This window comes from Streptomyces sp. KR80 (assembly GCF_052245555.1).
GTDB lineage: Bacteria > Actinomycetota > Actinomycetes > Streptomycetales > Streptomycetaceae > Streptomyces.
Map to the genome: position 1 here is coordinate 57672 of NZ_JBQQCD010000009.1, position 115343 is coordinate 173014.

84 protein-coding genes and 8 pseudogenes (2 of these 92 cut by a window edge) are annotated in these 115343 nt (G+C 68.4%); 39 read left to right on the forward strand and 53 right to left on the reverse strand.

Going from position 1 to position 115343, the window contains the following annotated elements; genetic code table 11:
• Together ACTWQI_RS15375 and ACTWQI_RS15380 are read right to left on the reverse strand one after the other, a co-directional pair.
• Nucleotides 1-969: the beginning of a SpoIIE family protein phosphatase gene (locus ACTWQI_RS15375; protein WP_443270812.1), read on the reverse strand. Its footprint begins 1491 nt before the window's first position; only the first 969 of its 2460 coding nucleotides appear in the window; its start codon is at nt 967-969; the stop codon falls past the left edge of the window.
• A 280-nt stretch (nt 970-1249) separates the two neighbouring features.
• Nucleotides 1250-2821: an acyl-CoA synthetase gene (locus ACTWQI_RS15380; protein WP_443270814.1), complete on the reverse strand. Its 1572-nt coding sequence runs from the start codon at nt 2819-2821 to the stop codon at nt 1250-1252.
• A 557-nt stretch (nt 2822-3378) separates the two neighbouring features.
• Here ACTWQI_RS15380 and ACTWQI_RS15385 point away from each other — a divergent pair.
• The 4 genes from ACTWQI_RS15385 (at nt 3379) to ACTWQI_RS15400 (ending at nt 9821) form a co-directional block, all read left to right on the forward strand.
• Nucleotides 3379-4953: an amino acid adenylation domain-containing protein gene (locus tag ACTWQI_RS15385; RefSeq protein WP_443271033.1), complete on the forward strand. Its 1575-nt coding sequence runs from the start codon at nt 3379-3381 to the stop codon at nt 4951-4953.
• Nucleotides 4950-6260 (forward strand): hypothetical protein, encoded by a 1311-nt coding sequence (locus tag ACTWQI_RS15390; RefSeq protein ID WP_443270816.1) that lies wholly within the window; start codon nt 4950-4952, stop codon nt 6258-6260. The genes ACTWQI_RS15385 and ACTWQI_RS15390 overlap by 4 nt, the downstream gene beginning before the upstream one ends.
• A 23-nt stretch (nt 6261-6283) precedes the next feature.
• A complete protein-coding gene (locus ACTWQI_RS15395; protein ID WP_443270817.1) occupies nt 6284-7051 on the forward strand; it encodes an enoyl-CoA hydratase in 768 nt (255 codons plus the stop codon).
• Nucleotides 7052-7262: 211 nt separating this feature from the next.
• Nucleotides 7263-9821, forward strand: a complete 2559-nt coding sequence (locus tag ACTWQI_RS15400) for a beta-L-arabinofuranosidase domain-containing protein (protein WP_443270819.1) — start codon at nt 7263-7265, stop codon at nt 9819-9821.
• A gap of 103 nt (nt 9822-9924) precedes the next feature.
• On the opposite strand, the gene ACTWQI_RS15405 is transcribed toward ACTWQI_RS15400, so the two are convergent.
• Both ACTWQI_RS15405 and ACTWQI_RS15410 read right to left on the reverse strand, forming a co-directional pair.
• Nucleotides 9925-11649, reverse strand: coding sequence for a GH39 family glycosyl hydrolase (locus ACTWQI_RS15405; protein ID WP_443270820.1), 1725 nt, complete (start codon nt 11647-11649; stop codon nt 9925-9927).
• A 77-nt stretch (nt 11650-11726) separates the two neighbouring features.
• Nucleotides 11727-14567, reverse strand: a complete 2841-nt coding sequence (locus tag ACTWQI_RS15410; RefSeq protein WP_443270822.1) for a beta-L-arabinofuranosidase domain-containing protein — start codon at nt 14565-14567, stop codon at nt 11727-11729.
• A gap of 927 nt (nt 14568-15494) precedes the next feature.
• Between ACTWQI_RS15410 and arfA the strand changes: the two genes are divergently transcribed.
• Nucleotides 15495-17021 carry an arabinosylfuranosidase ArfA gene (arfA, locus tag ACTWQI_RS15415; protein ID WP_443270824.1) on the forward strand — a complete coding sequence of 509 codons (1527 nt, stop codon included), beginning with the start codon at nt 15495-15497 and terminating at the stop codon, nt 17019-17021.
• A gap of 108 nt (nt 17022-17129) precedes the next feature.
• Here the strand turns inward: arfA and ACTWQI_RS15420 are convergent, their stop codons facing one another.
• Nucleotides 17130-18347 (reverse strand): hypothetical protein, encoded by a 1218-nt coding sequence (locus ACTWQI_RS15420; protein WP_443270826.1) that lies wholly within the window; start codon nt 18345-18347, stop codon nt 17130-17132.
• Between the two features lie 524 nt (nt 18348-18871).
• On the opposite strand from ACTWQI_RS15420, the gene ACTWQI_RS15425 reads away from it, so the two are divergent.
• From ACTWQI_RS15425 to ACTWQI_RS15435, 3 genes are all read left to right on the forward strand, one after another.
• On the forward strand, nt 18872-19849 hold the full coding sequence (locus ACTWQI_RS15425) for an arabinan endo-1,5-alpha-L-arabinosidase (RefSeq protein WP_443270828.1): 978 nt from the start codon (nt 18872-18874) through the stop codon (nt 19847-19849).
• 258 nt (nt 19850-20107) lie between these two features.
• Nucleotides 20108-20365: a right-handed parallel beta-helix repeat-containing protein gene (locus ACTWQI_RS15430; protein WP_443271034.1), complete on the forward strand. Its 258-nt coding sequence runs from the start codon at nt 20108-20110 to the stop codon at nt 20363-20365.
• A gap of 270 nt (nt 20366-20635) precedes the next feature.
• The gene (locus tag ACTWQI_RS15435; RefSeq protein ID WP_443270830.1) at nt 20636-22159 is read left to right on the forward strand and encodes a hypothetical protein; all 1524 of its coding nucleotides are present in this window, start codon (nt 20636-20638) and stop codon (nt 22157-22159) included.
• Between the two features lie 77 nt (nt 22160-22236).
• Here the strand turns inward: ACTWQI_RS15435 and ACTWQI_RS15440 are convergent, their stop codons facing one another.
• On the reverse strand, nt 22237-23106 hold the full coding sequence (locus ACTWQI_RS15440; RefSeq protein WP_443270832.1) for a LysR family transcriptional regulator: 870 nt from the start codon (nt 23104-23106) through the stop codon (nt 22237-22239).
• Between the two features lie 140 nt (nt 23107-23246).
• Between ACTWQI_RS15440 and ACTWQI_RS15445 the strand changes: the two genes are divergently transcribed.
• The 4 genes from ACTWQI_RS15445 (at nt 23247) to ACTWQI_RS15460 (ending at nt 29867) form a co-directional block, all read left to right on the forward strand.
• Nucleotides 23247-24056 (forward strand): EamA family transporter, encoded by an 810-nt coding sequence (locus ACTWQI_RS15445; RefSeq protein ID WP_443271036.1) that lies wholly within the window; start codon nt 23247-23249, stop codon nt 24054-24056.
• 214 nt (nt 24057-24270) lie between these two features.
• Nucleotides 24271-26763, forward strand: coding sequence for an RICIN domain-containing protein (locus ACTWQI_RS15450; RefSeq protein ID WP_443270833.1), 2493 nt, complete (start codon nt 24271-24273; stop codon nt 26761-26763).
• A gap of 303 nt (nt 26764-27066) precedes the next feature.
• Entirely contained in the window at nt 27067-28812 is a 1746-nt protein-coding gene (locus ACTWQI_RS15455; RefSeq protein WP_443271038.1) for a ricin-type beta-trefoil lectin domain protein, read from the forward strand.
• Nucleotides 28813-29249: 437 nt separating this feature from the next.
• Nucleotides 29250-29867, forward strand: coding sequence for a cyclase (locus tag ACTWQI_RS15460; protein WP_443270835.1), 618 nt, complete (start codon nt 29250-29252; stop codon nt 29865-29867).
• A gap of 5 nt (nt 29868-29872) precedes the next feature.
• Here the strand turns inward: ACTWQI_RS15460 and ACTWQI_RS15465 are convergent, their stop codons facing one another.
• Nucleotides 29873-31840, reverse strand: coding sequence for a glycoside hydrolase family 9 protein (locus tag ACTWQI_RS15465; protein ID WP_443270837.1), 1968 nt, complete (start codon nt 31838-31840; stop codon nt 29873-29875).
• A gap of 319 nt (nt 31841-32159) precedes the next feature.
• Here ACTWQI_RS15465 and ACTWQI_RS15470 point away from each other — a divergent pair.
• Together ACTWQI_RS15470 and ACTWQI_RS15475 are read left to right on the forward strand one after the other, a co-directional pair.
• Nucleotides 32160-32789 (forward strand): annotated as a pseudogene (locus ACTWQI_RS15470) (sugar-binding domain-containing protein); the annotation flags it as partial.
• Between the two features lie 281 nt (nt 32790-33070).
• Nucleotides 33071-33739: a lytic polysaccharide monooxygenase auxiliary activity family 9 protein gene (locus tag ACTWQI_RS15475; RefSeq protein WP_443270838.1), complete on the forward strand. Its 669-nt coding sequence runs from the start codon at nt 33071-33073 to the stop codon at nt 33737-33739.
• Here ACTWQI_RS15475 and ACTWQI_RS15480 read toward each other — a convergent pair.
• Both ACTWQI_RS15480 and ACTWQI_RS15485 read right to left on the reverse strand, forming a co-directional pair.
• Complete coding sequence (locus tag ACTWQI_RS15480) at nt 33732-34202, reverse strand: hypothetical protein (RefSeq protein WP_443270840.1); 471 nt, start codon at nt 34200-34202, stop codon at nt 33732-33734. The genes ACTWQI_RS15475 and ACTWQI_RS15480 overlap by 8 nt on opposite strands.
• Nucleotides 34203-34398: 196 nt before the next feature.
• Nucleotides 34399-34572: a hypothetical protein gene (locus ACTWQI_RS15485; RefSeq protein ID WP_443270841.1), complete on the reverse strand. Its 174-nt coding sequence runs from the start codon at nt 34570-34572 to the stop codon at nt 34399-34401.
• Nucleotides 34573-35239: 667 nt separating this feature from the next.
• On the opposite strand from ACTWQI_RS15485, the gene ACTWQI_RS15490 reads away from it, so the two are divergent.
• The 4 genes from ACTWQI_RS15490 to ACTWQI_RS15505 all read left to right on the forward strand — a co-directional run bounded on the left by ACTWQI_RS15490 (nt 35240) and on the right by ACTWQI_RS15505 (nt 39744).
• Nucleotides 35240-36304, forward strand: a complete 1065-nt coding sequence (locus tag ACTWQI_RS15490; RefSeq protein WP_443270842.1) for a mechanosensitive ion channel family protein — start codon at nt 35240-35242, stop codon at nt 36302-36304.
• 218 nt (nt 36305-36522) lie between these two features.
• Nucleotides 36523-36981 (forward strand): PPOX class F420-dependent oxidoreductase, encoded by a 459-nt coding sequence (locus ACTWQI_RS15495; RefSeq protein ID WP_443270844.1) that lies wholly within the window; start codon nt 36523-36525, stop codon nt 36979-36981.
• Between the two features lie 169 nt (nt 36982-37150).
• Nucleotides 37151-37693: a DUF488 domain-containing protein gene (locus tag ACTWQI_RS15500; RefSeq protein WP_443271039.1), complete on the forward strand. Its 543-nt coding sequence runs from the start codon at nt 37151-37153 to the stop codon at nt 37691-37693.
• 224 nt (nt 37694-37917) lie between these two features.
• Nucleotides 37918-39744 carry a coagulation factor 5/8 type domain-containing protein gene (locus tag ACTWQI_RS15505; RefSeq protein WP_443270845.1) on the forward strand — a complete coding sequence of 609 codons (1827 nt, stop codon included), beginning with the start codon at nt 37918-37920 and terminating at the stop codon, nt 39742-39744.
• Nucleotides 39745-40005: 261 nt separating this feature from the next.
• Here ACTWQI_RS15505 and ACTWQI_RS15510 read toward each other — a convergent pair whose 3' ends face one another.
• Nucleotides 40006-41310 carry an ROK family protein gene (locus tag ACTWQI_RS15510; protein WP_443270847.1) on the reverse strand — a complete coding sequence of 435 codons (1305 nt, stop codon included), beginning with the start codon at nt 41308-41310 and terminating at the stop codon, nt 40006-40008.
• Nucleotides 41311-41493: 183 nt separating this feature from the next.
• Here ACTWQI_RS15510 and ACTWQI_RS15515 point away from each other — a divergent pair, with 183 nt between their 5' ends.
• The 9 genes from ACTWQI_RS15515 to ACTWQI_RS15555 all read left to right on the forward strand — a co-directional run bounded on the left by ACTWQI_RS15515 (nt 41494) and on the right by ACTWQI_RS15555 (nt 52411).
• Nucleotides 41494-42813, forward strand: coding sequence for an ABC transporter substrate-binding protein (locus ACTWQI_RS15515; protein WP_443270848.1), 1320 nt, complete (start codon nt 41494-41496; stop codon nt 42811-42813).
• A 14-nt stretch (nt 42814-42827) separates the two neighbouring features.
• A complete protein-coding gene (locus tag ACTWQI_RS15520) occupies nt 42828-43832 on the forward strand; it encodes a carbohydrate ABC transporter permease (protein ID WP_443270849.1) in 1005 nt (334 codons plus the stop codon).
• Nucleotides 43825-44679 (forward strand): carbohydrate ABC transporter permease, encoded by an 855-nt coding sequence (locus tag ACTWQI_RS15525; RefSeq protein WP_443270850.1) that lies wholly within the window; start codon nt 43825-43827, stop codon nt 44677-44679. Before ACTWQI_RS15520 ends, ACTWQI_RS15525 begins: the two co-directional genes overlap by 8 nt.
• Nucleotides 44676-46073 carry a GH1 family beta-glucosidase gene (locus ACTWQI_RS15530; protein WP_443270851.1) on the forward strand — a complete coding sequence of 466 codons (1398 nt, stop codon included), beginning with the start codon at nt 44676-44678 and terminating at the stop codon, nt 46071-46073. Before ACTWQI_RS15525 ends, ACTWQI_RS15530 begins: the two co-directional genes overlap by 4 nt.
• A gap of 181 nt (nt 46074-46254) precedes the next feature.
• Nucleotides 46255-47886, forward strand: a complete 1632-nt coding sequence (locus tag ACTWQI_RS15535; RefSeq protein WP_443270852.1) for an ABC transporter substrate-binding protein — start codon at nt 46255-46257, stop codon at nt 47884-47886.
• Nucleotides 47887-47941: 55 nt separating this feature from the next.
• Nucleotides 47942-48901 carry an ABC transporter permease gene (locus ACTWQI_RS15540; RefSeq protein ID WP_443270853.1) on the forward strand — a complete coding sequence of 320 codons (960 nt, stop codon included), beginning with the start codon at nt 47942-47944 and terminating at the stop codon, nt 48899-48901.
• On the forward strand, nt 48901-50907 hold the full coding sequence (locus ACTWQI_RS15545) for a dipeptide/oligopeptide/nickel ABC transporter permease/ATP-binding protein (protein ID WP_443270855.1): 2007 nt from the start codon (nt 48901-48903) through the stop codon (nt 50905-50907). Before ACTWQI_RS15540 ends, ACTWQI_RS15545 begins: the two co-directional genes overlap by 1 nt.
• Entirely contained in the window at nt 50904-51959 is a 1056-nt protein-coding gene (locus ACTWQI_RS15550; RefSeq protein ID WP_443270857.1) for an oligopeptide/dipeptide ABC transporter ATP-binding protein, read from the forward strand. The genes ACTWQI_RS15545 and ACTWQI_RS15550 overlap by 4 nt, the downstream gene beginning before the upstream one ends.
• Before the next feature lie 149 nt (nt 51960-52108).
• On the forward strand, nt 52109-52411 hold the full coding sequence (locus ACTWQI_RS15555; protein WP_443270859.1) for a hypothetical protein: 303 nt from the start codon (nt 52109-52111) through the stop codon (nt 52409-52411).
• A gap of 97 nt (nt 52412-52508) precedes the next feature.
• Here ACTWQI_RS15555 and ACTWQI_RS15560 read toward each other — a convergent pair whose 3' ends face one another.
• The 6 genes and pseudogenes from ACTWQI_RS15560 to ACTWQI_RS15585 form a co-directional block, all read right to left on the reverse strand.
• The gene (locus tag ACTWQI_RS15560; RefSeq protein WP_443270860.1) at nt 52509-54386 is read right to left on the reverse strand and encodes a penicillin-binding transpeptidase domain-containing protein; all 1878 of its coding nucleotides are present in this window, start codon (nt 54384-54386) and stop codon (nt 52509-52511) included.
• 45 nt (nt 54387-54431) lie between these two features.
• A pseudogene (locus ACTWQI_RS15565) lies at nt 54432-54585 on the reverse strand (AAA family ATPase); the annotation flags it as partial.
• Between the two features lie 73 nt (nt 54586-54658).
• Entirely contained in the window at nt 54659-55498 is an 840-nt protein-coding gene (locus ACTWQI_RS15570; RefSeq protein ID WP_443270862.1) for an SDR family oxidoreductase, read from the reverse strand.
• A 194-nt stretch (nt 55499-55692) separates the two neighbouring features.
• On the reverse strand, nt 55693-59268 hold the full coding sequence (gene putP / locus ACTWQI_RS15575) for a sodium/proline symporter PutP (RefSeq protein ID WP_443270864.1): 3576 nt from the start codon (nt 59266-59268) through the stop codon (nt 55693-55695).
• Nucleotides 59269-59640: 372 nt separating this feature from the next.
• Nucleotides 59641-62445 carry a SpoIIE family protein phosphatase gene (locus tag ACTWQI_RS15580; protein ID WP_443270866.1) on the reverse strand — a complete coding sequence of 935 codons (2805 nt, stop codon included), beginning with the start codon at nt 62443-62445 and terminating at the stop codon, nt 59641-59643.
• 264 nt (nt 62446-62709) lie between these two features.
• Nucleotides 62710-64245, reverse strand: a complete 1536-nt coding sequence (locus ACTWQI_RS15585; RefSeq protein ID WP_443270868.1) for a putative glycoside hydrolase — start codon at nt 64243-64245, stop codon at nt 62710-62712.
• Between the two features lie 343 nt (nt 64246-64588).
• On the opposite strand from ACTWQI_RS15585, the gene ACTWQI_RS15590 reads away from it, so the two are divergent.
• Complete coding sequence (locus ACTWQI_RS15590) at nt 64589-65425, forward strand: polysaccharide deacetylase family protein (RefSeq protein WP_443270870.1); 837 nt, start codon at nt 64589-64591, stop codon at nt 65423-65425.
• A gap of 58 nt (nt 65426-65483) precedes the next feature.
• Here the strand turns inward: ACTWQI_RS15590 and ACTWQI_RS15595 are convergent, their stop codons facing one another.
• Nucleotides 65484-65831 (reverse strand): STAS domain-containing protein, encoded by a 348-nt coding sequence (locus tag ACTWQI_RS15595; RefSeq protein WP_443270872.1) that lies wholly within the window; start codon nt 65829-65831, stop codon nt 65484-65486.
• Between the two features lie 163 nt (nt 65832-65994).
• Complete coding sequence (locus ACTWQI_RS15600) at nt 65995-66657, reverse strand: GOLPH3/VPS74 family protein (protein WP_443270873.1); 663 nt, start codon at nt 66655-66657, stop codon at nt 65995-65997.
• Nucleotides 66658-66999: 342 nt separating this feature from the next.
• Between ACTWQI_RS15600 and ACTWQI_RS15605 the strand changes: the two genes are divergently transcribed.
• Nucleotides 67000-67617, forward strand: a complete 618-nt coding sequence (locus tag ACTWQI_RS15605; protein ID WP_443270874.1) for a LysE family translocator — start codon at nt 67000-67002, stop codon at nt 67615-67617.
• A 39-nt stretch (nt 67618-67656) separates the two neighbouring features.
• On the opposite strand, the gene ACTWQI_RS15610 is transcribed toward ACTWQI_RS15605, so the two are convergent.
• From ACTWQI_RS15610 to ACTWQI_RS15645, 8 genes are all read right to left on the reverse strand, one after another.
• Nucleotides 67657-68415: a hypothetical protein gene (locus tag ACTWQI_RS15610; RefSeq protein ID WP_443270875.1), complete on the reverse strand. Its 759-nt coding sequence runs from the start codon at nt 68413-68415 to the stop codon at nt 67657-67659.
• A gap of 260 nt (nt 68416-68675) precedes the next feature.
• Nucleotides 68676-70103 carry a glycoside hydrolase family 28 protein gene (locus tag ACTWQI_RS15615; RefSeq protein ID WP_443270877.1) on the reverse strand — a complete coding sequence of 476 codons (1428 nt, stop codon included), beginning with the start codon at nt 70101-70103 and terminating at the stop codon, nt 68676-68678.
• Between the two features lie 109 nt (nt 70104-70212).
• Nucleotides 70213-71637 (reverse strand): glycoside hydrolase family 28 protein, encoded by a 1425-nt coding sequence (locus ACTWQI_RS15620; protein ID WP_443270879.1) that lies wholly within the window; start codon nt 71635-71637, stop codon nt 70213-70215.
• Between the two features lie 35 nt (nt 71638-71672).
• Entirely contained in the window at nt 71673-72572 is a 900-nt protein-coding gene (locus tag ACTWQI_RS15625) for an ABC transporter permease (protein WP_443270882.1), read from the reverse strand.
• Nucleotides 72572-73489 (reverse strand): ABC transporter permease, encoded by a 918-nt coding sequence (locus ACTWQI_RS15630; RefSeq protein ID WP_443270885.1) that lies wholly within the window; start codon nt 73487-73489, stop codon nt 72572-72574. Before ACTWQI_RS15630 ends, ACTWQI_RS15625 begins: the two co-directional genes overlap by 1 nt.
• A gap of 130 nt (nt 73490-73619) precedes the next feature.
• The gene (locus tag ACTWQI_RS15635; protein WP_443270886.1) at nt 73620-74741 is read right to left on the reverse strand and encodes an ABC transporter ATP-binding protein; all 1122 of its coding nucleotides are present in this window, start codon (nt 74739-74741) and stop codon (nt 73620-73622) included.
• Nucleotides 74741-75952, reverse strand: a complete 1212-nt coding sequence (locus tag ACTWQI_RS15640; RefSeq protein WP_443270887.1) for an ABC transporter substrate-binding protein — start codon at nt 75950-75952, stop codon at nt 74741-74743. The genes ACTWQI_RS15635 and ACTWQI_RS15640 overlap by 1 nt, the downstream gene beginning before the upstream one ends.
• Nucleotides 75953-76031: 79 nt before the next feature.
• Entirely contained in the window at nt 76032-77036 is a 1005-nt protein-coding gene (locus tag ACTWQI_RS15645; RefSeq protein ID WP_443270889.1) for a LacI family DNA-binding transcriptional regulator, read from the reverse strand.
• A gap of 307 nt (nt 77037-77343) precedes the next feature.
• On the opposite strand from ACTWQI_RS15645, the gene ACTWQI_RS15650 reads away from it, so the two are divergent.
• Nucleotides 77344-80205, forward strand: a complete 2862-nt coding sequence (locus ACTWQI_RS15650; protein ID WP_443270891.1) for a glycosyl hydrolase family 95 catalytic domain-containing protein — start codon at nt 77344-77346, stop codon at nt 80203-80205.
• 155 nt (nt 80206-80360) lie between these two features.
• Here the strand turns inward: ACTWQI_RS15650 and ACTWQI_RS15655 are convergent, their stop codons facing one another.
• The 4 genes from ACTWQI_RS15655 to ACTWQI_RS15670 all read right to left on the reverse strand — a co-directional run bounded on the left by ACTWQI_RS15655 (nt 80361) and on the right by ACTWQI_RS15670 (nt 84168).
• On the reverse strand, nt 80361-81005 hold the full coding sequence (locus ACTWQI_RS15655; RefSeq protein WP_443270893.1) for a dioxygenase family protein: 645 nt from the start codon (nt 81003-81005) through the stop codon (nt 80361-80363).
• A 121-nt stretch (nt 81006-81126) separates the two neighbouring features.
• Nucleotides 81127-82092, reverse strand: a complete 966-nt coding sequence (locus ACTWQI_RS15660; protein ID WP_443270895.1) for an AraC family transcriptional regulator — start codon at nt 82090-82092, stop codon at nt 81127-81129.
• 15 nt (nt 82093-82107) lie between these two features.
• Nucleotides 82108-83064, reverse strand: coding sequence for a GNAT family N-acetyltransferase (locus ACTWQI_RS15665; RefSeq protein WP_443270897.1), 957 nt, complete (start codon nt 83062-83064; stop codon nt 82108-82110).
• A 78-nt stretch (nt 83065-83142) separates the two neighbouring features.
• A complete protein-coding gene (locus ACTWQI_RS15670; RefSeq protein ID WP_443270898.1) occupies nt 83143-84168 on the reverse strand; it encodes a sulfotransferase domain-containing protein in 1026 nt (341 codons plus the stop codon).
• Nucleotides 84169-84363: 195 nt separating this feature from the next.
• Between ACTWQI_RS15670 and ACTWQI_RS15675 the strand changes: the two are divergent.
• Nucleotides 84364-84456, forward strand: a pseudogene (locus ACTWQI_RS15675) (EI24 domain-containing protein); the annotation flags it as partial.
• A 1-nt stretch (nt 84457) separates the two neighbouring features.
• Here the strand turns inward: ACTWQI_RS15675 and ACTWQI_RS15680 are convergent.
• Nucleotides 84458-86683, reverse strand: a complete 2226-nt coding sequence (locus ACTWQI_RS15680; RefSeq protein ID WP_443270899.1) for an endonuclease — start codon at nt 86681-86683, stop codon at nt 84458-84460.
• Nucleotides 86684-87259: 576 nt separating this feature from the next.
• On the opposite strand from ACTWQI_RS15680, the gene ACTWQI_RS15685 reads away from it, so the two are divergent.
• Entirely contained in the window at nt 87260-87553 is a 294-nt protein-coding gene (locus tag ACTWQI_RS15685) for a hypothetical protein (RefSeq protein WP_443270900.1), read from the forward strand.
• 18 nt (nt 87554-87571) lie between these two features.
• Here the strand turns inward: ACTWQI_RS15685 and ACTWQI_RS15690 are convergent.
• Both ACTWQI_RS15690 and ACTWQI_RS15695 read right to left on the reverse strand, forming a co-directional pair.
• Nucleotides 87572-88430 (reverse strand): annotated as a pseudogene (locus ACTWQI_RS15690) (GNAT family N-acetyltransferase).
• A 259-nt stretch (nt 88431-88689) separates the two neighbouring features.
• Complete coding sequence (locus ACTWQI_RS15695) at nt 88690-89115, reverse strand: hypothetical protein (protein WP_443270901.1); 426 nt, start codon at nt 89113-89115, stop codon at nt 88690-88692.
• A gap of 539 nt (nt 89116-89654) precedes the next feature.
• On the opposite strand from ACTWQI_RS15695, the gene ACTWQI_RS15700 reads away from it, so the two are divergent.
• Complete coding sequence (locus tag ACTWQI_RS15700) at nt 89655-89897, forward strand: VOC family protein (RefSeq protein WP_443270903.1); 243 nt, start codon at nt 89655-89657, stop codon at nt 89895-89897.
• A 169-nt stretch (nt 89898-90066) separates the two neighbouring features.
• On the opposite strand, the gene ACTWQI_RS15705 is transcribed toward ACTWQI_RS15700, so the two are convergent.
• Nucleotides 90067-90561, reverse strand: coding sequence for a hypothetical protein (locus tag ACTWQI_RS15705; RefSeq protein ID WP_443270904.1), 495 nt, complete (start codon nt 90559-90561; stop codon nt 90067-90069).
• A gap of 492 nt (nt 90562-91053) precedes the next feature.
• On the opposite strand from ACTWQI_RS15705, the gene ACTWQI_RS15710 reads away from it, so the two are divergent.
• Nucleotides 91054-91212: a hypothetical protein gene (locus ACTWQI_RS15710; protein ID WP_443270906.1), complete on the forward strand. Its 159-nt coding sequence runs from the start codon at nt 91054-91056 to the stop codon at nt 91210-91212.
• Nucleotides 91213-91980: 768 nt separating this feature from the next.
• On the opposite strand, the gene ACTWQI_RS15715 is transcribed toward ACTWQI_RS15710, so the two are convergent.
• Nucleotides 91981-92193: a hypothetical protein gene (locus tag ACTWQI_RS15715; RefSeq protein ID WP_443270908.1), complete on the reverse strand. Its 213-nt coding sequence runs from the start codon at nt 92191-92193 to the stop codon at nt 91981-91983.
• Nucleotides 92194-92373: 180 nt separating this feature from the next.
• Nucleotides 92374-92499: a hypothetical protein gene (locus ACTWQI_RS15720; protein ID WP_443270910.1), complete on the reverse strand. Its 126-nt coding sequence runs from the start codon at nt 92497-92499 to the stop codon at nt 92374-92376.
• A gap of 119 nt (nt 92500-92618) precedes the next feature.
• On the opposite strand from ACTWQI_RS15720, the gene ACTWQI_RS15725 reads away from it, so the two are divergent.
• Nucleotides 92619-92948: a rhamnogalacturonan endolyase family protein gene (locus ACTWQI_RS15725; RefSeq protein ID WP_443270911.1), complete on the forward strand. Its 330-nt coding sequence runs from the start codon at nt 92619-92621 to the stop codon at nt 92946-92948.
• 20 nt (nt 92949-92968) lie between these two features.
• Nucleotides 92969-94864, forward strand: a complete 1896-nt coding sequence (locus tag ACTWQI_RS15730) for a glycosyl hydrolase 53 family protein (protein ID WP_443270913.1) — start codon at nt 92969-92971, stop codon at nt 94862-94864.
• 11 nt (nt 94865-94875) lie between these two features.
• On the opposite strand, the pseudogene ACTWQI_RS15735 reads toward ACTWQI_RS15730, so the two are convergent.
• The 8 genes and pseudogenes from ACTWQI_RS15735 to ACTWQI_RS15770 all read right to left on the reverse strand — a co-directional run.
• Nucleotides 94876-95029, reverse strand: a pseudogene (locus ACTWQI_RS15735) (IS982 family transposase); the annotation flags it as partial.
• Nucleotides 95030-95325: 296 nt separating this feature from the next.
• The gene (locus ACTWQI_RS15740; RefSeq protein ID WP_443270915.1) at nt 95326-96372 is read right to left on the reverse strand and encodes a glycoside hydrolase family 5 protein; all 1047 of its coding nucleotides are present in this window, start codon (nt 96370-96372) and stop codon (nt 95326-95328) included.
• Between the two features lie 98 nt (nt 96373-96470).
• Complete coding sequence (locus tag ACTWQI_RS15745) at nt 96471-97586, reverse strand: glycoside hydrolase family 43 protein (protein WP_443270917.1); 1116 nt, start codon at nt 97584-97586, stop codon at nt 96471-96473.
• A gap of 99 nt (nt 97587-97685) precedes the next feature.
• Nucleotides 97686-99512, reverse strand: coding sequence for a family 43 glycosylhydrolase (locus ACTWQI_RS15750; protein WP_443270918.1), 1827 nt, complete (start codon nt 99510-99512; stop codon nt 97686-97688).
• A gap of 4 nt (nt 99513-99516) precedes the next feature.
• The gene (locus tag ACTWQI_RS15755; protein ID WP_443270920.1) at nt 99517-100866 is read right to left on the reverse strand and encodes a right-handed parallel beta-helix repeat-containing protein; all 1350 of its coding nucleotides are present in this window, start codon (nt 100864-100866) and stop codon (nt 99517-99519) included.
• Between the two features lie 4 nt (nt 100867-100870).
• Entirely contained in the window at nt 100871-102724 is a 1854-nt protein-coding gene (locus ACTWQI_RS15760) for a rhamnogalacturonan lyase family protein (RefSeq protein WP_443270921.1), read from the reverse strand.
• Nucleotides 102725-102743: 19 nt separating this feature from the next.
• Nucleotides 102744-103469 carry an exo-rhamnogalacturonan lyase family protein gene (locus ACTWQI_RS15765; RefSeq protein ID WP_443270923.1) on the reverse strand — a complete coding sequence of 242 codons (726 nt, stop codon included), beginning with the start codon at nt 103467-103469 and terminating at the stop codon, nt 102744-102746.
• A 175-nt stretch (nt 103470-103644) separates the two neighbouring features.
• A pseudogene (locus tag ACTWQI_RS15770) lies at nt 103645-103983 on the reverse strand (Tat pathway signal sequence domain protein); the annotation flags it as partial.
• A 151-nt stretch (nt 103984-104134) separates the two neighbouring features.
• Here ACTWQI_RS15770 and ACTWQI_RS15775 point away from each other — a divergent pair.
• Together ACTWQI_RS15775 and ACTWQI_RS15780 are read left to right on the forward strand one after the other, a co-directional pair.
• A complete protein-coding gene (locus tag ACTWQI_RS15775; protein WP_443271041.1) occupies nt 104135-106093 on the forward strand; it encodes a DUF2264 domain-containing protein in 1959 nt (652 codons plus the stop codon).
• 119 nt (nt 106094-106212) lie between these two features.
• Nucleotides 106213-107223 carry a LacI family DNA-binding transcriptional regulator gene (locus ACTWQI_RS15780; protein WP_443270925.1) on the forward strand — a complete coding sequence of 337 codons (1011 nt, stop codon included), beginning with the start codon at nt 106213-106215 and terminating at the stop codon, nt 107221-107223.
• A 16-nt stretch (nt 107224-107239) separates the two neighbouring features.
• Here the strand turns inward: ACTWQI_RS15780 and ACTWQI_RS15785 are convergent, their stop codons facing one another.
• Genes ACTWQI_RS15785 through ACTWQI_RS15795 form a run of 3 tightly spaced genes read right to left on the reverse strand, consistent with a single transcriptional unit; the run spans nt 107240 to nt 110631 of the window.
• Nucleotides 107240-108880 (reverse strand): extracellular solute-binding protein, encoded by a 1641-nt coding sequence (locus ACTWQI_RS15785; protein ID WP_443270927.1) that lies wholly within the window; start codon nt 108878-108880, stop codon nt 107240-107242.
• Between the two features lie 30 nt (nt 108881-108910).
• Nucleotides 108911-109744 carry a carbohydrate ABC transporter permease gene (locus ACTWQI_RS15790; RefSeq protein WP_443270928.1) on the reverse strand — a complete coding sequence of 278 codons (834 nt, stop codon included), beginning with the start codon at nt 109742-109744 and terminating at the stop codon, nt 108911-108913.
• 41 nt (nt 109745-109785) lie between these two features.
• Nucleotides 109786-110631 carry an ABC transporter permease gene (locus tag ACTWQI_RS15795; protein WP_443270930.1) on the reverse strand — a complete coding sequence of 282 codons (846 nt, stop codon included), beginning with the start codon at nt 110629-110631 and terminating at the stop codon, nt 109786-109788.
• A gap of 369 nt (nt 110632-111000) precedes the next feature.
• On the opposite strand from ACTWQI_RS15795, the pseudogene ACTWQI_RS15800 reads away from it, so the two are divergent.
• Nucleotides 111001-111273: pseudogene (locus ACTWQI_RS15800) on the forward strand (hydroxyacid dehydrogenase); the annotation flags it as partial.
• Nucleotides 111274-111316: 43 nt separating this feature from the next.
• On the opposite strand, the gene ACTWQI_RS15805 reads toward ACTWQI_RS15800, so the two are convergent.
• The 6 genes and pseudogenes from ACTWQI_RS15805 to ACTWQI_RS15830 form a co-directional block, all read right to left on the reverse strand.
• Nucleotides 111317-111547 carry a hypothetical protein gene (locus tag ACTWQI_RS15805; RefSeq protein WP_443271049.1) on the reverse strand — a complete coding sequence of 77 codons (231 nt, stop codon included), beginning with the start codon at nt 111545-111547 and terminating at the stop codon, nt 111317-111319.
• Between the two features lie 21 nt (nt 111548-111568).
• Nucleotides 111569-111775, reverse strand: a complete 207-nt coding sequence (locus ACTWQI_RS15810) for a hypothetical protein (RefSeq protein WP_443270931.1) — start codon at nt 111773-111775, stop codon at nt 111569-111571.
• A 5-nt stretch (nt 111776-111780) separates the two neighbouring features.
• On the reverse strand, nt 111781-113061 hold the full coding sequence (locus ACTWQI_RS15815) for a glycoside hydrolase family 88 protein (RefSeq protein ID WP_443271042.1): 1281 nt from the start codon (nt 113059-113061) through the stop codon (nt 111781-111783).
• A 120-nt stretch (nt 113062-113181) separates the two neighbouring features.
• Nucleotides 113182-113304, reverse strand: a pseudogene (locus ACTWQI_RS15820) (pyrroloquinoline quinone biosynthesis protein PqqB); the annotation flags it as partial.
• 10 nt (nt 113305-113314) lie between these two features.
• Nucleotides 113315-113425: a pyrroloquinoline quinone precursor peptide PqqA gene (gene pqqA, locus ACTWQI_RS15825; RefSeq protein WP_443271044.1), complete on the reverse strand. Its 111-nt coding sequence runs from the start codon at nt 113423-113425 to the stop codon at nt 113315-113317.
• Nucleotides 113426-113530: 105 nt separating this feature from the next.
• Nucleotides 113531-115343: the 3' portion of a PQQ-dependent sugar dehydrogenase gene (locus tag ACTWQI_RS15830; protein ID WP_443270933.1), read on the reverse strand. It continues 680 nt past the right edge of the window; only the last 1813 of its 2493 coding nucleotides appear in the window; its start codon lies off the right edge, out of view — the gene reads right to left on this strand; its stop codon occupies nt 113531-113533.

Consider the following 115343-nt stretch of genomic DNA (forward strand, 5'->3'; position numbering starts at 1 on the left):
CTGCTGTGCTACGCGGCGCAGGACGGGGGGCCCGGCGGACGGGATCTCGTCCGCCTCCTCACCACGCAGTACGGAGTCGAGCAGATCCACCGTGACGAAGTCGGCGAACCGGTCGGTGCCGATGTCCGCGAGCTCCTGTGCGGTGCGGGGCAGATCCAGCGTGCTGCCGATGCGGATGCTCGCTTCGTTCAGAATGGCCATGCGGCGGCGCGCCCAGTACTGATCGGTGGTGTCGTACACCGCGGCGGACACACCGTGCACCTGCCCGGCGGCGTCCCTCAGCGGGTAGAAGTACATGGACCAGGCGTGCTCCCGGACCTCGCCAGGCGTACGGCCGAAGGCCTCATTGGACAGGATGGTCCCCGTCCGCATGGTCTGCTCCATGAGCCGGTCGAACTCCTGGAAGTTGGGGTGGCGCTGCACCTCCCTCAGGCGCAGGCCGCGCATCTGCGCCTCGGTCTTCGACAGCATGTCCGTCATCGCCTCGTTGGCGCCGACGAGGCGCACCTCGCGGTCGTAAACCGCCACGGGTATCGGGAGCTGGGCCAGCGCCCACTCCTTCAGCACCGCCGCACCCGGCTCGTCCGGGCCCGCCGCACCCGATCGTTGCGCAGCCTCCGGGGCCGCGGCCGACAGGACCCAATGGGCGTCTCCTTGCGAGTCGAGCAGCGGATGTGCCTGGAGCAGCACCTCCAGGCGGCGGCCGTCCTGGTGCCGCACCGCGATCCGGCAGCTCCATTCCTTCCGATCGGTACAGCTTCGCCGGGCAGCCGGGGGGAGCTCTTCCGCAAGCAGGTCGGCAGCGGCCTGCCCCACCACCTCGGCGGGCTCGTACCCCAGCAGCTGCCGGGCCTCGCCGCTCCACGCCGTGACGACGCCGTGCGCATCCAAGGACGCTACGGGCACCTCGGGGAGCGTACGCGCATCGCCCGGATCCCGGCCCTGCCGGCCTCCGGCGTCTTCGGCCATGGGCGCTTCTTTCGTCCCTCACGCAACGTTCGCACGGAATACGATGTGTCGACCGATCTATTACGGTCTGCTCTCAGCATCGTTCCCCGACCAGGCATTCTCAAGCGCCGGGACGCCTCCGCCGCCCGGCACACCGCCACGGCCCCTGGACGGCACCAGGCCGGGGCAGAACCACCCCCATCGTCGAGGGCGGAAGGCCCGGCTGGGCCCGGCTGCCACCCGCCGCAGCCCGGTCTGCGCCCTCGGCACATCCCGGATTCCCGGCCGGCCCTTGCCTCCCTCAGGCCCCGGATTGCTGCTCGACCTGCTGACGCAGAGACGCCTTGGCGAGCTTGCCGCTGGCGGTCCGGGGCAGCCGGTCCATGAGCATCACCTTGGTGGGGAGCTTGTAGTGGGCGAGGTGACGCCCGGCGAAATCGCTCAGTTGCCCCACGGTGGGTGCGGTGCCCGGCTCGCAGGCGAGGACGGCCAGCACGGCCTCTCCCCACTCGGGGTCGGGGATACCGATGACGGCCACCTCCGCCACGCCGGGGTACTCGATCAGGACCCGCTCGACCTCCGCGGGATAGACGTTCTCGCCGCCGCTGATGATCATGTCCTTGATCCGGTCGACGACGTAGTAGAAGCCGTCCTCGTCGCAGTAGCCGACGTCGCCGGTGTGGAACCATCCCGCCTCGTCGAAGGCCTCGTGCGTGGCGGCCGGATTGTTCCAGTAGCCGGGAGTGACGTTCGGGCCTCGCACGCAGAGCTCGCCACGGGCCCCGGGTTCATTGATCACCGCTCCACTGCCGGGGGCGAGAAGGCACACCTCCGTGAACGGCATGGGGGCGCCGCAGGAGCCGGTCTTTTCCAGAGTGAGGTCGGCGGGCAGGTAGGTCGCGAAGGGGGAGGTCTCGGTCAGCCCCCAGGCCTGCTGAAGGAGAATGCCGTGCTCCGCGTAGTCGCGGATGAGCTGGGGTGGCACAGGTGCGCCGGCCACGATGGCGGAGCGGAGTCCGCTGAGATCCGCCTCGGCGAAGCCGGGCGTTCGGGCCAGGGCGGCGAACATCGTCGGTACGGCGAACAAGCCTGCCACGCGGTACCGGACGAGGTCCTCAACGCACTGCGCTGGGTCGAAGGCGCGGCGGACGACAACAGTGCCGCCGCGCACCAGGGTGCGCAGCGTCAGGGCGTTCAGACCACCGATGTGGAAAAGCGGGGCCACGGCCAGGGTGGTGTCATAGCGCCGGGTGTCGAGCACGCTGTCCACGTTGACGGCGTTCCACCAGAGATTGCCGTGGGTGAGCATGACGCCTTTGGGCCGCCCGGTGGTGCCGGAGGTGTACATCAGCACCGCCAGGTCCTCGCTGTGTAGCGCCACGGGCTCCAGGTCGGGGCGAGCCGAGCCCAGGAGCTCGGACAACCGTGTCCACAGCGGGGCGACCTCGGTGACACAGGGGCATGCTGCGTCGGTGTCCACCAGCACATGCAGGCGAGCGGGCACCTCCGTCCGGATGGACTCCACCAGGCCCCTGTGGCTCTCCTCGACGATCAGTGTGTGCGCTCCGCAGTCCATCAGGATGTCGCGCACCTCATCTGCCGCGAGCCGAAAGTTGACGGGCACGAAGACCGCGCCGAGGTGGGCGCCCGCGAGCAGCGCCTGCAGCAGCACGGCACTGTTGAAGCCGAGGTAGGCGACCCGGTCGCCACGGCGCAGTCCGCCCTGGGCCAGGCCGGTGGCCATTTCTCGCACGGTTCGGGCGACCTCGGCCGCAGAAATCTCAGTGCCCTCATAAACGAGGGCGGTGGTGCCGGCTGCGTAGCGGGACCGGCGATACACCGCGGCTGCGGGGCTGATGTCGACGGCTGACATGACGGCTCCTTCACGACGATGCTCCCTCCGGTGGCCGTCTCAGTTCCGCAGGGCGGCCTCCACAGCTGGCAGATACTCCTCGCCTTGAAGCTTGCGACGCTTCGACGTTAGTCCAGATTCCGACATTTTGGACGAGAGCATCGAGCTACACACGCGTGAAGCCGGAGTCCTTGGCGGGCTGACGCCAAGCGCGGCGGCCGGCGGCGCCGGGGCATCATCGAATGGCCGGTTCGCGCCGTCGGGCCATCTTTCGCAGACGCTGTAACGGTCCTTAAGCTCTCAACCACTGGGACAGCAGTTCTCGTTGTGCCACATGATGCATTCATGTGCAGCCAGGACTGAACCCCGACCGCACCCGGTGCCCGGTTGACGCGAGCCCTGAAGTTTGTCCGACATGCCGAACGAGATCCGGCTAGACGAACGACCGTCACGTGAAGGGATCAGATGCGATGTACCAGGAGCTCACCGAGCGGGCAGGGTCGGCGACGACCGCGCCGAACGCTCATGTCAGAAGGAGCCAGGTATACGGAGCAGACCAGGCAGAGCGGCCAGGCCGGATACGTCGGTCCACGCCCCTCCTTGACCATCTCTCGGACCGCGATCGCCGCCTCTTCCAGCGGTTCGGCCAAGGGCCGTCCGAGCCCGTGCCGTACTCCTGCATCCACCATGCGTTCGAGCGCCATGCCGCCGCACACCCGCATGCCATCGCCGCCGAGCATCTGGGCACCACGATCACCTACGGCGAACTGGACCGCCAGGCAAACCGGCTCGCGGGCCGGCTGGCGGCGCTGGGCGTACGCCCTGGCGATCGAGTCGCGTTATTCGTCCGCCGCTCGATCCCCATGCTCGTCGGCCTCCTGGCAACGCTGAAGGCCGGGGCGGCTTACGTGCCCCAACAGCTCGGCGTCGCCCCGGAAGCCCAGCTCCGGCATGTCATCCGCACGGCGTCGACGCGGGTGATCCTGACGCTCTCCGGCGCCATGGACCTCGTCCCGGTGCCCGACGGCCATGTCCGCGTCGCCATCGACAGGGTGATGGCCGAGCCGTTGCGGCAGCTCCCTCATGACCACGGCGTCTTCGAGCCGGACCGGCCCATCGGCCGGGACGACGGCTGCTATGTGCTCTTCACCTCCGGCACCACGGGGCAGCCCAACGGCGTCACCGTCACGCACCGGAACATCTGCAACATCCTCCTCACCGAGCCGGGCGGCCTCGGGATACGCCCCGGCTGGCGCGTCGGCCAGATCCTCAACATCGCCTTCGACATGGCCGCGTGGGAAATCCTGGGGTGCCTCGCCCACGGCGCCACGCTCGTCATCCGGGACAAGGACATCGCCGAGACCGTGCAGCACGTGGACGTGGTCATCGCGACACCGACCGTCCTGAGCTCGGTCGACCCCGACCGTTGCCGCCAAGTGAAGATCGCGGCCGTCGCCGGGGAGCCGTGCCCGCGGCAACTGGCCGACCGGTGGGCCCGCTTCTGCACCTTCTACAACTCCTGCGGCCCGACGGAGACGACCATCGTCAACACCATGCAGCGCCACGACCCCGCGGCCCCGCGCCTCACCATCGGACGACCGACCCCCAACAACACCGTGTACGTCCTCGACGAGCAGCTGCGCCCCTGTGCCATCGGCGAGACCGGCGAAATGTGGGCAGGCGGCGACTGCGTATCGGCCGGCTATCTCGGCAACCCCGCGCTCAATGCCGAGCGGTACGCGCCGGATCCGTTTCTCGGCGGCGGACGGACGATGTTCCGGACCCGCGACCTGGGACGTTGGACGGACGACGGCGAGCTCGAACACCTCGGCAGGACCGACGACCAGGTCAAGATCCGCGGATTCCGCGTTGAGCTGGATTCCGTCTCCGCCGTCCTGGAATCCGTCCCCGGATGCGCCCGCGCGGTGACACTGAAGCTGGACGACACCGGGCTCGTCTCCTTCGTCTCCCCCGGCCACATCGATCCCGAGGCGGCGCAACAGGCCGTCGCCGCCGCGCTCCCCTACTACTGCACGCCCTCGGCCGTGCATTCCCTCCCCGCGCTGCCCGAGACCTGCCGCGGGAAGATCGACAAGGCGGCGCTGCTGCGTCTGGCCGTGGAGCGTCGAGCCGAGGCCGGAGTGGCGTCATGACGCCACTCCGTACCGCCGAGGCCGGCGCTCCGGCCGGAGCGGACCTCGAACTCCCGCCGCAGACACCGCCGTTACGACGGATCCTCAAGGATCCGCGCCTGATGCACTACAACCGCCTCATCGCCCTCGTTCTGACGGTGAACCTGGTCCTCCTGCCGTACGGCCTGAGCGACGGCGGCATCGCACCGTCCACCCTGTCGTACGCCGCCCTGGCGAACTTCTCGCTCGCCGTCCTCATCCGCCAGCAGTACGTCATCAACCTGCTGTTCCGGCTGGCCACGCGGGCACCCACCAGCTGGCCGCTGAAGATCCGGTGGACATTGGCGAAGGTGTACCACTTCGGAGGGCTGCACGTCGGCGGCGCCGTGGCGGGAACGCTCTGGTTCCTTGCCTTCACCGGCTCGCTGATCCACCAGGGGGCGTCCACCGGGATGATCGCGGTCTCCTGCGCGCTGGTGGCGCTGCTCGTCGCCCTCGTGGCCACGGCAGTGCCGCCCTTCCGGGCGCGGTTCCACGACACCTTCGAGAAGGTGCACCGCTTCGGCGGCTGGGCGGCACTGGCGCTGTTCTGGGCGCAGACGGTGCTGTTCGCGAGCAGCCAAGGCAGTCCCCTGGTGATGGCACCGAGCATGTGGATACTCGCCGTCCTCACCATGAGCATCGCCCTCCCGTGGCTGCGCCTGCGCAGGGTGCCCGTCTCCATCGAGCGGCCGTCGTCGCATGTGGCGCTGGTCGGCTTCAACCACGGGGTGACGCCCTTCGCCGGGTCCTCGACGGCGATCAGCCGCAGTCCCCTGCTGGAGTGGCACTCGTTCGCCAATGTCCCGGCCCCCGGGGAGGCGGGTTTCCGCCTCACCATCTCGCGTGCCGGGGACTGGACGGGGTCGTTCATCGACGACTGCCCGTCGCACGTGTGGGTGAAGGGCATCACCACTGCTGGTGTGGCCAACATCGAAACACTTTTCACCAAGGTGATTTACGTCGCCACCGGCAGCGGCATCGGACCGTGCCTGCCCCACCTCCTGGCCCAGCAGGTGCCGGCGCGTCTGGTGTGGGCGACCCGCAGCCCCCGTACGACCTACGGCGACGCGCTCGTCGACGAGATCCTGGCCGTCCAGCCCGACGCTGTCATCTGGGACACCTCGCAAAACGGCAAGCCCGACATGGTCCGGCTGGCGTACAGCGCGTACGAGTCCTTCGGGGCCGAGGCCGTCATCTGCATCTCGAACAAGAGGCTCACGTGGCAGGTCGTCCACGGCATGGAGTGCCGTGGCATCCCCGCGTACGGAGCCATCTGGGACTCGTAACAGCAGTCGCAACGGAGGCAGTCATGAATCTTGTCAAGATCGAGCAGGACGGCCGGGTCGTCACCGTGCGCCTGCACCGACCTGAGGTGCTCAACGCGCTCAACAGCGAGCTGATGACCGACATTGTCAGCACATTGCAGCCGCTCGACCGGGATCCCGGCGTCGGCTGCTTTCTCATCACCGGTTCCGAGCGGGCGTTCGCGGCCGGCGCCGACATCAAGGAGATGGCCCCCAAATCCTCGGTCGACATGCTGGAGGAGGACTTCTTCGCCGGCTGGGACGCCTTTGCGAGCTTGCGCACGCCGAAGATCGCCGCGGTCTCCGGCTATGCGCTGGGCGGCGGCTGCGAGCTGGCGATGATGTGCGACTTCATCATCGCCGCGGAGAGCGCCACGTTCGGACAACCGGAGATCAAGCTCGGGGTGATTCCGGGCATCGGCGGGACCCAGCGCCTGACGAGGCTGGTCGGCAAGGCCAAGGCGATGGACATGATCCTCACCGGGCGCACCATGGACGCCGAGGAGGCCGAGCGCTCGGGTCTGGTGGCTCGCGTGGTTCCCGCCGACCGCCTGATGGCGGAGGCCTCGGCCGCGGCCGCGGCGATCGCCTCGTACGGCAAACCGGCAGCCATGGCGGCCCGTGAGGCGGTGGACCGGGCCCTCGAGGTGTCCCTCCGGGAAGGCGTCCTGTTCGAGCGCAGGACCTTCCATGCGCTGTTCGCCACACAGGATCAGACGGAGGGGATGCGGGCATTCCTGGAGAAGCGCGAGCCGCGGTTCACTGGCCGGTAGGCCTGGGTTGCGCGGCGCACCGGACGCCCGACGGTGGCCGGTGCGCCGCAGCGCGTCAGCCGACTTCCGCCTCCGCACGCACTGTTGACATCGCCAGGCAGATCCCTAGCGTGAACCCCGCACAGCATGTCGCACAACATTCGGTATTTCGAACAAGGCTTGGTGGTGGAGGAGCACCGCCGCCTTGTGACTTCGGCATGCGGAGGATTTCGTGAACCCATCTCTCGGCAGACGGCACTTCCTCGCGGCCACCGGCACGGCCGCGGCGGGAGCGACCCTGGCCACGGCGGGCGGCGGTACCGCCCACGCCGCGACCGGAACCGGAACCGGAACCCGAGCCGCCCCGGCCGCGGCCACGCCCGTGTGGCCGTTCCCCCTCGCCGCGGTGACCCTGCTGGACAGCCCGTTCCGGGACAACCAGCAGCGCAACTCCGCCTATCTGCGCTTCGTCGACATCGACCGGCTGCTCCACACCTTCCGCACCAACGTCGGCCTGCCCAGCAGCGCCCAGCCGTGCGGCGGCTGGGAGGGGCCGAACGTCGAACTGCGCGGCCACTCCACCGGTCACCTGCTCTCCGGCCTGGCCCTGACCTTCGCGGCCACCGGTGAACAGGCGCTGGCCGACAAGGGCCGCCGGCTCGTCGCCGCCCTCGCCGAGTGCCAGGCCGCGTCGCCGGCCGCAGGCTTCGGCAGGGGCTATCTGTCCGCGTTCCCGGAGAGCTTCTTCGACCGACTGGAGGCCGGGACCGGCGTGTGGGCGCCGTACTACACCATCCACAAGATCATGGCAGGTCTCGTCGACCAGCACCGGCTGGCCGGCAGTGACCAGGCCCTCGAGGTCGTGCTCCGCCAGGCCGAATGGGTCGACCGGCGCACCTCGAAGCTGTCGTACGAGCAGCTGCAGCGCGTTCTGGACACGGAGTTCGGCGGCATGAACGACGTGCTCGCAGACCTGCACGCGATCACCGGTGACGCCCAGTGGCTCGACGTCGCCGAACGCTTCACCCACGCTCGCGTCTTCGACCCGCTGGCCAGGAACGAGGACCGACTCGCCGGGCTGCACGCCAACACCCAGATCCCGAAGGCGATCGGCGCCGTGCGGCTGTGGGAGGAGGGCCTGGCAGACCGCTACCGCACGATCGCCGAGAACTTCTGGCAGATCGTCACCGACCACCACACCTACGTCATCGGCGGCAACAGCAACGGCGAGGGCTTCCACGAACCGGACGTCATCGCGGGCCAGTTGTCCAACAACACGTGCGAGAACTGCAACAGCTACAACATGCTCAAGTTGACCCGGCTGCTGCACTTCCACGCACCCGACCGAACGGACCTGCTCGACTACTACGAGCGGACCCTCTTCAACCAGATGTTAGGCGAGCAGGACCCGGACTCTGCCCACGGCTTCAACATCTACTACACCGGCCTGGCGCCCGGCGCCTTCAAGCAGCAGCCGCCCTTCATGGGACCGGACCCGGACGTCTACTCCACCGACTACGACAACTTCTCCTGCGACCACGGCTCGGGCATGGAGACGCAGGCGAAGTTCGCCGACACGGTCTACGCACACGACGACCGTCGGCTGCTGGTCAACCTCTTCATTCCCTCCCAGGTCGTCTGGCGTGAGAAGGGCATCACCTGGCGGCAGACCACCCGGTTCCCCGACCGGTCCTCCACCGTGCTGACCGTCACCGCCGGGCAGGCTTCGCACCGGCTCCTGATACGCATCCCCTCCTGGTCCTCCGGCGCCCGGGCGACCCTCAACGGCGTCGCCCTGCCCGACCGTCCGAAGCCGGGCAGCTGGCTCACCCTGGACCGCGCCTGGAGCACCGGCGACCGCGTCGAGGTGTCGCTGCCCATGCGCACCATCGTCGCGCCGACGCCCGACGACCCCGACGTACAGGCGGTGCTGCACGGCCCGGTGGTGCTTGCCGGGGCGTACGGGGACCTGGCGACGCCGCGGATGCCGCGCCTGGACGTCACGTCCGTACGGCAGGAGTCGCAGGAGCCGCTGCGCTTCACCGCCCGTGCCGACGGCAAGGAGGTCGCGCTGCTGCCGATCGCCCGCGTGCACCACCAGCGCTACCACGTCTACTGGCTGACCGGCGAACCGCCCTCCCCACCTCCGGAGTTCGCCGCCTGGCACCGCTTCGACGAGACCTCCGGCACCACGGCCGCCGACACCACCGGCAACGGGAAGACGGCGCGACTGGTCGCCGGCGCCTCCTGGACGACGTCCGGCCGAATCGGCGGAGGCGTGACCCTGGACGGCACCGGCGGCTACGTCGACCTGGCCGACGACATCCTGGCGGGCGCCTCCGCCTACACGGTGGCCACCTGGGTGAAGCTCGACGGGCAACCGGGCGCCTGGAGCCGGATCTTCGACATCGGCACCGGCGTCACCGCCAACATGTTCCTGACCCCCCTCAGTGGCGACGGCACCCTCCTCTACGCCATCACCGCCGGCGGCGGAGGAGCCGAGCAGCGCATCAACGCCGACCCGTTGCCCACCGGGCGCTGGGTGCACGTGGCGGTCACGTACGGCAGCGGCACCGCCGTCCTCTACGTGGACGGCAAGGAGGCGGGCCGCAATGCGAACATCACCGTGGAGCCGCGCTATTTCAGCAACCACATCCGCGCCGCGTACATCGGCAAGTCCCAGTACGGCGCCGACCCCTACCTGAAGGGGGCGGTCGACGATTTCCGCGTGTACGGCAAGACCTTGACGGCCACCGAGATCAAGGCACTGACCCAGGTGGCTTCCGCGTAGGGCATGGCGCACGTGGCCGTACTTGCCCAACACGGCCGTACTCACATCCTGGACGGGGCTGCTCAGCCTGCCGCCGAGCGGCCCCCGAGTTCGCCTGTTGCCCTTACCAGGAGATGGCGAGGAGGGCCACGCCCTGGCGGGGCAGCTGCGTCTTCACCGTGGCGCGCCCGTTCGACACCGGTACCGTTTCCGGCTGGCCGATGGCCTGGAGCCGGCCTGCCGCGCGCAGCTCGGCCATTTGATCAGGCGTCGGCGTGGCCGGTGATCCCATCCGCTGCCAGGCGGTGTACGCGTTGCTGTGCCGGTCGTCGATGCGGTACTGGGTAACGCGGGCACCGGCGGCAGCTGCAGCAGGCAGTCCGCTCAGGTTGAAGCTGATGGCCGCGTCCGGCCCCTGCACGTCGTCGTCGTGGTAGTTCCAGGCCAGCACGGACATCTGGTTGCCGTTCCGGGCCGCCATGGCGGAGACATCGGGCCGGGCTCCGCGTACGCCGGTGCTGAGCATGGTGTCCAGGGGCACCTCGTGGGAGCTTTTGACAGCGAGCCGTTGTCCGCTCATCTTGCCCATCATCCGGAACGCGTTGAACGCCGGAACGTTGATGCCGCCCTCGGTGGACATCACCCGGAAGCCTGCGAACATCGGCTGGTCCTCGAACTCGAAGGCCCACGTCAGCGCGCCCTCCAGGTTGACGCCGATGCGGTCGGCGAGCTGATGCTTGCGGGCGAAGCTGGCAGCGGTGTAGCTGGCGTACAGCGATGAGTTGCGGTACGCGTTCTGCGGGTAGACGGCTGACGAGCAGGCCGCGCAGCCGTCCGGGTCGGACTCGCCGATGACGATCGGCTTGTTCTTGTACTCGGGGTACGAGGCGACGATGTCGAAGCCGTCCCGGACAGCGCGCAGGTGGTTGGCGATACCCATCCGGACATGGCCGTCGACGACGCTGGGCGATCCCTTGGCGTGGAACGACACGAAGTCCAGCGCGGGGCCGACCCGGCCGGTGGCGTAATTGGTGCCGCGCAGCGTGTGCGTCAGGAAGTCACGCTGGAACTGCCCGCCCGGTCCGGCGGTGTCCGCGCCGCCGATCTTCGCGTTCGGGATCGCCCGACGCAGCCCGTCGATCGCGTAGTCGTGCAGTTTGCGGAACTCGGCAGCGGTGCCCTTCCAGTAGCCTGCGTTGGACTCGTTCCAGACCTGCCAGTACCAGGTCGCGACCTCCGCGCGACCGTACCTTTCCACGGAGTGCTTGGCCCACTGGTAGACCAGCTCGCGCCACTTGTTCCAGTCCTTCGGCGGGTACGCCCAGCCGGTGAAGATGTCGTCGTAGGGATCGCCGGGCTTCCAGTGGTGCTGGTACGGCTCGGGCTTGGTGGACAGCGCCTTGGGCATGAAGCCGATCTGTACATAGGGCTTCACGCCGTGTTCGAGATACGTGTCGAAGATGCGGTCGACGATCGTCCAGTTGTAGATCGGTTTGCCCTGGGCGTCCTCGGTGTACATGTTCGTGGAGCCCCACTTGAGCGCGGGTTTGCCGTCTCCGGTGACCATGAGGCTGTGAGCGCGGAAGTAGGTCTGCGCCGGACCCAGGTCGCCGATGTCGCCGAGCAGTTCCCGACCGTCGGGCAGGTACGCGTAGTTGGGTTCGTCCGCGCCGAAGAACCGGTACACAGGCTTGAGCGGGCCGCGGTTCGCCGCGGCGTCGATGTCGACGGTGACCGGCAGTGGCGCGGCCGTCGGCGTACCGAGGACCCGGAATTCATGGAAGCTGGGCGAGGTCAACAGCGCGACAGCAATGAGCCCAACTATCAGCCGTCCGGATATCCGATTCATCAGCACGCTCCAGTGGTGGGGGGTCACACATGCCGGCTCACGGTTGGGCCGGAGCCGGCGGTCAGTGCGGTCCGTCGTCAGGACACGTAGGAAGCGTTCTTCGCGGTGTTCACCACCTTCGTGCCGTCCCCAGAACTCAGCCGCCCGGCGGCCACCCAGGAATCCACCGTGGTCTGGACGTGCTTGACCAGCGCGCTCTTGTTCGTGAAGGGAGCGGCGGACCAGATCTCGTCGAGCAGCGTGATGCCGTCGGACTTGGCCGGGTTGGCGACGCCGGAGTCGATCTTGCCGAAGACCACCTTGGGCTCGGCCCGCTGGAAGTAGGCGTGCGTCGGGTCCTCGGTGCCTTCGAAGAAGGGCGCGAACTCGACGCCGTCGAGCGTGTAGTGGAGGGGCTTGCCGGACACGGGGGTGAGTGTGGGCAGCAGGTCGCCGGAGAGGGCGGCGTTGCGGTAGAGCCCGAACCGGAGGTACGCCCTGCGGGTGTCGCGCGCCACCAGGTTGACAGGTCCGTAGAACAGGGTCTGGATCTCCGGCTTGTCGAGAGCCTTCTCGACCCGCAGCCGGAACGGGATGGAGACACGGACGGTGTCTCCGTCGCGCCAGGTGCGGGACACGGAGAAGTAGCTGCCGGGGACGGGGTCCGCCGTCACCTTCTTGCCGTTGACGGTCACCGTGAACCCACGCTTCGCCCAGGCCGGTACGCGCAGCCGCAGGTCGAAGGCGGCGCTGCCGCCCCGGACGGTGAGCCTGGTGCCTTGTTCCCTCGGGTAGTCGGTGGTCTGCGTGACGGTGACGCCCTTCTCGGTCCAGGTCAGCGTGGACGGGCTGTAGAGGTTGACGTACAGGGCGGTGCCGTCGGCCTTCTTGAAGTACACCGAGTCCTGGTACTTGGTGGCGCTCTCCATGCCCGTGCCCTCGCAGCAGGTGGTCCCCGCCTTGGGCGTGTAGTCGCGCACATGGCCGGGCAGCAGGCCGATGAAGTACGTGACGAGCGGCTTCTCCGGGTCGGCCTTGTCCTGCTTCGAGCCGAGGACCTGGTTGTACAGGGCTCGCTCGTAGTAGTCCATGTACTTCGGGTCCTGCTCGTGGAAGAACAGCATCCGGCTCAGCTTGAGCATGTTGTACGCACAGCAGGTCTCGGCGTTGGTGTCGCTGAGCGTTCCGGCGATGACCCCACGCGCCTTCCAGAACTCACCGGTGCTGGTGCCGCCGATGCCGTACATACGGGTCGGGACCACCATGCCCCAGAAGTTCCTCGCGGCGGTGAGGTAGCGCTGCTCCCCCGTCTCGTCGTACAGCCGCAGCAGCCCGGTGAAGATGGGGATGTGCTGGTTGGCGTGGAGGCCGTCGAGGGTGTCCTTGCCCGCGGCGCAGGCGTCGATGAGCTTGTCGAGGTCGAAGAGGCGGGCCAGCGCCAGGTGTTGGGCCTTGCCGGTGATCCGGTACAGGTCGCAGATCGCCTCGACGATCCCGCCGAACTCACCACTGGAGAAGATGCCCCACATCCGCTGCCGGGTGCTCTCCGGCAGCTTGGACAGCCGGGAGTACATCCAGTCGCACATGCCGGAGGCGAGGTCGAGCGCCCGGGCGTCGGCGGTGTTGAGATAGGCGTCGAGGACACCGCGCAGGAGCTTGTGCACCGTGTAGTACGGCGCCCACACCACGGTGTAGTCGCCGCTGGTCATCGACTCCAGGGTGATGAACTGCGTCTCCGGGTACGCCGCGAGGAAGCCGGGGTGGCTCGGTCCTCCCCAGGTCCGGCGCAGGGTGGCGTGCCGGCCGCGGCCCGAGGAGTCGGCGAAGGTCCCTCCACTGGTCTCGTTGAACCTGTACGAGGCCAGATCACCGGCGCCCGCGGACGACTCGCCGGCGGGTTTGCTCTGCAGCCCCGCGATCTCGGTGGCGGTCAGCGCCCGCGACCAGAAGTTGACCTCGTCGAAGACGCCGGCGAAGACCGGGTCGGAGGAGTAGTTGGACCGGCCGAGCCAGTTGTTCTTCAGGGCGCCGAGCGCCGCCGGGTTGAGGCTCATCGCGGTGTTCCGGGCGACCGCGGTGCCGTTGACGTAGAGCGTCCCAGTGGTGCCCGTGATCGTCACCGCCACGTGGCTCCACTGGTTCAGCGGAAGCGGCGCGGTGCCGCCCAGCCCCTGCTCGCTGTCCGGGCCGTTGGTCGTGATGGCGAAGCGCGGGACCCCGTCCGCGTTCCGGGCAGCCAGGTAGAGGTAGCGGGTGGTGTCGTTGCCGAAGTCGAAGATCCGGGCCCAGTTCGTGTTGTGGGTGGGCTTCACCCAGGCCGCGAGCGTCACGGCCGCGGCGCCGCCGAGGACGCCCGCCGGCAGATCGACGTACTGGTAGGAGCCACGGACGTTCTCCGCGGCCGTACCGAACTTGCCGGAGACGCTCAGCACAGCCGGGTTGCCCCGGAGCGCCTCGCGGACCTCGGTCAGCGCTCCGATCATGGAGCGGATCTTGTCGGCGTAGACCTTCTCGCCCGTGTCGGCGTAGGCCTGGGAGAGCATGGTGAGGAAGTGGCCGGTGTAGTGGCCGCGGAGGTTTCCGTTGGCCTCACCGTCGAGGCCCTCCCAGCCACCGGGAGCCACCGCGCCGCGGGTGGAGAGCCCCGCGTTGGCGCGGAAGACCTGCAGCAGCCGGTCCACGTCGTAGCCCCGGCCGTGGTCGAGCATCAGGGCGCGCTTGGTGGTGAAGATGCCTTCGCGCAGCGCCACGTCCTTGAGCGCGAACGGCTGCAGGGTCCAGGCGGACGGGGCGGTGAGTGCGGCGGTCGACTCGCCCGCGCCGAGCACGGAACGCGGGGTTGGCGTCGCCCTGCCTGCGGCGACGGAGGACATCACAGGTGCCGCGGCCGCGAGAGCTGCGGCACGAAGGACGGCTCGCCTGGCAAGTGGGGGTGCCATGGATGCCTCTTTCTCTGGCTGCGGGTGTTCGAAATGCCGTACATGGTTCGGATTGCCGACCAGAAAGTAGGGGCATGGCAAGGGCACGTCAATGCCTCTGTCGGCATCCACACACACCCGGTCGGCGACCGGAGAGGTGGATACCTTGAGGAACTCGCCAGGCGAACGGCGTCCGGCTGTCAGTGAGAAGCGCGGGCCGGCGTGTCATCTCCATCGATCAAGGCGCGCAACTCTCGCAGCGTCGGGGGGCCGGAACCAGGGCGGGTGCAGGTGACAGCAGCCGCGGTCGTCGCCATGCCGAGCAGTTGCAGCACGTCCCGTCGGGTGATGCCACGCAGGGCATCCCGGCGATCGCCCCGGGCGAGGCGAGCAGCAGGGGGCTCGCTGCGACGGCGGCCGTGGCGGCCGGCAGAGCAGGTCTGGGTTTGCCCACGCGTACGTACCTCCGGTACCTCGGAAGAGGCTCGAACATCTCCTGCCTACGCGAGGTCTGCCGTCTCAACTGGTCTGCAACAAGAGGGCGATTGCGCCGCTGCCCTCACAACTTCGGCTCGCCCCGTTCGGCTGGCGGGGAACTTCTGTGGATCCTGCGCAAAGCGTTGACGTGTCCAGCATCGGAACCTAACTTCCCGTCCGGAGTTCCGAGCGGCGTTCGACATTACGGACGCACGTGACGGACAACGCAGGACCTGTGGGGCGAGCACTTCTGGTCACCCTCCTACTTCGCCGGCCCATGCGGCGGGGCGCCGCGTGGTGAAGAAATACATCGAGAACCAGAAACGCCCCGACTGATCGGGGCGTAGCTTTCCGGTGGTGCGGCGCCGCTCCACGCCGCCGGGTCAAGGAGGCCGTTCCTCGCGGACGTGAAGGCCCGTGGTTCCCCGCCAGAACAGGCTGAATCCCGATCCTGTCGTGCGAAAGGACGCCATGTCCCACCCACTTACCGCCCGCTTCACCCTTGATCCCGCCTTCGCCGTCGGCGACGTCGACCCGCGGCTGTTCGGGTCCTTCGTCGAGCACCTCGGCCGGTGCGTCTACACCGGCATCTTCGAGCCCGGCCACCCGGCGGCCGGCGAGGACGGGCTGCGCAGCGACGTGCTGGAGCTGATCCGTGAGCTCGGTGTGACCGCGATCCGCTATCCGGGAGGAAACTTCGTCTCCGGCTATCGGTGGGAGGACTCCGTGGGCCCGGTGGATGAGCGGCCGCGGCGGCTGGACTTGGCGTGGCGGTCCACGGAGACGAACCGTTTCGGCCTGTCGGAGTTCATTTCGTTCGTGAAGAAGATCGGCCCGCAGGCGGAGCCGATGATGGCCCTCAACCTGGGCACCCGCGGGGTCGCCGAGGCCGTCCGGCTGCAGGAGTACGCCAACCACCCGTCCGGGACGGCGCTGTCCGACCTGCGTGTCTCCCATGGCGACAAGGATCCGTACGGCATCCGGTTGTGGTGCCTGGGCAACGAGATGGACGGGCCCTGGCAGACCGGGCACAAGACGGCCGAGGAGTACGGGCGGCTGGCCGCCGAGACCGCCCGCGCCATGCGGCAGATCGACCCGTCCGTCGAACTGGTCGCCTGCGGCTCCTCCGGCCAGTCGATGCCGACCTTCGCCGCATGGGAGGCCACGGTCCTCACCGAGACCTACGACCTCGTCGACTACATCTCGTTGCACGCGTACTACGAGGAACTCGACGGCGACCGGGACTCCTTCCTCGCCTCCGCCGTCGACATGGAGTCCTTCATCGACAACGTCGTCGCCACCTGCGACCACGTCGGGGCGAAACTCAAGTCCACGAAGAAGATCAACCTCTCCTTCGACGAGTGGAACGTCTGGTACCTCACCCGGTTCCAACAGCAGGAGCAGCGCAGCCCCCTGGACTGGCCGGAGGCGCCGCGGCTGCTGGAGGACAACTACTCCGTCACCGACGCCGTCGTCTTCGGCTCCCTGCTGATCGCCCTGCTCCGCCACGCCGACCGGGTCACGGTCGCCTGCCTCGCCCAACTGGTCAACGTCATCGCGCCGATCCTCACCGAACCGGGCGGCCCGGCCTGGCGGCAGACGACCTTCTTCCCCTTCGCCCAGGCCTCCCGCCACGGGCGCGGCCAAGTCCTCGAGGTACGGGTCGACTCGCCGACGTACGAGACCCAGCAGTACGGCGAAGTGCCACTGCTGCACGCCACCGCGGTCCGCGACCCGCAGACGGGTGCGGTCACCGTCTTCGCCGTCAACCGCAGCCAGACCGACCCCCTGCCCCTGGAAGTCGCCCTGCACGGCCTGCACGTGACCCGGCTCGTGGAGCACAGCGTCCTCGGGGACGCCGACCCGGACGCCCGAAACACCCTCGCCGCCCCGGAACGCGTCACCCCGCACCCTGCCGCCGAGGGCACCACCCTCACGAACGGCACCCTGCGCACCACCCTGGAGCCCATGTCCTGGAACATGATCCGGCTGACCTAGCTATTTCAGTACGCGTCGGCGGCGAGTTGACGAGCCATGAGAAGTGAAGAGTGCGCGTCCTGCGGACCGGCATCGGCACGGTCCGCAGGACGCCGCGAAGCCCGGCGTTCAGCAGATGTCCTGGCTGCTGTTGACGAGCCGGTTGTTGCGGAATGTCGTGTTCTCTCCGCAGGGGCTTTCCCTGATGGCCGAGTTGGTCACCGTGAGGTTCTGGACGGTGATGTCGCGGTTGTTCGGGAACGACGACCGCGCGGCCAGCCGGATCTCTCCGCCGCCCGTCACACTGCCGCTCCGGGCGGCGATGTTCACGTTGTAGCAGTTCTCGATCAGGATCGAGTTGTTGCCGGTGTTGGAGATGGTCACCTTGTCGATGACCGCGCCGCCGCTCTCGGAGACGCAGAAGACCCCGCGTCCACCGCGGCGGGCGATGACTTCGCCCACCCGGATGTTGGTGGGGTAGCTGCTGCCGACCCGGCCGTTGCGGTTGGCCATGCGGAACGCCGCGTAGCCGGTTCCGGCCCCCGCGTTGTCCGCGTCCACCTTGGTGACGGTGGCGTTGATGGTCTGGTTCAGCAGCAGGCCGGACTCGCCGACATTGCGGGCGGTGACGGTGCCGATGGTGATGCCGTCGACGCCGTACGTCTCCACCGCGTGGCTGCCCGCCCCGGACACGTAGACGTTGTCGATCCTGACGTTCTTGGTCCACTGGCTGGTGTCGCCGCGGTTGTCGATCCGGACGCCGAGGCCGCCCGACAGGCGCATGTCGATCTGGCCGAGGACGACGTTCTGGACGTTCCGCATGAAGATCCCGTACAACGGGTTGCCGGTGAGGTTCAGATGCTGGACCTCGATGTCCCGTGCGCCGCGAGCGTAGACCGGCGCCTGGTCGCCGGAGCCAGAGCCGGTCACGTTGATGGTGCCGCAGACGTCGAGCACGGTGTAGCTCGGCAGGGAGACCCGGGATCCCCGGCTGATGGAGCCCGAGCCGCGCACGACGACCCGTTCCTTGGAAGTACGCCCGGAGGTCAGGCTGTTGATCGCGGCCTGCATGGCCGCACGCATGTCGCCGCCGGTGTACACGACGCTGCTGCCGCGCCGAGCGGTCCACGTGCTGCCGTTCTTCACGGCCTCCGCCCGGTACGAGCCATCGCCGCAGTCGGCTGCGGCCTGCGGCGGGGCCTCAGCGGCGACCGGTTCCGCCGCCCGCTGCTCCTCATCAGCGGCGATCGCGGGGACCGTCACCGCGGCCGCGGTGACGAGAAGGGCGGTGACACCGGCGACGGCCATGCCGGTTCGGTTGATGCGGGGTGCTGCTCTGCGTCCCATTTTGATCTTCTCCTGTGGGGGGAGCCGGGCCCGTCGCCCGGCGCTGTGCACACGTCGTCGAATCCGATTCGAGTGAATCGATTCACTTCGAGGGCACCCGCGACCTAGGAAGAAAGCGGATCGGTTGCGGGTACCGAGAGGCGTGCCGCGAGGTAGTAAGCGGTTTCCATCGCGGGCCGGGAGTGTGGCTCCCGCGCCCTGGAACGTCAATAAGAACGCGGCCTTTCGTTACAGGGCCGCCGCACCTTCGCCCCGACGGGCGATCAGCAACCCCGGCGTTGATCCCTGCTGTCATCTGGTGCGGCATGGGCGACCTGGGCTGCGGCGGCCGCTCGCACGGTGGGGAGACGAACGAGGCGGTCAAGACCTGTGATCCAAAAGGGACATGGAGCGAAAGAAGGTCTCCGCGAAATGTTGACGCGCAAACCATTCGATTCTACGTTCCGTTCGGAATTGTGGTTGCTGTTCGTCATTACGAACGCAGGTACCCCACCGCAACCGCCCTCCCCGAAGGAGGAACCCCCATGAGCCGCAGTACGCCCCGGAGAACAACCCTCCTCGCCCTGCCCGCCGCTCTCCTCCTCGCCCTGATGCCGGCCGGAGCCGCCGCCTACCCCAACCCCGGCCATGTCACCGGCGACATCGTCGTCCACGACCCGACGATGATCAGAGCCTCCGACGGCCAGTACCTGCTCTACTCCACCCACGGCTACATCGAGGCCCGCATGTCCACCGACCGGATCACCTTCCGCCGGGCCGGCAACGCCTTCAACTCGCCGCCGTCCTGGTGGTCCCGGTACTCCCCCGGCAACGACGCCTGGGCGCCGGACATCTCGTACCACGGCGGCAGCTACCGGATGTACTACTCCCTCTCCACCTTCGGCTCCCGGAACTCCGCGATCGGTCTCGCCACCTCCACCAGCGGAAAGCCCGGCACCTGGACCGACCGGGGAGCCGTCTACACCTCCAGCTCCTCCAGCGACTACAACGCCATCGACCCGCACCTCTTCGTCGACGACGACGGCAAGTGGTGGCTGACCTTCGGCTCCTGGTGGACCGGGATCAAAATGATCCGTATCGACCCGTCCACGGGTAAGCAGCACGCCTCCGACACCACTCGCTACTCCCTCGCCTCCCGCCCGACCGGTACCAAGGCCATCGAAGGACCCACGCTGGTCAAGCGGAACGGGTACTACTACCTGTTCGCCTCGTACGACACCTGCTGCGCCGGCACCAACAGCACGTACAAGATCAAGGTCGGCCGCGCCACCAAGCCCACCGGCCCGTTCTATGACAGGAACGGAGTCAGCATGATGAACAACGGCGGCACGTTGGTCCTGGAGAGCCACGGCCGCTACATCGGGCCCGGCGGACAGCACGTCATGAAGGACGTCGACGGCGATCTGCTCGTCTACCACTACTACGACGGCCAGGCGAACGGCACGCCCAAGCTCGGGGTCAACCTCCTGAACTGGAGCAGCGGATGGCCCGTCGCCTACTGATCCTGCTGCTCTCCCAGCACTGGCTGAGGTGCGCGGTGCTGGGCGCGCCGACCGGCCCCGACGCCGACGCGGCCTGGTGACGGCCACCCCTGCCCCCGGCTGGGCAGCCACCTTAAGGCCCCGGCCGCGCGGTCTCCCGAGGCCCTGACCAAGCAGCCACCCGAACCCCTGACCAGCGGAGGAAGCTCATGAGAGGCAAGCTCAGACTGGGCAAACGGACCGCAGCCGTGGTGGCGACGCTCGCCGCCCTTGACCTTCGTGGCGACCGACTCCGCGGCGTTCGCCGCGGCGACGACGTACTACGTGGCGCCCACCGGCAATGACGCCAACGCCGGCACGTCGGCGGCCGCGCCGTTACGCACCATCTCCAGGTGCGCCGCCCTCGCCGTGGCGGGCGATACCTGCCAGATCGCGGCGGGCACCTACCGGGAGACGGTGACGCCGCCCCGGTCGGGCACCGCCGGTGCGCCGATCACGTTCACCGCCACCCCCGGCGACTACATCCAGCTCGACTGAGCATGCCGCGGACCCGCCCCGGTCGAGCGCGGCCGCGGTCCCCGGGACCTTCATGTGTCCCTCGTCCAACGGCCGTCGGAGTCTGCCGCCGCAGGTCCTGGCCGCGTCGGTGTCGTTCTTCAAGCCCGTCCGGTGCTGAGGACCGGCGCGGCGGCAGGCTCTCACACGCTCCTGGCCCTCCGCGCCGGGGAGTTGGCCTTGGCGAAGGCAACCTTCCAGCCAACGGCGGCAACTCACGGCGACAGCGCCCCCTTGAGGAACGGTTGCAGAATGGTACGTACCAAAGCCCAGGCGACCCGGCGCCGGCGTCGCGGTCGCAGCCCGCAGCTGATCGCGGTGGCGGGTGGCGCCGCGCTGGCCGTGGCTGCCTACGGCACGGCATCGGCGATGATCGACGAAACGGGCGACAAGCCGCGGGGCACGGTCTCCGCCTCTCCCGCCGCCTTACCTTCCGCCAGCGCCTCGACGAGCCCGCCGACCGCGATCGACAAGGTTGCCACCGCGCAGCCGAAGTCGGCTGCACCCGCGTCTCTGGCCAACCGGCTGGAGCTCACCACCGTCACGCTGCCGAAGAAGCTGTCGTACCTCGAAGGGGGCTACAACCGCGTGCCCGAGTGGACCCGCGTCGACACGGCTGTCGCCGCCGACGGCACCGTCCGTGTCGCGTGGCCTGCGGCTGACGGCGTCCACGTCACGACACTCACGAAGGCCATGAAGCGCAGCGGTTCCGACACCGTCGTCGCGGGCGCGAAGGAGATCGGCGGACTGATGGCGCACAACGACGGGTTCGCGCTCCTCACCCGGGTCGCCGACAGCAACAAGTGGAAGGAGACGGCGGCCGCTGTCATCCGTTACAAGAACGGCAAGCGGGCGTTCACCAGAAGACTCACTGGCGCGGCGAGCCACGACACCGCTCCGGTGCTGGACGGCCAGTTGAAGTGGAACGGTTCGAAGTACGGCGCGTACTTCGTCGTCCACGGCGCAGGTGGTCCGGCCGACGGCCACTTCGGCGACAAGCTGGCGTATGTCAGTGCCCGCGGCGCGAAGCTCGGTGGCGGCTGGAACTGGGGTTGCAGCCACAACGAGGGCATCGCCCTGTTTCCTGAGCAGAACGGGCCGTTCACCTCCCTGTGCCACGACGACTGGAGGTCCGGTCTTTTCGTCAGCACCGGTATCGGGGCCCCCGAGACCGCACCCGTCGTCCAGCGCGAGGAGTGCTGGGCGGGCTACTGCGGCGGCACGTTCCCGGGGCGTACGGGCGCGCTGGTGAAATCGGCCACCGGGCGGTACGCGACCGCATTCGGCTCTCGCGGGGCGGCGAAGGCGGTGAAGAATCCCGATGACGCCACCGGCCGCGGCTGGAAGGTCACGCCGAGGTGGAAGACCCACCAGGTCGCGGTGGCCTTTCTTAAGAACCGGTCGACGCCCGCCGGAAAGCCGGTGTATCTCACCAACGTCCCGGGGACCGAGCACGTCAACGTGCGCATAGCCCCGTACGGGAGAGACCGGCTGCTCGTGTCATGGGAGACGCTCGCGAACCCGCGGTGTGCGAAGGGCACGTGCACCGGGCGGTTTACCGGGACACGTCTCCGTCTGATCGACTACGACGGGAAGTTCCGCTCCCGCGAGCGGCTGATGAAGGCCCGGCTCGCCGGTGACATCGGAGTCCTCCCGGACGGTGACCTGGTGTGGGCGTATGCGTCGGCGACGCCCGACTACGAGGCGCCGCTGAGCTCTTCCCCCACCACGGCCAAACTGACCGTCGCACGGCTGAACCTCTCCGCCGGCGGCTGAACGTACGGCCGACCGGACCCCCGGCCGTCGGCTGTCAGCAACCGAAGTCGCGGACATGGGGGCTGTTCGCTCGGGCGTCAGGCGTCTTCGCGGTAGAGGTCGGCGAGCAGGGCGACGGCGGCGTGGGTGGCCGGGTGGGGGTCGTGTCGGCGCCAGATGAGGTGGACGGGGATGGGGTCGGCGTCGCGCAGGGGGCGGTAGGCGATGCCGTCGCGGCGGTACTGGGTGGCGGTGGCCTGCGGGGTGACGCCGACGCAGCGGCCGGTGGCGATGGCGGCGAGCCAGTCGTCGATGTCGTGGGTGTACTCCACGGCGGGGCGGGCGCCTTCGGGCCACAGGTCCAAGGTGGTGGTGCCGGTGCGGCGGTCCACCACCAGGGTGCGTTCACAGATCTCCTCCAGGCGGACGCTGCGGCGCTTGGTCCACGGATCGTCCGAGGCGAGGGTGAGGTAGCGGCGCTCGTGGCCGACGAGGGCGTGGGCGTAGCGGCGGGTGTCGATTGCGGTGCGGAGGACGGCCAGGTCGCACAGTCCCTCGGCGAGGCCGGCGGTGGGGGTGTTGTGGCGGATCAGGTGGAGTTCGACGTCGGGGTAGCGGTCGTGCCAGCGGCGCTGGAACTCGGCGGTGTGGCGGCCCAGCGCGGACCAGGCGTGTCCGATGCGCAGCCGGGTGTGGCCGGTGGTGGCCTGGCGGACCAGTTCGTCGGCCTCGGCGAGTAGGTGGCGGGCGCGGGCGAGGACCTGCACGCCGGCGGTGGTAGGGGTGAGAGTGCGGCTGGTGCGGTGCAGCAGTCGCACGCCGAGGATCTGCTCCAGCGCGAGCAGTGTGCGGGAGACCGCGGCCTGGGAGACGCCGAGCTCGATCGCGGCGTCGGTGAAGCTGCCGGTGTCGACGATCGCGACCAGGCAGCGCAGGTGCCGCAGCTCCGGCTCCGTACGACCATTCATGCGTCCAGAGTATAGATGGCGCATCGGATGCATTTCTCTCATGCGTCGGCGTGGCGGATGGTCGTGCCATGGCAATCGAAGCGCGCACAGAGACGACGGCGGCCACCGCAGCGCAGGCGACGTTGCCCCGATGGTCCGGGATGGCGCTGATGGTCGGCAGCGGCCTGTCCAACCAGGTCGGAGCATCGGTCGCCGCGCTCGCCTTCCCGACCCTCGGGCCGGCGGGAGTGGTGGCGGTGCGCCAGTGGGTGGCCGCAGCGGTGCTGCTGAGCGCCGGCCGGCCGAAGCTGCGTGCGTTCACCGCTGCGCAGTGGCGGCCGGTGCTGGGGCTCGCCGCAGTCTTCGCGACCATGAACCTGACGCTGTATGCGGCGATCGACCGGATCGGGCTCGGCCTTGCGGTCACCCTGGAGTTCCTGGGTCCGCTCACTGTAGCGCTGGCGAGCTCCCGCCGCCGTATCGATCTGGCCTGTGCTCTCGCCGCCGCGGCGGGCGTAGTGGTCCTCACCCGCCCGCGGCCCAGCACGGACTACCTCGGCATCGGGCTGGCGCTGCTCGCCGCCGTCTGCTGGGGCTGTTACATCCTGCTCAACCGTACGGTAGGTGAGCGCCTGCCCGGGCTGCAGGGATCGGCCGCCGCCGCAGCCGTCTCCGGCCTGCTCTACCTGCCCGTCGGCGCCGCTGTCCTGTGGCTCCACCAGCCCACCGTCGGCGCCCTGCTGTGCGCGCTGGCCGCGGGCGTGCTGTCCTCCGCGGTGCCGTTTCTCGCCGACCTGCTCGCGCTGCGCCGGGTTCCCGCCCGCTTCTTCGGGATCTTCATGAGCGTCAACCCGGTGTTCGCGTCCCTCGTCGGCATGCTTGTCCTCAGCCAGCACCTCGACCCGGCGTCGTGGCTGGCCATTGCCGTGATCGTCACGGCCAACGCCGTTGCCGTGGGCACCGGCCGGTGACGTGTCGGCGTATCCCATTGGCACATGCGAAATGTTCACGAAGCAACACACTCGCCGCAAGGGTTGACGCGAGCATGCCCTAACTCCACACTCGGCTACCGACCCAGCGGTGCTGACCAGCCGCAATCCTCCCGCAATCCGAAGAATCCAAAACGAATCCCTCTTCGAGCGTGCGACAACGTTGTCGATGTCCCGTCCCCGATGGAGGCACCGCATGGCGACACCCCTCAACGCCCGGTTCTCGCGGCGCACAGACGGTCAAGGTGTGAACGCGATGCGGGCCCTCGTTCTGCGCGTCCTCGCTGTTGTCCTCGCACTCCTGGCATCCGCGCTGGGACCCACCGAGGCTGCGCAGGCCGCGACCACCATCACCATCAACGGCGCTGCGGCCGGCCGCACCTTCGACGGCGTGGGTGCGATCAGCGGCGGCGGAGGCAACTCCAAGCTGCTCTACGACTACGCCGAGCCGCAGCGCAGCCACATCCTCGACTACCTGTTCAAACCGGGCTACGGGGCCGCGATATCGCTGCTCAAGGTGGAGATCGGCGGCGACGCCAACTCCACCGACGGTGCCGAGCCCAGCCATATGCACACCGCCACCGACCAGAACTACCAGCGCGGCTACGAGTGGTGGCTGATGAAGGAGGCCAAGGCCCGCAACCCGAACATCAAGCTGGCCGCGCTGGCGTGGGCGGCTCCGGGCTGGATCGGCACGTCCGACGTGTGGACACAGAACATGATCACCTACCTGATCAACTATCTGCGCGGTGCCCGGGACGTCCATGGACTCACGATCGACTATCTCGGCGGGTGGAACGAGAACGGCTGGAACACAACCTGGTTCGTCAACTTACGCAACGCGCTCGACGCGAACGAGTTCGGCCATGTGCAGCTCGTCGGCGCGGACAGCGGGTGGGACGTGGTGGGCGACATGCAGAGCAACGCGGCGTTCAGAAGCGCGATCGACATCGTCGGAGCGCACTACCCCTGCCGGGGCGTCTCCGAGTCGACCGGCGACGTGTGCGAGTCGACGGAGGCTGCGCGGAACATCGGCAAGCCGCTGTGGGCCAGCGAGAACGGGTCGCAGGACGCCAACGCCGGCGGCCCGGTGATGGCCCGTCAGCTGAGCCGCGGCTATATCGACGCGAAGATGACCGCGTACATGAACTGGCCGCTGATCGCGGCACTCCCGCCTGGCCTGCCCTTCCAGACCACCGGGCTGATGGTGGCGCCGCAGCCCTGGTCGGGCCAGTACAGCCACGGCAAGAGCCTGTGGGTGCAGGCGCACTGGAACCAGTTCGCCCAGCCGGGGTGGCAGTTCATCGACTCGGCCAGCGGGTACCTCTCGAGCGATCGCAACATCGGCAGCTATGTGACGCTCAAGGCGCCCGGCAACGGCAACTACACCACCATCATCGAGACCACCCGCGCCACCGCGACCGAGCAGTTCACCGCCACCGTCACGGGTGGGCTGCCCACCGGGTCGCTGCGGGTGTGGGCGTCCAACCTGAACTCCGACAACCAGGCCGATTGGTTCGTACGCCAGCCGGACATCACACCGTCCGGCGGCACTTGGTCGCTGACCCTCCAACCCGGCCGGGTCTACTCGATCAGCACGACCACCGGCCAGGGCAAGGGCTCGGCGACCGGGTCGGCGGCAGCGGCCTTCCCCCTGCCGCACACCGACACCTTCGAGTCGTACGCATCCGGACGGTTGGCGCGGTACCTCACCGACCAGCACGGATCCTTCGAGACGGTCGGCTGCGGCGGCGGCCGCACCGGGCAGTGCGTGCGGCAGATGGCGCCGGTCGCGCCGATCCCGTGGCACCCGCACCAAAGCCCCGCCTACGCGCTGATCGGCGACAATTCGCTGACCAACTACACCGTGCAGTCCGATGTGATGTTCGAGCAGACAGGCGGCTCGGTGGCGCTCATCGGCCGGTTCGGTGCCCGCGAGTACTGGCAGGTGGGGCAGCTCAACGCCTACTACCTGAAGGTCGGGCAGGGCGGTGGCTGGCAGATCCTGCGCGGTGACACGGGCGGAGGGATGACGGTGCTCGCCTCCGGTACGCGTGCGGCGCTGGGCTCGGGAACCTGGCACACGGTCGCGTTCCGGCTCCAGGGGTCGACGCTCACCGCGATCGTCGACGGCGTGACGCTGGGCAGCGCCAACGACTCCACGTACGGATTGGGGCCGGCCGGCATGGCGGTCGGAGTGGGTGAGAGCAATATCGCCACCCGCTGGCGGACCGTGCAGTTCGACAACCTGTCCATCACCCCGGGCACGACCACGACCTACAAGATCGTCAACCGCAACAGCGGCAAGGTCCTGGGGGTCGCGGGCAGTTCGACAGCGGACGGAGCCCAGATCGTGCAGCAGACCGACACCGGCGCGAGGAGCCAGCGCTGGCGCACGGTCCAGTCCGGCGCCTACGTCCAGATCGTCAACGTGGGCAGCGGCAGGGCCCTCGACGTGCCCGGCTTCTCCACGACCCAAGGCACGCAGCTCGTCCAGTGGACCGTCAACAGCGGCGCCAACCAGCAGTGGACCCTCGGCACGGCCGCCGACGGCTACAACACGCTGGTCAACCGGCACAGCGGATACCTGGCGGACATCACCGGCGGCTCGACAGCCGACGACACCGCGGTCATCCAGTGGCCGGGAAACGGTGGGGCCAACCAGCAGTGGCAGCTCGTGGCGTCCTAAAGGAGGCTTTGCATGAGAAAGGCAATGACAGGCGTCGTGACGCTGGCGCTGACCGCGCTCATGGCGCTGGCGGGTACGGCGCAACCGGCGGCGGAGGCCGCCGCAGCGGACGCCGCCGCGGCGAACCCCGTGGTCGCGATCTCCCCGAACGACACCCCCGCACAGATCCGGGCCAAGGCGGCCACCGTAACGCCCGCGCCCCGCCAACTCGCATGGCAACGGCAGGAGCTGACCGCGTTCATCCACTTCGGCGTCAACACCTGGACGACCCGCGAACACGGCACGGGCACCGAGGATCCCAACATCTTCCAGCCCACCGAGCTGAACACCGACCAGTGGGTCACCGCGCTGAAGAACGCGGGCTTCAAGTCGGTGATCCTCACCGCCAAGCACCACGACGGGTTCCTGCTGTTCCCGTCCCGGTACACCGACCACAGCGTGGAATCGACGTCGTGGCGTGACGGCAAGGGCGACGTCGTCCGTGACCTCGCCGAATCCGCCCGCGAACAAGGCCTCGGGCTCGGCCTGTACGTCTCTCCGGCCGACTTGCACGAGGCCCAGCCCGGGGGCAGGTTCGCCAACAACAGCCCGGCCACGCCCCGCACCATCCCCACCCACCCCGCGGACGTCGTGGACGGCCGGACGTTCTCCGTCACCGCCGACGACTACAACACGCTCTTCATGAACAACCTCTACGAACTGCTGACCCGCTACGGCGACGTGGCCGAGGTGTGGTGGGACGGGGCCAACCCGACCGGCAGGGAACAGCCGTACAACTACACCGACTGGACCCGCATCGTGCGGATGCTGCAGCCGAACGCGGTGATCTTCCAGGACATCGACATGCGCTGGGTCGGCAACGAGGACGGCGTCGGGCGGCCTTCCGAGTGGTCGCCGACACCGCTCGTGGGCGACCCCGCGACCGCGGCCGACCGGTTCCTCGAGCCCGAGGACGAGCGGGCCGAGGACCTCGCCGGTGACGCCGTGCTCGGCCAGCGCAAGGCCGACGGGACGAGCAAGTGGAACCTGCTGCGCTGGACCCCCGCGGAATGCGACACGTCGATCATGGTCGACGGCTGGTTCTGGCCGACGAACGTGATGAAGACACCGGCGCAGCTGGAGAACCAGTACTACACCTCGGTCGGGCGCAACTGCCAGCTCCTGCTCAACTTCGGGCCCGACCGGCGCGGGCTGATCGACCAGCAGCAGCTGGACGCCCTGTCCACCCTCCACCGGACGATCTCGGGCACGTTCGAGACCGACCTGACCGCCGGGGCCGCGGCCGCCAATGACACGGGCACCGACAACTCCGCCGGGCACGCGCCCGCCGCAGCTCTCGACGGCAACCTGGACACCTCGTGGCAGCCGACCGCCGATACGGGGGCGCTGGTGCTGGATCTGGCCGGCCAGAAGACGTTCGACGTGATCTCCGTCCAGGAGGACCTGAATATCGGGATGCGGACCCAGGGCTTCGCGGTGGACCGCTGGACCGGCACCGCCTGGGCCCAGATCGCCGCCGACACCACGGTCGGCCACAAGAAGCTGGTCCGGCTGAGCGAACCGGTGACCACGGACCGGATCCGGCTGCGGATCACCGCCTCGCGGGCCGCCCCGGCGATCGCCTCGTTCGGCCTGTTCAAGCGAGGGCCCGGCAGCACCCAGCCCGGGATCAGCGGCCCGATCAGGTCCGGTCTTGCCGGCAAGTGCCTGAACAACAGCGGCGGCAGCGACGCCGACGGGAACCCCGTGCAGATCCACGACTGCAACGGCAGCGCCGGCCAGCTGTGGACGGTCAACAGCGACGGCACGGTGCAGATCCTCGGGAAGTGCCTGGATGTCTACGGCGGCAGCACATCCAACGGCGCGCAGGGCCAGCTCTACACGTGCCACGGCGGGAGCAACCAGAAGTGGCAGTACTCGGGCGGCACGCTCGTCAACCCGCAATCCGGCCGCTGCTTGGACGTGCCCGGCGCCAACTCGACCAACGGCACCCGAGTGGTCCTATGGGACTGCAACGGCGGCGCAAACCAGCGTTGGGGATCGTTCTAGCGCAACGGGTCGGGGAAGCGGGCCATGTGCTCGGCGATCTGCTCGATCAAGAACGCGACCTGGGGCGCAACGGGTGAGCCGGACGACTGGACCGGTTTCGGCCATTGCCACAACGGCTCCTTCCCTTCGCAAGATCACCGTCTTATCTTCCGCCTGTCATGTACGCACCACCCGACCCAACGCAGGGCGACGGCCGCACGAACCCGACCGGCGCCGCGGAGAAGACGATCGGCCCCGCGGCGCAGGAGACCGCCAACGGGTCACGCGTGTCTTCGGCCACCCGACAACGCCAACCTGAGGGTCGGCGCCGGCAGCGATAAAGCGGACCGACGCCGACGATCAGGAGGGCAGTCCGGCTCGACGACCACCGCCGTCACCTGCTTCATCCCCCTCGGCGATCAGGGCCCTCTGCCTCGCCTGACCGGAAGGTGAACGTCATGCGCTACCCCCACACATCCTCTGCCGCGCTGGCCGCAGGCGCCGCAGCGCTCACCCTGCTGCTCGCTCCCACCACGGCCCACGCCGCGGTCGTGCCCATCACGTTCGACTGCGAGGCCCGCCCGCCCATCGGCGACCCCCGCCCGTCCACGCAGACAAGCGAGGTGGACGCCACCGCCCCGGCCAGCGGCGCACCCGGCGGCGCCTTCGACATCCGCCTGGCCCCCGGCGTCATGAGCGTGCCCACCGACGTGGAGGGCTACAAGGTCAAGGAGATCAAAGACATCAAGCAGTACACCGCCATCACGGGCGCGAGTATCAACTCGGCGAGACTCGACGGCGGTTCGCACCCCTCCAGCGCCAGCGTCTCCGGCAGCAAGATCGCCGTGAGCATCCCCGGGCCCGTGCCCGGCGGATCTACGCTCACTCCGCCCGTACTCACCGCAAGCGTCACCGCCGGCGAGAGCGGCACCGTGGTGTCCAAGGTCGCCGGGACCAGCTACAGCGACCCGGGATTGACGTTCACCGCAGTGGTCTCGGCCGGGTTTGATGTCGACGTGCCTGTGTCCTGCTTCCCGAACCCCAGCCCTGAGCTGACCAACACGGCGATCGGCTAGCACCGTCAACGGCTGCGGCGGGCGGGGACGTCCGCAACGTCCCGCCGCAGCCCGTCGACCGGATCCGATGACCTCCCGCCCGAGGATGAAGGCGAACGCCAGTACGTGGCCTCGCACGCAGGCGAGGGCGTGGTGTCCGTATCGCGTTCGGCGGCGTAGGCGGCGAGCCAGGCCAGCGGGGCGTTCCAGTTGATCGCGACTTCGTTGGTGGAGTACGAGCCGATGTCGTCGATGTAGCAGGCCGCGGGCTTGCAGCCGGACAGGCGCTCCTGGGCGACCGGGTCCTGCAGTGCCGCGTTGGGGCCGCCCGCGAGGGATCCCGCCGGAGGGTTGGGCAGCGATGAGTCGAGCTGGTGCGCCCAGAAGCGGTGGTGCTGATTGCGGGCGAACTCCTCGCCGTAACCGGTGACGTACGACAGCCCGAGCGTGTTGCGGCCCAGCAGATAGTCCAGCGCCTCCAGCACCCCGGCGCGGTAGCGCTGTTGCCCGGTCAGCTCATGGGCTACGGCCATGACGATCGCATTGTTGGTGACTTGGCTGTTGGAGCCCCAGACGTACGCCGAGACGGGGATCGGCACCGCATAGCCCTGGCCGGCCATCGTGGACAGATACCCGTCGGCCGCGGCCGCCACCGAGGAGCGCAGCCGGGTGATGTCGGACGCCGGCAGCGAGTTCGGCACGGTCGCCAGGGTGATCCTGCCGAGTGCGGCGGTATCGGCCCAGTTGAAGCCGGACGAGGTGAAGGCGCCTGCGGAAGTGTGCCACGAGGATGAGGTGACCGCGTCCCGGTAGGCGCTCTCCCCGGTCGTCGCGTACAGCTCGGCAGCCGCCCAGTAGAACTCGTCGGTGGCCTGGGAGTCGCCGTACGCGCCGCCGCCCGTGTTGTCGGAATCCGGCGCGTACACGGCGGGGTTGGCCTGGGCCGCGGCCCAGGCCCGGCGCGCTGCCGTCAGGCACCGGTCGGCGTAGGCGGCGTCGTACGGGGCGAAGACCCGGGCGCACTGGGCGGCGGTGGCCGCGAGATTGAGCGTCGCCGCGGTGGAGGGGCGGTGGAGCTCACGCTGCTGGGCGTCCAGCTCGGGGCGCGTGGGTAGCCCGGTCCAGGCGGCGTCATGGATCTTGTGGAACGCCATACCGGCGTACGGCTTGCCCTCCGGTATCTGCATCCGCATCAGGAAGTCCAGCTCCCAGCGCGCCTCGTCCAGCACATCGGGTGTGCCGTTGCCGCGCTCGGGAACGCGCAGCGTGGAGTCGCCCAGCGCGCTCTCGGTGCCGGACCGTTTCGCCCGCTCGAAGGAGTTGACCACCAGCCACGTGGAGATACCGCCGTTGACCACGTACTTGCCGTGGTCGCCCGCGTCGTACCAGCCGCCCCTGACGTCCAGCGAGTAGTCGCACACCCCGGCCTGGCAGGGAACGCTGGTGTCGCCCTTGTTCGGTGCAACCCCGAGATGGCCGGCCGGCCGCGCGTAGGGGGAACCCACGAGCGAGGCCTCGATGGGAAGCCCGCTCCGTTGGTGGTAGAAGAAGGCCATCGCGTCCGAGCGCAGCCCGTCGTAGAGGTCCGCGCGGATGTCGAAGGCATGACTGCTGCGCCCGTCGACCGACAGGACGTATCCCGTGCCCGCCCCGGTGAACGAGGAGAAGTCGGCCATGTGGGTCGAGTCGCCGGATGCCGCGTCCGTGCCGCGTACGACGGTCGAGCCGGACGCCACCACTGCGCCGGAGGCGTCCGGTAACTGCCAGGGGAGCGGCTGTGTGGCGGAGGTGACGACCGTCGCCCGTTTGGGGCCGTCCGGCAGATAGCCCGCCTGATTGGTCCGTAAGGGGGACGCTGCCGCAGCCCGTTCGACGGCGGTCGCGAGCCCAGCGGCTCCGGGGGCGGTCGTCAGACACCCGACGAGCACCGTCGTCGCCAGCAGGACGGACGAGAGGCGTTTCGGGCACTGCATGAAGGACGGGACAACAGGCATGGAGCGGCTCCCAGTGCTTCGAGATGAGACGGAGGATGCCGTCTCGAGGAGGCGGCAGAAGGTGCGGGAGCGCTCCCAAATCGGAGCATCGCATGGGCATGCCGGCTCGTCAATTGAGCGGCGGTCCTCGGCGGCTTCCGGCCGATGTGGCGTGAGGCGCAGAAGTGAGCGGTCGGACTCTTGACGGGCGACTGTGTCACACCGTCAGAATCTGTGTAATCACGAGCGGTTGTGATTGCTTGTGGGCTCTTGTGTGCGCAACGAAGTGACGTGGAGCGCTCCCTGAAGGCTCGAGGCACGTCCTGAGGAGAGGGATCACATGGCGGTCAGGCGCAGGTCGTTGTTGATGGCGGGTACCGCGACGCCAGTCGCCGGAGCCCTCGTCCCGGCCGCCGGCGCAGCAGCCGCGCCCCGTACGCGGGCCTCCGGGGGCCGGATCGTCGAGCTCCGTGACGGCTGGCGTTTCGCGCTGGTCAACCCGGCCGGGACCACCGACCCCACCGGTGCATACGCCCGTGCGATGGAGCCCGGCTACGACGACTCGGCGTGGCGGAAAGTCGCCGTACCGCACGACTGGAGCATCGAGCTCACCCCAACCACCGATCACGGCACCAGCAGCGGCACCGGCTTCCTCCCCGGCGGCCTCGGCTGGTATCGCAACACCTTCACCCTGCCGCCCGGCCACTCCGGAAAACGGATCTCCGTCGAGTTCGACGGCGTCTACATGGACTCGCGCGTGTACTGCAACGGCCGCCTCATCGGCCGTCACCCCTACGGATACACGGGGTTCGCCTTCGACCTCACCGAGCTGCTGCACACCGACGGCAGCACCCCCAACGTCATCGCCGTCGAGGTCCGCAACCAGCTGCCCAGCAGCCGCTGGTACTCGGGCAGCGGCATCTACCGGAACGCCCGGCTGGTCGTCACCGACCCCGTGCGTGGCTCGCGGCTCCGCCTGGACCTGACCAGCCGTCACCCGGGCGCCCCCGACGGAGCCCAGCGCATCAGCCGTCTCGACGTCTCCACCCGCTGAGACGGCACCGGGCTGAACACGGACCCGCTGGCACTGGTGGCCGAAGCTCGACGGTCCCTGTCCTGGACCATGATCCGCCTGGCCTGACCCGTGTTTGACACTGTTGCGGTTTTGCTCAGTTTTGGCCACGAGTCGGCGGGTATCCCCCTCATGGGAGCGCTCCCATCATCCCTACGTCGGAGGATGGAGAGACCATCATGCATTCTCATGCCCGTGGCGCTGACTTGCGTTGGGCGCTTCGCGCTCTGGGCCTGCTGTCCGCAGTGCTGCTCTGCCTGATCCCCTGGACCGGTACCGCCGCCGCACACGGGTCGGTTGTCGACCCGGCCTCCCGCAACTACGGCTGCTGGCTGCGCTGGGGCAGCGACTTCCAGAACCCTGAGATGAAGCAGAGAGACCCCATGTGCTGGCAGGCATGGCAGGACAACCCGAACGCTATGTGGAACTGGAACGGCCTGTACCGCAACGGTTCCGGCGGCAACTTCCCCGCCGTGATCCCGGACGGGCAGCTGTGCAGTGGCGGCCGGACCGAGGGCGGCCGCTACAACTCGCTGGATACCGTGGGCCCATGGCAGAAGACGAGTGTCAGCCGTGATTTCACTGTGCGGCTGCACGACCAGGCCCGCCACGGCGCGGACTACATCCTCGTCTACGTCACCCGCCAGGGCTTCGACCCCACCACTCAGCCGCTGCGTTGGAGCGACCTGCAACTGCTGCGCCGGACCGACAGATACGCGCCCGCCGAGAACTACACGATCGACGTCAGTACCTCCGGCCTGAGCGGGCACCATGTGGTCTACACGATCTGGCAGGCCTCGCACATGGATCAGACGTTCTTCCTGTGCAGCGACGTCGACTTCAGGTGATTCGTTCGCACGGCACCCCGCCCTGCCACCCCCCCGTCGGCTGCGGGAGACAGGCCGGACGCCCGGCGGGCAGCCGCACCCTGCCCGACCCGCTCGCCTGCTCCGTCTCCGCGGACGTAGCCAGTTGGACCCTGACCCCGTCGATGACGGCGACGGCGGGGGGCCGCAAGATGGCCGCAACGGACGTGGTGGTGTGCGGCGTGCCGGCGATTAGCCGCTCTTCGAGCCAGGGGTCGCGGAACGAGCGCGGGCGTTCGGTGCCGAAGACGTGGCCCACGTGGCAGGTCTCGTAGACGACGCCTATGAGCTCCTGGCGCAGCTGCCGGGCGGTGTCCGCCGTGATCTCCCGGTCGCGGACCGTCGCATGCGATGCGTCCACTGCCAACGTCACACCGTCGAGGGCAGCGGCCAGTTGCGTGTCGAGGCGATTGTCGAGTGGAGTGCCGCCTGTCGTCTCGGACACCTCATACCTCCAGGCCAAGGTTTCGGCGAACTTGGCGGGCCGGAGGACGGCGGACCGGTCGATGCCGGCCGCGGCCGGTCGATGGCCGTCAATCTGGGGCGGTGCTCGGCTGCGGCGAACATGCAGTCCTGCAGATGCCAGCCAGCAAACCCGGCAGCCCGTATGGGAGTTCGGGGTCCATCACTCCGGCCTCTTCTCAGTAGCCCTTCCAGAAGGAGACGTTCTTGGTTCGAAGCCGTTCCAGTTCCCGCACGCCGCGTTCCACGATGTCGCGGTGGGACAGCTGGGTCACCGGGCCGGCCATGCCCTGGTCCTGGGATGGGATGTCCAGGGCAGCCCGGTGCAGCCACTCGCCGATGAAACTCCCCACGTCGCGAGCCGGATCCGCGGGCGGAACGGGTTCCGCGCGGGCACGGAGAGCGAGAGAAGGATCACTGCAGCGAGAAATCGGGCCAGCCAGGTGCGGCAACGGAGCCAGTCGGGGTCAATGGTGATGCCGCTGGTGCCGAGGCCGAGGACGGCAGCCAGGCCCACCACGCTGCGGGCGTGGTCTTCGCCCCGGTACGGGCCGTGGGGGCTGGTCTTGGTGTGGCGTTGGGTGAATACGGCAGCCGCGTGGGCGCGTTCGGCGATCGGGGCCAGCGCAGTCCTCCGTTTGGGGCCGGAGCCCTCGCGCCGCAGGTGAGCCATGCGGGGGCCACGCTGGGATGGCGGTCGGCGTGGCGTTATGCGCCTTCGGCGGCGTGCAGCGCCGTTACTTGCCGTACTGCGCCATACGCCGTTGTACGAGGTCCTTGGCAGCGGGCCACAGGATGCGGCAGAGACCGACGGATTCGGGGTGTCGCCACATCCAGTAGTGCGAGCACCTGCCCGCCAACTGGCTGCCGCACCGCGTGCGGCAGGATGGCAGTTCGTGTCGGGTCGTCCGCGTACGACTCGGCGCATTGGCCTATCCCAGAGACGACAGGTGGCAAGGTGACGTCGCATCACATCGGGCTCGCAGCACGAGCGCTCCCCCGAGCAGCGGGAGCCGACCGGTGAACCGCGCATTCACACTGCACGACGTGCTCGTCGCGGGGGCCGCGCTGGCCGCTGGCATCGCGGCGGGCCTGCTGCTGCGAGCGGCCCTGCGGTGGCTGGGACGGCACGCTGACCGGACGCGGTGGAGCGGGGACGACGTCATCGTCGACGCGTTGCGGTCCGTGGTGCCCTGGGCGACGATAGCCGCCGGCCTGGCGGTAGCGACCGCGGCGCTTCCGCTGACGGAGACGGTCGGACGGAACGTCAACCGGACACTGACCGTGCTGCTCATCCTGGTCGTCACGTTCACCGCAGCCCGCGTGATCAGCGGCCTGGTGAAGGCCAAGTCCGGCGTGGCCGGATCGGCCACCATATTCGTCAACATCACGCGCATTGCGGTGCTGGCGATTGGCTTCCTCGTCGTGTTGCAGACGCTGGGCATCTCCATCGCCCCTCTCCTCACTGCGCTGGGTGTGGGCGGCCTCGCGGTCGCGCTGGCCCTGCAGGACACCCTCGCCAACCTCTTCGCGGGCGTGCACATCCTCGCCTCGAAGACGGTGCAGCCCGGTGACTACATCCGGCTCAGCAGCGGCGAGGAGGGCTACGTCGTCGACATCAACTGGCGCAACACCGTGGTGCGCCAGCTCTCCAACAACCTGGTGATCATCCCCAACGCCCAACTGGCCGGCACCAACATGACCAACTTCACCAGGCCGGAGCAGCAACTGTCGATCATGGTGCAGGTGGGAGTCGGCTACGACAGCGACCTCGAACACGTCGAACGGGTCACCACCGAGGTCGTCGAAAGCGTGATGACCGAGATCACCGGCGGTGTCCCCGACCATGAACCGGCCATCCGCTTCCACACGTTCGGAGACTCCAGGATCAGCTTCACGGTGATCCTCGGGGTCGGCGAGTTCAGCGACCAGTACCGGATCAAGCACGAGTTCATCAAGCGCCTGCATCAGCGGTACCGGGCCGAGGGCATCAGGATTCCCTCCCCCGCGCGGACCGTGGCATTGCACCAGTCGGGCGAGATCGCGATACCGCACCAGCGCGGACCGTCGAAGCCGGTGCCGTAGGCGCGGGGCGGTTGCCCTCGGCCGTGCCCCGCGCCCGCGATGTGCCCAGGCGCCATCGACCCTGTTCGGCGCCACGCGGCCCGTGCGGCTCCGTGCGGCGCCACGCCGGTTACGCAGCAGGGCACGCGGCAGTCACTCGAGCGGCCGAATCCCCGTTGGCGGGCGCCGGCAATACGGGCTAGACATCGGTGGAACTCCCCGCACCAGGAAGGCCTGCCATGAGCGACACCACCGAGCAGGACAAGCTCGAAGAGCTGCTGACCACCAGCCACAGAGGCGTGCTCGCCACCCTCAAGCACGACGGGCGGCCGCAGCTGTCCAACGTCGGCTTCGCCTTCGATCCGCAGGAGCGTGTGCTGCGGATCTCCTCCACCGACGACCGGGCCAAGGTTCGTAATCTGCGTCGCGACCCGCGGGCGTCCTTCCACGTGACCACGAACAACATGGGCGCGTGGGTGGTGGCGGAGGGCGAGGCCGAGGTGTCCCCGGTGGCCGCCGATCCGCACGATGCGACGGTCGGGGAGCTCATCGACATCTACCGCACCATCGCGGGCGAGCACCCGGACTGGGAGGAGTTCCGCTCCGCGATGGTCGCGGAGCGGCGGGTCGTGGTGCGGATCCGGGTCTCCCGAACGTACGGCCGATACGTCTGGCCGCCGTCCGGCAGCGGCGCCTGACGGGCCTTGGCGCCAAACCCACACCGGTCGCCCGGCGTCCTCCTGGAGAAGGCCCAGCAGCGCTGGGGAGACCATGCAAGCCGTCTGGCGCGCTACCGCGATGCGTGTGGACGGAGCCTGGCGCCACGAGGCGGTGGCGCCGCGCTGGGCGAAGGGCCGCGTGACTGACATGCAACTGCTGAGCTTCGGCCACGGCACCGCGGACGCCATGGAGATGACGCGGCTGCTGCACGGTGCCGGGGTGCGCCGGCTGGTCGACGTGCGGACGGCGCCGGGCAGCCGACACAATCCCGACGCCAACCGTGACGCCATGTCACGGTGGCTGCCGCGGGCCGGCATCGCCTACCGGTGGGAGAAGCGGCTCGGCGGCTGGCGGAAGGCACGCCCGGACACGCCCGACACCGCGCTGCGCAACCGTGCTTTCTGTGGGTACGCCGCCCACATGCGCTCGCCCGAGTTCCGCTCCGCGATCGACGACCTGCTCACCGAGGCGGCCGGAGAGCGCACCGCCGTCATGTGCGCGGAGTCCGTGTGGTGGCGCTGCCACCGCAAGATGATCGGCGACTTCCTGGTCCTCGCCCGCGAGGTTCAGGTCCTGCACCTCATGCACGACGGAACACTGCGACCGCACCTCCCAAGCCCTGAGGCGCGCCTGCTGCCCGAACGCCGCCTGCTCGTCTATGACGCGGGCCAACCTCCCCTCCCCGAATGAGTCCGGTCGAAGCAGTGCAGACGCGTTCAACCCGGCTGCCGCGTTCATGAGTTGAACGTAGATCGCGCTTACCGATCCCTTGACTGCACAAGTCCTCACGAGTTAACTCAAGCCTCGAATTAAGTCTGGACCAGGGGGCGGGTGCACGCGGCCCCCACACGCGTGCAACCGCCCCCTGGCACCTCCCGGCCTCAACCCTTCTTCCCCCACGCAGGAAGGCCCACATGAGTCCCTCCCTCTGGCAAGGCTTCCGAGCGAAGCAGCGCCGCCACTTGCACCGCCGAGGACGTGTCCTGCCCATAGCCGCGGCCTCCCTCCTCCTGGCCTCCGGTGCGGTGGCGGCGGTCACGGTCCAGAACGCAGGCGCCGCCCCCGACGCCTCCCGGTCCACGTCCTCCACCGGAACCTCCGCGGCCGACCCGGACTTCGGCCCGAACGTCGAGATCTTCGACCCGTCCATGTCCAAGGAGACGATCCAGAACCGGCTCGACACCGTCTTCAAGCAGCAGGAGGAGAACCAGTTCGGCGGCGAGCGCCACGCGCTGCTGTTCAAACCCGGCTCGTACGACGTCGACGCCAACGTCGGCTTCTACACTCAGGTCGCCGGTCTCGGCCTGTCCCCCGACGACACCACCATCAACGGCGCGGTCCACGCCGAGGCCGACTGGTTCGACGGGAACGCCACCCAGAACTTCTGGCGCGGCGCCGAGAACCTGGCCGTGAACCCCGCCTCCGGCGCCGACCGGTGGGCCGTGTCGCAGGCCGCGCCCTACCGCCGTATGCACGTCAAAGGCGATCTGCAGCTGGACGACGGCGGCTGGTCCAGCGGCGGGCTGATGGCCGACACCAAGGTCGACGGGCAGGTGCGCTCCGGCTCGCAGCAGCAGTGGCTGTCGCGGAACACCGAGTGGAGCAGCTGGTCGGGCTCCAACTGGAACATGGTGTTCGTCGGCGCGGAGAACGCCCCCCAGGGCGACTTCCCCAAGCCGCCCTACACCCGCGTCGACCAGACGCCCGTCACGCGCGAGAAGCCGTTCCTGTACGTCGACGACGCCGGTGACTTCAAGGTGTTCGTGCCCGAGCTCCGCAAGAACTCGCGCGGCACCACCTGGGCCGGCGGGGCACCGAAGGGCGAGTCGCTGCCGATCGGCGACTTCTTCATCGCCAAGCCCGGCGTGAAGGCCGCCGCGATCAACGCAGCCCTCGCCGACGGCAAGAACCTCATCGTCACCCCCGGCGTTCACCACCTCGACGAGACCCTGAAGGTGACCCGGCCTGACACCGTCGTCCTCGGCCTCGGCCTGGCCACGCTCGTCCCCGACAACGGCATCACCGCGATGTCGGTCGCCGACGTCGACGGCGTGAAGATCGCGGGCCTGCTCGTCGACGCCGGAACGCAGAACTCCGACACCCTGATGGAGGTGGGCCCGAAGGGCGCCGACGCCGGACACGCCGACGATCCGACCTCTCTGCACGACGTGTTCTTCCGGGTCGGCGGGGCCGGGGTCGGCAAGGCGACGAAGAGCCTGGTGGTCAACAGCTCGAACGTGATCGGCGACCACCTGTGGATCTGGCGGGGCGACCACGGCGACGGCGTCGGCTGGAACACCAATACGGGCGACACGGGGCTGATCGTGAACGGCGACGACGTCACCATGTACGGCCTGTTCGTCGAGCACTACCAGAAGCACCAGACGATCTGGAACGGCAACGGCGGCCGCACGTACTTCTACCAGAACGAGATGCCGTACGACCCGCCGGACCAGGGGTCTTGGATGAACGGCGACACCAAGGGCTACGCCGCCTACAAGGTCGCGGACTCGGTCACCAGCCATCAGGCCTGGGGCCTCGGCAGCTACTGCTTCTTCAACGTCAACCGGTCCGTCGTCGCCGAGCACGCCTTCGAGGTCCCGAAGACACAGGGCGTCAAGTTCCACAACATGGTGACGGTGTCACTGGGCGGCACGGGCACCATCAACCACGTCATCAATGACACCGGTGGTCCCTCGAATTCGAGCAACAACGTCGCCAACGTCGTGAACTATCCGTAGGCCATGGGCTCCCCGCCCCTGGGCCCAAGGTCCAGGGGCGGGCCTAGGTCCTGTCCGGTCGGTCAGGCCGGATCAGTGAGCGGGGGTCTGGTGCAGGGGGCACCTCCCAGCGATAGCTGGGGGAGCATCGCAAGGCGGAGGAGGGAGTCCATGCGGTGGGGGCACCTCCCAGCGGTAGCTGGGGGCCATCGGCGACCGACGACAACGCGGCGAGGTGCGGTGCCAGGGCACGCGAGCCCGGCCTGACCGACCGGACAGGGCCTACGCCAGTCGCCCGTCCAGTGTCCTGCGCCAGGCGGGAGACTGCTCCGGCAGCGAGGTTCGCGAGCGGCGTCCGCCCCGGGCGAAGAAGTGGGCGAGCGGAAGGATCGCGGCGCCCACGGTCACCGCGTCGGGACCGAGCCGACCGAGTTCGATCCCGACGCGTCCGGCGGGGTATGTCAGGGCGTACGAAAGGGCGTGGGTGCGTACCGACTCCATGAAGCGCGGGCCAAGTTGGAGGCCTGCCCAGCCGCCGACGAGTATGCGCTCGGGCTGGAACAGGTTGATCAGGTCGGACAGGCCGGCGCCCAGGTACTCCGCGGTCTCGGTCAGGACGCCCGCCGCCACGGGGTCCGGGTCGCCGCCGCCTTCGGGGTAGGCGGCAGCCAGCATCGCCGTCAGCGCGGTCTCCTCGTCGGTGTCCTGCGGCGGCCGCCCGCCCGCCTCCCGCCAGCGCGCCAGCAGTGCCTCCGCACCCGCGTACGCCTCCAGGCAGCCGAGCGCGCCGCACCGGCATCGGCGCCCCCGCACCCGTACGGTCAGATGCCCCCACTCGACGGCCCGGCCGTGCTCCACCTCATCGGTGACGACGCAGGCGCCCACGCCGGAGCCGAAGAGCACGACCACCGCGTTGCGCGCGCCGCGTCCGGCGCCGAACCACATCTCGGCCTGGCCCAGCGTCTTGGCACCGTTGTCGATGAAGTACGGTACGTGCTCGGGGAGTTGGCCCGTCGAACGCAGCATCCGTTCCAGCGGGACGGCGTCCCAGCCGATGGTCTGGCCGTGGACGACCGTGCCGTCCTCGGCGGAGCGTTCGATGATGCCGGGCACGCCGATGCCGACGCCGAGGAGCTGTTCGGGGGCAGTTCCGGTGGTCTGAAGGACCTCCGCGATGCCGTGGAGGATGTGGCCGACGATGAGCTCGGCGTCGTAGCGTTCCCGGCTCCCAGCCCCTCCCGTGGCCAACGGCTGTTCCGTGCGGGCGAGTTCGGCCAGAGACAGGTCGAACAGCTCGATGCGGACCCTGGTTTCGCCCACGTCGACGCCGATCATGTGGCCACCGTGCGGGGCGACGCGCAGCAGGGTGCGGGGGCGGCCGCCATCGGAGTCGACGCTGCCGGCCTCCTCCACCAGGCCGTCGGCGAGCAGTTCGCCGACGACGTTGCTGATGGAACCCGAACTCAGTCCGGTCGCGGGGGCGAGGGCGTTGCGGCTCATCGGCCCGTCGAAGTACAACCGTTGCAGTACCGCGGTGCGGTTCTCACGCCGCAGGTCACTGACCGTTCGGCCGTTGCGCGCTGCCACTTGACCCCCTGGTTCGCTGGCTCCGCTGAGCAAGATACCTCTGCGGATCTCTTGACGCGACTTTCCCTTACGGTTTAACTCACGTTCTAAATTAAGGGATGTCGGGCTTCGAGAGTCGAACACGGTCGTGCCGGAGCCTCCTCTCCCAGCATTCGCGACTCCCGGAAAGGGACACCTGGAGCCATGCGCAGCATCCGAGCCGCGGCCATAGGCGCCGTCACCATGTCTCTGGCCCTTGCCGCCTCGGCTTGCGGAGGCGGTTCGCCGACGAACAGCGGCGGGTCCAACGACTCGCCGAGGACGCTCACGTACTGGGCCTCCAACCAGGGCGCCAGCATCAAGGTGGACAAGAAGGTCCTCCAGCCAGAGCTCGACAAGTTCGAGAAGCAGACCGGGATCAAGGTGAAGCTGGAGGTCGTCCCCTGGTCGGACCTGCTGAACCGGATCCTGACCGCGACCACGTCCGGCCAGGGCCCCGACGTGCTGAACATCGGCAACACCTGGAGCGCCTCCTTGCAGGCCACCGGGGCCCTGCTGCCGTGGGACGCCAAGAACTTCGACAAAATCGGCGGCAAGGACCGCTTGGTCGACTCCGCGCTCGGATCGACGGGCGCGCAGGGCCAGGACCCGGCCGCCGTGCCGCTGTACTCGATGGCGTACGCGCTCTACTACAACAAGAAGATGCTCGCCGACGCGGGCGTCTCGAAGCCACCCGCCACCTGGGACGAGCTGGTCGCCGCCGGCAAGAAGCTCTCCAAGGACGGCAAGTGGGGCCTGGGCGCCGAGGGCGCGAACGTGGCGGAGAACGTCCACCACGCCTTCGTCTTCGGCAAGCAGCACGGGGCCGACTTCTTCACCGCCGACGGCAAGCCCGACTTCACCTCCGACAGTGCGGTCGCCGCAGTGAAGCAGTACGTCGACCTGATGGCCAAGGACAAGATCATCGCGCCGGGCAACGCCGAATACGCGCAGAACCAGTCCCTGAGTGACTTCGCCAAGGGTAAGACCGCGATGATCCTGTGGCAGACCGCGTCCGCCACCCTCAAGGACCTCGGCATGAAGGATGTCGTGTGGGACGTGGCACCGGTGCCCGTGCAGTCCGGCAGCCCGGGGACCGGGACGATGGTGAACTCGATGGCGGCGGGCATCAACCTGGCCGTCTTCAAGAACACCGACAACCTCGACGGCGCCATCAGGTTCGTGAAGTTCATGACCAGCGACGCCGAGCAGAAGATCCTCAACAAGGCGTACGGCTCCATCCCACCGGTCAAGTCCGCCCAGTCGGATCCCGCGTTCAACTCCCCTGCGACGACCGTCCTGAAGGACACTCTCGCCCAGAGCGCCGCGGCGCTGCCGCAGGTGGCCGACGAGTCCCAGTTCGAGACCGCCGTCGGCACCGCCGTCAAGGAGCTGTTCGCCGATGCCGCAGCCGGGCGCCCGGTGACCACCGCGTCAGTGCAGGCGAAGCTCGAGAAGGCCCAGCAGCAGATGCCGGCGAAGTGAGCGCGGACACCGGCATGACCACCACGGCACCTGTCCCGGCGGTCGACGAGCGGACGGGGACGGTGCGCAAGAGCTCCCCCGGTGCGGCGCCCGACCCCCGCCGCACCGGGTGGATACGCCCCGCGGCACTGCCATACCTGCTGCTCCTACCCGCGTTGCTCCTCGAACTCCTGGTCCACCTGGTGCCGATGGTGATCGGCATCGTCATGAGCTTCAAGGAGCTCACCCAGTTCTACATCCGCGACTGGAACACCGCCCCCTGGTCCGGATTCGACAACTACACGATGGCCGTGGACTTCAACGCGCCCGTCGGCCAGGCGCTGCTCGACTCGTTCCTCGTCACCTGCGGCTTCACGCTGCTGTCCGTGGCGCTGTGCTGGCTGCTCGGCACGGCGGCCGCGATCTGCATGCAGGACGCGTTCCGCGGCCGCGGCCTCCTGCGCGCCCTGTTCCTCGTCCCGTACGCGCTGCCCGTGTACGCGGCCGTCATCACCTGGGCGTTCATGTTCCAGCATGACAACGGCCTGGTGAACCACGTTCTGCACGACCAACTGCACCTCACCGACAAGCCCTCCTTCTGGCTCATCGGCGACAACAGTTTCGTCGCGCTGCTCATCGTCTCGGTGTGGAAGGGCTGGCCGTTCGCCTTCCTCATCGTCATGGCCGGCCTGCAGAACATCACCAAGGAGCTGTACGAGGCGGCCGCCCTCGACGGCGCCGGCATCTGGCAGCAGATCCGCCGCATCACCCTGCCGTCGCTGCGTCCCGTCAACCAGGTGCTGATCCTCGTCCTGTTCCTGTGGACGTTCAACGACTTCAACACGCCGTACGTGCTGTTCGGCAAGGCCACACCGGAGGCCGCCGACCTCATCTCCATCCACATCTACCAGTCGTCCTTCGTGACCTGGAACTTCGGCACCGGCTCGGCGATGTCCGGCCTGCTGCTGCTCTTCCTGCTCGGCGTCACGGGCGGGTACCTCGTGCTCACCTCGCGCGGACGGAAGGTCACCGATGCCTAGGTCCCCGATGGCCGCCCCGCGCTCGTTTCTCTGGACGAGCCGGGTCGTCCTCACCCTGCTCACCGGCTTCGTGCTGCTGCCGGTGTACGTCATGGTCTCCAGCTCCCTGAAGCCGCTGCAGGACGTCTCCGGGAAGTTCCGTTGGCTGCCCAGCGACCTGACGATCCGCCCGTACATCGACATCTGGTCGACGGTCCCACTCGCGAAGTACTTCATGAACTCGCTGATCGTGGCAGGCGCGGCGACCGTCTGCTCTGTGGTGATCGCGGTATTCTCCGCGTACGCGGTCAGCCGCCATGACTTCCCGGGCAAGCGCGTGTTCACGGTCACCGTCCTGTCCACGCAGATGTTTCCCGGCATCCTCTTCCTGCTGCCGCTGTTCCTCATCTACGTCAACATCGGCAATGCCACGGGCATCGCGCTGTTCGGCTCGCGCGGCGGCCTGATCCTGACGTATCTCACCTTCTCGCTGCCGTTCGCCATCTGGATGCTGATCGGCTACTTCGACTCGGTCCCCCGGGACCTGGACGAGGCGGCGCTGGTGGACGGCTGCGGCCCGCTGGGCGCGCTCTTCCGGGTCGTCGTGCCCGCAGCGATCCCGGGCATCGTCGCCGTCGCCGTCTACGCCTTCATGACCGCGTGGGGCGAAGTGCTCTTCGCCTCCGTCATGACCAACGACACCACCCGCACACTCGCTGTGGGTCTGCAGGGCTACTCCACACAGAACGACGTGTACTGGAACCAGATCATGGCCGCCTCGCTTGTCGTCAGCGTCCCCGTGGTTGCCGGCTTCCTGCTGCTGCAGCGCTACCTCGTCGCCGGGCTCACTGCCGGAGCGGTCAAGTGACCAACCTTCCTCTTCCTGAAAGGACTTCTGTGTCCGACGCCATCGACCTCGCCGCGCTCTCGCACGACTTCTTGTGGGGTACGGCCACATCGGCGTACCAGATCGAGGGAGCCGTCACCGAGGACGGCCGTTCACCGTCGATCTGGGACACCTTCTCGCACACCCCCGGCAAGATCGCGAACAACGACCGCGGCGACGTCGCCTGCGACCACTACCACCGTTGGCGCGAGGACATCGGGCTGATGAAGCAGCTCGGCACCAACGCCTACCGGCTCTCGATCGCCTGGCCCCGGGTGGTGCCGGGCGGCGACGGGCCGGTGAACCCCAAGGGTCTCGCCTTCTACGACGAGTTGATCGACGGCCTGCTGGGGGCGGGTATCACCCCGTCCGTCACCCTGTACCACTGGGACCTGCCGCAGGTTCTGCAGGATCGGGGCGGCTGGCCCGAGCGGGCGACCGCCGAGCACTTCGCCGCATACGCGTCTGCGGTCGCCGAGCGCCTCGGCGACCGGGTCACTCACTGGGCCACCCTCAACGAACCCCTGTGCTCCGCCTGGATCGGGCACCTCGACGGCAGGATGGCCCCCGGCCTCACCGATCTGACCGCTGCGGTTCGCGCCTCCTATCACCTGCTGCTCGGCCACGGCCTCGCCGTGCAGGCGATCCGCGCCGCGGCCCCGGCCGCCCAGGTCGGCATCGTCAACAACCTCTCCACCGTCCACGCCGCCACCGACCGTCCCGAGGACGTCGCGGCGGCCCACCGCATCGACGGCCACACCAACCGCTGGTGGCTGGACCCGGTCCACGGCCGCGGCTTCCCGGCGGACATGCGTGTGGTGTACGGCGTCGAACTCCCGGAGAAACCGGGCGACTTGGCGACGATCGCCGCACCGCTGGACTGGCTGGGCCTGAACTACTACTTCCCGGCCACCGTCGCCGACGACCCCACGGGTCCGGTCCCGCACGCCCGCTCGGTGCGCCGCCCGGGCGTGCCGCGCACCGGCATGGACTGGGAGATCGACGCAAGCGGCATCGAGACGCTCCTGCTCCGCCTCACCCACGAGTACGGCGCACGCAAGCTGTACGTGACCGAGAACGGCGCCGCCTTCCCCGACGTCGTACGCTCCGACGGCACCGTCGACGACCATGAGCGCCAGGACTACCTGGACCAGCACCTCGCCGCCTGCGCCTCGGCGGCTCGCAAGGGCGCCCCGCTGGCCGGGTACTTCGCCTGGTCGCTGCTTGACAACTTCGAGTGGGCGTACGGCTACGACAAGCGCTTCGGCCTCGTCCACGTCGACTACCGCACCCAGGCCCGCACCATCAAGGGCACCGGACACCGGTACGCCGACATCATCCTCCGGCACCGGAGCCGCGCGCAGCGCGCGGCCTGAGGAACGGTGCCGCCGGTGGGACATTGGCCAGCACCTCTGGAGAACCGCCACTCGCGCACGCTCCCTTGACCATGCGCGCTCCTATGGTCACGCTGCTGACCAGACCTAGGACGTCATACGTCCGCGTCGTATGTCCACCCGATCCACCACTCCGCACCACCCACCCCTCCCAGGAGGAACCGTGCGTGACGTGACCCGTGAACCGGCGCTACACCGCCGGTCCTTCCTCAAGTACTCCGGAGCGGTGGGCGCTGCCGCCGCCCTCACCCCGACGCTCTCCGCCTGCTCCGCCGGGCCCGAGTCCACGAACGACACCGGCGGCGGAGACGGCAGGCGCGGCCTGGAAACGCTGACCGCGGTCATCGGATACGGCAACGACCAGAGCTGGGATCCGACGCAGACGGCGTCGGCGTTCAGCATGGCCGCCAACCACCACATCTACGAGGGGCTGTTGGACACCGATCCGATCAGCCGTGAGCCGTACCCGGCGCTGGCCACCGAGATCCCCACGGACCTGTCCTCCATCCGCTGGAGGTTCACCTTGCGGGACGGCGCCACGTGGCACGACGGCGAGAAGGTCACCGCGGATGACGTCGTCTTCACCTTCGACCGGATCCTGGACCCGGACACGCCGTCGCTCGCCAAGAACTTCTTCGCCTCCTGGCTGAAGGAGGTCCGCAAGATCGACGACGGGTCGGTGGAGCTGGTGCTGAAGTTTCCCTTCCCGGACGGGGCTCCGCGGCTGACCCTCGCCAAGATCATGCCGAAGCACGTCTACGCGAGGCCGGGCGCCTGGGACGAGGCACAGAAGGGGAAGGCGGTGGGCTCGGGGCCGTACCGGCAGACGGCACACCACCCGAAGTCCAACACCACGTTCGCGGCGTTCGACGGCTACAACGGGCCGCGGAAGGCGACGTTCCGGAAGATGAACTGGCTGTCGATCGTGGATGCCGCGCCGCGCGTGGCGAAGATCTCCGGTGCGAGCGCGGGTGCGCAGATCGCGGACAACATTCCGTACGCCAACATCGCCCAGCTGGAGAGCAGCGGCCTGAAGGTCGAGGGCGGCGCCGGGATGAACCATCTCTTCCTGCTCTTCAACACCGCCCACAAGCCCTTCGACGACGTCCGGGTGCGCCAGGCGCTGCACTACGCGATCGACACGGAGAAGATGATCTCCGCGGCGCTCCGGGGGCACGGCAAGCCCGCCACGTCCTTCCTCAACGCGTCCAACCCGACCTACCGGCAGGCGAAGACGGTCTTTGCGTACGATCCGGAGAAGGCCAGGGCGTTACTGAAAGCGGCCGGCGTCAGCGGGCTGCGGATCACTCTGATGGCGGTCAACGTCAGCTGGATCGCGGACTGCCTGCCCACCATCAAGGCCTCCTGGGACGCCGTCGGGGTGGAGACCACGCTCGAGCCGCAGGAGACCGCGGCGCTGTTCACCAAACTCGATCAGAAGAAGGACTTCCAGGTTGTCGCGGCCGCCTCGAACCCGAACCAGTTCGGCCTCGACGCCGACCTGATCATGCACTACAACTACGGGCCCGGCAATCTATGGATGCGGTACGCCCGATGGGACGGCCGCCCCGAGGCCAAACGGCTGTTCACGCTCATGGACCAGGCCACGCGGGAGCCGGATGCCGAGAAGAAGAAGCAGATGACGCAGGACTACATCGACGTGGTGGCGGAGAACGCGGTCATCTATCCGGTCGTGCACAACGAGCTGATGACCGCCTGGGACCCGAAGAGGATCACGGGCATCAGGCCCCAGCCGTATCCCGGCATCAACGTCCTCCAGGGCAAACCCGCGTAGCGCCGGCAGAAAGCGACGGGTCGGAGGGCGAAGCGACGATCTCAAGGAGCCGCACGTGGTGGCGATCGCCAGGATTCTTGCGCGCCGCATCGCTCTTCTGGCCCCCTTGATGCTGGGCATCGTGCTGTTCGTCTTCCTCGTCATGCGGTTCTCGGACAGCGATCCGGCATCGGCGTACTTCCAGGGCGCGAATCCGACCGAGCAGCAGCTCCACGACTTCCGTGAGCGGAACGGGCTGCTCGATCCGCTGCCGGTCCGCTACGTCCGCTTCGTGGGGGACCTGCTCCACGGCGACCTGGGCATCAGCGTGCTGACCAGGGCGCCGGTCGTCGACCAGGTCACCACGGCGCTGCCGCTCACCATGCAGCTGACCTTTCTGGGGCTCGGGATCGCCGTGGTGCTGGCCCTGGTGCTCGGGGTGACGGCGGCGATCTACCGTGACCGGCTGCCGGACCAGCTGATCCGGGTGGTGTCCCTCACCGGAGTGGCCGCGCCCGGCTTCTGGCTGGCGCTCCTCATGATCCAGTACCTGGCCGTCGATGCGGGCTGGTTTCCCACCGGCGGGTACATCAATCCGGCTGACTCGTTCAGCGGCTGGCTGAAGACGATGACGCTGCCGGCGTTCGCGCTGTCGTTGCCGGTGGCGGCCCAGCTCACCCGGATCGTGCGAACGGCGGTGGTGGAGGAGCTGGACAAGGACTACGTGCGCACCGCGATCGGCAGCGGCCTGCCCCCGGTCGTGGTCGTGGGCCGGAACGTGCTGCGGAACGCACTCATCAACCCGCTGACGGTGCTGGGCTTAAGGGTCGGCTATCTGCTGGGCGGCGCGGTGGTGATCGAAACGATCTTCTCGCTGCCGGGGATGGGGAAGCTCATGATCGAAGCGGTGAAGAACGGCGATCCGGCCGTCGTGCAGGGCGTCGTGCTGACGACCGCCTTCGGGTTCGTGATCGTGAACCTCGTCATCGACATCCTCTACCTGCTGGTCAATCCGCGGCTGCGGAGCGCCGACTGATGTCCGCGCTCCTGCACCGGGGCCGCCTGGCCGAACGGCTTGCCCGGCCCGGCATCCGGCTGCGCGGCTGGCGCCGGCTGCCCGTCGCCTCACGCATCGCCATGGTCGTCATCGGCGCCGTCGTACTGATGGCCCTGCTCGCGCCGCTCATCGCTCCGCACGATCCACTGGACCAGGCCCCGCTGGTGGACCGCGGCCACGGTGAGGGCGCGCCGTCGGTCGCGCACTGGATGGGCCAGGACAGCCTGGGCCGCGACATCCTCAGCCGGCTGATGTACGGGGCGCGTTGGTCGCTCGCGATCGGTCTGGGGGCCACGGCACTGGCCCTGGTCGCGGGGGCACTCCTCGGGGCGGTCGCGGCGACCTCGCGCAAGGCGGTCGACGAAACGCTCATGCGCTGTCTGGACGTGGTGATGGCGTTCCCGGGCATCGCGCTGGCCGCTGTGCTCGTGGCGGTGTTCGGCGGCGGCATCCCGGTGCTGATCTGCGCCATCGCGTTCCTCTACACGCCGCCGATCGCCCGGGTCGTACGGGCCAATGTGATGGACCAGTACGGCGAGGACTATGTCACCGCCGAACGCGTCATCGGCGCGCGGACCCCGCACATCGTGCTGCGGCACGTGGCGGTCAACTGCGCTGCGCCGGTACTGGTGTTCTGCACGGTGCAGGTCGCGGAGGCCATCGTCTTCGAGGCGTCGCTGTCGTTCATCGGCGCGGGGGTGCGTCCACCGGATCCGTCCTGGGGCAGCGTGATCGCCGACGGTAAGAACATGGTGCTGACCGGCGGCTGGTGGGCGACGGTGTTCCCCGGGCTGCTGATGCTCGTCACCGTGCTGTCCCTGAACGTGCTCTCCGAGGGGGTGTCGGACGCGTGGGCGGCGCCCGCGGCACGGGATGTGGAGGCCAGGAAGGCGCAGGACCGGCTGGAGGCGCCGGAGCCGGGCAGCGGCGCGGTCCTGGAGCTGCCGGAGCTGACCGAGGCGGCGCGTCGGCTGCGGGCCCGTGCCCGGCCGCTGCCGCCGGGCCCTCCGGTGCTGGAGGTCGAGGGCCTGGCCATCGGCTTCGACGCCCGGCACGGCGGTGTGGACATCATCGACGGGATCAGTTTCGACGTACGTCCGGGGGAAGTCCTGGGACTGGTCGGCGAGTCGGGCTGCGGGAAGTCGCTGACCGCGCTGACGGTGATGGGTCTGGAGCCGAGGGGCGCCCGCGTCCGCGGCCGGGTCACCTTCGACGCCCGGCAGCTGATCGGCCTGCCGATGCGGGCCCGGCGCCGACTGCTGGGCCACGACATGGCGATGATCTACCAGGACGCCCTGTCGTCGCTGAACCCGGTGATGACGATCCGGGCGCAGCTGAAGCAGGTCGTACGGCGTGGGGGAAAGCAGTCCGCGGCCGAGTTGCTGGAGATGGTGGGGCTGGATCCGGAGCGTACGCTGCGCAGCTATCCGCACGAGCTGTCCGGCGGCCAGCGGCAGCGGGTCCTGATCGCGATGGCATTGTCGCGCGGGCCGAAGCTGATCGTCGCGGACGAGCCGACGACCGCGCTGGACGTGACCGTGCAGGCGCAGGTGATCGAGGTGCTGCTGCGGCTGCGTGCGGAGCTGGGCTTCGCGCTGATCCTGGTCTCGCACGACCTGGCGCTGGTCGCGGACGTCACGGACCGGGTGGTCGTGATGTACGCCGGGCAGATCGTGGAGAGCGGTGTCACCGCCGACCTGGTGGCGGCCCCGGCCCACCACTACACGCGCGGGCTGCTGGGTTCGGTGCTGTCGCTGGAGTCGGCGGCCGCGCGGCTGACGCAGATCCGGGGCGTCGTACCGTCGCCCGCCGCCTTCCCGGCGGGCTGCCGCTTCGCGGACCGCTGCCCGATGGCGAGCGAGGTGTGCCATACGACGGCACCCGCTCTGGCGGGAGACGGGCGGCAGCATGTAGTGGCCTGCCACCATCCTGCCGTGGCGCTCGGCGCGCCCGCGCCGGGGGGCGACGAGGAGGCCGTCACATGAGTCTGCTTTCCCTGTCCGGTGTTCACGTGGTGCACAAGGCGCGAACGGGGGGTCTCTTCTCCCGCGACCGGGTGTACGCGCTGACGGGGGCGGACCTCACCGTCGAGCCGGGCGAGACCCTGGGCGTCGTCGGCGAGTCCGGATGCGGCAAGTCGACCCTGGCCAAGGTGCTGGTGGGGGTGCAGCGCCCGACCTCGGGCACGGTGGCGTACCGGGGCCGCGACCTATGGGCGATGCGGCCCGCCGAGCGGCGGACCACGGTCGGCCGCCGCACCGGCATGGTCTTCCAGGACCCGTCGACCGCGCTGAACCGGCGGCTGACGGTCCGCCGGATCCTGCGCGATCCCCTCGATGTACACGGGCACGGAACCGCCGCCCAGCGCGAGGACCGCGTACGGGAGTTGATGGCGCTGGTCGGGCTACCGAGCGCGCTCGCCGAAGGGCTGCCGGGCCAGCTGTCCGGCGGGCAGCGGCAACGGGTGGCGATCGCCCGGGCACTGGCGCTCGAACCGGAGCTGGTAGTCGCCGACGAGCCGACCAGTGCGCTCGACGTGTCGGTGCGGGCGCAGATCCTCAATCTGCTGTTGGACCTGAAGGAGCGACTGGGACTTGCGCTGGTGTTCGTGTCGCACGACATCCAGACGGTGCGGCGGATCAGCGACCGGCTGATCACGATGTATCTGGGGCGGATCGTGGAGGAGGCACCGGCCGGTGAGGTCACCGGCCGGGCCCGGCATCCGTACACGCGCGCGCTGTTCTCGGCGACGCCGGGGCTGCTCGATCCGATCGACCCGATTCCGCTGGCCGGTCCCGTGCCGTCGGCGACCCGGCCGCCGAGCGGCTGCCCGTTCCGGAACCGCTGCTGGAAGGCCGACGAGGTGTGCGCGGCCGCCATGCCGGAGTTCGCGGACGCGGGGGCGGGCACGCATCTGGGCACCGCCGCGCGGCACCGCTACCGCTGCCATCACCCCGTGGCCCACGGGCAGTCCACGCACGACCTCGTCGCCGAGGCCGCCCGCCGCCCACCCGCTCACCCCACGAAGCGCCCATGACCATTGCCGCCCAGATCCTGTCGGCGGCGATGGGGTTCGCACCCGGGCCGGTGACGGTCAGGCCCGCTCTGGCCAGGGCGTTTGTCAGCAGCTGGCAGTAAAATGGAGGCAGTTGGTGAGGGTCGAACCACCGCACCGGGAGGTCGCCGATGGCCGTAGCCGCAGTCACGAAGAAGTCGACCACGAAGCACGCGAGAAAGCCGACGAGCAAGCCGCTCACACCGTTGATGAAAAAACCGCTGCCGACCGGACGGCCGCGCGAATGGTACGAGTCCCACAACCGCAAACTGAAGGCCATGCGCCTGGCCATCGCCCTGCTCGACACAGGTACCTACCGCGCTGAGCACGCCCCCAACCACAAGATACGGACCACCGCGGCCCGCATCGGGATCCACCCGCCGTCGGACACGACCTGCCGACTGGTCCGTTCGCTGCTTCGCAACGGGCACTGAGCTGGGACCGGCGGCCGGCATCACTCGTATGCTGCGGGCCGCCGGTCGCGTGGGCTGCATTGCGTTCGGTCCAGCGTCGAACGCCACACCGTCGGGCTCAGTTCAGCCCTCGCAGGAAGCTCGCCGCCACGGGACCGGCGTCCTTGCCGCCGGAGCCGCCGTCCTCCAGGAAGACGGCGAAGGCGAGATCTCCCCGGAAGCCGATCATCCACGCGTGGGTCCGCGGCGGGCTGTCCGCCCCGAACTCCGCCGTGCCGGTCTTCGCCCCCGGCCGGCCGGAGATCCCCCGCAGCGCCGACCCGGATCCGTCGGTCACCACCGCGCCCATCAGGGCACGCAGCTGCCGCACGACAGCCGCGTCGAGCTCCCTGGCGGCCTTGTGCTTCTTCTGCACGACCCGGGGAACCAGCACCGGCTGCTTGAACGAGCCCTCCTTGACGGTGGCGGCAACCGACGCCATGGCGAGGGGACTCACCTCGACCTCACCCTGGCCGATCATGGCCGCGGCCTTGTCGTTGTCGCTCGCATGCGTCGGCACCCTCCCGTCGAAGGTGACAGCGCCGACGTCCCAGCTGGCGCCGATGCCGAACCGGCCGGCCATGTCGGTCAGCGCACCGTCCCCGAGCTTGTCGCGCAGACCGATGAACCCCGTGTTGCAGGACCGAGCGAAGTCGTCGCGGAAGGTCGTTCCCTCGGGCAGGTCGAACGCATCCTGGTTCTGGAACTTCTGCCCGTTGACGTTCGCCGTACGGGGACACGGCGCCGGCGTCCGGGGGGTGACCCCGGACTGAAGCAGCGCTGCGCCCGTGATCACCTTGAACGTGGAGCCGGGCGGGTAACGGCCGTTGAACGCCAGGTTCTCCGCGGAGTCCGAGGCATTGGCCACGGCCAGGATCTCGCCGGTGCTGGGGCGCAGCGCGACCAGCGCCGCCTTCTTCTCCGTGCTCGCCAGGGCCGCCTCGGCCGCACGCTGCGTCGGCGGGTCGAGGGTGGTCTCGACTGGCTTGCCCGGCGTGCCCTTGCTGCGGTACACCACACGCCCGTCTCCGAACGCGGGCGTGGCGGCGGCTCGCACGGTGATGTCCGGGGTGCCGGCGAGCTGCTTCTGGTAGCGGTACTGGAGCCCTGAGGCTCCGACGGCATCGGTGGCGGCGGCGTCCGGCCCGGCGTTCTTCAGCGTCTCGGCCGTGGCCGGCTGAACGCTGCCGATGAGCGGTTTCGCGGTGGTGGCCACGGCACGTTCGAAGTCGTGGAACTGCAGCCCCCGCGCCGCCGAGAGGTTGTCCCGTACCTTGCGGAAGACCCCGTCCCTGAGCGTGACCACCGGAACAGCCTGGTCCGGTTTCGCCGCCTTCACACGGGACTTGAGCGCATCGGTGTCGATGTCGACGCCGAGCTCGGGATCTTCGAGTGCGCGGTAGACCCGTCGCGGATCCTTGACCTTGGCGGGCCAGACACTGACCGCCCACACGGTGGTCTCCGGTGCGAGGTTGCTGCCGTCGGCGGCGAGGATCCCGGCGCGGGGAGGGAGCTCCCGGTCGAGCATCAGCCGACTGGTCGGCTCCTTCAGTTCCGGGTGCAGAACGGCGGGAGTGAAGTGCACCTTCCAGTCGCCGCCCTCGGACTTCCTGACCTCGGCACTGGACCGGTACCTCCAGGTGCCTGCTCCGGAGAGGGTGAGCTCGACCCGGAAGGGAACGCGGGCCGCCCCTTCCCTCTGTGCATCCTGCTTCGTGCCCGGCGTCAGCCGCGTCTTCTTGATGCCGAGTTCTTCGTCGATGCGGGCCAGTTCCTCCTTCGCCTGAACCGGCGCGTCCGTGAAGGAGGCGGCCTTCTCCACGTCGCCCGCCGCCCAGGCGGAGAGGAATGAACGAGCCGTCCGCGTGGCCTCGTCGTCCTGATCGGAGCAGGCCGTGGCGAAGCAGACAACCAGGGCAGCGGTGAGCCCCACTGCGTTGACGCATACGTGTCGCATATAAGGCCCTTCCCCTCGTCACGACGCGTTCCGCTGCGGATCAGGCTCCTGGAAATCCCCCGTCGGCATCTCAACGATCTCTCTCAGCACATACCCGACCTTCTCCGGGTCATAGACGAGCGCCTCAAGGCCGAGTGGACGCAGTTCATCCACCAGCCTGCTTCCCGCTGCCGAACGCACCGTTCACCCAGACGATCACAGCTTCTCCCGCCTCACGGACCTTGCTGCTCCGAGGTTCTCCGTGCCGAACGGTGTGCGGACTGCGAAGGCCGTTACCGGGTCTTCCCGGACCGGCGCAGCGCGGCGACCTTCCGATCGAACCGGCCGTTGAGCATGGGCGACAGGATGCTCCCGTAACGGGCCAGCGCGCGGGTCGCCGCGCCGGGGCAGATGAGGAACTGCCGGGATTCGATACCGGACACAATGGCGGTGGCGACCGCCTCCGCCGACAGCGGCTTGATCGTGCCGCTGATGGCATGCGTCTCGGCGGGCTTCCAACGGTTCTCTTCCGCCAGTTGGGGGGTGTCCACGTCCGGTGGGAACACCACGCCAGCATGCACGTTGTGCGGGGCGAGTTCCGCGCGCACGGACTCCATCAGCCCCCGGACGGCGAACTTGGCCGGGCCGTATGCGCTGTAGCCGAAGATGCCCAGCAGTCCGGCCGCCGACGACACCGCAACAACGCTCCCCCGTCGCCTGTCGACCATGCTGGGCACGATCGCCCGCAGCGCGTAGAGCGTGCCGAAGTAGTCGACCTCCATCATCTGGCGGAAGACGTCGTCGGGCAGGTCCAGGAAGTGGCCCGGTCTGGCGATACCGGCGGAGGTGACCAGGATGTCGCAGGGCCCCTGGGCCTCGACGAGTCCGGCGAGCGCCGCGGTAAGTGCCTTCTGGTCGGCGACGTCGGCCTGCCTGGTGGCCACGTGGGCCCCCGTCTGGCGGAGTTCAGCCGCCGCCGTTTCGAGACGGTCTTGTCCCCGGGCCAGGAGGGAGATCTTCGTTCCCCGCTCAGCCAGTGCCCGGGCGGTCGCCAGCCCGATGCCGCTGGAGCCGCCCGTCACCACAGCATGGGCGGATGCGAGATGGACCGGTGACGGCCTCCGACCGAGCATGCTTTTCTCCCGTCCGTTCCCCCCGACGAGCCGGTCAGCCACGGTCACGGTCTCATGCGTCACCTATAGCAGAGTGCGGCAATTCCAGCGGTTCTACCAGCCGTCGATCGATCTGCTCAACCCCTACCGGTGCACGGCGAGATCACATGTCGGTTACCCAGTGGAGCACTGGCAGTCTGTTCTGGCGCCCAGGCTCACGCCACCTTGTCGGAGGGAATGGTCTGTTCCGTCCAGATGATCTTGCCGGTCTCCGTGTAGCGGGTGCCCCATCGTTGGGTGAGCTGCGCGACGATCAGCAGCCCCCGCCCGCCCTCGTCCGTGGTCCGGGCGTGGCGCAGCCGCGGCGAGGTGCCGCTGGAGTCGGAAACCTCGCAGATCAGGGCGTGCTCCCGGATCAGGCGCAGACAGATCGGTCCGGTCGCATAGCGGATGGCGTTGGTGACCAGCTCGCTGACGATCAGCTCCGTGGTGAACAGCAGATCATCCATGCCCCACTCCGACAACTGCCGGCCGGCGTAGGTGCGGGCACTCGCCACGATGGCCGGGTTAGTGGGCAGATCCCAGGAGGCGACCTGGTTCGATTCCAGGACGCGGGTCCGAGCAAGGAGCAGGGCGGCGTCGTCGGCCGGCGGACCGCTCAGCATAGCCTTGACCACGTTGCCGCCGGTCTCCTCCAGCGTCGGCCCGGGCACCGCGAGGGCATTGCTCAATCGGGACAGCCCGACGCCGATGTCCCGATCGTAGGCCTCGATGAGGCCGTCGGTGTAGAGCGCGATCAGGCTGCCCTCGTCCAGCTCCAGCTCGACGGACTCGAAGGGCAGGGCCCCGAGGCCGAGCGGCGGTCCGGCGGGCAGGTCCAGGAAGTCGACGGCGCCGTCGGGGCCGACGATCACGGGCGGGAGGTGACCGGCTCGGGCCAGCGTGCACCGCCTGTTGACCGGGTCGTACACGGCGTACAGGCAGGTGGCCCCCATGAACGTGGCGGCCACGCTCTCGTTCTCGGCCGCCACCTCATCGGTGCTGTGCGCCCCCATGAGGCCGATGACCAGGTCGTCGAGGCGGGCCAGCAATTCGTCGGGGGGCAGATCCAGGTTGGCGAGCGTGCGTACGGCCGTGCGCAGCCGCCCCATGGTTGCCGCGGCATGGATTCCGTGTCCGACCACGTCGCCAACGACCAGTGCGACCCGGGCCCCGGAGAGCGGTATCACGTCGAACCAGTCGCCACCCACACCGCTCGGTGCATCCGCCGGGAGGTACCACGACGACACCTCCAGAGCAGATCCTCCGGTCAGCTCGTGCGGCAGCAGGAAGCGCTGCATCGCCTGGGCCGCGGTGCGCTCGCGGGTGAAGCGGCGTGCGTTGTCGACACAGACCGCCGCACGGGATACGAGTTCCTCGGCGAGACGTACATCGTCCTCCTTGAAGCGACCCAGACGCCGGGACCGGACGAAGGTCGTGGCGCCCAGGGTGACGCCGCGAGCCCGCACCGGCACCACCATCACCGTGCGGAACCCGAACTCGCGGACGACGGCGCCCAGCGCCGGATCTTCGGCCACCCACGCACTGGTGGAGGCGTCCATCGGTTCCACCAGGGTCTTGCTCTCGAGCAGACAGCGGGTCATAGGCGACGAGGGGGTGCGCTGGACCGCTTCCCCCACGGCCAGACCTGCCTCCGGACAGCCCTCGCGGACCGACTTCTGCCCTGCGCGACGCATGGTGGGAGTGCTGTCGACCGGCCCGGGAACCGGCTCCTCACCTCTCATGACCGAGTCCAGCAGGTCGACGGCGACGAAGTCGGCGAGGACCGGCACGGCGTCGTCGGCCAGTTCCTGTGCGGTCAGCGTCACATCCAGCGTGCTGCCGATGCGGCCGCTCGCGTCGTTCAGCAGGGCCAGGCGTTCCTGGGCCTGCCAGCGCTCGGTGACGTCGATGACCATGTACCAGATTCCGACGCGCTGACCGTGGTGGTCCTCCATGCCGAAGAAGGAGGCCGAGTATGCGCGCTTCCGATGGGGATCGGGATAGGTAGGGCCGCGGAATTCGTAGTCCATCACCGGAGCCCCGGTCTCCAGGACCCTCTCCATCTTCTCCTGGAATGGCTCCGCTTCCTGCCTCGGCAGAACCTCCTTCACCTGCCGCCCCAGGCGTCGCTCAAGCGGGATGATGCGCTCCAGTACGTCATTCACCCAGACGTACCGCAGATCCGTGTCCAGGACGGCCATGCCGACCGGTGCGTGTGCGAGAAACGGCTCGAGCATCAGCTGGTGCACCCCGCCCCCCGGCATCCGCCAAAAGGCACGTTCCGGGGGTCGGCCGACGAACCTGCCGAAGACCAGCGCGGCGACTGTGGCGACCAGCACACCTGGGACCATCTCGTAGATGCCCGACTCAAGCGGTCCGAGCAGCGGATTGATCTCCTTCCACAGAAGGACGGTGCCCGCGCCCGACACGATTCCGGCCATTGCCCCGGCCCATGTCATACGCGGCCAGTACAGCGAGAGGAGGACGACCGGCCCGAAGGCGGCGCCGAAGCCCGCCCAGGCATAGGCGACGATGTTCAGCACTCCGCCGCCCTTGAGCGCGATCACGTAGGCGACCAGAATCACCACCAGCACGGCGCAGCGCCCGACCCACACCAGCACCGTGTCCGAGGCCCGCCGGTTGAGGAACGCGCGGTAGAAGTCCTCGGTGAGAGCGATCGACGACACAAGAAGCTGGCTGTCCGCGGTCGACATGATCGCGGCCAGTACGGCAACCAGCATGATGCCCGCGACCCAGGGATCGAGCAGGACCTGGGTCAGGGCGATGAACACGGTCTCCGGGTTGTCGAGCGGCCTGTCGAGCTGCCCGATTCCCACGAGGCCGACGAGCGAAGCTCCGGCGAGCACGACGAGCACCCAGCCTGTTCCGATGCGCCGGGCCGCGGGGATGGCGTGGATGCTGCGGATGCCCATGAAGCGGGCCAGGATGTGCGGCTGGCCGAAGTAACCAAGGCCCCAGGCGAGCAGCGAGATGATCGCGACGGCGCCGAGCGACCCGCCTGCCGACCACGCGCCGTCGGCGAATCTGGCCTCGGCCCCCATGTCCAGCAGGGTTGGTGTCTTGTCGCTGAGGGCATCGCCCAGCGCCCCGAAGCCCCCGAGCACCCCGATACCGACCACAGGGAGCACGAGCAGTGCGAGGAACATCAGCGAGGCCTGCACGACGTGCGTCAGGCTTACGGCGAGGAAGCCACCAAGGCAGGAGTAGACAACGATCACCAGGGCGGTCAGGGTCACCCCGAGCTCGAAGTCGACGTTGAGGACCTGCTCGAACAGCAACCCGCCGGCTACCAGGCCACTGGCGACGTAGACGGTGAAGAACACGACGGTGACCGCCGCCGAGACGATCCGGAGTATCCGGGTGCGGTCCTCGAACCGTTCCTCCAGATAGGCCGACAGGCTCACGGCGTTACCGGCGCGCTCGGTGTAGGTGCGCAGCCGGGGGGCGACGAACAGCCAGTTGAGGTAGGTGCCGATCGCCAGACCAATAGCGATCCAGCTGGCGCCGATGCCCGTCGCGTACACGGCTCCGGGAAGCGCCAGGAACAGCCAGCCGGACATGTCACTGGCCCCCGCGGACAGGGCGGCGACCAGCGCGTTAAGTCTGCGGCCGCCCAAGGCGAAGTCGGCGAAGGTGCGGGTGCGGGTGTAGGCCCAGACACCCACTCCGATCATGGCGACCAGATAGACCACGAAAGTGGTCAAGATCGGTGCGCTCAAATCGAACATTTTCTCCTCACCTGCGAGGCTGGTGAGCATACGCACGGCCATCGGCAGGTATGCGGCCCTGTGGGCCTATTTATCAAACATATGCAGATTCAGCCAGTCAGAGACGACTGGCAGCGTGCCCATGAGTGCCGCGATTCCGCTCCGGCAGCTGTTCGTGGCGGATCTCGTATGCGCCCGCCATCTCGAGAATCCTTTCCATGGTGGATTCCCCCCGCAATGCGAACCTGCGCCAGGGCGCCCAAGGCCTGGATGCACTCACCGACCCGCCCCCGGGACGACCGGCACGAGCCCAGACCGCCCCTCCCTGTTCTTCGGAGGCTGGCGGCATGAGGCCCGCTACTCCCAACTTCCCCTGCAACCACGGCCACTACGTTACGAGGGGAAGCTAGTTGCCGGGTACGGCTGTTCCGTCCAGATGACCTTGCCGTCGCCGGTGTAGCGCGTGCCCCAGCGTTGAGCGAGTTGCGCGACGAGGAAGAGGCCACGGCCGCCCTCGTCGGTGGTGCTGGCGCGGCGCAGCCGGGGGGAGGTGCTGCTGCCGTCCGTGACCTCGCAGATCAGCGCGCGGTCACGGAGCAGCCGTACCTCGATGGGTGGACCGCCGTAGCGGATGGCATTGGTGGCGAGCTCGCTGATGAGCAATTCGGTGGCGAACCCCAGCTCGTCCAGCCCCCAGGCCGCCAACTGGCTGGTGACCGCCGAACGCAGGGCGGAGACGGCGGACGGGTCGGCGGGGAGGTCCCAGCGCGCCACCCGCCCGTAGTCCAGGGCACGGGTGCCTGCGACGAGCAGCGCCACATCGTCCTGCGGCTCGGGTGGGGGCAAGGTCTCAAGCAGGGTGCGGCAGATCTGCTCGGGGCTGCCTGCGGAACTGGCAAGCGAGTCGCGCATCGCGGCGAGCATGGTGTCGGTGTCCCGGTAGCGATCGCAGACCAGGCCGTTGGTGAAGAGCACCAGTTGACTGCCCTCGTCCAGCTCCAACTCGACGGTCTCGAACGGCAGGCTTCCCAGGCCGAGCGGCGGCCCGAGCGGCATATCGGGGAACTCCACGGTGCCGTCCGGGCGTATCAGCGCGGGCACCGGGTGGCCGGCGCTGGCCGCGGTCAGGCGCCGGGAGACCGGATCGTAGACCGCGTACAGGCAGGTGGCGCCCGCGATCACCTCCCCGGCCATACCTCGCGCGTCCTGTTCGAGATCGAGACGGTCGACCAGGTCGTCGAGGTGGGCCAGGACCTCGTCGACCGGCAGGTCGAGATCGGAGAAGTTGCGCACGGCGATGCGCAGTCGCCCCATCGTGGCGGAAGCGCACAGCCCGTGGCCGACCACGTCGCCGACGACGAGTGCCACCCGCGCTCCGGAGAGCGGGATGACGTCGAACCAGTCGCCCCTGGTGCCGCCGTGCGCGGGCAGATAACGGTGCGCGACCTCGACGGCGTTCTGCTCGGGTTCGTCATGGGGCAGCAGGCTGGTCTGCAGGGCAAGGGCGGTGGCGTGCTCACGGGTGTAGCGGCGGGCGTTGTCGATGCAGACGGCCGCACGGCCGACCAGTTCCTCGGCGAGGGAGAGATCGTCCTCCTCGAAGGGAGCGGGCCGCTCGGAGCGGTAGAAGCTGACCACGCCGAGGACCATGCCGCGAGCGCGCAGCGGCACCGTGATCAGTGAGTGGATGCCCGCTTCACGGATGCGCTCGGCGCGGGGCGGGTCCTGGGCGATCCATCCGGCCGCCTTGTGCAGATCGGGTTCGAGGATCGGTCTCTCAGCCGCCAGGCTGATCGCTGCCGGGGTGGACGGGACGAAGGTGATCAAGGCGTTCACTTCATGCAGGTGCGAGTCCGGGCGGATGCCCTTGAGCGCGACGCGGCGGACGGGCTCACCGGGGCCGGTCGGCTCCTCGCCGCTGAGCACCGCGTCGGGCAGGTCGACGGCGACGAAGTCGGCGAAGCTCGGGACCGCCACCTCGGTCAACTCCTCGGCGGTGCGCGCCACATCGAGCGTGGTGCCGATCCTGGCCCCGGCCTCGCCGAGGAGCGACAGGCGTTGCCGGGCCAGCAGGGCCAAGCGCCCCACGCCCGGCTCGCCCACCGCGACCAGCCAGTCCCGAGCGGTTTCCGGCGGCGGCTTGCGGGCGGGTGGCACGGAGTGCGCGGGGAGCACGGCGTGCGGTCTCGGCAGCAGCATGACAGGTGCCTTGCCCGGGGTGAGGCTGTCGGCCGGCATGGTGATGTCCCCAGTTGTGCTGTTCGCCTGGGCACCCAGGCAGCGCAGCGCTCCATCGGGCAGTACGGCTTCCACTGCGACCCCCGTCAGCCCGGTGGGGCTGTGCACCGGTCGGCTCAACACAGTGGCGAAGCGCCGGTGGGAAAGCTCCACCTCTGCGAGGCAGGCGCGTCCTGCGGAGATCATCTCCGCCGCCTTCTCCAGCAGGACGATACGGTCGCGCTGCTCCAGCAGGTCATCAGGGAGCAAGCCCATGGAGACCGGTTGGTCGAACCAGCTCGCCGCGACGCCCGCGCGGCGGCGAGCCCGCAGGAAGACATGGAGCAAGGCACGTTCACGGCCCCGGATCTGGTCGAGCAGGCGCCGTTCGATGAGCTCGACCGTCTCGTTGACCAGGCGCAGCATCGAGGTCTCGGCGTCGGCGCGCTCACACGTCACATCCAGCGCCCCCAGGATCCGTCCGCTGAACGGATCGCGGATCGGAGTGGCGGCACAGGCGTACGTCCGCATGGCGTCGGCGAAGTGCTCGCGCCCGCAGATGAACGACGGGCGCCGGTCGGCGAGCGCGGTGCCCATCCCGTTGGTGCCGACGACCGGCTCGGAGAAGCCGAAGCCTGGACAGAGGTCGATACTGTCGAGGAACCCGTTGAGTGACGGTTCGCCCACGCGACGTGACAACACACGCGCCTGCTCGTCGCAGAGGAAGACGCTCACCTTGATGCCGGAGACCTTCGCCTCCAGATCGTCGAGGACCGGCCCGGCGATGTGGTGGAGGAGGCCGCCGAAGTCCACATCCTGGTGATACAGGACATCGACATGATCGGCGGTGACCCCCTGTGACCGGCACCGCTGCCAGGAGCGCAGGACCGATTCCCGCACACCGCCACCCACCGGCAGACCGTCCAGGAAGTGGTCATGGGCGCTGTTGAGCGCTCCGACGTTGTCCCACTCGACCGCCACTCGGACCTACTTCCTGCCCAGAAGCATGCTTCTCCTGCGCTTTCCCCGACCATACTCCCCCATATCGGATCTCTGTTCTCATTCCGGTCGTTCTTCTCGCTTCCCAGTCCGATTGCCAGGCGCCGTGCGGGCACCAGAAGCCGCCGATACAACGACGGCGCTGGAGATCGTCCAGGTCGCGTAGCGACTTACGGCCCTGCCGAAGCCAGGCTGACCAGCACTTTCCCGGACACGGGCGGCGCGGGTTCGGGCGGGCCAGAGGGCTCAGCCGATGCGAGCCAAGGCACCGCCGTGGTAGCGGACACCGGGATTCCACAGCAGGAAGGACTTGATTCCGTTGTCCGCGGCGCCGCGGATCTGGGCGGCGACCTCCTTGTCGCCGTAGGCGATGCCCATCGAGAAGTCCTGGATCCACGGGATGATCTGTGCGTTGGTGCCCTTCGTCTGCTGTTTGAAGTCGGCGAGCGACCGCTTCGTAATGGCGTACGGCTGGGCGTTCGGGTCAGCCACTCCGTACTCACCCGGGTTCCAGTGCGAGGGATAGATCATGGGGGCGATGTAGTCACACGCCTTGGCCAGCTTGCCGATGTCCTGCGCGATCTCGAGGGGACGGGTGACGGCGATGCCGAATACCGACACCCCGAGGAAGGCGCCGTGCTGACGAGCGAGGGGGCGGGTCTGGGCGACCAGCCGGGCGATGGAGTCCTCCGGCTTGCTGTCACCGAGGCCGGGAAAGGACATTCCGCTCAGCTTGCCGTCGGGGCGGCGGATGTAGTCGTAGAGGATGTCGTCAAAGCCGAGCCCGGTTGCCTCGGCCACCAGGTCCAGGTGGTATTTGCGCACGTCCTTGTCGGCGAAGTTGGTGAAGGACAGCGCGCCGTATTTGGAGCCGGCGCCGTACGGTCGGCCGCTCGGGGTCTGAACGACCCGGTTCCGGTGCCCGTCCTTCCAGGACGCAGCGGCCAGGATCGGGTCGCGGAACGCGACGACGCGACCGACGACCGTGCCGCCCGCATCGTGGATCTGCTTGATGGCCTTCTTGGCGTCGTAGTACCCCTTCGATGCACCCGTCTTCCTGGCCAGGGGTATCCGGGAGTCATAACCGATCTCGCCCAGCTCGTCCTTGATATCGAGCTGGACCGCGTTGAGCTTGCCCTCCCGGAGCAGCGCGAGGATCGGCTTCCGCAGCTGGTCGGAGGCCCAGCCGAGGGCGCTGACGTGCACTGCCCGCAGCAGTGGTCGCCGTACGGTGACCGCCACTTCCTCGTGCGCGGTGTTCCCGGCCACGTCGGTCGCGACAACCTCGGCCCGGGCGGGCGGACGGCCCAGCGTGATGGCGAAGGCCCCCTCCGAGCCGAGCCGCGCCTTCCTGCCGTCGACCGTTACACCGGAGGCACCTTTCGCGCTGCCCTTGATCGTGACGGGGCCCTTCAGGCTGTGGGTCCGGGCGTCGGCGACCTTCAGATCCGGTGGCGTGGTGTCCACGGTGAAGCGGCGGCTCAGCTCGGCGCCGCCGCCGAGGACGGACGCTGCCTTGGCCACCCGCAGCTCGTACTCACCATCCCGTAGCGAGCCGAGCTCGATCACCAGCTCACCGCCGGACGCCCGCACCGCGACCGGCTTGCCGTTCAGGCTCACCTCGGTCCCCTTCAGCGCGGAGGCCTGGGCCGAGGTCACGACCAGCTCGCCTTCGCGCAGCGTCTTGGCGTTCAACCGGCCGCCGCCGGGCAGGCCGTGCATCTCGAACCCGGGATGGTTCGTCAGCCGGACGACGAGCACACCCCCAACGGCCACCGCCACGGCCAGGGTCCCGCCCAGAAGAGTGACGACCAGTCTGCGAGGGGATCGATTACCCGAGGAATCCGAGAGCTTCCAGCCGAGCCGCATTGGCACATCCCTTCAAGGAGGTCTCGTGCGTCTTCGTCCTCTTCTCCGTCAACTCTGCATCGCTGCTTTGCCTTTGGCCGCGCTGGCGGTCTCCTGCGCGGACCCCCGAGGCGGTGCACCCCCCAGGGGCGATACACCAGGCACTTCGGCCGCGAGAAAGACCCCCGATGCTCCGCAGGATTCCCGCTCAGAGTCGCCGGAACCCCCTTCCCCGGCCGCGGTCGATGCCGATGAACTCGGCTGGGTACCGGTACTGATGTACCACCAGGTCGTCGACAAGCCGAGCAGCGCCTACGACCGCACCCCGCAGGACTTCCGCGCCGAACTCCAGCGGCTGGCCCGGGAGAAGTACATCCCCGTCACCGCCGCCGAGTACAGCACAGGGAAGTTCGACATCCCAGCCGGCACCCACCCGGTCGTTCTCACCTTCGACGACTCAAGCGACAGCCAGCTGAATCTGGAACCTGACGGTGAGCCAACCGACGACTGCGCGGTCGGCATCCTGCTGGACGTGGCTCACCGGCACCGGGCGTTCCGCCCCGTCGCCACCTTCTTCGTCAACGGCGATGCGTTCCCCGCCACCGGCGGGAAGAAGGCCCTGGCCTGGCTGCACAGGCACGGCTTCGAGATCGGCAACCACACCCTCGACCACGCTCAGCTCAGCGGCCTCACCCCGGGGCAGGTGCAGCGCCAGATCGCGGCCGACCAGAAGGCCATCAGCCGGCGCGCCCCGGGCGCCCAAGTGGTCTCCATGGGCCTGCCGTTCGGCATCCAGCCCGATCCCGCCGAACTCGCGCTCGCGGGTAGCTGGCACGGGGTGTCCTACGAACACCACGGGGCGTATCTCGTGGGCGCCAATCCGGCCCCGTCCCCGTACGCTGCCACCTTCGACCCGGCCGGAATACCGCGCATCCGCTCCGCCGCCCCGGATGCCGAGGACGCTCAGTTCGGCTCCTCCCACTGGCTCGACAAGCTCGCGAGCGGCACGGCCCCCCGCTACACCTCGGACGGGGACCCGGAGCACATCTCCTATCCGGAATCCTCCTCGGCCTCGGTCGCGAAGCGATATCTCAGCCGAGGCCGGCCCTACTGAGTGCTCAGGGACCCGACAATGTCAATCGGGTCCTGACGGAGATGATCCCTGGGCCATCTCACCGCGTCGCCGCATCCACTGAGTCATCGAACCGGTACACCTGGTGCAGGCCAGTGATTCGGAAGATCTTGAGAAGTGGTTGGACGTTGCACACGATGCGTAGCTCCCCCTCCCGGCCCTTGATGCGCTTCGTGATCGCAACGATCGCCCCGAGGGCCATCGAGTCCATGAAGTTCACGTGGTTCAGATCCAGGACGAAGCGGGGGCGCCCCGCAACGGCATCGGAAAGCGCCGCGACCGCCGCGCGCAGCTTGGGTGCGGTGTGGACGTCGATCTCGCCGGTGGTCTCCACAACGGTCCAGCCGTTCACGACTCGGTGGCTGATGGTGAAGGTGCCCGTGCCCATCGCTTGTCCCTCTTCCCGAGCCGGTGAATAGCTCAGACATGCCAAGCATGGATCTATTTCAAAATTAGGATACTCTTCGCAATCGCCGCGACCGCTTTCCCAATACCGCACGGTCACTCTCGCTGCCATCCGGCTGTGGCTCCGGTGATGATCCGCCCAGTCCTCAGCTTCCTGCCGCGATGACGGTGACGACGGTGACCGCTGCTAGGGCCACCTGCATGTCGTGGATCGCGGCACGGACGCTCTCGCCTGCCCACTGCCCGGCCGCGACCACTGCCATCCGGTCGGCCACCTGCTTACGCGGGACGCCGGGGAATGCCAGGCGGTGCAATTTGGCGGCGTGGATCAGCGCGATGAGGCCCGTCGTTCGCACGTCCGGAGCGGCGCCCTCTAGGACGACGGCCTGGAGCCGCTGCCGCAGCTCTGTCTCGGCCGCGCTGTCAGCCTCGGGATAGCGGCGCGCCGGGAACAGGCCGAGTTTCCTGTGCCGCCGCTCGACGACCACGCCGCGCTCGCACAGGCTTTCCACAGCCGCGCCGACGGCCTTGGCCTGGTCCCTTGCCAGCCACTCTGTCACTCGGCGCTTTTCCCGGCCGCGCAGCCAGGATTCGAGCAACGCGAGCCGGCCATCGAGCAATTGCTCCCCGGTCGGCGTCGCGTCTGTCAGTTTGAGGTACTTGCCCTCAACAGATGCCCTCCCGGCGAGGACCAGCTCCAGCAGGATCCCGCCCGCGACGGCCCAGCCCGCCGCCTGCCGCTGCTCCGGTGCCCCGGACTCATCGTCCAGGGACAGCAGCATGATTTCCTCGGCCAGCGTGACGGCCATCCCAGTCCCCCGGTACGCCTCGTGATTGTTGAAGTCAACTGATCAGACGCCCGGACCCACCCGGAGGTTCCAGCCCATGGCGCCTGCTCAAGCCGTCCGGCCTTGACCACCTGGCCAAGCTCGGTATCCACGCCTTCCTCATCGGCGAGAGCCTGATGCGTTCCCCGGGCCCGGAATCCGCAACTCCTGACCTCCTCGCCCAAAGAGACGGGTAGCGTTCCGCCCGTCCGGTAGACCATGACCCTGCTAGAGGACATGCCATGCTGACCCAGACCAGGACCGATCCCATCGGGAACGCTTCTGGCGTTGGGAGGCCGTTACCAACTCAAGGAGTGTCTGGCCGTGAGTGTTGAGTTCCTGATCACATCGCTCATCATCGTCGTCTCGCCCGGCACCGGAGCCCTCTACACGATCGCCACCGGACTCTCCCGGGGCTTTCGCGCCAGCCTCGTGGCCTCCTTCGGCTGCACCCTCGGGATCGTCCCGCACATGGCAGCCGCCATCGCGGGACTGGCGGCCATCCTGCACACCAGCGCGGTCGCCTTCGAAACCTTCAAGTACCTGGGGGTGGCCTACCTCCTGTACCTGGCGTGGAGCACCCTGCGTGAGCGGGGCACGCTGAAGGTGGAAACCAAGGAAGAGGAAACGAACCATTCGGCGGCGCGGATCACCGGCACAGCCATCCTGATCAACTTCCTGAACCCGAAGCTGTCCATCTTCTTCCTGGCGTTCCTGCCGCAGTTCGTACCCGCCCACACAGCGAACTCACTCCCGCGGATGCTCGAATTGAGCGCGGTGTTCATGCTGATGACCTTCGTCGTCTTCGCCGCCTACGGGCTGTTCGCCGCCGCCGTACGCGACCACGTCATCTCCCGCCCGAAGGTGTTGGCGTGGATGCGCCGCACCTTCGCCGCCGCGTTCGTCGGGCTCGGTTTCCAACTGGCCCTCGCCAGCCGCTGAAGATGGAAGACGACGGCTCACGGTTCAGCCCACGTGAATTCATCCCCGCGGTGCGCCGGCCTCCGTGAATGCGGCCTTGACGGCAGTCCTCAGCCCCTCATCATCCTCGGCTCCGCGCCATTGCACGAAACGAACTCCACGATCATGCACAGATCGCTCGAAGGCGTCCGATACTGGTGGTAGCTCACTCGTAACGATGAGCACTGGCGCGACCCTGGGCCCGGTGTAACGCTGTAGTGCTTCTCGTAGGCGCCGTGCATCCCTCATGGGAAAGGGTTTGACCACGATGCCTACCAGAGCGTCACGATCGGCAGACCTCAGCGTCATGTCTGCCCCGCCACGATCAGCCGTGAGGTTCCCAATGGAGGAGCCGGGAAAGAGCTGGTGCAGCTGGGCAGATAGAAGCAGCGAGTAGGACTCCGAGTACGCAGCCCTTGCACGCGGGTCCGTTGCAGCTTCCGGGTCGAGAGTGAACAGCACCTCAAGCAACCGCCTGGCTTCTTCAGGAGATTCCTCCTGAACGCGGGCGACTACGGCCCTGCGCCTCTGGCGCGCCAGGCCCACCTCATACTCCATGAAGCGCGCACGGGTCAGCGGCGTACCGCTCACGGCCATGACCAACAGGACAGTACCGGCGACAAGAAGACCCACGCTTCCCGCCTGGTTGCTCGTGGTGAAGACAGATACGACACCGGCACCTGACAGGATCGCTCCGGCCAGCCCTGCCCATAGTCGCTCCCATCGTCTCAGCGGCTCGACATCTTCAGGTTCGGGGGCAGGGAGGTCCGCGTCAGTCATGAGATAAAGCGTAGATGTCGCCACTGGCGCATCGTGCCGCTTCAGATGATTAGGTCGGCGCGAGGTCGGCCCGAACGCGGTAATGCCACCTTTCGCCACGTCAGGGCGTAGCCGCCCCAGTTCATGGCAGTTCATTCACCGGCATTCGCCACAATTCTGCGGCCACACAAATGAACGGTCCACACCTGGGCCCAATGCTACACGCGGGACATTTTGACAATGATGCACTCGCGGCGCCGACGAGACGAGCAGGGCGCGTCTCATGGGTACGTTACCTCGGTTCCGTTGACGAAGACCTTGCGGATGGTCACGTCCCGTGCGGGGCCGAAGATGTTCGGGTTGGCCATGTTGGTGAACTCGCAGTTTTCGATGTGAATTCCGACGAACGGGTCGGACTCCAGGCCCTCGAGGTTGATGGCGCGGCGGGCCCCGTCGTGGACCATGTCCTCGACCTTGATGTTGCGGATGACGGCCGGCCTCTCGCCCTGCTGGTTGCTGTAGCGGGTGGTCAGATAGATGCAGTCCCGGTCGATGGCGCGGCCGGTGAACCGGCGGACGTACACGCCGTCGATATAGCCGCCGCGCTTCTTGTTGGTCTTGATGAAGACCGGGTGGCGGGGGTTGTAGCGGCCGGGGAAGTCGAGCGGGTTGATCCGGCAGTCCTCGGCGAAGATGTTGCGCGCCCCGCCGGACATCTCGCTGCCGACCGCGATGCCGCCCCACCGTCCGGAGAAGACACAGTCGCGTACGACGATGTTCTCGCTGGGCACACCGACCCGCAGACCGTCCTCGTCCCGGCCGGACTTGACGGCGATGCTGTCGTCCTCGGTGTGGAAGCGACAGCCGGTGATCAGGACGTCGGAGCAGCATTCGGGGTCCACGCCGTCGCTGTTGTTGATTCGGCCGATGACGTCGACGTCCTTGAGCGTGACGTTGCGGCAGAGAACCGGGTGGATGGTCCACATGGGCGGTTCGAGGACGGTGATGTCGCGCAGCAGGATGTTGCGGCACTTGTAGAACTGGATCATGTTAGGCCGCAGATAGTGCCCCGCGCCGAAGACCCGTTCTTCGACGGGTACGCCTTCAGTGCCCATGCGCCGCAGCTCGGCCTGGTCGGCGGGCTGGCCGCCACCCGGGTCGCGCCAGCTCTTCCACGGCCCGTCCATGCCCTGGCCGTCGAGGGTGCCCTTACCGGTGATGGCGAGGTTCTGCTGCCCGTGGGCGTAGATGAAGGACGAGTAGTTGTAGCACTCCGTGCCTTCCCAACGGGTGAACACGACCGGCAGGAAGTCCGCCGGGTCCATGGAGAAGAGGACGGTGGCTCCCTCCCGCACGTGCAGGTCCACGTTGCTGCGCAGATGGATCGCGCCGGTGAGGAAGCGGCCGGGCGGGACGATGACATGGCCGCCGCCCGCCCGGTTGCAGGCATTGATTGCGCGGCGGAATGCCTCGGTGTTCTTGGTCAGCCCGTCCCCCACCGCGCCGTAGTCGGTGATGTCGAAACACTGCCGACGGAACGTGGGCGGCTGGATACGGGCGAGGATTCGCGGGACCTCGTCCCAGGGGTCGCGGGCGAGTCCCGCGACGGTGGTCTCGGCCGCCGCGACCGTCTCCGCGGAGACCGCCGACGGGAGGATCGCGACGGCGGTCGCCGTACCGGCGTACGAGAAGAAGGTGCGTCTGCGCACGGAAGTCACCTCTCGGTCTTCGGGCGGAGCACGGCGATGAAGTCGTAGCGGCCCCAACCCTGGGAGCCGACGTAGGCGGTGGCGGTCGCGACACCCACGTAGGCCATGGTCATGGCACCTCAACCCCGTTCACGGTGACCCGGTGGAAGGTCAGGTCGTCCGTGAAGGCGATGGAGTCGGGACCGCGGACCCCGGTGAAGGTGCAGTGGGAGAGATGGACGCCACGCAGCCGGTCCGTCTCCAGACCGACCAGGGAGAGGACCGCGCGTGCGCCATCGATCCTCATCTCCGAGAGATGGATGTTCCGTACGGAGACGGGCAGGGTGCCGCCCTCCCCGTTGTTGTAGTTCATATTGACGAAGGCGATCTCCCGTTCCACCGCCCGCCCGGTGAATTTCCGTACGTACACGCCGTCGATCACGCTGCCGCGTTTCTTGCTCGCCTTCACATAGAGGGGGTACTTCACCGGGTAACGGCCGGGAAAATCAAGGGCGTTGACTCGGCATCGCTCGGCGAAGACGTTCCGTACGCCGCCGGACATCTCGCTGCCGACGGTGATGCCGCCCCACCTGCCGGAGAACGCGCAGTCCTGGACGACGATGTTCTCGCTCGGTACGCCGATCCGGTGGCCGTCCTCGTCCCGCCCGGACTTCACCGCGACGCAGTCGTCATTGGTGTTGAAGCGGCAGCATTTGATGTGGACATAGCTGGAGGACTCGGGGTCGCAGCCGTCGGTGTTGTGGAGAGTGCTCTCCACGGTGATGCCGCGCACCGTCACATTGGTGCAGAGAACCGGGTGCACGGTCCACATCGGCGGATCGACGATCGTCACATCGCTCACCAGCACATTGCGGCAGCGGTAGAACTGCACCATCTTGGGCCGCAGATAGTGGTCGGCGCCGAAGATCCGGTCCTTGACCGGTACGCCAGTGGAGCCCATCCGGCGCAGCAGCTTCTGGTCCGGGCCCTGCAGGCCGCTGGTGCGGTACCAGCTCTCCCACGGTCCGAGGCGGGCCTGCCCGTCGAGCGTCCCGCGCCCGGTCACGGCCACGTTCCGCTGCCCGTAGGCGTAGATGAAGGGCGAGTAGTTGTAGCACTCGGTGCCCTCCCACCGGGTGAGCACGGCAGGGAGGAAGTCGGCCGGGTCGGGGCTGAAGGCGAGGGTGGCGCCCTCGCTGACATGCAGGTCCACATTGCTGCGCAGATGGATCGCGCCGGTCAGGAAGGTGCCCGCCGGGACCACCACATGGCCGCCGCCCGCCCGGTGGCAGGCCGCGACGGCGGCACGCAGGGCCGCGGTGTTCTTGGTCCGCCCGTCCCCCACCGCACCGTAGTCGGTGATGTCGAAACATCGTCGGCGGAACGTGGGCGGGCGGATCCGGGCGAGGATGCGGGGCACCTGTCTCCAGCTGTCGTGGGAGGCGAGGGCGGGGGCCGCGAGCGCGGAGGCTGTGGGCAGGAGCGCGCCCGCCGCCAGTACGCCGCCCGTCTTGAGGGCCGTACGGCGCGATGCGTGCCAGGGGTGCGGATGCATGGCGCATCACCTCTCGTTGAGGGAGTCGAGCGGGGTCAGCGGAGTGCGCGGTCCTCCTTCACCCGGGTCACCAACTGCGTCGGGTTCACAAAGCGCAGCGCGATCACCAGCAGCACCAGCATCGACATCGTGTACATCACGGCCATCGCGTCGATCGACTGCTGAGTGCGGATGCCGGCCGAGAACACCGCGTAGTACAGCGCCACGACGAGGGTCTGGCTGTCAGGCCCCGCGGTGAGGAAGGTCAGCTCGAACATGCCGACCGTTCTGACCAGGACGAGGACGGACGCGGCGAGGATGCCGGGGACCAGGAGGGGCGCGAGAATCCTGAGGAGGACCGAGGCCGTGCCGGCCCCGCACATCCGGGCCGCCGCCTCGATCCGGGGATCGATCTGCTCGATGAACGGCGTCATCGTGAGCACCACGAAGGGCACCGACGGCACCAGATTGGCCAGCACCACTCCGGTGAGCGTGCCGGCCAGCTGGAACTTGTAGAGCACGGTCGCCAGCGGGATGCCGTAGGTGATCGGCGGGACGAGGATCGGCAGCAGGAAGAGCAGCAGCACCAGCCGCTTGCCGGGGAAGTCACGCCGGGCGAGGGCGTACGCCGCCGGGACGCCCACGACCACCGAGATCGCGACGACGAGTACGGAGGCCAGGGCCGTTGTCCAGAACACCTGGCCGAGGGAGAACTCCTGCCAGGCGGAGCCGTACCACTTCGTCGTCCAGCCCTCCGGCAGCCAACTGGTGAACCAGCGGGAGCCGAAGGAGTCGACGAGCGGTACGCCGATGACGCCGGCGAGGTTGATGAAGAAGAAACCGAAGACGAGAGCGGTCACCCAGGTGCCGGGCCGGCCGATTCGGTGCTTCTTGCGTATGGGCTGCTCGGGGGCGGCGGTGTTCTTCGCGTCGCGGATGTCCAGGACGTCGGCCATCAGCCCTTGCCTCCCGTCGAGCCGCGGTACAGCATCGAGCGCCAGGCCAGCACCAGGACCACGACCGCCATCATCACGGCGGCCATCACCATGGCGATCGCCGAGCCGAGGGAGTAGTCGAACTTCTGGAAGGCCGCCTGGTACGCCTCGATCGAGATCACATGCGTACTCCCCCGCGGGTCGCCGACGAGCTGCGCCGACGGGAACACCGCGAAGGCCAGAACGAACGAGAGGCAGAAGGTGATGGCGAGACCGGGGGCGAGCAGCGGCAGCATGACATGGCGGAAACGCTGCCGCCGGTTCGCTCCGAGCGTCGCCGCCGCTTGCTCGAGGCTTGGGTCGATTCCGGTGAGGTAGGACAGCGTGAGCAGATACGAGAAGGGGAAGCCGGTGATCACCAGCGAGGCCAACACACCCCAGTAGTTGTGCACCAGCTCCAGCGGCTCGTTGATCAGGCCGATCCCCAACAGAGCTTTGTTGAGCCACCCGTTGGGCCCGAGGTAGCCGAGCAGGCCCTGTGCGGCGAGGACGGTGCCCAAGGTGATGGGCATGACGAGCAGGGTCGTGATCAGCCGTCGGCCGCGGAAGGTGCCGCGGGTGCGGAAGGCAACCGGGACGGCGGCCAGACAGTTCACCAGGGCGACGGGGACGGCGAGTTGAAGCGTGATCCAGATCGTCTCGCGGAGGTAGGGGTCCGAGAAGAACTCCCGGTAGTTGGCGAGGGGGCCGCCGCCCTCCATGGGCTGGAAGGAGAGCTGGAGTCCGTAGAGGAAGGGATAGCAGAAGAGGAGTACGAGAAGGAGCGCGCCGGGCGCGAGGAGGCCAAGCGTCCGGTCGACGCCGCGCCCGGCCAGTCGATGCCGCAGCGCGGGGCGCCCCTGGGCGGGCGCCGGTACGGGGGCGGGTGCGGCGGTCATGGGGTCACCCCCGTGGCGCGTGCCGGTTCCCGCCGCCGTACCAAACCGCCAGGCGTCGTGCGACCGGCGCCCGCTGCCGCGACGCGGAGCCCGGCGACCCGGACGATCGGCCCGGCGGACTCCCACGCCCTCATGGCGTCGCCGCCTTCTGGCGGGGCAGGTTCTTGGCCGGCTCCGGTAACTGCTGCGTACCCTCCGCGGCGAACACCAGCACCCGGTCGGGCGCGGCCGTCAAGTCCACCCGGGCGCCGGGGGCGAGTCTGTCGGCTGTGCGGAAGTGGACCCGCTGGCCGTCCGACAGCCGTGCCTGGACGGCGAGTTCACGGCCGTGGTACTCGACGACCTCGATTTCCGCAGGGATGCGCCCGGTCGCGTTCTCGCCCGCGACATCCAGGTCCTCGGGCCGTATCGCCGCGATGCCGTGTCCGCCCGGCGCGAGCGAGTCGCGGGCGAGGCCGGTCAGCGGCGCGTCCGCGAGCCGCAGCGACAGGTGGCCGCCGTGCGTCGCGGTGACCGTGACGTCGAGCATGTTGCGGTAGCCCATGAAGCCCGCGACATAGCGGTTGGCGGGCCGGCCGTACACCTCCTCGGGTGTGCCGACCTGTTGCATGACCCCGTCACGCAGCAACACGAGGCGGTCGGCGAGCGAGAGCGCCTCCTCCTGGTCATGGGTGACGTACACCGTCGTCAGGCCGAGGCTCTGGTGCAGTCGGCGGATCTCGGTGCGCATCTCCAGGCGCAGCGCGGCATCCAGGTTGGACAGCGGCTCGTCCATCAGCACCAGCCGCGGCTCCAGGACGATCGCGCGGGCGATGGCGACGCGCTGCTGCTGGCCGCCGGAGAGCTGGCCGGGACGCTTGTGGGCGTGGGCGGTCAGGTGCACCATCTCCAGCGCGCGGTCCGCCCGGCGGGCGATGTCCGCCTTCGGCACCTTGGCCATCTTCAGGCCGAAGGCGACGTTGCCGCGGACGGTGAGGTGCGGGAAGAGCGCGTAATTCTGGAAGACCATGCCGAAGCCGCGTCGCTCCGGCGCGATCCCGTCGATGCGTTCGGCGTCGAGATGGATCGCGCCGCCGGTGAGCGGGAGGAGCCCGGCCAGGCAGTTCAGCGCGGTGGACTTGCCGCAGCCGGACGGGCCGAGGAGGGCGATGAACTCACCGCCCTGGATCTCCAGTTCCAGTGCGTGCAGGGCCGCGTGGCGGCCGAAGGAGCGCGAGACCCGTTCCAGTCTGAGCGTGGAAAACCGTGACATCAGCGGCCCGCAACCTGACGGTTCCACATGTCGAACGCCTTGACCTGCTGCTCGGCCGGCAGTGAGGGCTTCTTCGGGAAGCGATCGATCCACTGGTCGAACTCCGGGACGCCGAACTCCTTCAGTACCTGCTGCGACTTCTGCGGCGCCATCGTGACCGGCACGTTCTCGATCGCGGGGCCGGGGTAGAAGTACCCGTCGTCGTACGCCTTGGCCTGTTGCTCGGGCGTGAGCATCCACTTGATCAGCTGGAGCGCCGCGGACATGGTGTCGGCGTCGACGCCCTTGGGGACCACCGCGTACTGGGCGTCGGTCACCCAGGTCATGTTGTCGAAGTGCCCCGCTCTCATCTTCTTCGGCACGGTGCCGAGCGCCCGCGGGTTGATGTACCAGCCGGTCGTCGACATCACCATGTCGTGCTGGCCGGAGGCCAGGTTCTTCATGGTCTCGGTGGTACCGGAGCCGTAGACCCCGACGTACTTGTCGAGTTCCTTGAGGTACGCCCAGGTCTTGTCCCAGCCGTTGACCGGGTCGCTCGGGTCCTTGTCGCCCAGCAGGTACGGCAGCCCCATCAGGAAGGTGCGGCCGGGTCCGGAGTTGGCGGGGTCGGCGTACTGGAACTTCTTGGGGTTCTCCTGGGCCCAGGCGAGGAGTTCGGCGGGGGTCCTCGGCGGGTTCTCGACCTTGTCCGGGTTGTACTCGATGAGCGGCCCGGAGGGGTAGTAGACGACCGCGGTGCCCTGGCCCTGCGCCAGCTTCTGCATCTCGGCGGCCGGTTCGAGATAGTCCGGGGTGCCGATGCGGGACTGATGCTCCGTCATGGAGCTCCACAACTTCTGTGAGAGCCCGGCGGCGAGGCCGTCCGTCCCGGTGAGGACGAGGTCGATCTGGACTCGGCCGGCCTGCTGTTGGGCCTTGATCTTGCCGGCCAGGTCGGGGGCGGGGGCCTTGGAGTAGGTGACCTTGCTGATGACGTCCGGGTGCTGCTCGACGAACTCGTCGATCATGCCCTGGGTCAGCTGGAGGTTCCCGGCGACGTCCAGGATGTCGAGCGTCACCGGCTTGCCCGGTGCCGCCGGAATCTTCTGCGGGGCCTGGTCTTGGGACGCCGCACTCCGGGAGTCGGGGGCGCCACAGCCGGCGGCTGCCACCGCGAGCAGCAGTCCCGAGAGCGCGATCCTTGCTGAACGGCAGGTCAGTGGACGGGACATGGCGACTCGCACTCCTCTGGATGAGATAGCGCTTTCTCAGCCTTGCGCCCGAACAAGGTCCACCCGCCCCGGAGCCGTGTCAAGACGGTGCACCGGTGGTACTGCGAACACGCAGTTCAACCGGTATGGTTTCGGGCTCGATGGCCTCGTCGCCGCCCATGATCCGGCCGAGCGCCGCACCCGCTGTCTGGCCCAGCCGGTCCCGCGGAACCGCTACCGTCGTGAGTGGCGGCGCGGAGAATCTGGCCATGTCTATTTCGTCGAATCCGGTCAGCGACATGTCCTCGGGCACCCGCACGCCCAGCTCGCAGAAGCGGGCGAGCACGCCGAGCGCCACGAAGTCGTTGTACGCGATCACGGCTGTGGCACCGCTCTCCAACGCGGCGGGGGCCGCCGCATACCCCTCGTCGGAGGTCGATCCGCAGGCCACCGTGGACACTTCGAGGCCGAACGCCCGGGCGCCGGACAGGGCGCGCAGCCGCTCGCCGTTGGCCCAGGACGCCTCGGGCCCCGAGAGGAAGACCACCTTGCGGTGGCCGAGCTGGGCCAGATGTCCGCAGACCGCCAGCGCTCCGTGGAAGAAGTCCGCGGTGATCGAGTGCAGGGCGAGCCCCGGCACCGGGCGGTTCACGACCAGCAGTGGCATGCCGCGTCCGGCGAGCGCGGCCAGGTCGGCCCTGGGCATGCGGGGCGCGCAGAGCAACAGCCCGTCGGCGTACCGGATCAGATCCTCGGCGAGCTCGCGCTCGGCACCCGGATCCTCATCGGAGTCCATGACGACGACTCGGGTACCGCCCGTTCTCGCCGTGGCGGAGAGCGACTTGATCAGGTCGCTGAAGTGCGGATTGGCGAGATCGGGGACGAGGACGCCAATGGTGCCCGAGCGGCCGCGCGCCAATCCCTGGGCGGCGGCGCTGGGCCGGTAACCGAGCTCTCCGATCGCCGACCTGACCCGCTCGGCCAGGGCGGGGTCGACCGTGTCCACTCCGTTCACCACCCGGGAGACGGTCGCCACCGACGCCCCAGCCGCCCGGGCGACATCGGCGATCGTGACCCTCTTGGCGCGCTTCGAGACCGTCACCATGCCACTCCCCTTCGGCACCAGCCGGCTGAGTAACCGGTTTCTCGCCCCAGGAAAGTAGCAGAGCCCAAGACCACCCGGACCCTGGCCTGCCGCGCAGGCGGCCACCGCGACAGCCCGGATACGATCCGGGTTCTGGCAGCGCGCATCGTTCCTCCTCGCTGGTGCCACTCTGATGCGACTCCTGGTTTCGTGCCTTAAGTCATCTGATGAATCAGCTCTCTTGACGCAGCATTAGCCCCTTCTTAGGCTCGCCCTCCAGGCGAGTCATCCGATCAATCTGCGCTCTTTTCGGGCGGAGGGGTGAGCAATGGGAGTCAGCAGGCGCGGTTTCCTGGGTCGGGTCGCAGCGGGGGCGGCGGTGGGCGCCACCACGGGTGTGACCGCGGCGGAACCCGCCACTGCCGCGCCGACGGCCCCCGCCCGCGTAACGCTGGAGGGCATGCGCACGGACAAGGAATGGGAACGCTTTCTGCGCGGGCAGGACCTGCTCTGGAATCGGATGCCGCGCACCTGGTACGAGGGCCCCTTCCTCGGCAACGGCCTGCTCGGCTCGATCGTGTACCAGGAGCCGGGCGAGGACGCGCTCCGGTTCACCGTCCACCACAGCGAGGTACAGGACCACAGGCCGGAGTTCGGCAACGAGTGGGGCGTCGCCCGCCTCCCGGTCGGCAACCTCCTGCTGCGCCCTGTCGGCACCGTCACGGATGTCGACCTGCGCCTCGACCTGTGGAACGCGGAGGTCCGCGGCACGGTGACCACCGACGAGGGCACGCTGAAGCTGCGCGCCCTCGTCCACAACGATCGCACGACGCTGCTCGCCACCGTCGAGGCGAGCGCGGGCGAGAAGGGCTTCCGCTGGGAGTTCCGCCCGGCGGAGGCGGTCAGCCCGCGGATCGTGCGCGAGCTGCCGCCCAAGGGCTTCCCGCCCAACCCCGGCTTCGTCACCAAGGAGGAGGACGGGCTGACCACCGTCATACAGCCGCTGGTCGCGGGCGGGCAGACGGCCACGGCCTACCGGGAGCGGACAAGCGGCCCGGCCCGGACGTTCTACCTGTCGGTGGCGCACTCCCACCCCGGTACCGACGCCGAGGGCCGGGTCAGGGCCGCCGTCCGCAAGGCCTCCGCCCTGCCGGTCTCCGCCCTGCTGCGCACCCACCGGGACTGGTGGCACCGGTTCTTCAAGAAGAGCTTCATCTCCGTCCCGGACGGGATGCTGCAGAGCTTCTACTGGATCCAGCTCTACAAGCTCGCCTCGGCGGCCCGCGAAAACGCCCCCGTCATGGCCACCACCGGGCCGTGGCTCGAGCCGACCCCGTGGCCCGCGGTGTGGTGGAACCTCAACGCGCAGCTCGAGTACTGGCCCGTCTACGGCTCCAACCATCTGGAGCTGGACGCGATCCCGCGCACCCTCGCCGAGAACACCGACATCCTCGTCGGAGCCCTCAAGCCCGAGTACCGGCATGACTCGGCCGGGCTGCGCCGCAGCACCGACGCGCAGTGCGACGACGCGGGCTCGGTCGGCGTCCCCGGCGTGGGCGACCCGGAGGTCGGGGACCTGCCGTGGGCGCTGCACAACGTATGGCTGACGTACCGGCACACGATGGACAAGGGCGTACTGGAGGACGTCCTCTTCCCGCTGCTGCGCCGCACCACCAACTACTACCTGCACTTCCTGCATGAGCTGGACGACGGGAGGCTGCACCTGCCGAAGACGTTCTCACCGGAGTACGGCAGCGCCCCCGACTGCAACTACGACCTGGCGCTGCTGCGCTGGAGCTGCCAGACGCTGCTGGAAACGGTGCGGTTGCTCGGCGTCAAGGATCCGCTCGAGCCCACGTGGCAGGAGGTCCTGGCGAAGCTCGTCGACTACCCGGTGGACGAGAAGGGCTTCATGATCGGGACCGGGGTCCCGTTCGCCAAATCGCACCGGCACTACTCGCATATGCTCGCCGTCTACCCGCTCTACCTCGTCAACTGGGACCAGAAGGAGAACCGCGATCTGATCGCCCGCTCCCTCGAGCACTGGATCAGCTTCGAGGGCGCCCTGCGCGGCTACAGCTTCACCGGCGCCGCCTCGATCTCCACGCAGATGGGCCGGGGCGACGACGCGCTGAAGTACCTGCGCGAGCTGGTCGCCCGCTTCGTGCAGGCCAACACCATGTACTACGAGGCGGGTCCGGTCATCGAGACGCCGCTTTCGGGCGCGCAGACGATCCACGACATGCTCTGCCAGAGCTGGGGCGGGGTCATCCGGATCTTCCCCGGGCTGCCGGGCGAGTGGAAGGACGCGGTGCTGCACGACTTCCGCACCGAGGGCGCGTTCCTGGTCAGCGCCGTACGCAAGGGCGGCGGGACGCGGTGGGCGCGGGTGCGCAGCCTCGCCGGGGAGCCGTGCCGGGTGCGGCATTCGATCGCGGGCAGGCTCGCCGTCGCCGCGGTGCACGGTCCGGAGCCGCAGTGGCGGGACCTGGGTGACGGGGTCGTCGAGATCGACCTCGCCAGGGACGGGGAGGCCGTGATGTACCCGGCGGGGAGCAGGCCCGAATTCAGGGTGGGTCCGGTGCAGGCGTCCGCGGCCGAGCGGTGGGGGCTGCCGCCCCTGCCGCAGACCGGGACGGTCGTCCCGGTGGATCTTGCCGGGCACTTCGACAACGACGCGATCACCACGGAGATGTACTACGAGGACGGGGACTTCGACGGCACCGGGCGCACCTACCCGATGGCGCAGCTCCCGCAGACCGGGCGGACGACGGACGACGGGATCACCTTCTCGTTCACCAACGGCAGCGAGGGCTCGAACAACAACGCCGTCGCCGCCGGCCAGAAGGTCGCGCTCCCGCGCGGCGCGTACGCGAAACTGCACGTCCTCGGCTCCGGCGACACGGGGAACGTGACCGTACCCGCGGTGGCCTCGTACGCGGACGGTTCGAGCGCCACCGTGCCGGTGCGGCTGACGGGGTGGCTGTCGGGGCCCGCGTACGGCGAGACCGAAGCGGTGCGGACCAGTCAGATCCACACCAGGAGCGGCCCGCTGGGCACCAAGGCAGCGATCTTCCACCAGGTCGTGGCGCTCGACGCGGCGAAGGAGCTGGTCTCGTTCACCCTGGGCGCGCCGTCAGGAACGGCCCGGGCGCATGTGTTCGCGCTCTCGCTGGAGAAGGCCCAGTAGCAGGCTCGGTAGTTCAGGAAACCAGCCGCTGGGCCATGTCGCCGGGCAGCTCGGAGGGCGGCCAGGCCAGGCCGAACGACAGCCCGGCGCCCCCCAGCCGGGTCGACCGCGGCGCGTACGACGGGTGCGCCGGTGCCTCCTGGACTGTCGTGCGCCTAGGTGTGGTTCAGCACGAAGTCGAACGTCCCTTGCTTGGCCTGGCCGTCCGTGCGCACGTTCATCAGCAGGGCCGGGTTGAAGATGGGGTCCGTGTTGTTGCCCGGCTCACCGGGGAAGTACAGCTGAGTGGTGAGTACCGGCCGGTTCGGTGCCTGCACCTTCACGTGGATGTGCCGCGTGCGTCCCGGGTAGAGACCTGGAACGACCGTCTCCAGCCTGAACGCCCCCTGGGCGTCGGTGAACTGGTGCCCGCGGAGCCGGAATCCGGTGTTGTCGTACGCGCCGTTGGTGTCGGCCTGCCAGAAGTCCAGCAGAGCGTTGGCGATCGGCCTGCAGGTCAGACTGAAGACGACTCCGCTCACCGTCAGCCGGGTGCCCTGTGTGCCCGCTTCGATCAGTGAGGTACGCAGCGGCGAGTTCGGCTTGAAGTAGGGCCCTTCGGTCTGTGGCGGCGTCGGGTCGTCGCCGTCGTCGCACATCGGAGTGGGGCTCAGCGGCTGACCGGAGGAGGCCGGCTCCCGGGCGGGAGCGGGCGCCGCCCCGAGGAAGAAGGGCACGGGAGCGGCCACCATCGCGGCTTTGAGCAGGTTCTTGCGGCTGATTCCGCCTTGCGTGCTGTCCTGCGTGTTCTCGCTGTCCATCGTGACCTCCTTGAAGTGGGGGGCAGGGGGACGTTCAAGAGCGCGAGTGCACGACGGAGTACGGCGTCGGCAGCTGCTGCCGTCCGGCGTCGTACTGGCGTCGCTGAGATCCTCTGGGAACCTATTCCGGCTCGTCGGGACCGTCGATGGACACAACGCGGCGGGCATGGTGATTTCCATGGGCGGCTCTGCGGAAGTCACCCGGGCTGTAGCCGGCCTCGCGACGGAAGAACCGGCAGAAGTACGCCGGATCCGCGAAGCCCACCCGGTTGGCGACCTGGCGGACCGTCAGGTCAGTCCGCGCCAGCAGCCGCTTGGCCTCCAGCACCTGCACCCGACGGATCAGCTGCCCGGGGGTGCGTCCGGTGGTCCGCTTGACCGCGTCGTTGAGATAGCTGACGGATACGCCCACTTGCTCCGCGCAGCTGTGCACCGTCCGCTGCGCTTTTCCGGGATGAGCAAGCAGCCGGGCGAACTCCCGGGCCACCACGGTCCTGCGGTCGGCCCCGGGATCAGGCGCGGCCGTGCCGGGCCAGCGCCTGGCCCGCGTGACCAGCACATGGAGGTAGGCCTGCAGAACCGATGCGTAGCCGGACTCGTGGGCGGCGAACTCCCGTCCCATCTCCTGCAGCAGGGCGGTCAGCCCCTGGGCGGCTTCGGCTTCCGGCTTCAGCCAGGGGCGGTCCGCGAGCTCCTGGAACGCCTCCCCGTCGCCCGGGTGGTTGATCAGGAAGTCGTCGGTGAACAGAACCACCCATCCCTGCAGTTGGGACGCCTGCTCCCAGTAGTGCACCTGTCCGGGAGCGATGAAGCACAGATGGGGCGGGCGGAGCGGCCACCGCGCCAGGTCGACCACATGGTTGCCACGGCCACCCGTCACGTAGACGATCTCGTGGAAGCTGTGGCGGTGCGGGAAGCTCGCCCGGGACATCGGTCCGATGGAGTCGAAGGAACCCATGATGAACGGGGGAGTTTCTGCGCCGGAGACGTGGAGGTGGTGCACCGGCAGCGGGCCGTAGCGCATGTCCAAGTCCCCGGAGCAGACGCCGACCCGCTCCGACAGTCCCTCCTGCTGCCGCTCAGCCATGCCGGTCGCCCCCGGCTATCCGAGTTCGAGACTGGTGACACCGAAGGTGCGCTCCGCCCGGGTCGGGGGGACGGGGCCGGTGTACATGCGCACGGTGTGGGACTGAGGTGTCAGACCGCGGGACGTGGCGAGGGCTCGGGCCGCCTCCTGGGGTTCGGGAATGTCGAGGCAGACCTCGTCCTCCGGGCCGAGGTGGGCGGTGAGACTGTCGAAGAGCGCTTCGGCATCCCGGACGGTGTCGGCAAACAGAGGGCCGATGCGCCAGCTGTCACGGGCGGGCCGGATCACCCCGTAGCCGGCGATGTGTCCGTCGCGCACGGAGGCGTACCCGGTGTGACCCGCCGCGGTGAGCCAGCGGGTGAGGAAGCCACGCCGGTCGGCGGGGAAGCACTTCCGGTCATAGGCGGCGATGGCGTCGAGGTGGGCCGAGGTGACGGACACCACGGAGGCTGCCGGAGTTCCGGACCGTTCCGGGCGGCCGGCGTAGCGCAGGGTCTGATGGGCGGGGGTGAACCCGGAGCGCGCGTACGTGGATTGCTGTTCGGGCACCGCGTCCAGGCCTATGGTGCGGGCTCCGGCGTGCGGAAGGGCGGTGCGCCAGGTGGCGAGGCCCAGCCCCTTCCGACGGTGGTCGGGGTGGACCAGGTAGTAGCCGAGAAACGCGTAGTGCTGGGAGTAGTCGACGATCGAGATCGCCGAGACCGTCCGTGTGCCGAGGCGTCCGAGGAAGAATCCGGCGGGGTCGGTGGGGTGGAAGCAGGCCACGTCGTCGTTACCGGGATTCCACCCTTCCGCTGCAGCCCACTCGGCAGCCTGATGCCACTCCTCCAACGAGGCGTTGATCACGGTGAGTTCCGCTACGCCACCGTTGTGGTCCGCGGCCTGCCCGCCGACCGCAGCGACGGGAGTTGCCTCGGAAGTGGGCGCCTCGCCGGCAGAGCGCGGAAGCGGGGCTTTGCCGAGGGGGTTCATAGGCTCTGTTGGTCCTTTCCTTCGGGGGCAGGTGCAGCGCTGCGGTGCGGTGCGGTGGGCCTGCCGGTGGTCGGAGCCCTATGCGCCGTGGAGGACGCTCATCCCCGGTGCGCAGCGCTCACGGAGTGCGGACAACTCGTCTGGTGGCAACCGGAGGGCGGCGCCGCGCTTCCCACCATCGAGCATCGTGCGTCCGGCCTCCAGCCACTCCGGGAGTGCGGCGACGCCGATGAAGTCGGCCAACCGAGAGAGTTCTCCATCCGGTTCTGCGACGAGGTCTTCGTAGGCGAGCGTTGTTCGCATCTGCGCAGGCACCTGTTCCAGGTACGTCATCCCCTCGGTGATCAACTGGGACCACAGGTGGCCAAACCTGGTCAGGGGTATCGGCCGGTCGAGCACCAAGCGGGAATCGAACCGGTCACCCAGCAGTGCTGCCAGGTCTGGTGGCAGGTCCCGGACGTGCTGCGGGGTGAGGTCGGTCAGGGACTCGACTCCGGCCTGCTCGAGGATTTCGCGTAGTAAGGAGATGGTGCGGTAGCCGACGTGGCGGCTCATCGATACCGCGCAGTCCGGACCGTCCCGGAACAGGTGGACGAACCTGGCATAGGGGAATGCCGTGCTCAGTCGAGGTGTCCAATGCAGGGAGTGGCCGGAGCGCTCCACCACCACGTTACGGTCGTACTTGGTGCAGAGCAGGTCGAAGAAGGCCTCGTGTTGCTGAGGAGCGGGACGACGTGGCCAGGCAGCGATCTGGGGTGCCAATTCGTCCAACAGGGCGTCCGGATCGTCAGTGAGGTGCGGCAGCACCATCATGCAGAGGGCGGGAATGCCCGTCGTCTCAGCCGAGAAGCGACCTGGGCGCCGGGGGTAGAGGAACTCCGGCAGCGGGACGCCGCTGCGGATCATCTTGTCGAAGACCGGGTTCGGATCTGCGAGGATCCGCCAGAACTCGATGCCAGATACCGGTTCTTCGGGTAGGGCGCGGGAGTCGAGTGAGGCGAGTAACTCGTTGAGGCTGAGGATTTCTGGGTGGAGGCTCAGGATGCGGGAGAGGGCGCTCGAACCGCTTCGGCCGGTTCCAACGACGAAGGTCAGGGATCGCACGTTGACTGCACCTCCCTATGACGGCGGGGCCACGTAGCGCAGCCTAGTAGGGCTTGGTCAGCTTCCGTCGTCGGAGGCGTATCCAGATGATCTGCTGTGTCATTGAACGGATGTGACGCCTGGTTAGTTGGCTACGGTCCCGGGGGGCGGGGCGGTCAGTCCCCTACGAGCAGGCACCCCTCTACCTGATCCCCAGTCGCGGTGTTCGCCATGCCGGGCGCGGTCGCGGGCGCAACCCTGCTGGCCCGCGACCTGCTCCCGCTGGACGAAGGGACGGCGACAGCCCCGCTCAGGGCCAGACGCCGGAGAAGTCGATTCTCGGAGCCCACTCCGGGTGATCTATCAGGGGATTGCGATTCCCCTGTATCTCCGCGATGGCGGCATTACGGTGCAGCTCGTACTCGGTCACCGGCTCGTTCTCGTGCCAGGCCAGGAGGTCGGGCAGCCGCTCCTCCGGAAACTCACGCGCCGTGTCTCCGACGATCTTGGGGTACCGCAGCAGGAAGTACAGGGTGGCCCTGGCGACGGCGCCCCTGCTGTGCTCGGGTTCGAAGCCGACTTTCTCGCGCATGCCGCAGTCCTCCCGCCGGGCCTCGTCAAAGCCGGGGAAGTCGACGTAGGGGAAGTTGCCGCGGAAGCTGTTGCATGCTGGTTCGCACGCGAACAGATGGTGCAGGTCACCCCGCATGGGCTCCCGCTTGGTGAACCAGGACTGTGGGACGACGTGCTCGCAGTTGAACGGCAGCGACGCTTCCAGGGCGTCCAGCTCCGCAGCGAGCTCGGCCGGGCCCGCCGCGCTCTCGCGGAGGAGGAACTCCTGGAGGCCCGTGAGCCTGGCCGCCTCAGCGGCGGCGTCGGCGCGAATGAGTTCCTCCGCGGTGAACGTCTTGCCAGAGTAGACGCTGCGCAGCAGCCGGTCGGGGTGAAGGTCGACCCACGGGTAGAGCATCCGCCCGGGCTTGTAGGAGGGGCGGCGCTCGTGGGTCTCCTCTAGCAAGTCGGTCAGCGCACGGCGCAACGTGTTGCCGTTCCCGCTGTCGTCGATGCCCGCGTAGTAGGCCTCTTGCGCGGCGCGGTCGGCGGTCCGGTCATAGTAGACGCGCGTCTCCCCGAGCTGGAGGTTGACCAGGGCCGCGTTCAGATCCTGTTCGGCGGTGTCGACAGCGGCAGAGGTTCCGTCCACCCGCCTCGCCGAGGGAAGCGGCGGCGGAAGGGCAACTGCGGGAGCGGTCGCCCAAATTGCAGGCATAACGGTCGCGGATTGGGCAGGGGTGGGCTGTCCGGGGGCGGGCAGGTCGACACCGACGGTGATCCGCAGTGGCACAGTGAGGCCCACGACACCGCCGGAGGCGAACTGTGCCGAACCGTTCGGCGCGAACCCGTCGGCGAGGGGCCTTGCTGCCGCTGTTGCCTGCGGTACCCCTTCCCTCGGCAGCGGGTTGGCCGGTGGCGTGAGCAGCTCGTCCCGCAGCCGGGCCGCGGTTCCGGTCAGCGTGAGCCGGCTCAGCGCTTGCAATACGCGGCTGATCCGCACGCCCTCGTTGGCCTTCCAGGCCAGCCGATGCTCGCCCATCCCCGGCCGCCAGGGCGTTCCTTCGATGGTGAGGAGACGGCCGTCGGTATCGGTCTTCGGGACGGCCGAATGGTGCAGCGCGACGACTTCCCATTGGTCGTTGAACACCGGTGAGCCCGACGAGCCCGGCGCGGTGTCGGTCTCGTAATGGACGAATAGGTCCAGCAGATCGATGATTTGGTTCTCGCGCAGCGCGAGCTGTTTGGGCTCGCCGTTGGGGTGCTGAATGATGTTGACGAATTCCCCGAGGATGGCCTTGCCTTGCGCTCCATCCAGGGGTAGCCAGTTGAAGTCGGCAAGCTGCGCACCTTGCTGATTGCGCTCGGCCACAGCGACCACGCTGAAATCCAGTTCGCGGTCGGTCGCGAAGAACCTCTGTGGTTCGAGCGCGAAGGTCACCGGGACGAGCGGGCGACCGTCGAGCCCCGCCTGGAAGTTGAATTCGATGACGCCGTGGCCTGCCTCCTCCGCGCTTCGAAGCACGTGGTTGTTGGTCAGCAGGAGCGAAGGGGACACCATGAAGCCGGTGCCGTGATGTGTGCCCCCTGGTGCGCTGACGGTCACCCGCCCGATCGACTGGGCCGCCAGATTCCCGCCCTCCAGGAAGGCGACCCCGGTGAGGTTGTTACGTCCCATCAGGCGTTCCAGGCCGAGCACATCGGCGCCGAAGGTGTCCGGTGTCAGCGGGAGAGTGCTGCCCGTGGTCGTGGAGGGCTCCGTCGGTATCTGTTCAATCGACCTGGCGAGTGACCAGTCGGCGTTCAGCCGCGACAGTCGCTTCTTGACCCGATCGGGATCGTCGGCGTACAGCACTCCCCGGCGCTTGATGGTTCTGCGGGTCTCCTCCCGTTCAGCGGTCCGGTTCTGGTAGCGCTCCCCGGCCTTTTCGAGCTGTGCCAAGTAATCTGTTTCCGCCTGGGACACGTATTCCGCGGTGATCATGAATTCCTCCTTCGTCCCTTTGCCCTTCCGCCATTGTGTGCACAGGCCGCCCACGGTTTCTTCTCGCGGCCGTGGTTTCCACTTCAAAATTCGCCTGGTCAACCATCGTCTTCACAGCGTGCGGCGACACGGCCGTGCTCCTAGACTTGACCAGGCGCACGATGTTCTCTATCTGTGTGACCGGCGCCCCCCGGGCCGAGATACAGCCGCGACAGCGGCGAAGAACCGGCGCCGCCAGCGCCAACGGAATCCACGCCAAACGGGCGAGGCACCTGAACACCGAACCAAGCCCGGTTGACCGATGCGGAGCGCATCATCCGTCGGCGTCAGGCGCTGCTGTTACGCGCTCGATGTTGGAAGAGTGCCGCAGGCACGTGATGTCAACGAAGACACCAGCACGCTCCGTCACCACCGAAAGCGAGACAGGGCCGATCGTTTGACAGACCCCCTCGGCCCGATTCCGCCCTCGTCGTCGCTGCTGGAGTCCGAGCACGTGCGCCGCGCGATCGGCGAAGTCAGCGTCCCGTACGGGGTGTGCCAGGAACCGTCGAACGTCGCCGCCGGCGGAACGCGCTCATGAGCCGGGCCTCGTTGCAGTCCGACCTCGCCAACGCCCAAGCACGCAACGCGCGCCTGGCCAGCCGCATGCAACAACTGGAGCGCCGGCTCTCCGAAGCGCTCGGCGAGCAGATCTGGCGCGATTCGGGCCTGGGCGCAGCTGCGGACGTCGAGGAGCTCCTACGAAAGATCACGAGACTGGAACAACACACCGTCGAACTCACGGCTCGCCTGGAAGAACGGGAGGCCGAACTCGCTTCCGCCCGCGCAGCCAACCGCGAGCTGACCAAGGCCTTGAACCAGCGAGCATGAAATGTCTGTCTCTGAACCCTACGAGAAGTCGTACACAGCGAAGTCGGTGACCGGGACGTACCCGATGCGCTGGTAGAGGCTGTTGCTTGTGGGGTTGGCCGGGTCCGCGAACAGCACGACCTCCGTCGCGCCTGCGGCCAGCGCGGCCCTGCTCACCTCGACCGTCACAGCGCCCGCGTAGCCACGACCCCGTAGGTGAGCAGGGGTGTAGACGGGATCCACCCGGACCATGCCGGCAACCATCGAGGTCACGGCCGCCATGGAGACGGGAGTGCCGTCCCGGGTCTCCCAGAACGTGAAGCGTCTGTCGGCGAAGCGCGAGCCAGCCCAGGAGGCGGCGTCCACGGCGGGGACTTCTCCGACGGCGGCGACGAACTCGCCGGTCCAGAGCACGAGTTGTTCATGGTCCTGCTCGCCCACGACTCGACCCCGGCCCTCTGGGAGCGGCTCCGGTGGGGTGAGCGTGCCGAGACGGTACAGACGGAGCCGCTTGCTGAGTGTCGGCGCTGCGCCTGTGTGCCGCTGCCAGACCTCGGCGAAAGCAGTGGCGGTGTCGTGGTCCGCGCTGACGTATGGAAGGGAGTGCCCGAGGGCGGCCAGGTGGGCGGCGAGGGTGTCGGCATGCTCGGGGTTGAGGGGGGTGAGGCTCAGGCCGCGGGACGGGAGGCGGTAGAAGGTGGCGAAGACCTCGCCCGCTCGCTCCAGTCGGCCGAAGGCGGGGGCTTCGGCGCCGTGTGCGTCCGCCCCGCGTATTCGCAGTTTCTCGGTCACTGTCAGCGGCATGGTGTGCAGGGCGGGGCGCGAGCGCAGGAAGTCTCCGGCTCGGGCGAGAAAGTCGTCGACGTCCTGGGTGAGGGGCCCAGTCATCCGGGCGCATGCTTCATGATGATTCCTCATGTTGTAGATGTGCGCCGTGGTTTCCGCCCGGGGCGAGCGGCCCCTTGTCCCGGCCGTGGCCCAAGGCGACCAACAACGACCGTTGACGGCCATCCGTCCGCTGTCCGCCGCAGCTCTCACGATGATCGCCCAAGGTCGCCCGCGGGGCTCGTCAGTCCTCAGTCAGCTACATCGCGGGTGGGCGGTTCACCGTGGCGGAGTGAGTGTCGAGACGTTGTCCGCCTTCTGCCGCCACGGGATCATCCGCCGATCTGCCGGATGACAGACTGGGCCGTGTCGTAGAGCATCTTCGAGATGTTCGACATCATCTGTAGGATCTGCTGCTGCTTCTGTAGCGCCTGCTGCAGGTCGATGTTGGCGAGCTGCGGGCCCGCCATGCCCCAAGAAATGGGATGTGGCGGCAGCAGCGGCGGCCGCGGATACAGGTACGGCGGGACAATGGGATGTGGCGGCACCTGCGTCGGGTCGATCCCGACGGGCCATTGCGGGCCCGGCAAAACGGGATGTGGCGGCAGCTGCTGCGCCGGCGGCTGTAGGTACTGCGGGCCCGACGAGACGGGAAGTGGCGGCAGCTGCGGCTGTAGGTACTGCGGGATCTGCGGAACGGGAAGTGGCGGCAGCGGGGCCGGTGTCGACCAGATCCCGCGCTCAAGCGTCTGTGTCATCGGAATTCCTCCTTGGGTTCAACAAGATGCGGACGAGACGGCGGACCGGAGATCCGAGCCGTCACATCACACCTACGCATCATCAGCTGAAACGCGCTACTTGGAACAAACGCACTGAACGACCGACGAAAGCCATGGCTGACCTGCGAAAATGATGCGCGGCCCGCGCGTCACATGACACGCGGGCGGCCGCCCAGCATTGGGCTACTCGCCCCGCCCCTGTTCGCCCGTCCGGCTGACAAACGGGCGAGCACAGGCGTCGGGGACGACGGCAGCCGCCGCGACGGACAACCCCTACCATGCCCACTCGGTGGCCGCCCGCGCCGCGCACCTGAATACGACCTGGGGGCAGCAGCCGACACCGCTGCGCCCCGTCGCCCCGGCGGCGGGGGAGCGGCACCCCACCGCACATCACTCGCACGGCCTGAATACCTCGCCCCCTGCCGGGTTCTACAATCGGCTCTTCGATACGCAGACGGTCATGGACACCGAGGATGAATTCGGCCCGTTCGTCGTCAACGCGTCCTCGTCCTTCGCCATTGGCTTCCGTACGCACAAGGGCGACTGCCGGCAGGGACTGGTTCGACCCAGCCCGCGTCGGGCTCGACCATCTCGGCTTCCATGTGGCCGACCGGGAGCAGTTGGAGGCCTGGCGGAGTCGGCTGGATGCGCAGCGCGTCACGCACCCGGGTCTCGTTGAGGATCCGTTCGGCATGCACCTCAGCTTCAAGGACCCGGACATCATCGCGCTGGAGTTCTTCTGCCCGGCGCCCCAGGGCTGACCGCTGCGGCGCGGAGGTCGTACGAGAGGAGGCGACCGTGCCCCCGACCTCTGCGGCCGGGGGCGCGGGCCTCCCCGCTTCGAGTACCGGTGCCAGTGCCGGGTCGAGTGCCGGGTGATGGCGGAGAATCAGTGTTCGATGCCGCCGCCTCGTCTCGTGAGTCCCGCCGTCAAACGATGACGTCCACGTCCGGGGCAAACGGACATTCAACGCTCAGATTGACTTCGTTGCCGTCCGGGGTCCTGGTCACCTGGGACCGACATTCTTCCGACGGCTGAGCGGCGGAGTTGGGCTGCTGAGCGTTGGGCTGCTGGCGGTTGGGGTCGGCCTGGGTTTCGGTGGCGTGTGCCTGGGTGTTAGGCGGGATTTCCTGGGTGTTGGACTGCTGGGAGTTGGCCTGCTGGGTTGTGGGATTGGCCGGGGCGCTGAGCTGCTGGTTGTTGGGGCCGGACCTGGTGTTCGGCTGCTGAGCGGTCGGGGTGGGCTGGGTGGTGGGCTGCTGGTTGTTGGGATCGGCCGGGGTTCCGGTGGCCTGCACTTGGCTGTTGGGCGGGTTGGCTTGGTCGTCCGCGGCGGCGTATGCCGCAGTGCTGGGCGCAGCGACAGTGAGTGGGGCTGCGGCCAGGATTACGGCCGCCATCGAGAGAGCGAGGCGAGTCGACATGGAACCTCCTGTAGATAAGTCGACGGATAGAGCCACTCGGTATGGGTCGTTCAGTGCATCGCCGTAACGAATCCAATGTTTGGCACGTGCGCAATTTGTGAGCTTATGATCGTATTGCAGTACGCACCTGCGACACGACTGACGGTTACTCCACTCAGTGGACAGTCCACTCCCTTGAGACCCGCGCGGCCGAAGCAGGGACGGTGCAGTTCCTCCTGCGTTGGAGCAGTGCGGGTGTGGCCGGGTCGGAAGGAGGACTGGGGTACCGAAAGCCCAGAGAACTCACTGCAGTTCCAGCGGCGCGAGACCGCCAGGGCCACCCACCGTGGCCTGCGGTACCCCGGGAACCCGGCCTGCAGCACGGCCGACGACGGGCAGTTCAAGGTCACGGTGCCAAGCGCCCGTATCCGGGTGACGGGCGACCACCGGTAAGAATCGGCGGGCTCTCGTTATCACCAGCGCGAGCCCGGCGACGGCGGTGCCGGTGGCAACGTGCTGCGCGCGGTGGTGATCGCCTGGCCGATCCAGCCCTGGGACAGTCTGCCGATTCCCGACGCCTTCGCCCAGGCGGGCACCGGCATCCGCACGGTCATCCCCGTCCTGGCCGACAGCTGGCACCCGTCGCCTGGGGCGCGGCAGCCGGGGCGGTAGGCCAGTCAGACACGGTGGGCAGCACCGACCCACCTTGTGTTAGCCGTTGTAAGACCGGAAGCAGCGGCCTGATTGGTGCTCTGCCTCTCCTCTCCAGCGCAGGTGGTCCGGCTCCAGCTTCGCGCGGTGAACACAGCAGATGCGCGGTGCGATCCCCGGGCCGTCTGGGGGTCGCCGATCGGCGTGCCCTGGGCCTTCGGTGCAGTCTGCGAAGCTGAAAAGCCAGCTCGTCTCGCCGAGCAGTGACCGATGCGGAGCGCATCATCCGTCGGCGTCAGGCGCTGCTGCTACGCGCTCGACGTTGGAAGAGTGCCGCAGGCCCGGCTGCTTGCTGGGCCCCTCTGTCGGGCCGCGCCCCAATCCACCTCCCCGAGGCAGGCGCACCTTCTTGAAGGAGCGCGACCAGGTCGCACTGACGGCCTTGCCTCCGGCACGGATGGACCGGATCGGCCACTGCAAGGTGACGGACCGGATTGCGCCTGCTGCGGTGAAATTGAGCCACACTGGATACCCCGCGCGACCGAAGTGCTCTCGGCATCGACGACCGCGCCGCTGCAGTCTCGGCAGCCGCCAGACCCGGCCCTGCAACGTGCCGTCTTCTTCCCCTGCGCCTGCCAGTCTCGGCGTCAGCGCCTCGCTGTCGCCGCCAGTGCAGCAGCCAGGTTGCCATTGTGCCGACCGTCGTTGACGCGGTCCTGGGCCGAAGTGCTTGTGGCCGGCTGCGTTCCCCGGGTGGTGCCAATGGCTTGCAGCAGGCCCGGGCCGACATCAGCCCACCCGATCAGCAGCGGGGGGGCCGACCGCATCGAAGGCGGCCTTGCCCAGCTGGCCCGCGAACAATGGATCGACCACATTCAGCGCCAGGGTCATCAGACTGGAAGAGATCAACAGACGACGTGCGGCGCGTAGTTGGTCGCGGCTGGCACCGTGGAGGGCGAGATGCCTGATCCCCAGTAGCAGGCCGAGCACCGGGAGATCCACGGCGGGGGCGACCAGGGTGCCACCTAGGGTGGCACGCCCAGCTGCAGGGCAAGAGTCCACACGTTCCCGAATCCGAACAGGAACGTCAGGCCGACCACCGCCGCCATCATCCCAGTAACCAGGCGGAGCGTAAGCCCGTCTCCGGATCCGCTCGCCCCCGCTCCGGCCGGTGGGTTCGGGCTAGACATTCTCACCGATCCCCATCCGCTGATGGGTCTCCTGGGCGCGTTCGGCCGCCGCGCTGGCCCCGTAGTGGCGTGGCATGTCTTCGAAGGCCCAGCCCAGCAAGAGCATCAGGTCGCCCATCAACAGCTGGATAGGAGAACGCTTTCCTTCCTACGTGGCAACGTTATTGGCTCTTGCACATCAGATTGAAACGGTTCATCGTAACCAGTGTGGTTCCGCGACGAAGCATTGTGTCCGCGGTGGTGATCACCACCCTCCCGGCCTGGCAGCCACCCGCCACCGCGCGGCCCTGGCAGCCGTGTTCCACTCCCCTGGAACATCCCGGCCGCAGGCTCGTGGCGTCGACCACGAGCGGTGGCGTGCACCTGAGCCGGTGCCTGCTCGGCAGGGAGGCCGCCGGTGCCTGTGCCACCGGCCTCGCCGGGCCGGATTTCGCGGTCTACCGCAACGGAAAGCGGATCGCGACCGTCCGCGACAGCACCACGTACCTGGACGCGAACGCGACAACCGGCGCGCTGTACCAGGTCTCTCCTGGCGTGAGCGCCACCGACTACTTGGCCGACTCGTAACCGCACACCTTGGGAGAGACATGATCAATCGGTATCGGACCCGCGTCACCGCGGCACTCACCGTGCTCGCGACCGTGGTGGCGGGGATGTTCACAGCCACCGCGCCGGCCCACGCCATCTACGGCACCGCCGACATCAAGCCGATCGAGAGCAACATCGCCGCCAAGTTCTGGGCTTCCGCCACGGCGAGCAGCGGCTCGTCCACCGCCCGATTAGCAATTGACGGAAACCCGGCCACGTCCTGGTACGCGGACGGCCCCAGCGCCCGGCAGCGGCTGACCGTCGACCTCGGCGGCGCCTACGACAACCTGCGGAAGGTCAAGGTGATCTTCGCTGACCGTGGCGTGGCGTACCGGTACATCATCGAGGCCTCGTCCGACGGTCGCCGGTGGAAGGAGATCGCCGACAGGTCCCGCAGCCGAGCCGCGTCACGGGGAGCGGTGCATCTGTTCACCCGGCCGGGAACGCGCTTCGTCCGGCTCACGGTCATCGGCAAGTCAGGCCACCCCAGGATCGGGGTGAGTGAGATCCAGGTCTTCAACTACCTGCGCGACAACCTCACCCTCGGTGCCGATCTGTCATGGATGGACGACCGCCAGAACCAGGAGTACTGGGTCAACCCCCTGGCCCCCGACAGGGGCGCCGGACCGCACCTGCTCGACGTGGCCAAGGACCGCGGCATGGAGTACGCCCGGCTGCGGATCTTCAACGAGCCGAGGAGCGAAAGCACCGGCGAACCGACGCCCATCCCGCGCCAGGGACCGGAACGCTCGCTCCAGTCCGCACGGTGGGTCAAGGACCGGAACATGGGCCTCGGCATCGACTTCCACTACGCGGACTCCTGGGCGGACCCGAGCAAGCAACCGAAACCGCGCGCCTGGGCCCAGTTGGAGTTCGACGATCTGACCAGGGCGGTGTACGGCTACACCAGCGACTACCTCCGCCAGCTCATCCGGCAGGGCACCAAGCCGGACAAGGTCGCCGTCGGAAACGAGATCATCAACGGCTTCATGTACGGCAGCGAGGCGGCCCTCATCGGCACGACCGCCCCGCCGTACTTCGTCAACCAGGCCGACATCTACCAGTCGAAGCCCGGCGGCGGCCTGCTGTGGCGCTACTGGCAGTCGACCGACCCGGCCGAGCAGCGGCTCTACAACGAGGCGTGGGACCGGTTCACCACGCTGGCCGCGGCCGGGATCAAGGCCGTCCGCGACACGTCGCCGAAGACCAAGGTGGAGATCCACGTGATCGTCGGCACCGGGCGGCTCGCCAAGACCATGGAGTTCTGGCACCAGTTCCTCACCCGAGTGAAGGCCAAAGGCCAGAACCCCGACGTGCTCGCGATCTCGTACTACCCGGAGTGGCACGGTTCGCCCGACGACCTGGACGTCAACCTGCACAAGATCGCGACGACGTACCCAGGCTACGAAATCGACATCGCCGAGACCGCCTACCCCGCGTCCGGCGGTGACGGCTCGCCGATGCCCAACTCACCCTTCCCACGCACCATCCAGGGCCAGGCAGACGCCATCCAGCGGGTCTTCCAAGCCGCCAACGACGTGGTCGGCAACCAGGGCACCGGCGTGCTGGTCTGGGAGCCGGCGGGCTTCCAGCCGATGTTCCGGGCCGTGCCCGAGCTGCCCAACACCTGGGAGCCGCACGCATCGATCAACGTGTACAACGCGAGCCAGGCCAGGCACATCCTTGAAGACACCGTCTACGTCACCACCGGCGTAGGCCGGGTCCCGGCGCTCCCCTCCTCCATCCGCAAACTCACCACCGCGAACAACGCCATCACCACAATCCCCGTTCACTGGCGGGCGCTGCCGGACGGAGCCACCGACAAGCCCGGTGAGGTCGTCGTCGTCGGGACGACGGCTCTGGGCCAGGTCACCGCGGTCATCGACGTCATCTGAGGCCTAACCGGTCAGTGGTCGTAGGCGATCGGGGATCGGGTGACAGGTTGGACGGTGGCGCGGTTGTGCCAGATCGTGGCGGCCAGCGCGAGCAGGCGGTGAGCGATGCGGGCGGTCACGCCGTCGATGGTGCGACCGCCCGTGCGGTTCGAGGTCGAGCCGGCCTCCACGACACCGTGCAGCAGGTGCGGCAAACGCGGGTTTCGCGCACTTGGCGCCGAGCTGGGGATGCACCCGAGGTTCGAACTCGCCGACGTCATCGGCGGTCTTTCAACGCGTTTCCCGTCATGTTCGCCGATGCCTCCGCGATCGCGCGGCTGCGGTCGTCGACGTCGGTCCATTGTCGGCTATTCCCCAGGTTGGCCCCGGCCGCCGTACGTGTACTGGCCGACGCGCGCACCGTTGTCGGTATTCGGCTGTTGGACGTCCACGGCCTTACCGCTCTGGCGCACGTTGATCCTCTAGACCGTTCCCGTTCCTGGCGGAGGCGTGGAGTCGTCGCCCCAGGCATACCGGATCCGGTCGGCGCCGGAGGTGTTGCGGACGGTCAAGTTGAGATTGGTGCCGCTGCCGCTCAGGGCGTACATCGAGTACCAGTCGTAACCGATGTTGCCGGGCTTGCCGCCGAGGGCGGGCCAGTAGGTGCCGCCCATTTGGTTGTCACGCATGACCTGGGCCATGGCGCGGATGTGGCGCACGAAGTTGTCGGAGCTGTTCGCGTCGCCGTAGTTGAGGCCGGTGGACATCGGCGCGCCGAACTCGGTCGCGACCGCGCGGGAGGCGCAGTTGCCCAGACGCGTCTGCATGTGGCTTCGGAAGGCGTCGTAGGTCATCGGGGGGTAGAAGAAGGCATAGTGGTGGAAGGACAGCAGCGTCGAGTTGAAGCGACTGTCGTTGCAGATGTCCCGCAGGTCCTGGCTGTAGCCGGTGCCGCCGATGAGCACCCGGCCGGGCACTGCCGAGGTGTGATAGCTGAGCCAGTTCGCTGCGACGTTGCGCCAGCCCGCCGATGTGTAGCCGTGCGGCTCGTTCATCGGCTCGAAGTAGACGTTGCTGTTCGAGCCATACGTGTTGGTCACGCTGGACCACATCTTGTTCCATGCGGCGATGTTCGTGATCCTGCCGCCGGAGGCGGCGCCGTCCTCCCAATAGGCGAGGATGACCTTGAATCCACGGGCGGTGGCGGCGTCGATAGCGCCGCGGTAGGCGTTCCACCAGGTCGTGTTGGCCACAGTGTGAGTGTTGATAGGCAGCCGGACGGTGTTGACCTCCATGGTGGAGGCCATGTCGTCGTAGAGGGCGTTGGCCTTGGCCCGTACTGTCGCGTTGCTGTCTGACTGGCTCAGGCCCTGCACGACGAGCGGTTTGGTGCTGAAGTTGTCACCCAGCACGGCCCAGTTCATGCCGCGGAATTGGCTGGTGGCGGCATTGGCCGGCGACGCGGAGACGACGGGGCTTGCCACTGCGGTGAGCGCGGTCACCACCAGGGCGATCAGCAACCGGCGCAACGACCGAGTGCTCCGCGATGATCTTGATGAGTAACCATCAGACGCCATGGTCAGTGTCATGAGATGTCCAGTCACTAGATCTAAAATTCCTGGGCTTGTTACGAGTCGCCGGAGGGACCCTCGATCGAGGTCCCGGTCCGGACCGGCACGCCGAGGTTGGGTGAGCCGTCCGAGTTCCAGTTGATCTTCTGAGCCCGCGTGGTGCGGGTGGTGCCACAGCCCTCGCTGGTGGAGGAGTTCGCGTGGTAGACGACCCAGGTTTCGGTGTTGTCGGGTGACCTGACGAAGGAGGCGTGACCCGGGCCGTAGACGCCGTTGGCGTCGCTGCGTTGGAAGATGGGCGTGGACATCTTCGTCCATGAGCTGGCCGACATCGGGTCGCCACCGGTCCAGGTCAGCATGCCGAGCTTGTAGTCAGGTGTCTGACAGGAGCTCGCCGAGTACGTCAGAAATGTCTTTCCGGCGTTGTACACGGCGTAAGGGCCCTCGTTGACCGCCCCGCCCTGCCGCTCCCACGACAGCCTCGGGGACGAGATCCGAACCCCGTTCCGCGAGACCTGGGTCGGCGATGACATCGGGGCGATGAACAGCCCCTGTTCCCCACCGCGGAACGCGGAGTAGACGAAGTGGTTCACGCGGCCGTTGAACCGGACCACGCTGCCGTCGATCGCCCACCCACTGTTGGGCTCCAGGTTGAGGATTCCCCGGTAGGTGTACGGGCCCATCGGGTCCGTACCGGAGCTTTCCAGCACGCCGGTCCGGCGCTCACCCTGGCCCGGCGACGCCGCCGCCGAGAAGTACAGGTACCACCGGTTGTTGATCCACTGCAGGTCCGGTGCCCACATCCTGCAGCAGCCGGGCCCAGGGGCCAGGGTGAACACCGTGTGCTCCGCCGCGGTCTTCAGGCCGGCCATAGTGGACGACCTGCGCATGATGATCTTCGAGGACCACGTCGTGGCCACGTAGTACCAGTTGCCGCCGCTGTACACGATCGAGGGGTCCGCGCTGTTGGGCGTGCCGACGAGGGGGTTGGTGAACGGCGGACCGGGCGCCGCGGGCGCCGCCGAGACCGCGAACGGCGCGGCCGGCGTGGTCGGCGCCGTGTCCAACGGCCCGACGGCGGCCGGTGCCACCCCGGCGGCGAGCAGGGACAGGCCCACGCCCGCCGCTCCGGCCGCGCTCACGCTGAGAAATGTCCGTCGTTGCATGGTCATGGCTGACTCCTTCGGTGCAGGGATGGGTGCAGCGATTGGAGTTCCGGTCGGGTCCGTTGCCGGACTTGTTGATGTCGGCCGGTCATGAGGTCATGCCGGTCACTGCCCTGGCGGTGTGCCGTCGTCGGACACCTTGACGAGTGAGAGTTGGTCGACGGTGAAGCCGCCCGAACCCGACGCCCGCACGGTGACGGTGGCGCCCCCGCTGGGTAGCTCGATGCCGGTGAGCTCGCGCTTGCTCCAGCCCCCCGACGACGGGACGTTGAGAGTTTTTTCGCTGCCGTTGGCGCCGGTTACCACGACCTGTCCGGAGCTGCCCCGAGCGTGCAAGGACAGGGTGTAGGTGCCTTGGGGCACCGTCTCGATCCGCTGCTCGACGCCGCCGCGGTCACCCACCTGGAGTGCGAAGCGAGACCCGTTCGCACCACCGTTGACATTGGTCGACCGACCGCCGATCCTCCGCCATCCCCGTACACTGGAGACGATGACGCGGTCGGCCTGGATGTCCGGGTTGAGGATGTAGTTGTTCTGCGGCCCGACGCGCCACTCGCCGGTCGTGACGTTGAACTGCCACTGGCTCACCGAGTGGAACTGCGGCCTCGCGCCGGTCTTGGTGATCGGCACCCACTGGTTGTACCCGATGCCGTTCCAGGCGAAGTCGGCCCAGCGGTCGCCGGCGTAGATCACCGTGTTCTGCTTGGTGCCCTTGACCGTCACGAAGAACCCGGTCTGGGTCACGTGGCTGTAGTCCATCTCGGTGCCGGCAAGGACGTACTCGCTGCTGTAGGAGCCCTGGACGTTGCTGCTGGTCGACTCATTGACGTAGTTGACAGAGGTGTTCCAGCCGTGCAGGTCCGACGCCGCGTGGTAGTACTTGCCGTCGAGCTTGAACATGGCGTTGCCCTCGCGACCGTCGCCGCGGCGGATCTCCACGCCTGGCTCGATCCGCAGCGAGTCGGACTCCCGGAACTTGGCCACGAAGCCGCGCGACCGTCCTTCGCGGTTGGAGAAGATCAGGTAGTCCTTGCCGTTGTCGTCGGTGAAGACGGTCTGATCCCCGGTGCCGGTCGTGGGCGAGTTGGTGATCTGGGTCTGGAAGTGGCCGTAGTCGAAGGTGTCGGTGGGTGAGTCGCCCTGCAGCAGCAGAACGCCGTGCCCGCCCCTGCCCGTGTGCCACATCTGCACGGCGAGCACGTACTTGCCGGTGTTCTCGTTGTACGAGACGCCGAGCCGCCCGACCCAGCCCGCACCACCCAGGTTGGCGCCGTTGCCCACGCCGGTGGACCGCGTCGCGACGCGGTTCTCGAACTTCCAGTTCACCAGGTCTTTCGACGAGTACACCGGGATCGACACGAACCTGACGTCGCCGTCGTACTTCCTCGTCGGATTGGCCCGGTAGAGCTCGGCGCCGGTGTAGTGCACGCCGTACCAGTAGTAGGTGTCGCCGAACTTGAAGACCCCGCCGCCCTGCGAATAGATGGGGTTGCCGCTGGTGTCGTTCCAGAAGGTGTCGTTCGTGATGGTCTGGAACGTGCCCTCGTCAGCGGGCTTCAGATCGGCGGCGGCGGTCATCAGTGCCGTCTTCGCGGCGGCGACGTCCGACGTGCTGGCCGATGTGTCGTCGGCGACATCGGCCGCGGTGGTCAACGCCTTGGCAAACGGTGCCCAGGAGTCAGCCGTGTACTTCGTCGGGGTGCGCGTCTGGTAGTCGGACACCAGACTCTTGAGGCCGCGATCGGTCACCGGTCCAGCAGCGGCACCCTGGTCCTGGAGCTCCGTCGCTGGTATCTCCGTTGCCGGTGTCTGCGTTGCCGGTATCTCCGCCGCGGCGGTGCTCGCCGAGAGCGATACCGCCAACGCCACGGACAACGATGCGGCGGCGGCCAGCTTCCAGTACTTCGAAACGACACGCGATGTTTGCCTCATGATGTCACCTTCCATCGTTCTCGAAGGCGCCGAGATCCGGCGCACTCCCGCTGAAGGGCAGTCCCACGTTGGTGCCCTTGTCGATCAGCGCGCTGTCCGCGGCAAGGCGGAGATGTGGCAGCACGGGCAGACTGCCGTCGGCTTGGCGGGGTGCGTCCCAGCCGGACGTCGACACACTCCGGAACTGCGCGTCCGACAACGGAACACCGAGGTTCCAGGAGTTGTGCGAGGCCGTCGTACCGTTCATGTTCGCCAGCAGCGTGCCGGTGTATGCGATGTTGTTGCGCAGGTTGCCCCGGCCGACGGAGGCACCGCTCGAGTTGATCCCCCGCATGTCGAAGCTGGGGTGGTTTCCGTAGCCGGTGTTGTTGAAGTAGTCGTTGGCCACCGGATGGTGGTTGGAGTAGAAACCCGCGGCCTTGTTGAGGAACGCCACCGAGAAGCGGACGGTGTGCTTCACCGCCCTGGCGTCGTACTCGCGACCGAAGCCACCCACCTTGAACCCGGCTCCGTTGCCGGAGGGCGTCGTCGTCCCCGGCACGTATCCGTTGCGCCACGCCCACGAGTTCTCGATGATCACCGGCGAGTAGGTGGAGATGAGGTCGAACCCGTCATCGGAGTTCCACCACGCGCGGCAACCCCGGAACACGTTCGCGGGCCGGCCGGCCGGCGTGTAGTGCGAACCGAACCCGTCGGCGTTCTCGCCGGGCTTGTCATTGCTGCGCCGGTCGTAGTTGTCGTGCGAGTCCGAGTTGAGGACGAGGTTGCCGCCCCCGCCGTTGATGAACAGGCCGGTTCCCATGTGGCGGTGGGTGTTGATCTGCTCGAAGATGTTGTTGTTGCCGGAAACCCAGATCCCCCAGGACTCGGCGTTGCGGTTGTTGTTCTGCGGTACGCCGGTGACTTCCAGTCCTTTGAGGTGGATCCAGCTGCCGGTGACGTTGAAGCCCTTGATACGGCAGTTGTCCCTCATTCGCGAGAAGTCGAAGACTGGTTTCTCGCCCGGATGGGCCCAGTACCGGATCAGGTTGCCCGAGCTGCCGCTCTTGTTCAGGGTGATCGCGTCGACTCTGGCCGTCTGGCTCGAGCAGGCGCTGTTCGCGCGGGTGTAGGCGTACCTGCCGCCCCGGAAGTAAACCGTGTCGCCTGCCTTGGCGACGGCCTGCGCACGGGCGATCGAGGCCCACGGAGCGGCCTGCGTACCCGCTGCGCTGTCGTTGCCGTTCGGGGCGACGTAGTAGACGTTTCCGGCCGCCGCATCGCTCGCGGACGCCGAGCCGGCGACCATCGCGATGGAACTCGCCGTGACCACCGAGAACAGGAGGGCAGGGGTGACGAACTTCGCGGTTCTCACAGAGTCATCTCCCGGGGTAGGTGATGTTCGGCCGCGGTGGCCGGGTCATGCCGGCACCGAGGAAGTAGTCGACGTGGTGGGACTGCATGTACCCCTTGAGCGTCATGGCGTTGCGGTAGGCGGGGTTGTGCGCGAGCGTGTACAGCCCTGTGCTCGTCGGGTGATCGGTGGTGAAGATGATCAGCTGGTTGTAGCTCGCGTTGGTGTAAACAGCTTCCTCACGCCAGTCGCCGAGGATGTCGCCGTAGAACGTGGGCTGGACGTTCTGGCTTGCGTCGACTGCGCCGTAGTTCGAGGTGGTGAGCAGCCGTGGCAGGCTGTTGGTGGGCGTGGGGTTGTTCGGGTTCCACTTCTCGAACTTGCCGTCGTTGAGCAGTTCCATCGTGATGTCGCCGTCCCACCACAGGCCCAGTTGCGGCCATGGCCGCAGCGAGGTGTTCGGTTCGGTGAGGCGGTTGGCGGGTGCGTTGTAGAGGCCGGAGAAGGACCAGACCTCCATGCCGGGGAACCGCGGGTCGATGTCGCCGGCCATGCCGCGTCCCACGTCGGCGGTGCCGGACGCGATGTGTCGCCAGATGATGGAGCCGTTGGTGGCGTCGTAGTAGTACTCGCGCAGACCGCTGGGGTTGTCTTGTTGGACGCCGTAGCCTTGCAGGCCTGGGCGGTTGGGGTCCATCTTGGCGATGTGGAAGCGGTCGCCGTGGATGATGCCCGCGGGCCCCAGTGAGTACCGCAGGGTGCCGTTCCCGTTGAGCACGAACCCGATCTCGGCGACCTCGTCGGTCCCGTCGCCGTTGACGTCGACGACGCGCGTGTTGTGCCCGTCGGGTGTGTTCTGGTTGCCGCGCAGCCACTTCCACTGCTGGGTCAGGGACTGGCCGGTGAACTGCCAGGCGCCCATCATGAGGTTGAACGCCCCGTTGCCGATCCGGTTCTTCATGAAGGCGACCAGACTGGGCCGGGACCCGTCGAGGTAGCCCACGCCGAACCGGGCGTACATCGGGCCGTCCCGCAGGTAGTCCGTCGGCACGGGAGCGGTGGCGCGGGGCGCCCCGGTCATGCCGTCGAGAATCGCGATGAACTGACGGTTGTTGTCGCTGTTGGTGAACGTGGTGCCGTTGCCGAAGCGGACGCCGTTGGCGATCCGCACGGCGACCTCGGCGCGGCCGTCGCTGTCGAAGTCGTAGACGGTGACGCCGTCGTTGTGGCCGACGTTGATCGTGGACGATCCGCCTTCGATGTTGTTCTGGTTGGTGCTGTTCGGTCCCATGTTGACCGACCAGAGGAGCTGCCCGTCGCGCCGGTAGGCCTCGAGTGTCTGCGGCGATGTCTGGCGATCCAGCACGAAGTCGTACTCACCGTCGCCGTCGAGGTCACCGACCCAGACGAACTTCACCGGGCCACCGGCGCGCAGCGGTAAGCGGACGACCGGCTCGACGGCGTGGTTGGCGGTCAACGTGAAGGCGCCGCTCGGTGGCTGCTCCGCGCCGTTGACCACGGGCCGTACCCGGTAGCTGTTCGACCGGGTCAAGTCGGCCGTCGAGTCGACGAAGTTGGTGCCTCCGGTCAGGACCGCGGAGTTGAGCTTGACCTCGGGGCCTGCGGCGGTGGACCGGTACACGTTGAACCCGATGCCGTCCGGGTCGAGCCCCAACAGCCGCCAGGAGACCAGAACACCGGTGTTGCTCGACCGCACGGCCACGACGCCGCGGCCGAGGTTCTCCATCGGTCTGGCGGCCGCCGGCGCGACGCCGTCAGCCGGCGTCGCGGCGCCCGCGGCGCCTGAGGACGCCGCCGCCGTGGCGGACAGGAGCAGGACTGCGGCCGCGGCTATGCAAGCCTTGATGGACTGTTTCATGAATCCTCCCCGTGCAGGATCAGGGCAGGTGGTCATCGACCAGCGCCAGGCACGAGATCGCGGCCAGGCCGTCCTGCGCGGTGGCGTTCGTGGACACGAAGCTCGCCTCGTCCACCGGTTTGTGCACGGCAGGGCCCTCGACCCGCACAGTGCTCCAGGGAGCGTCGCGCGGATAGCCGGCGTGGCCTGCGTAGGACTCCTGCCACGCCCTGGCGGCCAGCGTGGCGTTGCCGGTCTTCGCTGCGGCGTACACGCCGAGCCGGGAGTGGGCTTGCCGCAGGTTCAGGCTGCCGAACGACTGGCCGGTCTCGGCCCGCTGCTCCTCGGCCGTGGCGTTGTACAGCCGGCAGTACTGCACCCAGGCCTCGGTGAACTCCGGGATGTCGAGCAGGCTGACGAGTTCGCTGCAGATCTCGACAAGGCCGAACACCGCGCCGAGCGATCCCACGGAGACCGCGGGTTCTGCGGGCGTGAACGCTCCGGTGTCCAAGTCGTACAGACCGTTGCCCTGGATGAAACCGTTGGGTAGAGCCCTGATGTTGCGGGCGCCGGCCTGCAGCTTGCGCAGCGCGACCGGGTCCCCGCCGCGCTCCCACTTGGTGAGGAAGGCGGCGGCGAGACCGCTCCAGTCGGTGCCGAGCGAGACGGACAGCGCGTGGGGATCCGGTTCGTACGGCTCGGTGCGGATCTTGCGGAGCGGAGCGAGGACGAGGAACGTGCGATCGACGTCGACGAGATCGCGCATCAGGTCGCCGCGGCGACGGCGTGCTCGGCGAGGCCATCCGCGGCATCACCGGTCTGCGCCGTGACCCTGGCGCAGCGGTGCGGCAGGCGCAGGTGCCGAAGACACCGGCGCCGTGCAGGTGGGCCGGCAGGGCGACGATCAACGGTGGCGTGCGGACGGCCGCCGGCGTGACCTCCGTGCCGATCGGGTGTGCGGTCCACTTGACCGTGCCGTCCGGCCAGAACCCGATCGGCCACGACTGCACCGGCACGGCTTGGCCCGTGGCGGTGGTGAGGGACAACTCTGCGCCGCCGGGCAGGGCGCCCCGTGGCCACGGCACGCCCCAGGTGGTGCCGACGAGCGCTTGGGGCACCTCGTTTTCCAGCCAGCGCAGCGACACCCCCGCGTCCGCGGCGGGGGTCGCTGCGGGTGGCTGACCTCCCGGCGCGGCGGTGGCCTGCCAGGGTGCGCGCAGCCGGCTTGCCGCGCCGGTGATCGCGGCGCCCAGGAGGGTGCAGCGGGAAAGTTCGGGCATCGGTGCCCTCCACCTGAGACGGTGTTGAAACGTTTACTACCGCTGATGGCAGCGAACCAAGGGTTTCTTGATCGTGTCAAGGCCCACAGGTCTATTTTTCGTTGTCAGTAACGGCGTTGATTGTGTCGCGACTCAGCCTTAAGCTCGAGCTATCGGTACAAACGTTTTAACTCATGTCCGACTTCCTTCGGTCGACGGACTGCTGTCGCCCTACACGGGGTGGACCAGGGCGCACTGGGAAGCGGTGGCCGATCACCTGCTGGACGCCGTAGCGCCCTACGCCACGCCGGGCCGCGCCCAGTACCGCCTGCCGGGGCGACCAGGCCGCGCAGGCTTGCACAGCGACGGTTTGGAGGGATACGCCAGGACCTTCTTGCTCGCGGCCTTCCGCATCGCCGGCGCCGGTGGTGACGTACCCGCGGAACTCATCGAGCGGTATGCGGACGGCCTTGCCCACGGCACCGATCCCGGCCACCGGTACGCATGGCCGGTGCCCGCTGACTGCTCGCAACAGCTCGTGGAAGCGGCCTCGGTCGCGCTGGCACTGCACGAGACCCGCCGCTGGCTGTTCGACCGGCTCGATTCCTCGGTGCGGGAACGTGTCGTGGCCTGGCTCGCCGGCGTGGTGGGCAAACGGACGTGGCAAAGCAACTGGGTGCTGTTCCCCGTGGTGGTTCAGCAGTTCCTCGCCAATGTCGGCGGACCGCACGACCCGGCCGGGATCGAGGACGGGCTCGACCGGATCGAACAGTGGTACGTCGGCGACGGCTGGTACACCGACGGCGCCGGGCGGAGCTTCGACTACTACGCCGGGTGGGCCCTGCACCTATACCCGTTGCTGTGGACCCGGATGTCGGGCGACCGGCGCCGCGGGGAGGTGTACCGGGAGCGGCTGCGTGTTTTCCTGGAGCAGTACCAGCACATGTTCGCCGGTGACGGCGCGCCGGTGCATCAGGGGCGGTCGCTGAGCTACCGGTTCGCCTGCGTCGCGCCGCTGTGGCTGGGCGAGTTGATGGACGCGACCCCGCTGCCCGCCGGCCGCTCCCGGCGGATCGCCAGCGGCGTACTGCGGCACTTCGTCGAGCGCGGCGTGCCGGACGAGCGCGGCTTGCTCGGCCTTGGCTGGTACGACCGCTTCCTGCCGTGCACCCAGCACTACTCCGGTCCGGCCTCGCCGTACTGGGCCAGCAAGGCGTTTCTCGGACTGCTGCTGCCCGCGGACCATCCGGTGTGGACAGTGCGGGAGAGCGCCGCGCCGATCGACGACGGCGACCAGGTCGTCGCGATGCCAGGCCCTGGCTGGCTACTGCACGCCACCCGCCACGACGGGGTGGTGCGCGTGGTCAACCACGGCAGCGACCGGGCGCGCCACCTGCCCGCTGACGGGATCGAGGACCCGCACTACACCCGGTTCGGGTACGCATCGCATGCGTCTCCCGAAGTCAGTGAAGACGCTCGTGTGCGGGCGGTGGACGGTCATCTCGCTGTGATCGGGCCAGACGGCGTCGCCTCTCGGCGCCGGCGCATCGAGCCGATCGCCGTCGACGACCGGTTCGCCGCGTCGGCGTACGAGGACGGCCCGGTGCGGGTGGAGACGGCGTCGATCGTGCGGGGACCGCGGGAACTGCGCGTCCACCGCGTGACTGCCCCGCCTGGCCACGTCGTCCGGGATGGTGGCTACGCGCTGGCCGGTCCTCACCCACCGGCGGTCCGCACCGGTCGCCGATGGGGCCAGGTCAGTCGGCCGGACGGTCTGACCAGCGTCGTCGTCGCCCTGCACGGTTTCCGTGCTGCCGCGACCGTGGAAGCCGTGGACGCCAACGCGTTCGGCGTGTGCTCCGCCACGCCGCATCTGGTGGCGCCTGACCATCCTGGCGGGACCGCCCTTTACGTCTCGCTGATCGTGCTCACTGGCGATCGTGTCGATCCCGCCGCGCTGCGAGCGTGGATCACTGCGTCCGTTGACGGCGACCGGGTCATGGTGCGACTGCCGGACGGGGAGCGGATCGAGGTCGTGCTCGGTGCCCGAGTGACCTACGCGCGCTACCCCGTGGACGGCGCGCCCGTGCGCTGGCCGGCGGATGACGCCGCTGCCACGGGGTATAGATGATTCAGTAACCGTTTTCTGAAACAATGCTCCCGATACTGCGGTGACGGGAAGACCGGTGGACGATGGCGCGACGGGCGAGTGAACCCGGGGACGGCCGACGGCGGTCCACGATCCGCGAGGTGGCGGACCGGGCCGGCGTGTCCGTCGCCACCGTCTCGCGAATCCTGAGCGGCGACTACCCGGCCTCACCCGCCACCCGCAAGCGCGTCATGCGCGCCGTCGAAGAACTGGACTACGTGGCCAATGCCCACGCCCGTGCCCTTGCGGGCACACCCGCCAAGAGCATCGCTATCGTGCTCAACTCGGTGATCTCGCCGCACTACGCGCATGTCGCCCAGGGCGTGGAGGCCCAGACCGCCGTCGAAGGCCGGCTGTGCCTGATCGGCACGACCGGCGGTGACCCCGAGCGCGAGCTCGCCATGGTGAAGTTCATGCGGGGGCAGCACGCCGAGGCGGTCATCCTGGTCGGCAACGTGGTTGCCGACGAGAAGTACCGGCAGCGCATGAGCCAGTACGCGCACGCCCTGGCCGCCATCGGTTCCCGGCTGGTGCTGTGCGGCCGCCCGACGCTCGGCCCCGATGTGCCCGCGGTCGTCGTGGAGTACGACAACGCCGGTGGCGCGTACGCGGCGACCAGCCACCTGCTGTCCGCAGGACACGAGCGGATCCTGTGCCTCGGCCACCGTCCCGGCTACACCACGTCCGAAGGCCGGATGGCCGGGTACCGCCGGGCGCTGGCCGCGCACCGCGTGCCGCACGACCCGGCGCTGGAGGTCGAGGGCACGATGGAATGGCACGAGGGCTACCGGATGATGAAGGAGCGGCTGGCCACCGGTCCTCGCGACTTCACCGCGGTCTTCGCCCTCAACGACCTCATCGCCGGCGGCGCCTGCCGGGCACTGGCCGATCACGGGCTCAGGGTGCCCGACGACGTGTCGATGGTGGGATTCGACGATCTTCAGCCCTCGCTCGACCTCAACCTGACCACCGTGCACCTGCCGCACGAGGAGGTCGGGCGCACCGCCGTGCGCCTCGCGCTGGAGCACGAGGCACGCGGCGGCACACCTCCGCACGTCGTCCTCGGGACGCACCTGGTGATACGCGATTCGGTCCGTCCCCGCATGTCCTGACGCCTGGACGGCGGGCTCACCTGGCGGCGGCGTACTCCTTGGCCAGTTCGTCGGCGACCTTGTCGCCGCCGGCCTGCCGCCACTGGGTGACCGCGTCCTTCCAGGCGGACATCGGCTTGCGGCCGAACACGATGGCCCCGATCGCGTCGCCGACGGTCCGGGTCAGCTCGGCGCCTTTGCTGGTGCGGGTCGCGGACCGCAGACCGGTCTCCGGGTCGGCCACGCTCTTGGGCAGCACCGCTTTTTCCCACTCGTGGACGGCCTTGGCCGCCTCCGGGTAGCCAGGCAGGTGCAGCACGGCCGGCGCGACCCCGAGGTACTTGACCGGCAGGTTGACGCTGTTCTCCACCTGGTACAGCTCAGTGGTCTTGATTCCGCCGGAGTCCTTGGTGAAGTGCGCACCCTCCACGCCGTAGTTGACCAGCTCGTACTCGGTGGTGCCGAACGGGGCGCTGAGGTAGTTGGAGATGCGCAGCAGCAGCTTGATCCGGTCGGCACTGGCCTTCTTGAACGTGACGTAGCCGAAGATGCCGGTGCCCTGCCAGGGTGTCGCGTTCGGCCCGTACGGGCGGGCGAGGTCGAACTCGAACCGGCGGTTGATGCCGGCCATCGTCTCCATCGCCACCGCACCGAAACCGTCGGTGAGCGACAGGACGGAACCGTTGTACCAGAAGGTCTTCAGGTCCGTCGCGCTGATCGTGAGGCTGTCCGGGTGGTAGGCGCCCTTCTCGGCGAGCCGGCGCATCACCCCGAGCGCCTCCTCGAACTGAGGTGTGGTGAGGGTGCTGACAAACCGGCCGTCGCGCAGCTCCCAGGCGTTCGGCGCACCGAGCGAGCCGGCGTGGTAGGCGATCGAGCCGAAGCTGCCGAAAAGGCTCTTGGAGCCGCCGATGCCCCACCGCCCGCTGCCCGACTGCCGGGTCAATGCGGCGACGAACTCCTCCGTGCCCCACTCCCGCGGGACACCGGCCTCCTGGAACGCCGTGCGGTTGACATAGAGGCTGTTGCCCGGCTTCGGGCGCTCGAGCGGCACGCCGTAGATCCGGCCGCCGATGCGGCCCATGCCCTGCCAGGCGTACGTGGGGATGTTGGCCAGGCTGGGGTAGTCCCTGACCGCGTCCCCGCCGACGAAGTCGGACAGGTCGGCACACCGGGTCTGGACGAACTCGTGCGAGCGGGGCAGCTGGAGATTGCTGAACATGATGATGTCGGGCAGGTCGTCACCGGAGGCCATGAGCGTCGCCATCTTCTGGCCGTACTCGGCGTCCGGGACGACCACGATCTTGAGGTTGACGTTCAGCGCCTTGTTGATCGCCTGCCAGAACCGGTTGCTCTCCAACGGCTTGGGCGGGGCGCCGTAGGTGATGACCATCGCGGTGACGTCCGAGCCGTCACCCGGTGCTTCCGGCACCGACCGGACCAGGCTCTGCGGGTAGTTCAGGTACAGCGGTTGTACGCCGGACTTGTCGCCGGGCGCATCAGGCTTCGGGCCCGAGAAAGGCACGTATGCGGGCCACGGCACCACGTCCTTGCCGGCGTTGCCGACATCGCCGGTGGATCCGCTGCCGCAGCCGGCGAACGCGGGGCCGGCCACGGTGGCGACCGCACCGGCACCGGCGATTTTCAGGAACGACCGTCGGCGGAGGTGAGAAGTCATGCGTGGCTCCATCCTCTCTTGAGGGTTGGATCAGGCCTTGACGGCGCCGGTGAGCACGCCTTTGACGAAATAGCGTTGGAGCAACGGGTAGATGCACACGATGGGCGCGGTGGCCAGAACGACAACCGCCATCTGTGTCGACTGCGGAGCGGACATGACCGTCGACTCACCGGTGAGGTCGGCGCCGCCGGTGACGTACTGGCGCAGCACGGTGCCGATCGGCCACTTCGTCTGGTCGTTGAAGTAGATGATGGCTTCGAAGAAGCGGTTCCAGTAGGCGACCGCGTAGAACAGGCTCACCACCGCCAGCACCGCCTTGGACAGCGGTAACACGACGCGCCACAGCATGGTCAGTTCGCCGGCGCCGTCGATGCGGGCGGCCTCCAGCAGTTCGGCCGGGATGGACTGGAAGAAGCCCCGCATCACGACCAGGTTGAACACGTTGATCAGGAACGGCAGGATCAACGCGGCGTAGGAGTCGTACAGGCCGGTGGTGCGCACCACCAGGAACAGCGGGATCATCCCTGGCGGAAACAGGAACGTGAACAGGATCAGCAGCAACATCGGCCGGCCGCCGTAGACGTGGGGCCGCGACAGCGCGTACGCGAGACATACCGTGCAGGCCAGGCTGAGCGCCGTGCCGATCACCGTGACGCCGGCACTGACCAGCAGCGCTCGCGTCACGACTCCGCCGTCCAGGATCTCCGAATACGCGCCGAACGTGAACCGCTCCGGCCACACCACCCAGCCGCCGTTGGCGACCACATCCCGGGGCGAGGCGAGACTCGTCGCCACGACCGTCCACAACGGAAACAGCACGAGCAGCACGACGACGGCGAGTGCCACCGCCTTCGCGGTCCGCATCCCCGGCCCCGGTCTGCCCTGCCATGCCGAATATGTCGCCCTCAACGCTGGTACACCCCCTGTTCACCGAGCCGATGCGCGACCCTGTTGGCCGTATACACCAGCGCGACGCCGATGAGGCCCTTGAACAGCCCGGCGGCGGCCGCGTAGCCGAACTCGCCGTTGGCGAAGCCGGTGGAGTACACGAACGTGTCGAGCACCTCGCCCGCCTCCGGCCCGACCGCCTGCCGCTGCAGGAAGAACTGCTCGAAGCCGACTTCCAGGAACTCGCCCAGCCGCAGCACCAGCAGCAGCACGATCACCGGGCGGATACCCGGCAGCGTCACGTGCCAGAGCCTGCGCCACCAGCCGGCACCGTCCAGTGCCGCCGCTTCGTACTGCTGGTCGACCACTTGGGACAGTGCGGCCAGGAAGATGATCGTGGCCCAGCCACACTCCTTCCAGATCAGCTGCACGACCACCAGTGGCTTGTACGCGTCCGGGTTGCCGATGACGTGGATCGCCCCGAGACCCAGCTCGCCCAGCCAGCCGTTGACCACCCCGGCGCCGCCGAGCATGTGCTGGAACAGGGCCACGACGATCACCCACGACAGGAAGTGCGGCAGGTAGACCACGCTCTGCACGAACCGTTTGACGGTCGAGCCGACCAGGCTGTGCAGCAGCAGTGCCAGGGCAAGCGGAGCCGGAAAGAAGAACACCAGTTGGAGGGCGGCGATCACGATCGTGTTCGCGACCGCGTTCCAGAACTGCGGATCGCCGAATATCTGCTGGAAGTTGGTCAGCCCGACCCACTCGCTGTCCACGAGGCCCAGGAACGGTACGTAGTCGACGAAGGCCAGCGCGTTGCCGAACAGCGCGCCGTAGTGGAAGATCAGAAAGTAGAGCATGCCGGGCGCCATCACGACCAGCAGTGCCCAGTCTCGGCGGATCCGCCGGCGGTGTCCCGGTTCTCGGGCGCGTGGCGCCTCCCGGCGCACCTCGCGGGATGGCCGCCTGGTTTCGACCGCACTCACCTTCGGTGGCCCCCCATCGTCACGATCGTCCTCGACCGAAACAGAGTGACCACGAAGATAAAACGCTTACATCCCCGGGTCAACCGTGGGTGTCGTATCCTTTGACAACCAAGGCTTCTGACTTGGTAAAGCGTTTTACGTCATCCACGTTTCACGGAGGGGGATCCATCCGCGCCGAAACGCCCTGTCGCGGTTCTCGCCATGCAGCCATGGGCGCTGCCGGACCTGTTCCCCGCGGATCTGATGGACCGGCTGCGAACCCTGGTGCGGCTGGAACCGGGTCCAGCCCTCACGTCCTTCGAGACGAAGGAAGCCGCGTCCGTCCTGCGCGACGTGGACGTGCTGGTGACCGGCTGGGGTTGCCCGCGCATCGACAGTGCCGTGCTCGCCACCGCGCCGCGGCTGCGTGCCGTGATCCACGCGGCCGGGTCGGTGAAAGGACATGTCGACTCCGCAGTCGTTGCCAACGGCGTCACAGTCTCGTCGGCCGCACAGGCGAACACGGTGCCAGTCGCCGAGTACACGGTGTCCGCCATCGTCTTCGCGGCGAAACGAGCGTTCACCCGAGCCAACTGGTACGCACACGACCGCACGCGGCAGGTGAGTGGCGTTCGGGTGCCGGCACCGCTCTCCGGCAGCGCAGGCGCGTCTCGGCCGCACAGGCGAACGGCGGATCCGCCGGCGGCGGCCCCGCGCCCACCACCCGGTACGAGGCGGAGAACGCCACGTACTCGGCGGGCTCGACCGTCGACTCCGACCACACCGGCTTCTCCGGCACGGGCTTCGTCAACACGCCCAACATGACGGGTGCTTACGTGGAGTGGACGGTCGATTCGGCGACGGCCCGCAGCGCGTCGATCGCGATCCGGTACGCCAACGGGACGGCGTCGCTGCTCGCGGACGGCGACCAGCGCAGCTGCCAGGAGGCGGCACTCGCCGGAGCCGCGGTCGCGGGCAGTCCTGCCGCGACGGCGCCACCGAGGGCCGCGCCCAGTACCGCTCTTCGGGATGCGCTCATTCCTCTCACCTCGCCCGGAGTTGTTCGTTCATGATGAGAAAGGCGCCGAGACCGTGGAAGTCATTCGTCCTCCGTTCCCGGTTGATGTAGTAGCTGTAGTTGCCGACATTCGTCCCGATGGAGATCTCGGTGAGATTGGTGCGGCCGTCGCCGCCGAGCGAGACCTTCGCCAGCACGCCCTGATATCCACGCTGCGCCACCTGTGCGTAATGCGCGTCCACATATCCCTGTTGCACCGAGCGGGAGAGGGCGAAGGTGAACATGCTGGAGCAGGACGTCTCGGTCCAGTTGTCGGGGCGTGAGCCCTTGTCGACGACCTGGAACCAGCGGCCGGTGGCCGGGTCCTGGTATTTCTCGATGCCCGCGGCGAGATTGCGCAGCAGGGTGAGGAGTTCGGTCCGGCGCGGGTGGTCGGCCGGTACGGCGTCCAGCACATTGACGATCGCCATGGAGTACCAGCCGATCGCGCGGCACCAGTGCTCGGGCGCGAGACCGGTCTGCGGGTTGGACCAGCTCGCGTCGCGCGACTCGTCCCAGGCGTGCTTCAGCAGTCCGTTCGCGACTTGCAGATGCTTGCCGTAGACGGCGAGCTGTTTTGTCGCCTCATTGCTCGCGTACGTCGAGTCGCCGAATTCCTTTCCGTACTCGACGAGGAACGGATTCACCATGTAGACGCCGTCGGCCCACAGCTGGCTGCGCCGGGAATCCGATGTCGAATGCCAGAATCCGCCCTCCGAGGTCCGGGGATAGGTGTTCAGACGGGTTCGGATCTTCTGCGCGGCTTTCTTGTAGCGCGGCTGTCCCGTCTCGTGGTGGAGGATGTTCAGCAGCCGGCCGGCCTGCATGCTGTCGAGGTTGTTGAAGCTCTGCCCGATATTGCCGCTGCTGTCGACGAAGCGGTCGACATAGCTCTTGATGTACGACAGATAGCGGGCGTCGTGGGTGCGCTGATAGACGAGGTACTGGCCGTAGAGGTACAGCCCGACGGGGTAAGACCAGCCGCCGATGGAGCCCGGGGAGTAGCGCGCCATCGTGGACTCGACCATCGCGACCGACCAGTCCGTGGCGGCGGAGCCGTCACCGACGGCCGGATTGTCGTAGTTGACGAATCCGGACCCGGTGAATCCGGTGTGGTTCTGCTCCACGACGCCCTGGCTGATGAGGGCGTCCTCGGCCTCGTACCGTACGGGCGCGGCCTGGGCTGCGGGGTCCGCGGCTGCGGGCACGGCGGACAGGGTGCTGCCCGCGAGCGCGGCTGCCAGCAGCAGGGTTGTCAATCGCTTCATGGTGCCTCCTCCTTGCGGTAGGCGTACGCGGGGGCCGCGACGGGTTCGGAGATACGGGGACGGTCCACGAGGTCGCGTACGGTCGGCGGCGCCTCGAGTGCCCCACTCCTCGAGCAGCGGTGAGGCGTGGCGACGGCGCCGGTGCGGGTGCGGGTGGGCGCGTGCCGCGGCGCGGCCGGGACACGCGCAGTTCCCCTGGGGCAGTCCGCCGCCTGCCGCGGTGCCGAGCACCTGCAGCAGCATGGCGGCGGGTCTACCGGTCGGTGAGGGCGTAGGCGGTGACTTCGAGCGCGGTCTCGATGACCTCGAACTCGGGAGTCCGCCAGTTGACGGTCTCCTCCGATATCTCCTTGGTGTCATGCATGAGCCGTACCTGCCTTTCTGAGGTGTGTGGCATGGGCGGATGCTCTACGCATCCACCGTGATGTTCGAGGGGTGGCCGAAGCGAAGGCGGCCACCCCTCGCTCGCTTACGTACTGGCGTTGGAGTTACCGCGCAGCTTCACATTCGCGGTGCTCGCGTTCTTGATCGCCGCTTCGATCTGGGCCATCGACGAGCTCGAGGTGAGCCCTGGCACGGTCGCTGTGTTCACCGCGTACAGGGTGAAGGTGTACGGGTGCGTGGAGCCGCCCGGGCACGGACCGAAGTACTTCTGCGAATTGGCCCCGCTGCCCATGGCCTTCTGTTTCGCACCGTCCTGGTCCGGGACGTTGTAGCCCGCCCCAAGCCCCTCCGGGAGCGAGAGCTTCGCCGCCGGGATGTCCCAGATCGCCCAGTGCAGCTTGTTGCCGCCGTTCGCGACGTCGGCGAAGACGATCGCGTAGCTCTTCGCCCCGGAGCTTCCCGCGCCCCACGCCAGCGGTGGCGACGTGTCCTGCCCCGCCGAGCCGTCCCCGGCACAGGTGTACTTGGCCGGGATGGTGGCGTTGTCGTTGAAGGCGCTGCTGGTCAGTTTGAACTCGCCCGGCTGCGGATCGCCGCCGCCGCCCGAGTAGACGATGTCGATCAGCAGGATCCGGTCGTTGCCGCTCGTGCCGTCCTTGTCCGAGGACGTGGTGAGCCAGATGTCGCCGTCGTGGTCGACCTCGACGGTGCGCAGCCGGCCGTACGTCCCCTGGAAGTACGTCTTCTGCTCGACCAGGTTGGAGCCGGCGTCGATCCGCAGCCGGTAGACGCGCTCGCCACGGGTCGTCGCGACGAAGACGTGGTCGTTGATGATCGTCAGCCCGCTGGGCGAGGCGGATGAGGTCGACCAGGTCTTCTTCGGGGCGATATAGCCGGAGCAGCTGCCGCTCGTACCCTCGCAGTGGGGCCAGCCGTAGTTGCCGCCCTTCTGGATGAGGTTGACCTCGTCCATGTTGCTGTTGCCGAACTCCGCCTGCCACAGCCGGCCCTTGGAGTCGAAGTCGAGGCCCTGCGGGTTGCGGTGGCCGAGCGACCAGACGGCGTTACCGAACGGGTTGTCCGACGGGATGGAGCCGTCCTGGTTGATGCGCAGGATCTTGCCGTTGAGCGAGTTCTTGTCCTGCGCCCGGGAGCTGGACTGGGCGTCGCCCATCGACGCGTACAGCTTGCCGTCGGGGCCGAAGCGGAGCCGGCCGCCGTTGTGGAAGCGGCTCTTCTCCATGCCGCCGAGCAGAACCGTGTAGCCGCTCAGCGCGTTGTCCTCCAGCTTCATCCGCGCGATCCGGTTGCCGTCGGAGGAGGTGTGCAGGAAGTACAGATAGTGGTCGGTGGTGAAGCTCGGGCTGATCTCGACGCCCATCAGGCCGCCCTCGCCGCCCGTGGTCTGGGAGTTGGGCACCTTGCCGAGGAGGGTCTTCTGGCCCGCCTTGGTGAGCTTGTACACGTTGAAGGTGTTCCGCTCGGTGTAGATGCCCGTGCCGTCGGGCAGGAAGCCCAGGCCCCAGGCGACGTCCACGCCACTGGCGAGGGTGGAGACGGTGCCGGGGTCGGGGGTGCCACCGGGCAGGCCTCCACCGGTGGTGACGGTGATCTCCGGGCTGAACTCCGACTTGTTGCCCTTCAGGTCGAAGGCCCTGACCTTGAACTTGTACGCGGTGTTGGCCTTCAGGCCCGCGACGGTCGTCGAGGTGGAGTCGGAGGTTCCGGCGGCCGCGCCGTCACGGTAGATCTCGTACCCGGTGACTTTCACATTGTCCGTGGAGGCGCTCCAGGCGAGGTCGACGCTGGTCGCGGTCTTGCCGGTGGAGCGAAGATCGCCCGGGATGCTCGGCGCCTCGGTGTCCGGCGGTGCGGGCCGCGTCGCGATGGTGACAGCG

Bases quoted from the DNA above. Each gene is read 5' to 3' on its own strand.
- ACTWQI_RS15685 (WP_443270900.1), top strand. From the start codon at position 87,260: ATGAGCCGGGCCTCGTTGCAGTCCGACCTCGCCAACGCCCAAGCACGC.
- ACTWQI_RS15570 (WP_443270862.1), bottom strand. From the start codon at position 55,498: ATGCTCGGTCGGAGGCCGTCACCGGTCCATCTCGCATCCGCCCATGCT.
- ACTWQI_RS15495 (WP_443270844.1), top strand. From the start codon at position 36,523: ATGAGCGACACCACCGAGCAGGACAAGCTCGAAGAGCTGCTGACCACC.
- ACTWQI_RS15660 (WP_443270895.1), bottom strand. From the start codon at position 82,092: ATGGCTGAGCGGCAGCAGGAGGGACTGTCGGAGCGGGTCGGCGTCTGC.
- ACTWQI_RS15790 (WP_443270928.1), bottom strand. From the start codon at position 109,744: ATGCGGACCGCGAAGGCGGTGGCACTCGCCGTCGTCGTGCTGCTCGTG.
- ACTWQI_RS15390 (WP_443270816.1), top strand. From the start codon at position 4,950: ATGACGCCACTCCGTACCGCCGAGGCCGGCGCTCCGGCCGGAGCGGAC.
- arfA (WP_443270824.1), top strand. From the start codon at position 15,495: ATGTCCCACCCACTTACCGCCCGCTTCACCCTTGATCCCGCCTTCGCC.
- ACTWQI_RS15655 (WP_443270893.1), bottom strand. From the start codon at position 81,005: ATGGACAGCGAGAACACGCAGGACAGCACGCAAGGCGGAATCAGCCGC.
- putP (WP_443270864.1), bottom strand. From the start codon at position 59,268: ATGTTCGATTTGAGCGCACCGATCTTGACCACTTTCGTGGTCTATCTG.
- ACTWQI_RS15420 (WP_443270826.1), bottom strand. From the start codon at position 18,347: ATGGGACGCAGAGCAGCACCCCGCATCAACCGAACCGGCATGGCCGTC.
- ACTWQI_RS15695 (WP_443270901.1), bottom strand. From the start codon at position 89,115: ATGACACAGACGCTTGAGCGCGGGATCTGGTCGACACCGGCCCCGCTG.
- ACTWQI_RS15545 (WP_443270855.1), top strand. From the start codon at position 48,901: ATGTCCGCGCTCCTGCACCGGGGCCGCCTGGCCGAACGGCTTGCCCGG.
- ACTWQI_RS15590 (WP_443270870.1), top strand. From the start codon at position 64,589: ATGTACCACCAGGTCGTCGACAAGCCGAGCAGCGCCTACGACCGCACC.
- ACTWQI_RS15405 (WP_443270820.1), bottom strand. From the start codon at position 11,649: ATGAATCGGATATCCGGACGGCTGATAGTTGGGCTCATTGCTGTCGCG.
- ACTWQI_RS15625 (WP_443270882.1), bottom strand. From the start codon at position 72,572: ATGGCCGACGTCCTGGACATCCGCGACGCGAAGAACACCGCCGCCCCC.
- ACTWQI_RS15750 (WP_443270918.1), bottom strand. From the start codon at position 99,512: ATGAGGCAAACATCGCGTGTCGTTTCGAAGTACTGGAAGCTGGCCGCC.
- ACTWQI_RS15630 (WP_443270885.1), bottom strand. From the start codon at position 73,489: ATGACCGCCGCACCCGCCCCCGTACCGGCGCCCGCCCAGGGGCGCCCC.
- ACTWQI_RS15815 (WP_443271042.1), bottom strand. From the start codon at position 113,061: ATGAAGCGATTGACAACCCTGCTGCTGGCAGCCGCGCTCGCGGGCAGC.
- ACTWQI_RS15445 (WP_443271036.1), top strand. From the start codon at position 23,247: ATGGCGCTGATGGTCGGCAGCGGCCTGTCCAACCAGGTCGGAGCATCG.
- ACTWQI_RS15460 (WP_443270835.1), top strand. From the start codon at position 29,250: ATGCGCTACCCCCACACATCCTCTGCCGCGCTGGCCGCAGGCGCCGCA.
- ACTWQI_RS15555 (WP_443270859.1), top strand. From the start codon at position 52,109: ATGGCCGTAGCCGCAGTCACGAAGAAGTCGACCACGAAGCACGCGAGA.
- ACTWQI_RS15635 (WP_443270886.1), bottom strand. From the start codon at position 74,741: ATGTCACGGTTTTCCACGCTCAGACTGGAACGGGTCTCGCGCTCCTTC.
- ACTWQI_RS15505 (WP_443270845.1), top strand. From the start codon at position 37,918: ATGAGTCCCTCCCTCTGGCAAGGCTTCCGAGCGAAGCAGCGCCGCCAC.
- ACTWQI_RS15515 (WP_443270848.1), top strand. From the start codon at position 41,494: ATGCGCAGCATCCGAGCCGCGGCCATAGGCGCCGTCACCATGTCTCTG.
- ACTWQI_RS15680 (WP_443270899.1), bottom strand. From the start codon at position 86,683: ATGATCACCGCGGAATACGTGTCCCAGGCGGAAACAGATTACTTGGCA.
- ACTWQI_RS15720 (WP_443270910.1), bottom strand. From the start codon at position 92,499: ATGGGCGACCTGATGCTCTTGCTGGGCTGGGCCTTCGAAGACATGCCA.
- ACTWQI_RS15520 (WP_443270849.1), top strand. From the start codon at position 42,828: ATGACCACCACGGCACCTGTCCCGGCGGTCGACGAGCGGACGGGGACG.
- ACTWQI_RS15595 (WP_443270872.1), bottom strand. From the start codon at position 65,831: ATGGGCACGGGCACCTTCACCATCAGCCACCGAGTCGTGAACGGCTGG.
- ACTWQI_RS15450 (WP_443270833.1), top strand. From the start codon at position 24,271: ATGGCGACACCCCTCAACGCCCGGTTCTCGCGGCGCACAGACGGTCAA.
- ACTWQI_RS15410 (WP_443270822.1), bottom strand. From the start codon at position 14,567: ATGGCACCCCCACTTGCCAGGCGAGCCGTCCTTCGTGCCGCAGCTCTC.
- ACTWQI_RS15650 (WP_443270891.1), top strand. From the start codon at position 77,344: ATGGGAGTCAGCAGGCGCGGTTTCCTGGGTCGGGTCGCAGCGGGGGCG.
- ACTWQI_RS15620 (WP_443270879.1), bottom strand. From the start codon at position 71,637: ATGCATCCGCACCCCTGGCACGCATCGCGCCGTACGGCCCTCAAGACG.
- ACTWQI_RS15395 (WP_443270817.1), top strand. From the start codon at position 6,284: ATGAATCTTGTCAAGATCGAGCAGGACGGCCGGGTCGTCACCGTGCGC.
- ACTWQI_RS15795 (WP_443270930.1), bottom strand. From the start codon at position 110,631: ATGCTCTACTTTCTGATCTTCCACTACGGCGCGCTGTTCGGCAACGCG.
- ACTWQI_RS15745 (WP_443270917.1), bottom strand. From the start codon at position 97,586: ATGACCATGCAACGACGGACATTTCTCAGCGTGAGCGCGGCCGGAGCG.
- ACTWQI_RS15475 (WP_443270838.1), top strand. From the start codon at position 33,071: ATGCATTCTCATGCCCGTGGCGCTGACTTGCGTTGGGCGCTTCGCGCT.
- ACTWQI_RS15600 (WP_443270873.1), bottom strand. From the start codon at position 66,657: ATGGCCGTCACGCTGGCCGAGGAAATCATGCTGCTGTCCCTGGACGAT.
- ACTWQI_RS15525 (WP_443270850.1), top strand. From the start codon at position 43,825: ATGCCTAGGTCCCCGATGGCCGCCCCGCGCTCGTTTCTCTGGACGAGC.
- ACTWQI_RS15500 (WP_443271039.1), top strand. From the start codon at position 37,151: ATGCAACTGCTGAGCTTCGGCCACGGCACCGCGGACGCCATGGAGATG.
- ACTWQI_RS15560 (WP_443270860.1), bottom strand. From the start codon at position 54,386: ATGCGACACGTATGCGTCAACGCAGTGGGGCTCACCGCTGCCCTGGTT.
- ACTWQI_RS15380 (WP_443270814.1), bottom strand. From the start codon at position 2,821: ATGTCAGCCGTCGACATCAGCCCCGCAGCCGCGGTGTATCGCCGGTCC.
- ACTWQI_RS15705 (WP_443270904.1), bottom strand. From the start codon at position 90,561: ATGTCGACTCGCCTCGCTCTCTCGATGGCGGCCGTAATCCTGGCCGCA.
- ACTWQI_RS15730 (WP_443270913.1), top strand. From the start codon at position 92,969: ATGATCAATCGGTATCGGACCCGCGTCACCGCGGCACTCACCGTGCTC.
- ACTWQI_RS15610 (WP_443270875.1), bottom strand. From the start codon at position 68,415: ATGACTGACGCGGACCTCCCTGCCCCCGAACCTGAAGATGTCGAGCCG.
- ACTWQI_RS15810 (WP_443270931.1), bottom strand. From the start codon at position 111,775: ATGAGCGCATCCCGAAGAGCGGTACTGGGCGCGGCCCTCGGTGGCGCC.
- pqqA (WP_443271044.1), bottom strand. From the start codon at position 113,425: ATGCATGACACCAAGGAGATATCGGAGGAGACCGTCAACTGGCGGACT.
- ACTWQI_RS15665 (WP_443270897.1), bottom strand. From the start codon at position 83,064: ATGAACCCCCTCGGCAAAGCCCCGCTTCCGCGCTCTGCCGGCGAGGCG.
- ACTWQI_RS15550 (WP_443270857.1), top strand. From the start codon at position 50,904: ATGAGTCTGCTTTCCCTGTCCGGTGTTCACGTGGTGCACAAGGCGCGA.
- ACTWQI_RS15425 (WP_443270828.1), top strand. From the start codon at position 18,872: ATGAGCCGCAGTACGCCCCGGAGAACAACCCTCCTCGCCCTGCCCGCC.
- ACTWQI_RS15760 (WP_443270921.1), bottom strand. From the start codon at position 102,724: ATGAAACAGTCCATCAAGGCTTGCATAGCCGCGGCCGCAGTCCTGCTC.
- ACTWQI_RS15465 (WP_443270837.1), bottom strand. From the start codon at position 31,840: ATGCCTGTTGTCCCGTCCTTCATGCAGTGCCCGAAACGCCTCTCGTCC.
- ACTWQI_RS15785 (WP_443270927.1), bottom strand. From the start codon at position 108,880: ATGACTTCTCACCTCCGCCGACGGTCGTTCCTGAAAATCGCCGGTGCC.
- ACTWQI_RS15640 (WP_443270887.1), bottom strand. From the start codon at position 75,952: ATGTCCCGTCCACTGACCTGCCGTTCAGCAAGGATCGCGCTCTCGGGA.
- ACTWQI_RS15765 (WP_443270923.1), bottom strand. From the start codon at position 103,469: ATGCGCGATCTCGTCGACGTCGATCGCACGTTCCTCGTCCTCGCTCCG.
- ACTWQI_RS15645 (WP_443270889.1), bottom strand. From the start codon at position 77,036: ATGGTGACGGTCTCGAAGCGCGCCAAGAGGGTCACGATCGCCGATGTC.
- ACTWQI_RS15435 (WP_443270830.1), top strand. From the start codon at position 20,636: ATGGTACGTACCAAAGCCCAGGCGACCCGGCGCCGGCGTCGCGGTCGC.
- ACTWQI_RS15440 (WP_443270832.1), bottom strand. From the start codon at position 23,106: ATGAATGGTCGTACGGAGCCGGAGCTGCGGCACCTGCGCTGCCTGGTC.